Genomic DNA, 110,155 nt, shown 5'->3' on the forward strand with positions numbered 1-110,155 from the left:
CTATATTATTAAAGATCCTGGCGGCGTAGCTCAGCTGGCTAGAGCGTACGGTTCATACCCGTAAGGTCGGGGGTTCGATCCCCTCTGCCGCCACTTTTTTAGGACCTTTAGCTCAGTTGGTTAGAGCAGACGGCTCATAACCGTCCGGTCGCAGGTTCGAGTCCTGCAAGGTCCACCATTTGTATTTTATCACGGAGGAATACCCAAGTTTGGCTGAAGGGATCGGTCTTGAAAACCGACAGGGGAGTCAAATCCCGCGGGGGTTCGAATCCCTCTTCCTCCTCCATTTTTCTAAATGTGTGGACAATTATTTTTAAAAGAAATTGATTCAAATTAGTACCTATATTATTGTCGCGGGGTGGAGCAGTTCGGTAGCTCGTTGGGCTCATAACCCAAAGGTCGCAGGTTCAAATCCTGCCCCCGCAACCAAATGGTCCCGTGGTGTAGCGGTTAACATGCCTGCCTGTCACGCAGGAGATCGCCGGTTCGATCCCGGTCGGGACCGCCATTTTTATTCAATGTTGTGGGTCAGTAGCTCAGTCGGTAGAGCATTAGATTGAAGCTCTAAGTGTCGGCGGTTCGATTCCGTCCTGACCCACCATTTATGCGGGTGTAGTTTAGTGGTAAAACCTCAGCCTTCCAAGCTGATGATGAGGGTTCGATTCCCTTCACCCGCTCCATACTATTACATATGGGCCTATAGCTCAGCTGGTTAGAGCGCACGCCTGATAAGCGTGAGGTCGATGGTTCGAGTCCATTTAGGCCCACCATTCCGAAGTAGCTCAGTGGTAGAGCACCGCACTGTTAATGCGATGGTCGTAGGTTCGAGTCCTACCTTCGGAGCCATACTGGGGAAGTACTCAAGTGGCTGAAGAGGCGCCCCTGCTAAGGGTGTAGGTCGGGCAACCGGCGCGAGGGTTCAAATCCCTCCTTCTCCGCCAGTATTTGGCCCCTTGGTCAAGCGGTTAAGACACCGCCCTTTCACGGCGGTAACACGGGTTCGAATCCCGTAGGGGTCATCATAAAAAAGAGTCATGCATTTAATTGCATGACTCTTTTTTTCGTTTTATTGGAATTCTGGCTATGAAGAATCATGCCGCCCATAACAATAAGAATTCCTATTAATGATAATCCTGAAGGTAGTGCTATTGATAAGAAGAGAATTTCTCCAGCCAAAGCGAATAAAACTTCCATTGATTGAGTTGCTTCAACCACTCCTAACATTTGCATATTTCCTCTAACAAGATCTGTAGCTTTAAAGAATAACACTGTGGCAATTACACCAGAACTGATGGCAACAATTAAAGTTTGTAAGCTTTGTGAAGCAGATGGCCCACCAACCGTGAATAACCCCAACAACGATAATAGTAACCAAAAAGGCAGACTGGCTAAGGTCATTCCGAGAACTCTTTGATAGGCGTCTAATCTACCGTCGCATATCTCCATCATTTTTCTATTGCCAAGTGGATAAGCAAATGCAGCAAGAAGAACAGGAATAAAACCAAACCAGAGTGTAGCAGTAGAAACAATCGCAATGTGTTCTAGTTGCATGAGACTGACTCCTGCCAATATGATGAAAGAAATCATTAGACCTTTCATCGGGATTTTCCCTCTTAACTGAAATACGCCTTCTTTAGTATGTATAGTTATGAGAAATAAAGGAGCGAGAAGAGTGCCTGCAATGATAGTGATTTGCCAAGCACCTGCGATTAACCAACCAGAAGAGTAAGCAGCTGCAAAGCAGAGTGGGGTATAGAATAAGCCAAACCCAATAAAGCTCCAAACAAACCAAGCTTTTTTGTTTCTGTTCATTTCGTGTAATAATGGTTTTAAATTTCTTCTAGATAAAACGATTAATAGCAAAAAAGGAATCATAAAAAGATAACGAAGAGAAGCGCTCCAAATCCAACTTCCACCACTAGCTTCCATTGTGGCATTTAAAACAAAAGTAAATGCGAAGAAAAAAGCAGCAATGATTCCGATAATTATAGGTTTCACCCAATATCCTCCCTATCAGTATTTTGAATTATTTCTCAACTATAACGCATACTCAAAAGTTCTACAAAACTAAATTTGCATATAAAAAAAGGATTTCAGCTGAAATCCTTTTTTTCATTGTCATCATAATAAGTATTCAATTAATAAACCAACACCGAGCAATAAGGCAAAAAGTGTGTTTGTTTTTCCTGTATCTTTCATAGCCGGCATTACTTTTAGCGGTGCCGTGTGGTGTTTAAATATTTGAACCACTCTAATTGGTTTAATAACGCTTAGAAATACGAGTAACGTCCATGGTGTTAATGTTCCTAAAATAACAAGAACGAAGATCCATGTGTAAGCTGAGATAAAGAAAGCCATAAGAATGTTAACGGCTGTCGGTCTTTTAACTAAAATCGCGAGTGTTTTACGGCCACTTGCTTCATCGCCAACGATATCTCGAATGTTGTTAGCTAGCATTATAGCTGCTACTAATAAAGTACTTGGTATAGCAAGTAGCGAAGCTTCAACAGTTACCATTTCAGTTTGAATATAAAAAGCGATAATAACGATTAAATAGCCCATAACTACCCCTGAGAAAAGTTCACCGAATGGCGTATAAGCGATTGGGTATGGACCGCCTGTATAAAAGTAGCCGATTGCCATAGAAACTGCGCCTACAACTAAAAGCCACCAGCTAGTTTGTGAACAAATATAGATGCCGATAACTGCAGCGATACCGTAGAACACTAATGCTAAAGCTAAAACGGTTTTGGGTTTTACGCCATTACGAACAATAGCGCCGCCAATACCAACGGAGTTCTCATTATCTAGACCTCTTGCAAAATCGTAATATTCATTGAACATATTGGTTGCTGCTTGGATTAGTAAACTAGCAATCAGCATTGCTAGGAATAAAATCCAGTCGATCGGGGAATAATGTAAAGCAATCATCGTTCCGAGAAATACGGGAGCGAAGGAAGCGGTCAGTGTGTGTGGGCGTGTCAATTGCCACCATACGCGCCATCCGCTGTCTGCTTGTAGGGAATGTGTCATCTTAATCTCTCCTTTAATTCTTTCCACTCTTCATTGTACTTTAAAATAGTCCAGAATACAGCAAATGATGTGCTGATTTTAACAGAAAAGAGTATGATAGAGGGTAGAGATTAAAAAGTGAAACAGTAAGTGGAATAAACTAGACTATTGTCTTAAAACGGAGGTAATCAGGTGAATTCAGAATCGTCTTCATCGACCCAGCAATTTGCGGCAGACCAGTTTGAAGGCTATCGATTTTATACTGAAACAATCGAAGTTACACATATGTCTGCATTGGCATTTTTTGAAGCTGGCGGGAACGACCACGCAGGAAAACGCATGTATTGGAAAAATCGTGAAAAGACCTTTACACTTGTTGGAATTGGACACGCGCATGTTCTTTCTTCTGATGAGACAGCTGGAAGGTTTGAAAATATAAAAAACGACTGGAAAAATTTATGTCGCCAAATCGTGAATGAAGAACGTTCGGTTCATCCGGTTTTATTCGGAGGATTTTCGTTTGACCCATTCAACACGAAGCCGAGTGAGTGGAGAAGGTTCCCACAGGCTTATTTTGTAGTGCCAACTTTTCAGTTGATTTTAAAAGGGGATCAAGCTTTTGTTAGTATTCACTTGATCACGAAAAAACAAGACAGTTTTAATGAATTTGATGCGTTACGGAAAGAACGAGATAAATTACTTCATGCCGCACAAGTGTCTGAAGTGGATAAGTACGATAAACCGAATGTGATTGAACGGACCGAACTAAGAAAAGAAGAGTACTTAGAATCGATTCAACGCGTGACGGATATTATTAAAGCGAAAGAAGTCGAGAAAGTTGTGATTGCGCGCACAGTGAAACTGGGGTTTGAAAAGAAACTATCACCGACTTCTGCATTGTACCAAGTAGCAAATGAGCAACCGGAAAGTTTCTTATTCGGTTTAGAGGCAGAAGAGCAATTTTTCTTTGGGGCAACGCCAGAACGACTTGTGAAAGTAGAAAATGAAAAAGCGTTATCTACATGTTTAGCAGGTTCAACGCCTCGTGGGAAAACCATAGAAAAAGATACAGAACTTGGCGAAACTTTATTGCTAGATCCTAAAAATCGTGCAGAACATCAATATGTTGTGAGTATGATTAGCGATGTGTTTAAAGCAACATGTAGTCAAACCATTGTACCGAAAACCCCAAAACTGATGAAAATTAGAGATATTCAGCATTTGTATACACCAGTCGAAGGGTTGTTAAATGCAGGATCTACATTATTTGACTTGGTAGAACTTCTTCATCCAACACCAGCACTTGGCGGAGAGCCGAAATTAGAGGCATTGGCGATGATTCGCAAATACGAAGCGATGAATCGTGGGTATTATGCAGCTCCGATTGGTTGGATTGATACACAAGGAGACGGCGAATTTGCGGTTGCTATTCGTTCGGCTTTATTAGATGAAGAAAAAGCTTATTTATATGCAGGTGGCGGAATTGTAGCAGATTCGACTCCTGAATCAGAGTATGACGAGACATGGGTTAAATTTAGACCGATGCTCCGGGCATTGGGAGGTCAATTAAGTGACGAATCGTAAAGCATTAACTGAATATGTATCGGCCTTTACTCATTCACTTGTTGGGCAAGGGGTTAGCGATGTCGTCATTAGTCCGGGATCTCGCTCAACCCCTCTTGCATATGCTTGTATGAAGCAAGAAGGCTTAACAACTTATCGCCAAATAGATGAACGTTCTGCGGCTTATTTTGCGTTAGGCTTAGCTAAAGCTTCTGGGAAACCAGTTATGCTTCTTTGTACGTCAGGAACGGCGGCAGCTAATTATTTTCCGGCTGTTGTTGAAGCGTTTTATGCGCGTGTGCCTTTACTGGTCGTTACAGCGGACCGTCCACATGAACTACGCGAAGTCGGCGCGCCACAAGCCATCAATCAAGTAAATATATTTGGATCACACGTTAAATGGGCAACCGATTTACCGATGCCGGAAACGGAAAATCAATTGGCGTTTTTAACACGTCATTTGCATCGATCTGTCCAAAATGCAACGAGTGAACCGCGAGGACCAGTACATATAAATGTGCCATTCCGTGAGCCACTGCGTATTGACTTTGAACAAGATTATGTAAGCAATCATGAAATTGCTCATATGGGCGGAGAGCGGTCGTTAAATGCGGAAAGTCGCATGTTTTTACAGCAACTCTTAAAAAAGGAAAATGGCCTGTTGATTGTTGGAGAACAAACGCAAAAAATGCCTAATGAATTTTGGACGTTTATTGAGAAATTGGATTGGCCGGTATTGGCCGATCCGTTATCTAACGTACGCGGAAATGTGCCGCAGTCGGCAAAATCGTTAATTATTGATTCTTATGATGCGTTGCTTAAAAGCGAGAGATTTAAAGATGCGGTTAAGCCAGATGTGGTGATTCGTGTCGGGCCACAACCGGTTTCAAAACCACTGAGTTTGTTTTTAGGGGCAGTAAAACCAGAAACCTATGTGGTGTTTGATGAAAGTTCGATGTTGCGTGACCCGCAATCTGTCGCAACGCATCACATTCAAGCAGCTGAAAAAAACTTATGGCAATTACCGGTGGAAAAGAAATCCCCAAATGCGTATCGTGAAAAATGGACGCAAGCTTCTCATTTATACTGGCAAGTTGTCGAGCAACATTGTCAGGATGAACTAGATGAAGGAGTATTAGCGAAAGTGCTTTTTGACCGATTGGATCAATGTGATTTGATTGTGAGCAGTAGTATGCCAATTCGAGATGTAGATACGTATTTCCAAACAACTGAGCGGGATATTATGCTTTATGCAAATCGCGGAGCAAATGGCATTGACGGGGTAGTGTCAACGGCATTTGGCGTGCAAGCAGCAAAACAGCGTCCAGCTTATTTGTATATCGGAGATTTATCGTTTTTGCATGATATGAACGGATTAATCGCGTCAAAAATGCAGGAAACGGATTTGACGATTGTGATTATGAATAATGATGGTGGTGGCATTTTCTCTTATTTGCCACAGTCTCAAGAAGAACACTATTTTGAAGAGTTATTTGGTACACCGACTGGGCTAACATTTAGCGATGCTGCGAACATGTACGATGCGCAATATGTGTCTGCAGAAACAGTTGAGCAATTTGCCGCTGCTTTAGATGAGCCGAAAACGAAATCAGTGAAAATAATTGAAGTATTTACCAATCGTGAAAACAATGTTACAACGCACCGTAAATTATGGAGCCGTTTTGACGAGGAGCTGGCGAAACAATGAAGCTTGAAGTCGGCAGCGTTATTTATCATGTTGAAGTAAGAAATCCAGAAAAGTCAGAAACTTTGGTTTTTCTGCACGGCTTTACAGGAAGCACGAAAACGTGGCATACGGTTAGTGAAAAGTGGACGGATGCCAAAATTGTTATGATTGATTTAATCGGTCATGGAGCGTCCTCTAGTCCAGAAGAGCTTGAAGCTTATTCGCTTGAACGTCAGCTAGAAGATTTAAATGCTTTGTTCGATCAATTAGCATTGGACAACTTTATACTTGTTGGTTATTCGATGGGTGGCCGTACGGCGCTTGCTTATGCATGTCACTATCCGGAGCGGTTGACAGGATTAATTCTTGAAAGTGCATCGCCTGGACTTGATAGTGAACAAGCAAGGAAAGATCGCCGAACAAATGATGCGCGTCTTGCAGAGCAAATTATGACAGGGGGACTCGTCAATTTTGTGGATGCTTGGGAAAATATTGCGTTGTTTGCAAGTCAAAAAGAGTTGCCTGAACGGGTGCAGCAATCAGTACGTGAAGAACGGTTGGCACAAAACCCATTAGGCCTTGCGAATAGTTTGCACGGCATGGGAACAGGTGCGCAAAGGTCTTATTGGCAAGAGCTAAAAGGTTTGCATATACCCGTTTTGTTAGTAACGGGACGGTTGGATGTAAAGTTTGAGGCGATTGCACAAAAGATGCTTGAACAGCTGCCAAATGCTGTTCATAAAACTATTGATGCGGGTCATGCAATTCATGTGGAAAAACCTGCTGAGTTTGCTACAATAGTAAGAGAGTATTTAAGTTTGAACTATCAAGGAGGAAAATCATGACACGCGAGTGGATTACAGAACGTACATATGAAGACATTAAGTATGAAATTTTTAACGGCATTGCAAAAATTACGATTAACCGTCCGGAAGTGCGTAACGCATTCCGTCCGAAAACTGTTCACGAATTAATCGATGCATTTTCACGCGCACGCGATAATTCAGATGTAGGCGTTATTGTTTTAACTGGTGAAGGCGAAAAAGCTTTCTGTTCAGGTGGCGACCAATCCGTACGCGGACACGGTGGTTATGTTGGGGAAGATGAAATTCCACGTTTGAACGTTTTAGATCTACAACGTTTAATCCGTGTGATTCCAAAACCAGTTGTCGCAATGGTTGCAGGCTATGCAATTGGTGGCGGACACGTCTTGCACGTTGTTTGTGACTTGACGATTGCTGCAGATAACGCACGCTTTGGTCAAACAGGTCCACGCGTTGGTTCGTTTGATGCTGGATACGGTTCTGGTTATTTGGCACGTATTATTGGCCATAAGAAAGCACGTGAAATTTGGTACTTATGCCGTCAATATGATGCACAAGAAGCATTGGACATGGGCTTAGTTAATACAGTTGTACCTCTTGAGCAGTTAGAAGACGAGACGGTTCAATGGTGTCAGGAAATGCTTGAAATGAGCCCAACTGCACTTCGTTTTGTTAAAGCGGCGATGAATGCTGATACAGACGGTCTTGCTGGATTGCAGCAAATGGCTGGAGACGCAACATTATTGTATTACACAACTGACGAAGCAAAAGAAGGACGCGATGCGTTTAAAGAAAAACGCAAACCGGACTTTGGTCAATTCCCACGTTTCCCATGATTATTGAATAATTGAAAGCTGTCCTCTCTGGGGACAGCTTTTTTTGAAGAAAGGATTTTTTACATGACCTATCCGAATTGGTTGAGTCAGCGAAGTTATTTGAGCGGCGAGCGTATGGCCTTGTCGTTTGAGCAACAACAATGGACTTTTTGTGAAATAAATACGATTGCACTTGATTATGCAGGGAAACTTAGCGCACTTGGCGTAAATGAAAATTCGCGTGTCGCAGTATTGGCAAAATCCACTCCTGAATTTGTTTTTGTTTTGTATGGCTGTCTTCACTTAGGTTGTGAAATAGTCATGCTAAATGAACGCTTATCAAGTAACGAGTTAGCCTACCAAATAAATGATGCAGAAGTGGCGTTTATACTTGTCGCTGATGTGCTAAAAGAAAAAGTGGACGATTCACGCGTGGTTTTATTCGGTGAAATTGAAAATGCCAAACCCGTTCAATTTGAACCGCAGCAGCAATGGGCAAAAAATCGTACCATTTCGATTATGTATACATCTGGTACGACGGGTCATCCAAAAGGTGTTCGCCAAACAGCAGAAAATCATTTTTCAAGTGCTGTGTCGTCGGCGCTTAATATTGGTATAGCACCAGAAGATGTTTGGTTATGTGCCGTGCCCTTGTTTCACATTAGCGGATTTTCGATATTGATGAGGTCATTAATTTATGGCATGGGGGTTCGGTTATACGAGAAGTTTGATGCAGACCAAAGTGCTGAAGAAATTTGCAATGGCAGCGTGACGCATATGTCAGTTGTTGGAGTGACGTTAGAGCGTATCTTAACGAGTGTTGAACAAGCTTCCATCCGAGCATCGGATCGTTTTAAAGCCGTGCTTGCTGGAGGTGGACCGATTCCCATTGCTTACATGAAACGTGCTAAAAACTGTGGAATTCCGGTGTTGCAAACATACGGTATGACGGAAACATCGTCGCAAACAACAACGTTACAAGTGGCGGACGCAGAGCGAAAAATCGGATCTGCGGGTAAGCCGTTATTTTTATATGAAGTTAAAACAGAAAAACCTGGGGAAGTAGGAGAAATCCTGATTCGCGGTCCTCAAGTGACGCCTGGCTATATCGGGAAATTTGCCGAGCGAGAGGTTCAGCAAGATGGCTGGCTTCATACAGGAGACATAGGCTATTTAGATGACGAAGGCTTTTTGTTTGTTGTGGATCGCCGTTCGGATTTAATCGTCTCTGGCGGGGAAAATGTTTATCCTGCTGAAATCGAAAAAGTGTTATCCGCTCATCCGGCTGTGCAAGAAGTTGGCGTTTGTGGTGCACCGAGTGATCAGTGGGGAGAAGTTCCTGTGGCATTTGCGGTATTACAAAAAGAGGTGACAGCAGAAGAGCTATTGGCGTATTGTCGCGAACAGCTGGCATCTTACAAAGTGCCAAAACAATTGAAAGTTGTCGAGTCGTTGCCGCGTAATGCTTCCAATAAGCTGTTGAGAAGAGAGCTGAGAGCATGGGTATAGCGATTAAAGAGATTGGCCTAAAGACAATACGAAGACCGCTCAAAACCCCATTTAAATCAGTTTTACAGCAAGTAGATGAGCGGGAAGTGATTGTTGTGAGTGTGCGAGATGAGTCAGGACACATTGGGTACGGAGAATGCGTAGCGTTTGAAACTCCTTGGTACACAGAAGAAACCATTACCAGCTGTCGTTTTGTACTCGAGCATGTGTTACTGCCGCTACTCAAGAGTCAAAATCTTCAACACCCAAAAGAAGTGTGGGAGCTGTTCAATGCTGTGAAAGGCAACCGTATGGCAAAGGCCGCCATGGAAATGGCTGTGTGGGACTTGTTTGCAAAACAACAGCAGCAACCGCTTTGGCAATTGGTCGGAGGCACTTCAAAAGCAATTCCTGCTGGCATCGTCGTAGCTGCAGATCCGGCACAAATCGAAAAACGAGTAGCGCAAGCGAACAATGAAGGGTACAAGCGAATCAAAATCAAAATCCATCCGGATACAGATCCGTCTATGTTGAAGTCAGTTGTTAATAGCTATCCCGAGTTGTTATTTTTCGCGGATGCCAATGGCAGTTTCAATAAAGATAATTTTGAGCGATTAACAGAATTTGATGATGTGGGATTTGCACTTATTGAGCAGCCGTTTGGAGAGCGTGAGTGGTTGTTACATGCGCGATCAAAAGCACAACTCAACACCAAAATTTGCTTAGACGAAAGCATTGCTAGTATAGAAGATGTTCAACAAATGATCGATAGTAAAGCAGGCGATATTGTCGTATTGAAAATGAGTCGCCTTGGTGGCTGGACGGAAACTTTGAAAGTCGTGAAATTGTGCCGTGAGCACTCGATAAGTATGTGGGTTGGCGGCATGATTGAATTTGGTGTCTCGAAAGCCCATAATTTAGCACTAGCATCGTTGCCAAGTATCGACTATCCAGGTGATTTTTCTGCCTCCACCCATTTCTGGGAAAAGGATATTATTCAGCCAGCAATCATTGTCGACAGTGGAGAAATTCAGTTGAGCGATCAAATAGGAATAGGGTATACGGTAAATCTTGCCGAATAAAATATTTCTTTAAGTTAACGAAAAGTTCTTGAACGACTGCTGTGTTTTTGGGTGTATAATACAGAAAAGTAAATCAGAGTCGATTCGTTGGCGGATCATAAGGTGGGGAACATATGAAAAATTCAGAAGAGGCGATCATCAAACATTTTGCGATTGGTTTACCTGAGAAAATGACGTATGGAAACGGCGAGGAAATGGAAACGGCCATTCGTAAAAAAACTGTACAAGAATCGTTTTTAACGAAAGACGGTTTTAGTGGAGATGGAGTGGCTGATGTAAAATATCACGGGGGACCAGATCGCGCTGTGTGCTTGTATCCTTATGAACATTATGCTTTTTGGAACGATCAGTTTGAAACGACATTGCCTCCAGCTGCTTTCGGGGAAAACCTAACTGTGACGAATATGCTAGAGCGGGATGTTTGCATCGGTGATATTTTTCAAATAGGCGATGCCATCGTTCAAATCACGCAAGGACGAGTTCCTTGCAACACAATCGACCGACGTCTTGAGATGAAGCCTTTGTTAAAAGCAATGGTGAAAACAGGCTATACAGGTTATCTTTGTCGTGTGTTAGAAGAAGGAACCGTTCGAGCTGATTCGATCATTCGAAAGGTCTCAAAAAGTCCGACACAAGTGTCAGTTCTTTATGCCAATGAAATCAATTTCCACAAACCAAGAGATGTTGACGGGATTATGAAAGTGCTTGGAGCGGAAGAATTAGCAGCTGAATGGCGTCAATTTTTGACAAAGCGATTGACGAAATTGACGTCAGGAAAGTAGTATAAACTATAAGGTGAAGGAACAGATTATCAAAATACAAAACAGCGGTGGAATGAGTGCTAAACACTCATTCCACCGCTGTTTTGTATTCTATTTCAAAATTGTTTCCAACACTTGAAGGTTTTTCTCCATTAAAGTAAAGTAAGTTTCTTCGTTATCGATGTTTTCTTGTGTTAAAACACCGAGGTTGTGCATTTCGATGGCTTCTGCACCGACTTCTTTTTGGATAACTTTGGTTAAGTTAGAGGATACGTTTTGTTCGAAAACAATATATTGTAAATCGTATTCTTTTGCTAAATCTACAATTTCCGTCAATTCTTTTTGTGAAGGTTCGTTTTGACTGTTTAAACCAGCAATGGCGATTTGTTTAAAGCCGTATGGTTCTGAAAGATAACCAAACGCCGCATGTGATACAAAAAATGTGTCTTTGCTGACACGTTCTGCTAAAGAGTCGAATGAACGATCTAGATTTTCTAGTTCAATAATCAGTTCTGTGTAATTACTTTCGTACACTTCCGCATTTTCTGGATCTGCTTTAACTAAAGAATCTTTAATCGATTCTACTAGTTTTTGACTCAATACAGGTGACATCCAAACGTGCGGATCTGTTGAACCGTGATCATGATCATCGTGACTTTCAGCTTCCTCCGCATGCTCATCTTCAACTACATCTTCTTCATGAGTTTCTTCTTGATGACCCAGTGCGGCTTCTAAATCTTCATCTGTAATTTGATCCGCAGTCGCTACGAATTCAACATTTTCGTTTTCCAATGTCTTTTTCGCATTGTCGATAAATCCTTCCAGACCCAAGCCAATCGAGAACATCAAATCTGCATCTGCCAGTTTGATCATGTCTTGCTGTGTTGGTTCAAACGTGTGTTCATTAGAACCAGCTGGATAAATCGATTGAACTTCGACAAAATCGCCACCGATGCGTTCAGTAAAATAAGTAAGTGGATAAACCGTTGTGTACACTTGCAGCTTAGAGTCATCATTGTCGATACTCTGTGCTTCTTCGCTTGTTTTTCCGCAAGCTGCTAATAGTAAAAATAAGGAAAGCAATAATAAGATTTTTTTCATGTCTACCTCCAAAATGTAACGATTACGTTTTATTGACTAGTAGAATATTACATGATGCTCTTTGAAAACACAAGAAAAACCACCAATTATTTTTTTGGTGGCCATTCTTCTGGAACAAAATCGATGCCGCCTTTATGGAAAGGGTGGCAGCTTAAAATTCGTTTTGTTGCTAAATATCCGCCTTTTAATGCACCGTGTTTTTCTACTGCTTCAATTCCATAATGAGAACAAGTTGGATAAAATCGGCAACTTGGCGGTGATAAAGGTGAGATAAATCGCTGATAAAAACGGAATATTTTTAGTAAGGCTGTTTTCAAAATGGTTCAGCTCTTTTCGTCAAATTACTTTATATGTTTATTGTAGGGGCAGGAGAGGTATAAATAAAGTATAAGAACTTATCAAAAAAATATGGAGAGTGATTGGGAATGTCAAACGAATTAAACCATGAATTAAACGTGCAGGTGGCAACATGGTCTGTTGCTTACACAAAATTACATAATTTTCATTGGTACGTAAAAGGACCTTCGTTCTTTACCTTGCATGTAAAATTTGAAGAATTGTATAACGAAGCAACGTTACACATGGATGAAATTGCGGAACGTCTACTTGCGCTTGGTGGAAAGCCAGTGGCAACGATGAAAGAGCAGCTAGAGCTTTCTGTAGTAGAAGAAGCAAGTAGCAAAGAAACAGCAGAAGAAATGGTCGATGCCATCGTAAGTGATTATGATAAAATTATGAAATCCTTGAAAAAAGGCATGCATTTAGCAGCTGACGACGGTGATGACATGACAGAAGACATGTTAAATGCCGTTCATCAAAATCTTGAAAAACATTCTTGGATGTTATCAGCATTTTTGGGCGAAAAGAAGTAAGATAAGATTATACAAACGTACACTGAGTTTTAGTGTACGTTTTTCTTATGGCAACGGGGTGAAGAAATGCAGTATCAAGATCTGAACGGCTATTCGTGCGAATTATCATTTGAAAAAAATCGATTTTCGATTGAAAGCAAACATGTGTTAGTGATCTGTTGTTATAAAGGAGACTGGGTTCTGACGCGACACAATAAACGGGGTCTAGAGTTTCCAGGCGGTAAAGTAGAGTCAGGCGAAAGTTTACAAGAGGCTGCGAAGAGGGAAGTTTATGAAGAAACGGGAGCTCGCGTTAAAGGGTTGGAATGGTTTGCAGAATATGTTGTTTTTACTGAACAGCCTTTTTGTAAAACGGTTTTTATCGGAAAGGTCGACCAAATAGACACCATTCCACTTCTCGAGACAACAGGCATCATCTTGCTGAAAGACTTAAAACTCACGGATGAATTTAGTTTTTTAATGAAAGATAACGGAATGGCAACCATAATCGAGAAGGTGAAACAACTTGGACAATGGAACGATTGAAACAAAAAAACGATATCCTTCTCCAAATCCTCATGTTCAATTGACAGAAATCGTGTATTGGTCAGAAGGATTGCGAGTAAAAGGAATGCTAGCTGAACCGAAAAAAAGAGGGAACTATAGTGGAATCTTGTATTTAAGAGGAGGCATTCAGTCAATCGGGATGGTACGTCCTGCACGAATTGCTCAGTTTGCCGCGCAAGGTTTTATTGTGTTTGCTCCTTATTATCGAGGCAATCGAGGCGGTGAAGGGCGCGATGAATTTGCAGGGGAAGACCGTTGGGATGCCGTGCATGCGGTGGATGTGTTGAAACAATTCAGCAATGGAAATGTTCATTTATTGGCGTTTTCACGTGGCGGCATTATGGCATTATGGACAGCAATTTTACGTCAAGATATTACATCGGTCGTCACGTGGGCAGGTGTTACGGATACAGTATTAACGTATAAAGAACGCCCTGATATGCGCCGTATGATGAAGCGACTTTACGGGGGAACCCCAAATACCGCTTTGACTCATTTTGAAGAACGCAATCCGTTATTGCGTATTGAAGAAACTGCTGCGCCCGTTTTAATCATTCATGGCTTACAAGATGACAACGTCTCACCTGGACAAGCGTATTTGTTAGAAGAAGCGTTAAAATTAAACGATCAACCATATGAAACGTGGTACTTTCCTGAGTACACGCATTTCTTTCCACCCGCAGCAAATCGACAAACTGTAAAAGCAGTGTGTCACTGGATGAGAGAAAAAGAAAAGTAAAAAAAGCCCGTTCGGATTTTATTCCGAACGGGCTTTTGTGAAATTATTTTTGAGTTGGTCCGCCTTGCACGCTGATTTCAGGTGCGACAGTGCCGAACTTTTTAAAGTTTTCTTGGAATTCTTGTGCTAATTCATTCGCTTTTTTGTCATATGCTTCTTTATCATCCCATGCATGGCGTGGGTTTAATACTTCTGTGGGAACTCCAGGTATTTCTGTTGGAATTTCAAAACCGAAGATCGCTTCTTTTTCAGTTGGTACATTGTTTAATTCGCCTTTGATGGCAGCACGAACCATTGTACGCGTGTAAGAAAGTTTCATACGACTACCAACTCCGTAAACGCCACCAGTCCAACCCGTGTTCACAAGGAAAACTTGAGCACCGTGCTCGTCGATTTTCTTGCCTAGCATTTCAGCGTATACTGTTGCGTGTAACGGCAAGAAAGGTGAACCAAAGCAAGTTGAGAACGTTGCTTCAGGTGAAGTAATTCCGCGTTCTGTGCCTGCTAGTTTAGACGTGTATCCACTTAAGAAGTGGTACATAGCTTGTTCTTTTGTTAATTTACTGATTGGAGGCAATACGCCAAATGCGTCAGCAGTCAAGAAGACAATCGTTTTAGGATGTCCTGCAACTGAAGGGTCTACAATATTGTCGATAGCTTGCATTGGGTATGCAGCACGCGTGTTTTCAGTTAATGAACCATCGTCATAGTTTGGAATGCGTGTTTCAGGATCAACTACAACGTTTTCAAGAACTGAACCAAAACGAATTGCATCGTAAATTTGTGGTTCGTTTTCACGAGACAAATTGATTGTTTTAGCGTAGCAGCCGCCTTCAATGTTAAAGACACCGTTATCTGACCAACCGTGCTCATCGTCACCGATTAGCTTACGATTGCCATCAGCTGATAAAGTCGTTTTACCCGTACCAGATAAACCGAAGAACAATGTGACATCGCCTTCTGGCCCAACATTTGCTGAACAGTGCATAGGTAAAATGCCTTTTTCAGGAAGTAAGTAGTTCATAATAGAGAAAATCGATTTTTTCATTTCGCCAGCGTATTCAGTTCCGCCGATCAAAATGATTCTTTGCTCCATTGATACGATGATGAAAGTTTCAGAAGCTGTACCGTCAACTTCAGGGTCTGCCTGGAAAGTTGGAGCATACACAACAGTGAATTCAGCTTCATGTGTTTGTAATTCTTCAGCCGATGGACGGATGAACAATTGGTGAGCAAATAGATTGTGCCATGCGTATTCATTGATTGTTTGGATAGGTACACGTGATTCGTGGTCAGCACCAGCAAATCCTTTGAAAACGTAAAGCGCATCTTTGTCTTTTAAGTGCTTAATCACTTTAGCGTAGAGCTTTTCAAACACTTCGCTTGAGATTGGACGGTTCACATTGCCCCAGTCGACTTTGTTTTTAGAGCTTTCTTCTTCCACCATGTATTTGTCTTTCGGTGAGCGGCCAGTATATTTTCCTGTTTCCGCTTTTACAGCGCCTTCCCGAGTTAATACCGCTTCCTTGCGGGATGTTGCTGCTTCCACTAGTTGTGGCACTGATAATTGAACATGCACATTTTGGCCAGTTAAAAGTTCCTTCAAGTCGTTTGCAAAGTTCACTGAAGTCATATATATGTACCTTCCTTTTCTGTTATTCCCATAGCAATGGGGAGGATGTATATTCGTTCATTAGTATAACACATTAGGTTTATTAGTCTACACTAATCCACTGCAGAAATTAAAAAAATTGGATGACATTAACACTATATATAGTAAGAATAGTTGAGCATTTCGAATTTATGGTGGTTTTCAAACGTTAAACACAAAGTCTGTCAATTTAATTTACATAAAATGTTGACATCGCAGTGCTACTTCCGTATGATGAAAAATTGAACGGATACTCTTATTCCGAGCTGGTGGAGGGGGCAGGCCCTATGAAACCCGGCAACCTGCTACATGTGTAGTGATGGTGCCCAACCTGACACAAGGCGAACAGGCCTTGGATGATAAGAGTGAAAGGTGCTTATGATGATTTTTCCTTTCCTCATGCAGAATGAGTGAAGGGATTTTTTTATGAAATGCCCTTAATCCTCGTGTGCAAAGGCCACAAACGGCTTGAAGTTCAATCCAGATTTTCTGGAACGGACTTGACATGGGAAACGAGTACCGTATCAATTTCGAGAGCAATCTCGCAGGATATAAGGAGGAACATTTTTTGAAAAACCGTAGATTATTTACATCAGAATCAGTAACAGAAGGACATCCGGATAAGATCTGTGACCAAATCTCAGACGCTATTTTAGATGCAATTTTAACTGAAGATCCAAATGCACGCGTGGCGTGTGAAACAACTGTCACAACAGGACTTGTACTAGTTGCGGGAGAAATCACGACATCTACTTATGTGGATATTCCAAAAGTTGTTAGACAAACAGTAAAAGAAATCGGGTACACACGTGCTAAATATGGTTTTGACTCAGAAACAAGTGCTGTTCTTACAGCAATTGATGAGCAATCAGCAGATATCGCTGCAGGAGTTAACGTAGCGCTTGAATCACGTGAGGGCCAAATGACAGATAAAGAATTAGATGATATCGGAGCAGGCGACCAAGGGTTGATGTTCGGATATGCAAACAACGAAACAGAAGAATTAATGCCATTGCCGATTTCATTGGCACATAAATTGGCACGTCGTTTAGCGGAAGTTCGCAAAGAAGAAATTCTTCCATACTTGCGTCCAGATGGCAAAACACAAGTAACAGTTGAATACGATGAAAACAACAAACCGCTTCGTGTAGATACAATTGTTATCTCAACTCAACATCACCCAGAAGTAACATTAGAGCAAATTCAACGCAACATTAAAGAGTACGTAATTAACGAAGTTGTACCAGCTAAATGGATTGACGAAGAGACAAAATACTTTATCAACCCAACTGGTCGTTTTGTTATCGGCGGACCTCAAGGAGATGCAGGTTTAACTGGACGTAAAATCATCGTTGATACTTACGGTGGTTATGCTCGTCATGGTGGCGGCGCATTCTCAGGAAAAGACGCAACAAAAGTTGACCGTTCAGCGGCTTATGCGGCACGTTATGTAGCGAAAAACATCGTAGCAGCTGGTCTTGCAGATAAATGTGAAGTTCAATTAGCTTATGCAATTGGTGTAGCCCATCCTGTATCTATCGCATTTGATACGTTTGGAACTGGCATCGTTGATGAAGACACATTAGATGATTTGGTACGCGCAAACTTTGACTTGCGTCCTGCTGGCATCATTAAAATGTTGGATCTACGCCGCCCAATTTACAAGCAAACTGCAGCTTACGGACATTTTGGCCGTACGGATGTTGATTTGCCGTGGGAACGTACAGATAAAGCAGCAATCTTAAAAGAACAAGCTGGCGTTTAAGTTAACAATACGAAAAGGACGACTAGGCAGTGATGCCCGGTCGTCCTTTTTTGTTTGTTACTCTTTTTGAAGTGATTTATAATAAGCAGCTTTTTCTGCATATTCACGGACAATGCGTTTCATGTCTTCTTTGTCGTCTTCGCGAAGTTCACGGACAACTGTTGCAGGACGCCCAAACGCTAACATACCAGGAGGAATCACTTTTCCTGGCGGCACGAGACTACCCGCACCAACAAATGCGCCTTCTCCAATTTCAGCTCCGTCAAGAATAAGAGAACCCATGCCAACTAACGCACCTTTACGAACCGTGCAGCTATGAAGCGTTACTTGATGCCCTATTGTTACTTCATCTTCAAGAAGCAAAGTTTTGCCTGGGCTTTGATGAAGCATGCACAAGTCTTGGATGTTAACTTTATTGCCGATGATGGTGGGAGAAACGTCACCGCGAATGACCGTATTAAACCAAACGGATGAGTCAGCACCAATCGTCACATCGCCAGTGATTGTCGTATAGTCTGCAATAAAAGCGGATGTGTCGATTTGTGGAAATTTGTCTTTAAATGGATAAATCATGGCAAAGCTCCTTTAAACAAGATAAGATATTCTATAATCGTATCAAAACAAAACGAAACGTCAAATGACAATATAGCGTTAAGAGCTGATCGGCAAGGAAAGGAAGTTTGATTATGTGGAAATGGCAAGCTGAAGGCACAGCTAAAGCAGTAGTAGTGTTAATCCATAGTGCATATGAACAGCATATGCGGTATGCGTGGCAAATTGAAAAATGGCGGTCGGTCGGCTTTCATGTGTACACAGGAGATTTACCTGGTCACGGCAAAAATGCCGGAGCTGACAAGGTTCACCGCGAATCGTTTGATGAATATGAACAAGCAGTGATTGAAATGCTGAAACTGGCGTCAGATAATGATTTACCGGTATTTGTCATTGCCCATGGACTAGGTGCTACGGTAGCGATGAATGTGTTGGGGCACCGTAAATATAATGTAGCGGGAGCCATTTTCACGTCTCCTTGGCTACAGTTAAAAAAACTGCCACCAAAAGCACCAAACACTTTTCCAGGTGTTGCTCAATTAACGGGGCGCCGAAAAATGGATCACGGCATCGAATTGCGTCATTTAACGCGAGATCAGTTTTCTTTTAGTCAAGAAACCGAAAGCAATTTGTATCATACGGTTATTACGGCGGGCTGGTATAAAGAATTACAAAGTTATATGAAAGAAACCGCTGCGGCTATTGAAGTATATCCACAAATTCCAACGTGTTTGTATACAGCGGAGCGAGATGTAATCACCGAAAAAGAAGCGGCTCGTCAATGGTTACTAAAACAACAGTTAACTGAGTTTACTTATAAAGAATGGAAATATTGCTACCATGATATTTTTCAAGAACCTGAAAAAGAAGAAGTTTTTCTAGCCGCACAAGGCTTTATCCATACGGTATTGCGTTCGGTTGGTTACTTGATCGAAGAATAAAATGACGTGTTTAGAAAGAAAAGGAGAGAGATCTTATGGCGTTAACGTATAGCGTATTAGACCAATCGCCAATTTCAGAAGGCAGTTCGCCACAGGAAGCATTAAAACATACGGCTATACTTGCAAAATACGCCGAGAAATGGGGCTATACGCGCTTCTGGGTGTCAGAGCATCACGATGCGCCTACTTTGGCTGGCTCTTCTCCTGAACTGTTACTTGCGCATTTAGGAGCCGTCACCTCTACCATTCGGCTCGGTTCAGGTGGCGTGATGTTGCCTCATTACGCGGCATTTAAAGTTGCGGAAAACTTCAAATTGCTTGAAGCTTTGTACCCTGGAAGAATTGATGCAGGAATGGGTCGCGCTCCTGGCGGCATGCCGCGTGCTTCTTATGCCTTAAATGAAGGAAAGAAACGTGACACGAGCCTATTCCCTAAACAACTAGACGAGCTCCGGATGTACTTAACCGATACTATTCCTGAAGATCATCCTTATTACGGCATGAAGGCGACACCAGTGTCACTTAATAATCCGCCTATTTGGATATTAGGATCAAGTAGAAGCTCAGCACTGCTCGCCGCAGAAAAAGGACTTCCTTATTTATTTGCCCATTTTATCAATGGAGAAGGCGGACAATCCTTTACGAAAGAATACCGACAGCATTTTAAACCATATGAAGGCAGTAAACCTTATGTCGGATTTGCGATTTTTGCTGTTTGCCAAGAAACGCAAGAAAAAGCAGAATGGGTAGCGTCTTCTTTGGATTTATCACTGTCAATGGGCGCACAGGGCATGCCTTCACAAGGCACGCCACCACCCGAAAAAGCAGTTGCTTATCCATACTCTAAATTCGAAAAATTACTTGTCGCTGAGAATCGTCGCCGTATGGTAGTGGGCATACCAGAGCACGTTGCAAACCAACTAGAAAAATTAGCTTCTGAATACGAAGCAGATGAAGTTATGCTAGTTTCTGCAGCTTACGATTTTAAAGACAAACTCAAAAGCTATGAATTGATTGCGGAAGAAATGAAGAGACGTATATAAACTGAAGGTGCTTTGTTTCTAGATAAATAATAAGTACAGTTAAAAGGCAACCCACTTCCTATATAGGAAGTGGATTGAGACTGAAAGTACACTTGTATCGTTTTCAAATGCTTACAAACCGCGCTGGTCGCTTTGGGGATGACTCCCGCAAGAAGCCAGGAAAACCACCTGTCTTCTTGCTTCGTCTACCCCGTAGACGCGCCACCGCTAAAGTCTACCCTAATAAGAAAAAAGCGAAAACGATTGAAATTTTCCTACAAAGAACGTTATTAATAAAAGGTGTTGGAACAAATTCTTTCTACTATTTCTTTTCTCCACATCAAAAAACCACTTCCTATATGGGGAGTGGTTTTTTGATGTGAAGATAAAAGATGTAAGATTTAACACGACTAAAAGACTGCTAATTTAAAATGTACTGAATCCTTTTATTCATTTTACAATTATTTAAAGGATTTCAAATAAAAGAGAAGAAAAGAACTTAGGGTAACGAAATACTTTTGAATGGAGGCTGTAGAAGGAGCTGGAATATTTTTCTCAAGACCGTTTCTAAAAAAAATATAGGGGTGGAAAATGGATGAAGAAAATGAATGTGACGAAAACAGCTAACAAGACGATGATTCGCAAAAAAATGATGACTTTAACAATTGCAGGGGCGATGGTGTTGAGCGCATCACCATTTATGTCTCCAGCTGTCGGTGCTGTAGGGAATGGACCAGCTTATGGTGGCAACGAAACCATCAACACCTCAATACTGACAACATATGATGAAATGGCAGATTTTTTACAAACACAAGAAGCCAAACAAAAAAATATGGAACTTGAAGTAATTGGACAAAGTATTAAAGGGCGTGATTTGTACTTAGTAAAGTATGTGACAAATCCTGAAAATCCGACAATTCTTTTTCTGACTCAACAACATGGCAACGAACAATTGACAACAGAAGGCGCACTTGAATTTATCAAACACCTTGGAACAGGCAAGATGAAAGGGGTAACAGATGGCGTCAATATTTTAATCGTTCCAATGCTCAATCCAGATGGCGCAATGGGAGATGTGAATTTTTCATTAGATGATTACATAGCGAAAGGAGATCGGAATCTCACACGCTATAACGCGGACGGCATCGATTTAAACCGTGATCACATTACTAAAATTCAACCTGAAACCAAAGCCTTCCACGAAAATGTGATGAGAAAATATGATATTGATTACATGATTGATTTGCATCATCAAGGTACTCAAAGTGAGCGAGATGGAGAGCTGGTATCCGGTTCTATTTTGTACCCGACAACACCAAACGTTGACCCAGATGTACTTCTTAAATCCAAGCAGCTAGGAGCTGTAGTTTTCGATGCCATCGATTCAAAAGGATGGGGCCATTTAGGCAAGTACAGAGGCGGAAATGCAGAAACAATTAGTCGAAATGGCATTGCAGTAGAATATGGAATTTCTACCCTGTTATTCGAGATGCGCGGCATGTCGGATCATTCTTACGAGTCGTATGTTTTGGGACAAAAGAGCAATGGCTATCTAATCCAACAAACCATCACGACACTCGATGCCACAGTTCGTGCAATTGCGGATGATTCTATTGCAGATGCAGATATCTCGTTCTGGGATACACTTTCTTACCAAGAAAATCGTACATCTGAGTGAGATTCGAATATTTAATGAAAGAATTGCTATATTAACTTTAATGTTAAAAGAATTTAGATGTTAATAGGAATGGGACCAAAAAAGCGTTCGTAAATGTATATGAAAAATGTGGACGTTCGTAAAACGTGTAGACACGTTTACGAACGTCCTTTTTTGTAGTTCTGGTCAGATTTTAGAGCGTTCGTAAAAGTGTACTTTTACGAACGGTTTATTTACGGTTCGTTGTAAAGAAGAAACCAAAGAAATAGTAAATCACATAAGAGGAAAATAATGGTATACTGAATTTATAAGATTAGAAAAAGAATATTCTTAAATTTTACAGAATTAAAGGAGTATACATCATGAAAACTAAACTACAACAGATGACAGAAGAAGAATTCGATAAATATATGGCATATTTAATACCTGATTACGCTAAAGATTTATCGGAAAATTATATGATTCCTTTAGAAAAAGCAATGAATGAATCAAAAGAGTTAATGGACCAATTGCTTCCAAATAAACAAAATTCGGCAGAACAACTAGTTTATAATATTTATTCAACTGACGAAGATAAAACGGTCGGAGTAATCTGGTACAATATCCAATCTGATAGCAATAAAGCTTATATCTATCATATCTTCATCAAAGAAGAGTTTAGGAAGAAGGGATTTGCTACCTTCGTTTTGCAGGAATTAGAAGAAAGCATGAAAAGTGTTGGGGTTATTTCTATGGGATTGAATGTGTTTGGCACTAATCCTAATGCTTATAAGCTTTATAAAAAACTTGGTTATCAAGTGCAGTCAACGGCAATGGGGAAAAGAATTTAAAATAAAAATTTATGAAGTTACCGATTGCTTTATATGTAACGATCAATAAGAGCTAACAAAAATTAAGTGAAATCTTATAAAAATTTAGTTTACATATCATAAGTTATCAGAAGTTAAATCAACTCTTATGACGAGTTTAATAGAAAAGATGTTAAGAGGTTCTGAGATTTGTATTCAGAGAGGAGGAGGGAGGTATGGAACGTTCTCATGCGAAGAAGCGAAAGTTCATCTCGATAGATTTAACAAAAGGCAGAAGGAAATTTGATACCAGTAAAATGGATGAATGGTCACCAGAGGAGTGGGCAGCTTTCGGTGGAACTGAAGAAGATCATCATCTAGAAATACCCTTGTTGAATACAGAGAAATATCGTTTTCTTATAGTCTCTATTTCTATAAATGGAGTCACCAAGGCATTCACGCTTGAAATTCAAATGGAAAACAAGACAGAAAAGGATATTCGTATTGAGGTTGCAACTTTGAAAATTGATGAGGCCCTTTTTGATATATCAAAAACCGAGCCTTTTTTCATCAAAGCGCATGCACAGAAAGAAGGTCAAATTACTGTCATCATCTCCGGAGATTATCTGGAGTTCTTCAAAAATTCGATTTCCTTGAGCTTCGATATTAAAGAGGTAGAGACAGACTATTGGCTCGAGGGATATGAAGTGGTTGTGCAAGTGTATTGATGTTCCGGATTAATTATGAAGTTAACATATGACCAATTATCGGAAGGAAGAAGCGAAAAACTCAGCTTCTTTCTTTTTTTATTTAAGTGCATTTTTACAAACACTTATTCAATTAAGCAATCTTCTTATTCTATAGCATTTTCACTTCACTAAAGCTTGTTGACAAATTTTCAAGCGTCATTTAATCTATATTTACATATTCAAACGAATATAAGAATGTTAGTTGAAGAGTAAAATAAGAAGTAGAAAAGTAATTTTTGTCACAAAAATCTTATGAAGTAGGACTGCTGAAAAGTATTGATCTTATCATTTCTTATGAGGATCAAGTTTTTCTTCCAATGAAAAGCGCTAGATAGGAGCGATAATATGAAAGTTTCAGAAAAAGACACAGAAGCAAAAACAGACTGCTGCTCAGGTCCTTCTTGCTCGAGCACAGAACAGTTGGAGGAGACTTCAGAGAAAACCTCTTCATGCTGCGGAACGGACCAGAGCACTCTCGGTAACGGAGCGGCTAGTGTCGAAGAACAAAAGCCGGTTGGACAAACAATCGATTCCCTCACTTATCAGGTTCAGGGAATGGATTGCCCGTCCTGTGCAGCAACCATCGAGAAAAGCCTCAATGCTATAAAAGGAATTGAAACCGTCAAAGTTAATTATAGTGCTGGAAAAATGACTATTGGTGTCAGTGATTCCTCAGTGGCTGATCAGATTCCGATTCAAGTGAAGAAACTGGGTTTTGAAACAGATGCCGTGGAAAAGAAAACAGATGGCCAGGTTTACCGGGTGGAGGGGATGGACTGCGGCGCTTGTGCAGCGACGATTGAAAAGCACCTCTCCAAAAACTCGGCAGTCCAAAATGTGAAGGTGAATTTTTCTACCGGTAAAATGCAGATACTCCACACAGCGCAGGATAAAGAAATTATTCAGGAAGTAGAGCGAGCCGGTTTCAAGGCCTCGCTGATTTCCAAAGAAAGAAAGATCGAAGAAAAAAACAAGAAAAGAATTACCGCCGCAAGCCTTTCAGGTGTCCTTTTAGCTATTGGTTTCTTTGGCTCTTTTGCTGGACTGCCTGGAACGATGGTTACGGTTCTATATGCTTTGACCATTGTAGTCGGAGGCTATAAGCCTGCGAGAAGTGCTTTCTATGCCGTGAAAAGCAAATCGCTGGATATGAATGTGTTAATGGTTTCGGCAGCGATTGGGGCAGCACTAATCGGAGAGTGGTTCGAAGGCGCAACAGTTGTTTGGCTATTTGCTTTAGGGAATGCTTTGCAAAACCGTTCGATTGAACGTACAAGAGAATCGATTCGGGGTTTAATCAACCTGGCGCCTTCTGAAGCACTCGTAAAAATGGGCAATCAACTGACTCTAAAACCGGTGGAAGCAGTAGTGGTGGGTGATGTCATCGTGATCAAGCCGGGTGAGAAGATTCCGCTGGATGGAGAAATCATTTCTGGCACATCCAGTGTCAATCAAGCACCGATCACCGGTGAATCGATGCCGGTCGATAAAGAACAAAGCGACCCGGTCTATGCCGGAACGATCAATGAGAGTGGTTCTTTAGAAGTTCGGGTAACCAAACTGGTGGAAGATACCACGATTGCCAAAATCATTCACCTCGTGGAAGAAGCGCAAGAACAGAAAGCACCTACACAAACCTTTGTCGATCGTTTTGCGCGGGTTTATACGCCAATCGTTTTTGCACTCGCATTGCTCGTCATGGTGGCGCCTCCTCTTGCGGGTTTCGGCACTTGGGAAGAATGGCTTTATAAAGGACTCACTTTATTGGTGGTAGCTTGTCCTTGCGCATTGGTCATTTCGACTCCTGTGGCTATTGTGTCAGCCATCGGAAATGCCGCTAAAAATGGCGTCTTGATTAAGGGAGGAACTTTCCTGGAGAAAGCAGGTGCCATAAACGCAATCGCTTTTGACAAGACCGGCACATTGACTGAAGGAAAGCCGAAAGTATCGGATATCACAGCAGTGGCAGGCAACGAGGCCGAACTGATCAGCATTGCGCGCACCATTGAAGAACATTCTGTTCATCCGATTGCTAAAGCCATTATTTCGTATGCTATTGAACAAAATATTTCTGTAAAACCCGGTGAGGCATTCAAAGCCATCCCCGGGAAAGGTGCACAGGCCACCATTGACGGAGTTGAATATTTCGCCGGCAACCCGAAGCTATACAAGGAAATGAACGTTTCCCTGTCTTCTGTAGAAGGGCGTATTCAGACTTTACAAAACGAAGGACATACCATCATTGTAATCGGGACGCGAACCGAAATTTTAGGGATGATTGGCGTAGCGGATCCGATCCGAGACATTACGGTTACAGCCATTCAGAAACTGAAAGATGTGGGCATGGAAGAAATGGTCATGCTGACGGGTGACAATGTGGGGACTGCGAAGAAAATCGGAGATCAAACCGGTGTGGACCGCTATTTTGCTGAATTATTGCCTGAAGACAAAGTGACGGCCGTGAAAAAGCTGCAGCAAGAAGGCAGAAAGGTCGCAATGATTGGCGACGGGATCAATGACGCACCGGCACTGGCCACAGCAGACCTCGGAATTGCTATGGGTGGTGCCGGAACGGACACCGCCATGGAGACGGCTGATATTGTCTTGATGGCCGACAATTTGGAAAAGCTTCCGCATACCATTAAGTTAAGCAGAAAAGCGTTGACCATCATCAAACAAAATGTCTGGTTTTCTCTTCTGACGAAAGTCGCGGCCTTGCTCTTGATTTTCCCGGGGCTTTTAACATTATGGATGGCTGTCTTGGCCGATACCGGAGCTGCCTTGTTAGTTATACTCAATAGCATGAGGCTGCTTAGACAAAAATAATGATTGAGCCGTTCGATATACAGTTGTTGCCCATAAGAAAACCGGCCAGGCACAAACAAGCGCAAACTTGGCTGTATACTGGAATTTCAACTGGCAAGACAAACAGCAAAAAAAGCCTTTCGAGTTGAGAAAAGGCTTTTTTGCTGTAGGAGAGAGCTTGTGTACGACAATGAATTAGATTACTGTCTCCATATTATGTTCAGCTGCTAGTTGAATCAAACTGCGGATGTGATTATCCGGCAACGAATAAAAGACCAATTTGCCTCTTTTATCGTATTTAACCAACCCCATATTTCGCAGATAACGCAAATGATGAGAAGCCGTAGCTGTAGTGGTATTTAAAATATTGGCGACATCGCATACACAAAGCTCTTCTTCCAGGCTTAGCGCATACGCAACCTTTAAGCGGGTGGCATCGGACAATGCTTTAAAAACCAATTCTACACCGTTAACCTTGTCGATCTGTGGCTGGACTCTTTCCACCACTTCCTCATCATAGCAAAATGTTTGACAAGTATCGGTTTTCTTGGCAGGTTCAATGTTCATCATGGTTTTCCCCCCTTTTATGGATTGTTGGTTATGACTAGTGTAGAGAGGATTCAAAAAGTTGTCAATTACAATAGTCAAATGAGTATTTTAATGAGTTTTTTGGCTGTTAGAATAAAAAGAGGATCTACAAGAAAAACTAATTTACTCTTAAATACATTTTTTTCAAACGAATGGAAATTTTGATTTAGTACGATTCAACGAGCCATTCTACTAGAACACGGTTTCTGAAGACGCTGTTTTTATTTAATAGTAGATAAATATATTTAGTGAGAGGTGCTGAGATGTTTCAAGTAATTGCTACATCAACTATTTTATACTTGGCAACGGCGGTAGACCTGATCGCCATTCTGCTCATCTTTTTTGCGAGAGCTGAAACGAGTAAGCAGGTCAAAAATATCTATATCGGCCAATATATAGGATCCTTGACCTTAATCGGCGTCAGTTTGTTTTTGGCTTATGTACTAAACTTTGTGCCCGAGAAATGGATATTAGGACTGCTGGGGCTAATTCCGATTTACTTCGGGGGAAAGGTGGCGATAAGCGGTGATGATGATGAGGAATATGTGGAAGGTCGGCTAAATAAACACGGGTTCAGCAAATTAGTGAAAACGGTGGCACTGGTAACCATAGGCAGTTGCGGTGCGGATAATATTGGTTTGTTCGTTCCTTATTTTCTGACACTGGATATGGGTGAACTGATGATTACGTTAATCGTGTTTCTGGTTCTAATTTATTTCATAGCGTTCACTGCACAAAAAATTGTGCACATTCCTGGTATTGGGGAAGTCATTGAAAAATACAGCAGATGGATTATGGCCATCATTTATATTGGTTTAGGTTCGTTTATCATTTACGAAAACAATACCATCCAGAAAATCATCTCCTTTTTCTAATCAAGCAGGAAAGCGGACAGCCATTAACCAGTGTAACTGGCGAGTGGCAGGCTGATTCGAGTCAGTGGTATTGGAACGCTGGCAAACCATTGAGAGTTTAAAAAATATACAGAAAAGAGGACAATCATGAACCAAAAGAAGAAAAATAAGTCATCCGGCATGAAATTAGCAGTTCTCCTGACAACGTTGGCAGTTTTGATCATAGCCGCAATCGTGATTTTGACAAATCAACAGAGAATCCAATCGGTGGAAACGACGCAAGTTGATGTCAGCGGACAACCGATATTTGGAGAAGAGGAAGCTCCTGTAACAGTCGTTGAATTCGGTGATTTTAAATGCCCATCCTGCAAGGCGTGGGGAGAAATGATTTACCCCCAATTAGTTGAAGACTATATCGATTCCGAGGATGTGAAGTTCTCTTATATCAATGTCCTCTTCCATGGCGAGGAATCAGTTTTGGCTTCAATAGCAGCAGAATCTGTGTATCAGCAAAGTCCAGACGCCTATTGGGATTTCCATAAAGCATTGTTTGACGAACAGCCGACGCAGAATCACGATGCACTTTGGGTCACTCCGAAAAAAATATTGGAAGTGGCATCCGTGTTTCCATCTATTGACCAAGGAAAGCTAGAGGGGGATATAGAACAACAAGCGACAATGGATCAGGTAGAAATCGATGAAGCATTGGTGGAAGAAGCTGAAGTGGCGCAAACGCCAACTATCGTGGTCAATGGCACGCAATTGGAAGACCCGTTTGATTATGACGCGATTAAGGCGTTGATTGATAAAGAGTTAGCAGGTGAGAATTGATGGAAGAGAGGAAGAACGACGCCGATAAAAGTGGGCTTTTGTTGTATGGCGCATGGTTTGTATCGTTAATCGCCACGTTAGGCAGTCTGTATTTTAGCGAAATAAGAGGGTTTATTCCTTGTGACCTTTGCTGGATCCAACAGATTTTTATGTATCCGCTGGTCTTGGTTTTGGGAATTGCGACATTTCGAAATGACGTAAAGGCAGCGATCTATGTCTTGCCCTTATCCCTGATAGGAGGAACGATTTCTATTCTCCACTACCTGCAACAGGAGGGATCAAACCTTGTGTCAGTGGCGTTCCCTGCAGTTCCGAGTATATAAACTGGGTGGGGTTTGTAACGATTCTTTTTTTAGCGCTTGTTGCTTTTGTCTTGATTTCAGCGACAATGATCGTTTTGATAATCAAAAACAAAAATGAGTGATTGGTTATTGTTAAGCTGAATTCAATTGGTGAACAATAAAAATACGGATTGAATTTTTTGTTTTTAATTCAGATAGAAAAGGGAAGGAAACCAGCTAAATAATATCGGACTTGGATTCCCATCTAAGGTGATTTAGTAGCAAGTACCAATTGAGTTGTAGACATATTTCTGTTTAACATACGACCCGTCATTGGAATGAAGTACCAATTATTTAGCGAGCTATATGATAATGTTATAGTGTTCCTAGTCTGTTAAAATGTATTTTATAAAAAGGGAGGCTTTGTATGGAAGTCATATATATTGCGGGTGGATGTTTATGGGGAGTACAAGCGTTTATTAAAACCTTGCCTGGGGTAAAGGCGACAGAAGCAGGACGAGCAAATGGAACGAGTCATACACTTGATGGGGACTATGATGGCTACGCGGAATGTGTGAAAACAGAGTTTGACCCAGAAATGTTGACGATTCGAGACTTGATGTCGTATGTATTTGAAATCATTGATCCTTATAGTTTAAATCGACAAGGGCAAGATGTTGGGGAAAAATACAGAACAGGCATGTATAGTGAAAATCCAAAGCATTTAGAAGAGGTACAAACATTTATTCGTGAGAGAAGCGATAGTGAACGTATCGTTGTTGAAGTGCTGCCACTTTTGAATTATGTGAAAAGTGCGGAAGAACATCAAGACCGACTAACGAGATGTCCCGATGATTATTGTCATATCCCAGAAGAATTGTTAAGTAAATATAAATAGGTAATGTATGTTATTACCGAAAGAGAAGCTCCAGTGCGGGCTTCTATTTTTGTGACTAAAAACGAAAGTAAAGGACGCTTTACATTTTATTTGAAGTAAAGTATGCTTTACGTAAAGCAAGCTTTACACGGAGGGATAGAATATGGAGCATCGAATCAAAGAGCTAAGAACATCTTTCGGGTATACGCAAGAGCAGCTATCTGAGAAATTAGGTGTTTCGAGGCAAACAATCATTTCAATCGAGAATGGACGCTATAAACCGTCATTGGAATTAGCGTATAAAATCGCTACTTTATTTCAACTTCGTATTGAAGATGTGTTCATATTTGAGAAAGGGAGTGAATAAGCATGGAAACAAACCAACTATTAGGTCTATTGGGATTATTGCTCGGAGCAACGGGAGGACTGTTCGGACTGTGGTGGGGACGGAAGAAAGCTGCAGAAAACAGAGGACTCGATGAGCGGTACGCAAGTATCACTACGAAAGCTTTAGCAAATGCTTGGAAGATCACATTGGTAGCCTTGTATATTCAGTTCGTCTTTGTGATTTTTGGAATGGAGTTAGCAGCTATTGAAGTAGTAGGCACTCTGCTGATTATTCATTTAGCTGGTTGGGCAATTTCTACGGTGTATTATAATTTCAAACTTTAAATGGACTGAATAGTAATCCAATAATCTATGTAAAGAAGAGCTACACCCTAGTAGCTCTTTTTTTGTTTAGTTGTTTCTATAGGTGAAAAATGAATATACAGCAACAAATTAAGTTATTATAATTAAATTTCAATCCTTGTCAGTTTAAAATCTCAACATTCCAAAGATTTTAACTTCTAATATATTACAAAAATATTTCGCAATTAGAATAAATTGAAATACTGCTGTAACAGAATAAAGATTCCGACCTGTTATACTGAGCATGTTGCATTAAAATAGATGCTTTTATGTTATGTCAATTGAACATTTAACTTACACATAGATGAAACAATCGTAATTATTGAAAGGGGATAAAACACGTGATATCAAAATGGTTAGTAACTAGTTTATCCTCTGTTTTAGCTTTATCAATATTGATACCGACAGCTAACGCAGATACATTAAATGAATTAGAGCAGAAACAACAAGAAACAGAGCAACAAAAAAGTGAATTAACTTCTGATATTAGTGAAAAAGCAGGACAAATCAATCAAAACGTATCAAAGTTAGACCAATTAACAGCGAAAATCGAAGAATTGAACACACAAATAACCGATACAGAAACAAAAATCAGTGATGTTCAAGCGAAAATCGATAAAACTAAAGTAGAAATTGATGAGCTGAAAAAGTCAATTGAAGAACTTGAACAAAAAATAGAAGAACGTGAAGGGTTATTAAAAGAGCGAGCTCGTGCAATCCAGTTAAGTGGCGGTTCTGTAGATTACATAGATGTCTTACTTGGCGCAAACAGTTTTATTGATTTTATTGATCGTTTTTCTGCGGTGAATACGTTAATCGAAGCAGACAGAGAAATCATGCGGGAACAAGCGGCAGATAAAAAACTGCTAGCTGAACAAAAAGAACAAGTAGAATCCAAGTTAGCTGAACAAGAATCCCGACGTTTAGAATTGGTTGGGTTAAAAGCTTCGTTAAGCAGTAAAAAAGCAGAACAAGCTCAAGCTGTTCAAAACTTAGAAAAAGAACAAAAACGACTGGCAGCTGAAAAAAACGAGTTAGAATTTGAACATGCCGAAGCTCTTGAAGTTAGTGCAGAGTTGGAAAAACAAATCATGAACGAACAAGCACGTTTAGCAGAAATTGCTAGAAAAGAAGAAGAAGAACGCCAGCGAAAAATTGCTGCTGAAAAAGCTGCAGAAGAGGCTCGTCTACAAGCAGAAGCAGAAGCGGCTGCAGCTGCTAAAGCCGCAGCAGAAGAAAAAGCTCGTGCACAAGCAGAGGCAGAAGCACAGGCTCAAGCTAAAAGTAGTGCCAAAGCGGAATCAGTAAGCAAGCCGAAAGCACCAGCACCTGCTGTGACTCCACCCGTAAAAGTAGAAGTTGCGCCACCAGCACCTAGTGCGATGTTTATTTGGCCTGCTTCTGGACGACATTCTTCAGGTTTTGGTGGACGTGATATTGGTGACGGTGCCGAATCACATCTGGGACAAGACATTGCCAATGTAACGGGTACACCAATCTCTGCGGCGGCAACTGGTTATGTTTCCTATGCCGGTAACATGGGTGGTTATGGTAACGTAGTAATTTTAACGCACTCCATTAATGGCCAAACGTATGCGACTGTTTATGCGCATATGAGTGCTATCAATGTTTCATCTGGACAGGCCGTTTCACAAGGTCAAAACGTTGGACTCGTTGGCAGTACAGGACGATCTACCGGGCCGCATCTTCATTTTGAAATCCATGTTGGTCCGTGGAATGGTGCTCGCTCAAATGCAGTGAATCCAATGAATTTCTTCTAAAATAGTTACAAAAGGAAAGATTTAACCCGACCCGAAGCACTTTAAAAGTGCGCCGGTTCGGGTTTTTTTATATTTCTATTAGATGAATTTGTTTATTTCCGATTAATCCGACTGGCTTTGGGTATAGAAGTAAAAGGCTGTAAAGCAAATTAATAAATTGTTTGCAGAGTCAACAAAAGGAGGATGTGGCGTGGAGAATTCAATCAAAGCTTTTGTGTTCGATGTTTACGGAACCTTGTTCGACGTTACGGCGATAAAAAAAGAATGCGAAGAATTATATCCCGGATATGGCGAGAAAATCAGTCAGACATGGAGATCCAAGCAAGTGGAATATTTCATGTTGCGCCAGCTGATGGGCAATTATGACACGCTTTATGCCATTACACATGATGCATTAAAATATGCACTAAATGAAAATGACTTGCAGACAAGTAAAGAAAACGAGCAAAAGTTATTGGATGCCTATCTGCATTTACCGCTTTACTCAGAATCGAAAGAAGTTCTTACGCAGTTAAAGGATAAAAACTTAGTAGTTTTTTCAAATGGCTCTCACGATATGCTGGATCCATTAGTTAAAAATGCTGGATTAGAAGAGTTGTTTGATCAAGTGCTGAGTATTGACGACGTGAAGCAATTTAAACCAACACCAGCATCTTATCAATATGCATTAAAACAACTTGGAATCGAAAGCCATGAAGTTCTTTTCATGTCGTCTAACGGCTGGGATGTTTCAGGTGCAAAAAGTTTCGGCTTCCAAACAGCTTGGATCAACCGAAAAGGAATGCCAGTTGAAGAACTCGATCTAGAGCCGGACTATATATTTGATGATTTAAATGGATTATTAAAGTGGAAATAAAGTTAAATTGATTGCGTTTTAAAAATAAGGAGGAAACTAACTATGACAACATTACAACTTGGTGATAAAGCACCACAATTTGAATTACCATTAGCAGAAGGCGGTACTTATTCTCTTGAACAAGATTTGACGGATCGTCCAGGTTGGAGATTTTTGGTCTTTTTCAGAGGATCATGGTGCCCAGTATGTAACCAAGATTTAAAAGAAATTGAAGAAAGCCTTTCTTATTTTGAAGGAAAAGGCGTTTATTTTACTGCTCTATCAACAGATAGCCAAGAAAATTCGTTAGGGATGAAAAATGAGCATAGCCTAAGCTTTCCGCTCCTGTCTGACCTTACAACAGATTTATTAGACCAGTATGGTGCTTATTACCACGGAGAAGATGCACCATATGAAGATCATGGAATTCACGGGGAAGCTGCTCATTATTTGCTTGATGAAAAAGGGAATATTCTTTATCAACAGCAACAAACGAGCCCTTATGGACGTCCAAGCGCAACAGAACTTCGCAAAGTTGTGCAGTATATTAAAAAGAATTTAAAGTGATATAAATCACTCCAGAAGACCTTGCCTATTGATGGAGCAAGGTCTCTTTTGTGTGGTAGCCATAAAGTGGTAAAACGTGCAAATTGCCCAGTGTTAATTGTAAAATAATAGAACGGATAACAAGAGCGCAAATGGGCTCTTTTTTCATTGAAGGAGGACTGTCATGAAGCGTACGAAAGAAAATTGGGTTAATGGGAACGGGGTTATCCATACGCCATTTTATTACGGCTGGGTCATTGTCATTCTCGCGGGATTGTCTCACTTTTTTTCTGGACCTGGACAAACCTATTCAAACGCCATTTTTATAGATTATTACATAGAAGAATTTGGTTGGAGCCGCTCGACCGTGTCCGGTATTTATTCTTCAGCAACACTTCTTGCAGGATTTTTATTGTTTATCATCGGTCGAATGATTGATAAAGTCGGTGCACGAAAAATGGCGATTGCGGTATCTTTAATTTTAGCAGCAGCCAGTATATTTAATAGTTTCGTAGTCAATTGGGTAATGTTGTTTATGGGCTTTTTCGCTATACGGCTGTTTGGACAAGGCTCGATGACGCTCGTTCCAAATGCGTTAGTGCCACAATGGTTTATCCAAAAACGAGGTCGGGCACTTGGGTTAGCAGCGTTAGGTGGGATGATTGGATCGGCTGCATTTCCATTGATCAATGTTTGGCTAATTGAAGCATATGGCTGGCGGACGACTTGGCAAATTCTTGGCGCATCAATCCTGGTTATTTTTACGCCATTGGCCTATTTCTTTATCCGCAATCGGCCAGAAGATATTGGCTTACTGCCGGATAATGGACCTTCAGCAAGAAAAGAGGATCCGCAAAAGCCTCTATCTTCAGATATTAGTTGGACGGTAAAAGAAGCGAAAAAGACTCGCTCTTTTTGGCTCCTTTTGTTTTGTGTAGTGGTTCCTGCTTTGGTTAATACGGGAATGACTTTCCATTTGGTGTCTATTTTTTCGATTCAGTCATTAGCACCTGAAACAGCTGCGACTGTCTTGAGTTTGATGGCAATTATCGGTTTTCCGGTAACGTTTCTAGCAGGCTATCTGCTTGATAAAATACGCGTGCAGTGGATGTTAGCTTTTGTTTTTGTTGGGGAAATTGCCTCGATTTTCTTATTGAAGGAAGCAGACCTGTTTTCCGGCGCAATTCTGTTTGCGGTTGTATGGGGCTTTATGTTGGGAATTGAACGAGTAACTTTGAGTGTCATATGGCCGAATTATTTTGGTCGACAATACCTTGGTAGCATTACCGGTATTTCAATGGCCTTTATGGTCGTTGGTTCTGCTCTCGGGCCGTTACCGTTTGGCTTGTTTTACGATTTCTTTGGTGGCTATAAAGAAGTGTTATGGGTTATTATGATTTTCCCACTCCTTGGTATTGTGGCGGCGTTACTAGCAAATCCGCCGGAAAAAAAGGAAATAGAAAACTAAGCTAAAAAAGCAGAAAAGAGCACATGCTCTTTTCTGCTTTTTTTAATTGCTTGCATGTTTTTTTTCAATGGCTAATAAAAAAGGGGGGGAATGTTGCTGGTTGATAAATTCGTATTTCAGCACATCAAACGTTTTTTGTGGGAGCGAGGAAACGAATTCCATAACGGCATCACGTTCTTCGCTGCCACCTTCGTGTCCACTGTATACGACCACTAACAAAACGCCTTTTATTTTCAAAAGATCTAAACATTGTTCGAGAGCAGAAAGTGTACTTTTTGCTTTCGTAATAATAGAGTGATCACCTTTTGGCAAATAGCCAAGATTGAAAACAGCAGCTGCAATGGGTTCTGTTACATAATCTTTTATTTTGGCGTGACTGTCGTGAATTAGCTCGATATGGTCAAATTCTTGGACTCGCTCTCGCGTTGCATGTATTGCTTCTGCTTGAATATCAAAAGCGAAAACTTTTCCGTTTGCTCCAGTTAAACTTGCGAGGAAGTGTGTATCATGGCCGTTGCCAGCAGTGCCGTCAATGACCACGTCTCCAGAAGTGACGGCTTGTTCAAGCAATGATTTTGTAAAAGGCAATACGCGTTGTATCGTCATGAAGTCACACTCCCTGTAGCCCGTCTCCCTTGCCAGCTTTCGCGGCGTGCGAGTTCTGCATCAATGCCGTTTAAGACATCCCATTTGTTGGCGCTCCACATCGGCCCAATCATTAAATCTATCGGGCCGTCGCCTGTGATGCGTTGAACAACCATTTCAGGTGGCAGCACTTCAAGTTGGTCGGCGACTAAGTTAATGTATTCTTGCTTTTCAAGAAACTCGACCATGCCTTTTTCGTATTGCTTGACCATTGGTGTGCCTTTTAATAAATGCAACAAGTGAATTTTAATGCCTTGTACATCGAGTTTTGCTACTTCACACGCGGTTTCCATCATCATGTCTCGGTCTTCTAGTGGTAAGCCGTTGATGATGTGTGTACATACGCGAATGCCGCGCTTGCGTAATTTGGTCACACCTTCTACATAAGCATCGAAATCATGCGCACGGTTGACTAAAAGGGCCGTTCGCTCATGAACCGTTTGCAATCCAAGTTCGACCCATAAATACGTCCGTTCGTTTAGTTCGGCCAAATAATCCACAACGTCATCAGGCAAACAGTCCGGACGCGTTGCGATGCTCAAACCGATAACATTTTCTTGTTCAAGAGCCGCTTCAAACTTTTCTTTAATCACGGGTAACGGCGCATGTGTATTGGTATAAGCTTGAAAGTACGCCATGTATTTGGCATCTTTCCATTTGCGATGCATTTTTTCTTTAATTTGATCAAACTGTTCAGAAATAGAGTCAACTCGGTCTCCAGCAAAATCACCAGATCCTGCAACGCTGCAAAACGTACAGCCCCCGTGTGCGACTGTGCCGTCCCGGTTTGGGCAATCAAACCCGGCATCTAAAGCGATTTTCATGACCTTAAAACCAAAATGATCGCGCAAATGGCGATTCCATGTATAATAACGTTTTCCATCAGATGAAAAAGGAAACTCTTTACTCAATCGAAACAACTCCTCAAAAGCCATTGTAGCATGACGACAAAACGGCAAACAATGCTTGTTGATTGCGCAACGGATTTTTATGAATATTGCGTTTAGAGCAATAGTTTGTTTAAATTAAAATGGAAGCGTTTTAATAATGAATTTAAGTGGATGAGTCAGAGGAGGCATAATGGAATGAAACCGATTTACAGTTCTGCAAAAGAAGCAGTTGAACAAATTCAAGACGGTGCCACAATTATGGTAGGCGGATTTGGGTTAGTAGGAATACCTGAACAGCTTATTTTAGCACTAGTTGATAAAGGGGTAACCGACCTGACCGTCATTTCCAATAACTGTGGAGTAGACGAATGGGGTCTTGGCCTATTATTGAAAAACAAACAAATTAAAAAAATGATCGGTTCTTATGTAGGGGAAAACAAAGAATTCGAGCGCCAAGTGTTATCAGGCGAAATCGAAGTTGAATTGACTCCGCAAGGAACATTAGCTGAAAAAATGCGCGCAGGCGGAGCCGGGATTCCAGCTTTCTTTACACCAGCTGGCGTAGGCACAACAGTTGCAGAAGGTAAAGAAATTCGTGAATTTGATGGTAAAGAATATGTGCTTGAACACGCATTACGAGCTGACTTTGCATTAGTGAGAGCGCATAAAGCGGATAAAATGGGCAACCTTGTTTACAACAAAACCGCACAAAACTTTAACCCGCTTGCTGCAGCGGCTGGGAAAATTACCATTGCAGAAGTAGAAGAAATCGTGGAAATCGGGGACATCAATCCGAATCACGTTCAAACACCAAGCATTTATGTACAAGGCTTGCTTCAAGCAGACCAAGAAAAACGGATCGAACGTCTTACAACACGTACTGTTTAAGAAAGGGTGGAGAAAATCTTGGATAAACAATTAGTCAGAGAACGCATTGCAAAACGAGCTGAAAAAGAAATCAACGACGGCGATTACGTTAACTTAGGAATCGGTATGCCAACTTTAGTGGCGAATTTTATTTCCGACAATAAAAGTGTTGTTCTTCAATCAGAAAACGGACTTTTAGGAATAGGACCGTATCCAACAGAAGAGAATGTAGACCCAGACTTAATCAATGCAGGTAAAGAAACGGTTACAACGATTCCTGGCTCGGCTTTCTTCACAAGTGCTGAATCATTCGCGATGATCCGCGGAGGACATATTGATGTCGCGATCCTTGGTGGGATGGAAGTAGCTGAAAATGGGGACTTAGCGAACTGGATGATTCCAGGGAAAATGATTAAAGGCATGGGCGGCGCAATGGATTTGGTGCACGGTGCGAAAAAAGTAATCGTTATTATGGATCATGTATCAAAAGACGGTTCTGCCAAAATTAAAAAACAATGTGATTTGCCGCTAACAGGCAAAGGTGTCGTTAACAAAATCATTACAGAACGTGCTGTAATTGAAGTGACAGATGCTGGATTGGTCTTAACAGAAGTCTTTGATGGCTTTACGGTTCAAGATATTATCGATTCAACAGATGCGCCATTAAACACAGAAAACGTTAAAGTCTCTTAAGCTATTGCCAAAAAACGGCGACTCGTCTAAAATGAAGACAATAGGTAATGACAGCGAAGAGGACTAGTAGTTTGTGTATTTTTTACAGAGAGCCGGCGGTTGGTGCAAGTCGGTAAAATGCCCAAACGAACTCACCTTGGAGTCAGTGTATGTGAAACTAAGTAAGATACACCGTTTTCCGCGTTAAGGAGTCAAGTTGAGCGAGCAGTCGCTAATTTGGGTGGTACCGCGGGAAAATCCCGTCCCTTATTTTTTAAGGGGCGGGATTTTTTTATTTTGAGGAGGAATTGGAAATGACATTCAAGCACAAACTAGTTGAGAAAAAATGGCAGAAATATTGGCAAGACAACAAAACGTTTAAAATGATAGACGATCCGTCTAAACCGAAATTTTACGCACTGGATATGTTCCCATATCCATCAGGTGCTGGACTTCATGTGGGTCACCCAGAAGGCTACACGGCGACAGATATTTTAAGCCGTGTTAAACGCATGCAAGGCTATAATGTTTTGCACCCAATGGGTTGGGATGCTTTTGGTCTTCCAGCAGAGCAATATGCACTGGATACTGGAAATGACCCTGCTGAATTTACAGCTAAAAACATCGAAACGTTCAAGCGTCAAATTCAAGAGCTTGGATTTTCATATGACTGGGACCGTGAAATTAGCACAACAGATCCGTCTTATTACAAATGGACACAATGGATTTTCATCCAATTGTATAAAAAAGGGCTGGCTTATGTTGACGAAGTAGCGGTTAACTGGTGCCCGGCACTTGGAACAGTTCTTGCGAACGAAGAAGTAATCGATGGCAAATCAGAACGCGGTGGGCATCCGGTTGAGCGTCGTCCAATGCGCCAATGGGTATTGCGCATCACAAATTATGCAGACCGTTTGCTTGAAGATTTGGATGAGTTGGATTGGCCAGAAAGTTTGAAAGACATGCAGCGCAACTGGATCGGTAAATCAGAAGGCGCTGAATTGGAATTCCAAGTAGCGAATACAGAGCATTCTTTCCGCGCGTTTACAACACGTCCAGATACAATTTTCGGCGCAACTTATGCGGTACTTGCGCCTGAACATAAATTAGTAGCTGCGATTACAACAGCAGAACAACAACAAGCTGTTGAACAATACATTGACGATGTGAAAACGAAAAGTGATTTGGAACGCACAGATTTGGCGAAAGACAAATCAGGTGTTTTCACAGGCGCTTATGCGGTAAATCCGGCAAGTGGCGAAAAAATGCCAGTTTGGATTGCTGATTATGTATTGGCAACTTACGGTACAGGTGCAATCATGGCCGTTCCAGCACATGATGAACGTGACTATGAATTTGCGAAACAATTTGATTTGCCAATCGTCGAAGTGGTATCAGGCGGCAATATTGAAGACGAAGCTTATGCAGGCGACGGTGAATTGATCAATTCGGATTTCCTTAACGGATTGAACAAAAAAGAAGCTATTGAAAAAGCGATTGACTGGCTAGTTGATCAAAAAGTGGGCGAGAAGAAAATTACGTACCGCTTGCGCGATTGGTTGTTTAGCCGTCAGCGTTATTGGGGCGAGCCAATTCCAATTATTCATTGGGAAGATGGCACAATGACGCCAGTTGAAGAAAAAGACTTGCCGCTAATGTTGCCAGTAACAACAGATATTAAGCCAAGTGGAACAGGCGAGTCACCTCTTGCTAATATTACCGATTGGGTAAATGTTGTTCATCCTGAAACCGGAATGAAAGGGCGTCGCGAAACCAACACGATGCCACAATGGGCAGGAAGCTGCTGGTATTACTTGCGCTTTATCGACCCAACTAATGATGAAATATTGGCTGACCCAGAACTATTGAAACGCTGGTTGCCGGTTGATGTGTATATCGGCGGTGCAGAGCACGCTGTACTTCACTTGCTATATGCGCGCTTCTGGCATAAAGTGCTTTACGATATCGGTGTGGTTTCCACAAAAGAACCTTTCCAAAAGCTATTTAACCAAGGCATGATTTTGGGTGAAGGAAACGAGAAAATGTCGAAATCAAAAGGCAATGTCGTTAACCCTGACCAAATTATCGAAAGCCACGGTGCAGACACATTGCGCATGTACGAAATGTTTATGGGTCCACTTGAAGCATCGATCGCTTGGTCAACAAATGGCCTAGATGGTTCTCGACGATTCCTAGACCGCATTTGGCGTTTGTTGATGGACGAAGAGCAATTGAGTGCAAAAATCACGGATTCAAACGATGGCAAACTGGAAAAAGTCTATCACCAGACCGTTAAAAAAGTAACTGACGACTTTGAAGGATTGCGCTTTAACACAGCGATTTCACAAATGATGGTCTTTATTAACGAAGGTTATAAAGTCGATTCCATTCCAAAAGAATACGTAGAAGGTTTTGTGAAACTGTTATCTCCAATTGCACCTCACGTAGCAGAAGAGCTATGGGAGAAATTGGGTCATGAAGGATCGGTAACTTACGAAAACTGGCCACAATACGATGAGTCGAAAATGATTGATGATGTGATCCAAGTAGTCGTACAAGTAAACGGCAAAGTAAAAACAAAGCTAGCGATCGCTAAAGACAGCACAAAAGAAGAACTAGAAGTAGCAGCGCTTGCGGATGACAATGTTCAAAAGGCAACTGATGGCAAACAAATTCGTAAAGTAATTGTTATTCCAGGGAAATTGGTTAACATCGTAGTAGGTTAAAAAAGTAGAGATAAAAATGCAAAACCTTCCGGGAGCATTTAGAAAGTAGAATTATAAAAAGAGGCAGACTGGAAATTTTCCAGTCTGCCTCTTTTGTGTTTGTAAGATAGATTAATATCTCATTAGAGTCGCTTCGGCCGCTTTGGGCATGGCTTTCACAAGAAGCCAGGCAAAGAACGCCAGTCTTCTTGCTTCGCCTAGCCCGTGGATGCGCCGGCGCTGTGGTATTTGATATAAAATTAAAGATTTTCTATATAGAAACAAACTGTGAATCAAACCAGTAGAGATTGCCACAAGCCAGCAGGAAAGAAAGCTGGTTTGCGGAATAACTATAAAAAAGCTATTAAGCTCTGCTCTCTATTCGGAGTTCTTTCGCAAAACGAGCTGCACTTTGTCCAGCTACGTTGCCTGTGACTAATGCAGATGTGATATTGTATCCGCCCGTGTAGCCGTGGATGTCTAAAATTTCACCACAGAAATACAATCCAGGTTTCTTTTTAGACGCCATCGTTTTGGGTTCGATTTCTTTGATCGACACACCGCCACCAGTAACAAATGCTTTTTCGATGGGTTGCGTACCGTTAACGAACATTGTAAAGGCTGTTAGTTGCTTTGCGAACGCTCGAACTTTGTCGCTAGCTAATTCCGCGCCAGTTAGCTGCGGGTCGATTTCTGCGCGTCCTAGTAGGAATAACAGCCACCGTTCTTGAGCAAGGCTCTTCCAAACGTTTTTAACGGACTTTTTTGGTTCGTCTTTCATCATTTTCACAAGCAATTGAAAAGCAGACTCTGCATTTTCATCTGGCAGTGAATTGATGCGCATTTCGACTGGTTGCCCACCGTTTTTCTTTATTTCTTTCACGACGTATTGGCTACAGCGTAAAACTGCAGGGCCACTCAATCCAAAATGGGTAAACAGCATATCCATTTGATGTGTGACAAGCACTTTGCCTTTTTTGTTTAATACAGTGACAGCTGCATCACGTAAAGCTAAACCTTGAAGTTCGCGACTTACGATAAATGGTTCTTTCGACAATAATGGAACTTCCGTTGGATAAAGCTCGGTCACCAAATGACCTGCTTTTTCTGCCCACGGGTAGCCGTCTCCAGTAGAGCCTGTTTGTGGAACTGCTTTGCCTCCAACAGCGACGACGATTGCTTTTGCTGTATACTCTTCTCCCGTATGAAGGCGAACGCCGGTCACTTTTTCATCAGTCATTAATAATTTTTTAACAGGTGAATCGAGCATAACCGTAACATTTAACCGGTCCATTTCTTTGAACATGGCATCCGCCACATCTTGTGCACGGTTAGAAAAGGGGAACATGCGCCCGTGATCTTCTTCTTTTAACGCGACACCAAGTCCTTCGAAGAAAGAAATAATGTCCTCGTTATTGAATACAGAAAAAGGACTGTGAAGAAAACGGCCATTCCCTGGAATATGCCTAACAATTTCGTCTAGTGGCAAGCGATTGGTCACATTGCAGCGGCCACCGCCGGAAATGATTAATTTTTTTCCTAGTTTCTTTCCTTTTTCAATCAATAACACTTTTTGGTTCTTTGAAGCTGCGGCAATTGATGCCATTAAGCCGGAGGGACCCCCGCCGATGATTATTACGTCATACATATATTAAGAACTCGCTTTCGTTTTCTTTTTAGTATACACGATGCAGCGAAACACGTTGAGTAATTTCATCTATAGGTGTAAACTATCGTGTAGATTGCTTTTATTATGAACAAGTCAGGAAGTGTAAAATGTCGTCATTAGTTAAAGGTACAGCCATCTTAACATTAGGTCTATTTTTGTCAAAAATATTGGGAGTTATTTATATCATTCCGTTTTATAGCATGGTAGGAGAAGACAATATCGGGCTTTATCAATATGCGTATATCCCGTATAACTTGATGCTGGCGCTGGCTATTTCAGGTGCCCCAATCGCATTCTCGAAATTTACCGCTAAATATAATTCCCTCGGTGATTATGAAACGGGGAGGAGATTATTAAAGTCAGGACTTCTGACGATGATGATTACCGGTTTTGTTTCGTTTCTTTTGCTTTATATCTTCGCAGAGCCACTAGCGCGTATTACCATCTCTGAAGATGAACGAATTTATTCGGTTGGTGACGTAACTGAAGCGATTCGTTGGGTCAGTTTTGCATTAATCGTCGTACCATTTATGAGTCTTTGGAGAGGGTTTTTCCAAGGCTATAACTACATGATGCCGACTGCTGTTTCTCAATTAATCGAGCAAATTGTTCGCATTATTTTCCTATTAGGAGGCGCATTTGCGGTTCTTTACATTTTTGACGGTACGCCAAAAACAGCGATTCAGTTTGCGGTATTATCTGCTGCAGTCGGAGCTCTCGGCGGAATTGTTACGTTAGGTTATTACTGGAAAAAGAAAAAGCCCGAATACAATCAACTGTTAGCAAATTCAGTGGAATCGTATGACGTTAAATTACGTGATATGTACAAAGAGATTGTCATTTATGCCGTACCGGTCATTTTCCTTGGTATTGCCAATCCTTTATTCCAATTTGTGGATTTAATGACATTTAACCGGGCGATGAGCTCTGGTGGAAATTTCTCGGAAATCGACCTTTTAGGTATTTTAAATTTAACTGCCCATAAACTTGTTATGATTCCGGTTATGCTTGCTACTGGTTTCTCTATGGCATTGATTCCGTTAATCACCAAGCATTTTACTCGCAAAGAGTATTTGCAAGTATCTCGAACATTAGATCAATCCATCCAGTTGTTATTATTCTTAACATTGCCTGCGGTAATTGGAATGACCATGCTATCTGATGAGTTATACCATGTCTTCTACGAAGTAAGTGATATTGGATCTGAGATTTTGGCACATTATTTGCCAGTAGCAATTTTGTTTTCTGCTTTTCCCGTTACAGCATCTATTTTACAAGGGATCAATAAACAAAAATGGATCATCATCAACTTATCTACAGGACTATTATTAAAAGCTCTTTTAAATACACCGTTAATCGAACGTTTTGAAACAGACGGGGCGATTGCCGCAACGATTATTGGTTATATAGCAGCGATTGGGATGAACATGATTGTCATCGTTAAAACGATGAATTACCATTCGCAAATGGTCACAAGACGCGTGATGTTAATTGTTATTTTGAACTTGATCATGGCAGGCGCGGTTTACTTAGCCATGTCAGGAATCGATTTGTTTATCGGTATGGATAATAAACTTCTATCTATGATCCGCATTATTTTAATCGGTGGTGTAGGGGCAGCTGTTTATGGCTACCTCGGCTTGAAAACGGGCTTAGCGCAAAAGTTAATGGGCTCAAAAATAACCAAAATCTCTCGGAAATTAGGCTTTTAGGAGTGACACAATGCGTTTAGATAAATACCTTTCGAATATGGGCCATGGCTCTAGAAAAGAAGTGAAAGTCCTATTAAAGTCAAAAGCTGTAGAAGTTAACGGTGAAATCGTTCGAGACCCAAAAGTTCATGTCAATGAGCATACGGATCTTGTCTCGGTTGGAGGAGAAGCTGTTACGTATACAGAGTTTATTTATTTGCTTATGAATAAACCTCAAGGTGTGATTTCGGCAACGGAAGATAAATATGATAAAACGGTCATCGATTTGCTGGGGAAAGATGAGCAGCATTTCGAGCCGTTTCCGGTAGGTCGATTAGATAAAGATACTGAAGGGTTTTTGTTACTAACAAATGACGGCAAGCTAGCACATGAATTGCTGTCGCCTAAAAAGCATGTGGATAAAACGTATTTTGCACATGTTGAAGGAGTCGTAACGGAAGAAGATACAGAAGCATTTAAAAAAGGTGTTGTGCTTGATGATGGCTATGAAACAAAGCCTGCAAGCTTAAATATTTTGGACAGTGCTGTAGTATCAAAAATTGAATTAACGATTACAGAAGGAAAATTCCACCAAGTTAAACGGATGTTCGAAAGTGTTGGCAAACGCGTGGTTTACTTGAAACGTTTGTCGATGGGACCATTGAGTCTTGATCCAGAATTAGAACTTGGTGAATATCGTCATTTAACAGAAGAAGAAATGGCTAGTTTAAAAGATAGAAAATGAAGTAATGAAAAACTGTAAACAAACTCGACTTGTTCGGGATGTTTACAGTTTTTTATTAGGGTAAGTCACTTTGGAGGTTAAAATAGGAAAACTTTTCAATAAACCTAAACAAAGAAAATGACCGCATAACTGCGGTCATTTTCTTTGTTTAGGAAATCTGTTAGGACGTCATTTTCACTTTACGGTGCGTCGTTGTCCATTTGCCTCGAGTTGGGCTGGTCACCAAGTCGTTAAAGGCTAACACATTCAAATCTCTTTGAATGGTGCGAGGAGTGATGCCGAATTCGTCGACAAGATCTTGCGTCGTTACAGTCCCATTCTCGAGAATGTACTTATACATATCTTTAATTCGAATGAGCATTCGATCGGTTGTGGGTTTCATAATAGAACCACTCCTTCATCTTTTTTCCCATTGGCAAAGACTAGCGGACGATGTGCTGAGGTTATACAGCAAGTATAATTGATGCCAAAGACAGCCCCTTTTCCTAAAAGATATGTCAATCTTACTAATCTGACAATTTGATTATAACGGAAAAACATCTCGAATTCTAGGATTTTAGCTGAATTTACAAAAAATTAACGCTGGAAACACAGAATTTTTATGTGAATTAACGACAAAATCTTTAATTTCCTGAAAAAAGGTGTACAATAGCCATAACAAAAAGGAGTGTGAAACATGGATTGGCAGTTAGAAGCTACAAAACGCAAAGAGAACATACTGAGCGAATTGCAAGAGTTACTAGCAATTCCCAGTGTACTAAGCAATGAAACCACGCCAACAGCTCCTTTTGGAAAAGAAGTTAAGCAGGCATTAGATTGGTTTTTAGAAAAAGGAAGAACAGAAGGATACACGGTAAAAAATGTTGGAGATGTCGCAGGACATCTTGAAATTGGTCAAGGTGAAGAATTGCTGGGAATTTTAGGACATGTTGACGTGGTGCCAGTAGGTGAAGGTTGGACGAGAGATCCATTTGGTGGAGAAATTCACAATGGACGACTTTACGGTCGTGGTGCTATCGATGATAAAGGACCAACAATTGCCGCATGGGCTGCTTTGAACATCTTAAAGGATGCCGGTGTTGAATTTACAAAGCGTGTCCGTTTAATTATTGGCACAGATGAAGAAAGTGAATTCCGCTGCATGGAACGCTATTTTCAAACAGAAGAAATGCCAGCAATAGCTTTTACTCCAGATGCTGATTTTCCGATTATTAATGCAGAAAAAGGAATCGCATCTTTAGTTTTCTCGACATTTTCCATGCATGAAGATGCAATTTTAGAATCGTTTATTGCTGGACACCGAACCAATATGGTGCCTGACAAAGCAACGGCGATTTTAAATGGGCAGTTAGCGGAATGGCAAGAAGATTTCCGAGCTTTTTGCAAAAAACATGATGTAACAGGCAAAGTTGAACAGCATAACGGTTCGACAGAATTAACGTTAAATGGAAAATCAGCACATGCAATGGAGCCGGAAGATGGCATTAATGCCGGAGTGTTACTAGCTGTATTTTTGAAAGACCGCTTAGAAGGCGATGGCCAAAAGTTTGTTGAATTTGTGGCAGATACGTTTTACAAAGATTCGCGTGGACGTAAACTTGGATTGGATTTTACGGATGAACAATCTGGAGATACAACTTTTAATGCCGGAATTATTCGGTTTGAAAAAAAGAAAACCGCTATGATTACCGTAAGTATGCGATACTCGATTAGCTATCCATTCAAAGAAAAAATCGATACGTATCAGTTAAAAGATTTTGTACTGGACATTGCGTCCAATTCTCCTCCTCATTATGTGGACGAAAACGATCCGTTTATCAAAACGCTACAAAGCGCATATGAAAATCAAACGGGTGAAAAAGCAAATCTAATCGCCATTGGCGGAGGCACTTATGCGCGCGTATTAGACAAAGGTGTGGCTTTTGGGATGCTGTTTCCTGGCGAACCCGATGTTGCTCACCAGGCGGATGAATTTGTCGACATCGACAATTTAATAAAAGCGACTGCCATTTACGCAGAAGCAATTTATCAATTAGCTTGTAAAAAATGAGGAAAGAAGGAATGGATATGGATTTGATATTGCACAATGGAGAATTTATTCGTGAAGAAGATTTAGTAATTTCGAGAGAAGATCGTGGTTATCAGTTTGGTGACGGAATTTATGAAGTAATTCGTGTATATGATGGCAATTTGTTTACAGCTAAAGAACATATTGACCGATTTTACGACAGTGCTGACAAAATCAAAATCGTCATTCCTTATACAAAAGACGTTTTCCATAAAATGATCTACGATTTTGTTGAAGTAAACAATATTGAAACGGGCCAAGTATACGTGCAAATCACACGTGGTGCTGCAGAACGTCAACATCAATTTCCGACACAAGCTACGCCAGTGATTATCGGTAATACAAAATCAGTTGAACGTCCTATTGCAAGCTTAAACTCAGGCGTTACGGCTAAATTTATCGAAGATATTCGTTGGTTGCGCTGTGATATTAAAAGCTTAAACTTGCTTGGCAACGTATTGGCGAAGCAAGAAGCATACGAAGAAGGATTTTTTGAAGCAATCTTGCACCGCGGAGAAACGGTAACAGAAGGTTGTTCATCGAATATGTACGGTATTAAAAATGGCACTCTTTATACGCATCCTGCAAACAACCTTATTTTAAATGGGATTACAAGAAGAGTAATTCTTGAACTATGTGAAGAATTAGAAATTCCGGTAGAAGAAAGACCATTTACAAAAACGGAAGCTCTTGAAATGGATGAATTCATCATGTCTTCAACGACTACGGAAGTAATGCCAGTGGTAGCGATTGGCGACCATAAAATTGGTCAAGGCGTACCTGGAGAATTGACGCGTAAGCTACAAACAGCATTTGAAGCACGCATACAAGTTGGCGTGAAATCTTAAAGTAAAAATAAAAGTGATTGGCTCCGGCCAATCACTATTTTTTTGCGCTTATTAGCGTGTTAAACTAGATTCAGGTGATGCAAAATGAAACCACATTATTTTATTGGGATTAAAATTCCAAAAGACATAGCTGAAAACTTGGCGACAGAACGTGAAAGTTGGCAATTGCAAAGTCACAAAAGGCTAACGCCAGCACAAGATATGCATATTACTTTATTGTTTATCGGCGAAGACGTGCATAGTGAAATCGAACAAGTCGAAAAAATGCTGGGGACCATTAAGCAAAAAGCTTTTACAGTAAGTATCAATGGCATTAAATCTTTTGGGAATCCATCAACACCGCGTATTATTTATGCCTCTCTTGAAACGAGTCAGGAGTTAGACGAGCTGCAACAGCAAGTGCATAAATCCGTGGAACCGTTGCAAATTAAACCCGATCCAAAGAAATTTGTGCCACATATCACGTTGGCTAGCAGATGGGCAGGGGGAGAACCAACTGAACGCCAATTTTCAATTGCCACTATGCGATTTGATGTAACCGAGTTTTCGTTGTTCCGAATTGCACCGAAAGAAATGCCACGGTACCAAAAAATCGTAAATTATAAGTTAGAAAATGCATCTACTACATCTAAAGGCGAGTGTTTATGAAAACGGTATTTATTATTAACCCTACAGCTGGTAATGGCCGGGCGTTAAAACAGTGGCTGCGCTTTGAAAAGACGCTCCACTTCCCATACGAACACATACTAACGGAATTTCCAGGGCATGCTACGGCAATTGCTGCCGCTTATAAAAACGAAGAGCAACAAGTTTTGTTAATCGGCTTTGGCGGTGATGGGACATTGCGTGAAATTGTGGTAGGAGCAGCGGGCGCCAAAAAGATAATTGTTGGATCTGTAGCGGCAGGCTCGGGCAATGATTTTGCTAGAGCTTATGGCACGTTTAAAGATGCGCGGGCAATTGAACAGTTTCAAAAAAACCTTCATGTTAAACGTCAAGACCTAGGTGAATTTGAGAACGGACAACCCTTTCAATTTGTCAGCAGTTCAGGAATTGGTTTTGATGCGGAGATCACAATCGCTGTAAATCAGTCTGTTCTCAAGAAAAAACTAAATCAGTTTGGCCTTGGAAAAATAGCTTATTACTTATATGTTATCAAGACTTTAGTGAAGTTTGAAACCTTTACATTGACGGTTCAAAGCGAAAGCGAAACCTTTGTTTATCAAGACGTTTGGTTAGCAACTGTAAGCAATCAACCATATTTCGGTGGAGGCATGAAAATCTCTCCTGCTTCCTACACAGATGATGGGTTGCTCGAATTGACAGTTGTTCATCAAATATCCCGTTTGAAACTCTTGCTCGTTTTTGGTACGGTATTCAGCGGAGCACATACACGTTTCAAAGAGGTCAGCCAAATGAGCAGCTCAGAATTCCGGCTGTCATCTGACAAATCGGTTTTTCGCCATGTGGATGGGGACGATGCTGGGATGAGCCCTCAAAACGAAATGGTCGTCTATGCAGTTAGTCCACATAATTGGTTATCAATAAATTAATGGAAAATAGAAAGAGGATGAAATATGAGATCACGTTTTAAACCATGGGCAGCAGATTTAATCGATTCACATCCGGAAATTGTTATTCCGAACCCAGAAGAGAAAAAAGGGAATTGGCAAGAAGTCTTTGGTAACAAAAATCCGTTGCATATTGAAGCTGGCACAGGGAAAGGCCGCTTTATCACCGGGATGGCTAAAGCAAATCCAGACATTAATTACATCGGTATTGAATTATTCGACAGCGTCATTGTTACGGCTCTTGAGACTGTACTTGAGGAAGAGAACGGGATTCCAAACTTACGCCTTTTAAAAGTCAATGCAAAAAAAATCGCTGAGTATTTTGAAAAAGGAGAAGTAGACAGATTGTACTTAAACTTCTCAGATCCTTGGCCAAAAACACGTCATGCGAAGCGCCGTTTAACGCATGAATCTTTTTTGAAACTGTATCAAGCTGTTTTACCTGAAAAAGGTGAAATTCATTTTAAAACCGATAACCGCAAACTTTTTGAATATTCGCTTACGAGCATTTCTGAATATGGTATGTTATTAACAGATGTCTCCTTAGATCTTCACGATAACGAACCTGAGTGGAACATCATGACCGAATACGAAGAAAAGTTTTCGAAAAAAGGTCAGCCAATTTACCGGTTAGAAGCACAATTTTAAGCTAGTTGATTTAGACAAGGGGGAAAAGGGATGCAGAAATTTCAATTTCACGAAATGAACTTAACCTGGCTTGATGGGGGAACCACGTTTTTAGACGGGGGTACAATGTTTGGGGTCGTGCCAAAAGTGATTTGGTCGAAACGTTATCCAGTCAATGAAAAAAACCAAATCGAATTGCCGACTCACCCAATACTTGTTCAATTCGAAGGGCACAATATATTGATCGATAGCGGTCTTGGTGATGGCAAGTTGACAGAGCGTCAGTTGCGCAATTTAGGGGTTTCAGAACAGTCCCGTGTAGAAGAAAACTTATCGGAGCTTGGGTTAAAACCGGAAGACATCGATACGGTCTTAATGACTCATTTACACGGAGATCATGCAGCAGGACTTACAAAATGGCAAGGAGAAGAGTTGGTTTCAACTTTTCCAAACGCCAAAATTTATGTATCAGCTGTAGAGTGGGATGAAATGCAAAATCCAAATATCCGGTCACGCAATACATACTGGAAAGAAAATTGGGAGCCAATTGTCGATCAGGTTGAAACCTTTGAAGAAGAAAAAACTTTATTCGGTGCAATAACTATGATTCATACAGGCGGTCATTCAAATGGTCACAGTGTTATTAAAATGACAAGTGGCAATGAAACAATTTTGCATATGGGAGACATTATGCCAACGCATGCCCACCAAAATCCTTTGTGGGTGTTAGCATTTGATGACTACCCAATGGACTCAATCTACGCGAAAGAAAAGTTGATGAAAGAAGCGTTAGAAAGCGGTTATTATTTCAGTTTTTACCATGATGCGTATTACCGCATCTTAAAATGGAATGCAGACGGTAAAGAAATTGTTGAATCATTAGTTCGTAAAGAAAAGAATGTATGAAAAAAAAAGAGCCCCTGGGCTCTTTTTTTATACTTGTTTTACTTCGATTACTGCGCCTGTATACGCATCAGCTAAAAATTCAAATTGTTGAAGTTCGTCTTCTTTATGACGCGTGATGCCGCCTTTATAAACTTCAGTTGTTAACGCATGTTGCTTATAGGGTTCCGTTTTCATGAAAATCCATGAACCGTCAATCGGGCCTTCTTCTTTAAATGCAGATTTAACTTCTTTTAAAACGTCATCAGCTGGATATAGTTTTTCTGAACGATTGTAAAGTTCTTTTACCAAATACGTTGCGGCGATTCCTGTAGCAAATCCAATAAGTAAATCACGATTTCTCACTAAAATCCCTCCTCTATTTACTGGATAAATTGTACCATAAATATTTTGAAGGGCGAAATGATAGCTTAAAAGTTAGTGTACTTTAAAAAAAGGGTACAAAACTGGAAATTATCTGAATAAAGCTCTAAACTTAATAAAGGTAACTTACTTAGGGGGAACGTTGATATGAATTCTGAAACACGTGAAATGTTTAAAACTTTGACAGAACTACCGGGAGCTCCAGGAAATGAGCATGCGGTTCGTAAATTTATGCGTCAAGAACTAGAAAAGTATTCAGATCGATTAATCCAAGACAATTTGGGAAGCGTTTTTGGTGTCAAAGATGGTCAAGAAGATGGACCGCGTATCATGGTAGCAGGTCATATGGATGAAGTTGGGTTTATGGTTACACAAATTACGGATAATGGTATGTTGCGTTTTCAGCCTTTAGGCGGCTGGTGGAACCAAGTGATGTTGGCAACACGTGTAGACATTATTACTAACGAAAAAACGATTCCAGGTGTTATTGGTTCTATTCCTCCACATTTGCTAAGTGAGGAATTACGAAGTAAACCAATGGAAATAAAAAATATGCTTATCGATATCGGAGCAGACAGCAAAGAAGATGCAGTAGCGCTTGGCATTCGCCCAGGTCAGCAAATTGTACCTTTTAGTCCGTTTACACCAATGGCGAATGATAAAAAAATTATGGCAAAAGCTTGGGATAATCGTTACGGTTGTGGTTTAGCAATTGAACTTTTAAAAGAGCTGAAAGATGAAAAATTGCCAAACCAATTGTTTTCTGGAGCAACCGTAATGGAAGAAGTCGGGTTACGCGGTGCACAAACTGCGGCAACGATGATTCAACCAGATTTATTTTTTGCATTAGATGCAAGTCCAGCTAACGATGCAACGGGTGATAAAAACGAATTCGGACAGCTTGGTAAAGGAACTTTATTGCGCATATTAGATAAGAGCATGGTCACTCACCGAGGCATGCGTGAATTTATACTTGATACAGCTGAAACACATCATATTCCTTATCAATATTTCGTTTCACAAGGTGGAACAGATGCAGGTCGCGTACATACAACCAATGAAGGGATCCCGAGTTCCGTAATTGGAATTTGTTCTCGCTATATCCATACTTCAGCATCTATCATTCATACAGATGATTATGCAGCAGCGAAAGAATTGCTGACAAAGTTAGTGAAAGCAACAGACCGCACAACTCTAGAAACCATGAAACAAAATGTGTAAAAAAGTGCCCACGGGCTCTTTTTTTTGAAAGGAATAACGACAATGAAAAAAATTCGTGCAGCAATAGCATCTAAAAACCCTGCAAAAATCAATGCCGTATCAAATGTGCTTAAAAATATGGAATGGACAGTTGACTTATCAGCGATTGATGCGGATTCAGAAGTATCGGCTCAGCCTTTTTCACAACTAGAAACCCGTCAAGGTGCTGTCAATCGAGCAAAAAACGCATTGGGAGAATATGATTTTGCGATTGGATTAGAAGGCGGCGTGTATGAAATGGAAGGGATATTGTTCTTATGCAACTGGGGTGCACTCGCCACTCAGGATGGACATGTATTTACCGCTGCCGGTGCTCAAATACCACTGCCCGAAGAAATTGCAGACGATCTGCGAAAAGGCACAGAGCTCGGACCGATTATGGACGAATATGCTAATGAAAGTGGAATTCGCCAACACAAAGGCGCGATCGGTATTTTAACGAACGGTCTGGTGAACCGAGGAGAAATGTTTGGACATGTCGTTAAATTATTGATTGGTCAGTATCAACGACACAGCGATTAAGTTGCATGTCCTTGTAAACACCTTTAAAATAAATAGCAGTAATGTCAGGGGGAATGAGCGTGCCTCGAGCTAGATGGATGGTGTTGTTACTTTTTTCAGTCGGACTAATGGCTGGCTGTAGCGCTACATCAGAAAACCTGGTTGTTCAAGGAGTATCGAACGCGCGTGACGCGTTTGAAGCAGAACCGAAATCAGATAATGAAAAAATTGGCCAAACCGCTCTCTACGTGCCTAATGGCTATGTTATTGAAGAACTGCAAGATGACTTTAACGGTTTAATCACCAATGGCGGCGATTCGTTTTCTTTGGCTATTAATCCGAATGAAAAAGCAACGAGCACATTGTTTTACGATTTGCAAAAAGTAAATCCAAAACAATTATGGTTGGTAGATGAAAAATTTCGTCAAAATGGTCGTTTTGGTTTTGTAACCGTAACAGAAATTGCAGAAGATAAGTTGGAACTTGTAGTTGGAGCTGGTGGTGTTAAAATGACAACCATTTCAACAGAAAACGACTTTCCTAAAAATATAGACTGGATGATGAAAACGGTTCGTTCAGTAGAACTTGATGAATAGGAGATTGACCCAATGAGAAAATTACAATCGACTGAGGAATTTCATACATTAACAAAAGAACCAGCTACAATTTTTATGTTTACAGCAGGTTGGTGTCCAGATTGTCGTGTTATCGATCCAATTTTGCCTGAAATTGAAGAAAAATTCTCAGACTATACGTTTGTATCGGTAGATCGCGATCAGTTTATTGATTTGTGCATCGAGTTGGATATCTATGGTATCCCTAGTTTTCTAGCCTACTCGAATGGTCAAGAAACGGGCCGTTATGTAAGCAAAGATCGTAAAACACAGGCAGAAATCGAAGCGTTTATTTCGAACTTGTCACAATAACAATAAAAACGGTTCGCCTAAATAGGCTGAACCGTTTATTTATGAAAGTGAGGCAAAACAACGATGAAATCTACAGAACTTTTTAATATACTAAGAGAGCGCATGCCAAGCCGCCAACTAGAATGGCGTTTTGACCGCGAGAAAGATGTAGCAAATATTCAACATAAAGAATTGGGAAAAGGCATGAGCATTTCCTTACCGCAAGTCATCAATCGATTTGACGCAAAAGGTGATTCAGCAATTCAAGAAATCGTTTATACAATTACAGAAACGTTTGAAGCAATGGAAAGAGAAGCAAAAGGTGAAATGAAATCGACGGAGCATATTTTTCCAGTTATTCGGTCAACTTCATTCCCATTAGAATCAAATGATGGCCATAAGTTTATTACGGCTGAACATACGGCAGAAACACGCATTTATTTTGCATTAGACGCTGGTACTACCTATCGCTTAATTGACGAAAATGTGGTAAATTCATTAAGTCTGACTGAAGAACAGATTAAAGAAATCGCGAAATTTCAAGTGAAAAAGCTAAAAACTGCTGTAAAAGAAGACCATGTTGCTGGGAATGTCTTTTATTTTTTAAATGAAAATGATGGATATGACGCTTCAAGAGTGTTGAACGAATCATTTTTAAAAGAAATGAAAACAAAAATTACGGGGGATATGACCGTATCTGTACCTCATCAAGATGTATTGATAATCGGAGATATCCGAAATGAAACGGGATACGATGTGCTCGCACAAATGGCTATGCATTTCTTTACGAATGGCAAAGTGCCGATCACTTCCTTATCGTTCATTTATGAAAATGACGAATTAGAGCCGATATTTATTATGGCAAAAAATAGACCTAACGAGGAGAACGATAAAAAATGAATGTATTTTACAACAAAGAAGGAATTGGCGATGTGTTGCTCGTACAACTACAAACAGAAACTCCAGAAAAAATTCATCCTGAACAATTTGGGGACATTACGTTGATCAAAGACGTAGCGGGAACAATTGCTGGATTTAATGTATTTAACGCTTCTAGTTATACTGACTTGGCTGAAGGCCAACAAATTGAAGTGTCGGAACAGCTTGTTACCTCTTTGCAAAATGCATTGGCTAAAAACGGGGTAGATTTTACGCTTGAAGTCGATTTTTCACCAAAATTTGTTGTTGGATTTGTTGAGGCAAAAGAAAAGCACCCAAATGCAGATAAATTAAATGTTTGCCAAGTTGTTGTAAGTGACGAAGAGAAGCTGCAGATTGTATGCGGTGCTCCGAATGTTGAGCAAGGTCAGAAAGTTGTCGTAGCAAAAGTGGGGGCTGTTATGCCTTCTGGAATGGTTATTCGCGATGCGGAACTTCGGGGAGTGGCATCGTCTGGAATGATTTGTTCAGCAAAAGAGTTGGCTTTGCCAAATGCACCTGAGGAAAAAGGCATTCTTGTCTTGTCTGAAGATGCAGAAACTGGCTCAGCTTTCGAAGTAAAGGCGTAAGGCATTATGAGCTGGATTAAAAATGTATGGAATCGTATGTTCACAGATACAGACGATGTCGAAGAAATCGATGAAGAAATCGTCTATGAAGAGACCCCGACCGAGAAAAAAGAAAAAGCACCATTTCGTTTTCCACTTATTCCAGATGAAGAAAAAAATGACTTTATCCATGATATAAAGCGTTCAGAGCCACGTACTAAAATGCCGATTTTCGATGAACAAGAACGAGAAATTCTTCGAAAAGAAGAGAAGCCGCCAATTATGGGGCCAAAAGAAGCGCCTGTTCGTTCAGCAGCTAAACCAAAACGGAAAGCACCTGAATTGCCTATTCAAAATGCCCGTCGTTTTGAGCCAAGTCGTTCAGTATCACCGGTCCATGGCTATAACGTTTCGCGCCCTGAACCTATTCAAAAAAAGGTAGAAGAGCAACGTGAAAGCAAATTAGATCGCGAAATGTATGATGAAGCGATTCAAGAAAAAGCAAGAGCAGGCTTCCACAAACCAAGATCACAAGTTGAGCCAGATAGCCGTTCTTCTTATAAAAAAGAGTCGGTACAGCCGACTAATACAGAAGGTAAACAGGAGTCGCGCGCAACGAATGTTGTATCGAATACCGTGTCGTTTGTGTTAGCCGAACGAGAACGTGAAGAAAAAGCTTTGTTATTAAAAGAAGAAGCTTTAAAAGAAACGACCGATCTAAACGAGACCTCTCCAGAAATTGAACTGGTTTCAGTAGATGAAAAAGAAGAAGAGCTTGTTGAAGTAGAACCCGAAATAGAGCCAGAAACAGAAATTGAGCTGGGTATTACAGAGCAACAGCCAGAAGTGCACACAGAGTTAGATGTGGATGTGGAGGACGCAACAGAAGCGTTTTCAAATCCACCATCAGAAGAAATAGAAGAACCTAAAACAGAAGCAACAGAAGATTCGCAAGTTTTAGAAGTACAAGTAGACTCGAAACCAGAAGTTGCACCAAAACGCGAAAAAACAGTGCCATTTAATGTATTAATGCTTAAATCGGATAAAGAGTCTTTGAAAAATAAGACCAAATCGCTTTCTGTAACGACGCCAAACTATGAAAAACCTGTAGCGCAAGTGACAGAAGCGGAAAAAAAAACGGCAAATTTAGTTGAAGAAGTAGCACCTGAACCAGATTTAACAGATTCGACTGAGCCAAAAACTTATCAATTACCTTTGCCAGAATACTTAATGGTTCCTGAAAACGATCGAAAAGATGAAGAGTGGATGGAAGAACAAGGCGAGCGACTAGTTGAAGCTTTATCTCACTTCCAAGTTAAAGCCGAAATCTTGAGTACGGTTCAAGGTCCAGCTGTGACTCAATTCGAACTAAAAGTGGCACAAGGTATTAAGGTCAGCAAAATCCGAAATTTAGCCGATGATTTAAAACTAGCATTGGCTGCTCGAGACATTCGGATCCAAGCGCCAATTCCGGGGAAAAGCTCAATCGGTATTGAAATTCCGAACCGCACAAGTCGTGCAGTCCGCATTTCTGAAATTATTGGCAGTGCGGTTTTTGAAGACTCGGACTCTCCGCTTGAAGCGGCTCTCGGCTTAGATTTAACAGGAAAACCTGTTACCTTGGACTTGCGCAAAATGCCGCATGGCTTGATCGCAGGAGCGACAGGTTCGGGTAAATCAGTATGCATCAATTCACTGTTAGTCAGCTTGTTGTATAAGTCGTCTCCAAGAGATTTGAAATTATTGTTGATTGATCCGAAAATGGTTGAATTGGCACCGTATAATCACATTCCGCATCTTGTTAGCCCTGTCATTACAGATGTTAAAGCGGCAACTGCATCCTTGAAATGGGCAGTTGAAGAAATGGAACGTCGCTATCAATTATTTGCTCATAGCGAAGTGCGCGATATCAGTCGCTATAATAAGCGAGTTAAAGAAAAAGGACATCATGCTCAGCATCTTCCGTATATTTTAATTGTGATTGATGAGTTAGCCGATTTGATGATGATGTCGCCTTCAGATGTTGAAGATTCGATTTGTCGGATTGCTCAAAAAGCCCGTGCTTGTGGAATTCACTTAGTTATCGCAACGCAACGACCATCTGTGGATGTTATTACTGGATTGATCAAGTCGAATATTCCAACGCGTATTGCATTTTCAGTGTCATCTCAAGTGGACAGCCGAACAATCCTCGATTCTCAAGGAGCCGAACGATTACTCGGTAGAGGGGATATGTTGTACCTAGGCAATGGCATGTCAGCACCTAGTCGCTTACAAGGAACATTTGTTACCGATGACGAAATTGAAAAAGTTATCGAGCATGTGAGGCTGCAAGGAAAGCCAGAGTACTTTTTTAAAGAAGAGGAATTGATCAAGCGGAGTGAGTCGCCTGCTGAACAGGATGATTTGTTTGAAGAAGCTTGCCGCTTTATCATGAAACAAGAAAGTGCTTCAACTTCTCTCTTGCAGCGTAAATTCCACATTGGCTATAACCGTGCCGCGCGACTGATGGATTTGATCGAACAGCATGGCTTTATCTCTGAACAAAAGGGCAGTAAAGCTCGTACGGTATTAATCACAGAAAATGAAATTGAAAAAGTGTTTAGTTGATCGTAAGTCGTCTGCTAGTTTACTGCAGGCGACTTCGGTTTTCTATTATTCGTTATAACAATCTGAGTTTTAACTGGTATTGAAATATATAAAAACTGAAGCATTTAAAAAAAGACAAATTTATGATATAATGTTGTACTATGTTTATCTTTACTAGCTATAGAACTCGCTTTGCGATTTATGTAGACTAATTTTCAACTCCCACAGGAGGTCCATTTATGAAAGTTTTACATTTTACTGGGATCAAAGGTTCCGGTATGAGTCCGCTTGCACAAATTATGCATGACATGGGTAAACAAGTACAAGGCTCAGATATAGAGCAACATTTTTTTACTGAAGATCGATTGCGTGAAAGAGGTATCACCATTCTGCCATTTGATGCAAACAATATAGAAAAAGATATGACCATCATTGCCGGTAATGCATTTGGTGACGATCATCCAGAGTTGGTAGAAGCACGTGAATTAGGTGCAACTATTATTCGTTACCACGAGTTTTTAGGAGATTTGATGAGACAATATGTTTCTGTAGCGATTACAGGGGCGCATGGTAAAACTTCAACAACTGGTTTGATGGCTCACGTGTTGGGTGGATATAAGCCCGTATCGTATTTAATTGGAGACGGGACAGGTGTCGGTCAAGAAGATTCTCATTTTTTCGTTGCTGAAGCTTGTGAATACCGTCGTCATTTTCTTGCATATCACCCAGATTACGCGATCATGACGAATATTGACTTTGATCACCCGGATTATTTTACAGGAATTGATGATGTTTTTAAGGCATTTGAAGAAATGGCTCAGCAAGTCAAAAAGTGCATCATTGCTTGTGGCGATGATGAATACTTGCAACAAATTCAAGCGCCAACTCCTGTTGTATATTATGGTTTTGGAGAAGAAAATGATTTCCAAGCTAGAAATATCGTAAAGTCTGTAGACGGAACTACATTTGATGTTGTTATTCGCAATGAATTTTTCCACACATTTAAACTTCCAATGTTTGGAGATCATGCTATTTTAAATGCATTGGCGGTTATTTCGCTTTGTCATTATGAAAGCATTCCAGCGGATATAATTCAACAACAGTTTGAAGATTTCGAAGGCGTAAAGCGTCGATTTACACAAACAGCTATTGCTGATCGGATTTTAATCGATGACTATGCGCATCATCCGACTGAAATTCGTGCAACTTTGCAATCGGCTCGTCAAAAATATCCGGAGCGGGAACTTATTGCTATTTTCCAACCGCATACATTTACGCGAACTCAAACATTTTTACAAGAATTTGCTGATTGCTTAACTGAAGCGGATCACGTTTATCTTTGCGACATCTTCGGATCTGCTCGGGAAAAAGCGGGTACTTTGAAGATTCAAGATTTGGCTGAAAAAATTGAAGGCAGTCATATTTTACAGTTAGATGAAGTGGCTTCTCTAGCAGAGCATGGCAATGCCGTTTATTTGTTTATGGGTGCAGGAGACGTTACAAAGTTCCAAGAAGCATTCGAAAATGCACTAAATACAGGAGAAACAGTTTAACTTTCGAGTTAAACTGTTTTTTTTTTGCAGGAGTAGAACTGTTTTTGTCGAATAATAATAAAGACCCGTGTTTAATCCAAACTGCTCAAGGGTAGAAGTAGAAAAGGATATAACATAATTTATTTAAAAGGAGGAAACAAGATGGATTGGCAGATTTTACTTTACGTTGCCGCGATCGTAGCCGCTATTGGATTTTTAATTTTATGCGTAGCGTTGGCAATGACATTAAATTCGTTGAAAAACACATTAAAAGAAGTTTCAGGTACCGTAGCCGGTCTTGAAAATCAATTGCAAGGGGTAACGTTGGAAACAACAAACTTATTGCATAAAACAAATGAACTTGCTGAAGACATCCAAGTCAAATCAGAAAAATTAAATGGAGTAGTAGATGCGGTTAAAGGTGTCGGCAACTCTGTTACTGATTTAAATTCAACGGTTCGTAGCATTACGTCACGCGTTGGCGTGCAAGTAGAACAAAATGAAGAAAAGATTGCTCAAGTAGTTCAATGGGGTAACGTCTTTATGGGCATTCGTGAGAAATGGAATGAGCGTAAAATTTATGAAGCTCAAACAAATGCAACACAAACGCCGGTACCAGGACAGAAAAAATTGCCTCATAATGGCCAATACTAAGTTTTTTTACTATTAACTAAATGGAGGGGAATATTAATGAGTAAAAACAAAGACCAGTACAATCAGTCAAATGGTAACGATTCACAAAATAACCAAGATTATTATACACAAGCTGGCCAATACAGACAAAACAGTGGCAAAAATTATCAACAAAGTGATTATGTACCCCAATCTTATGGTGCATCTAATCGTTATGATGACCTTTACGATTACGAAGAGTCATCTGGCGGCTCAAGTTTCTTAGTTGGTATTTTAGTCGGTGGTGTTATCGGGGCGGCAGCAGCATTGTTCTTAGCGCCTAAAACAGGCAAGGAATTCCAAGCTGACTTAAAAACTCAAGCGACAACGTTCAAAGAAAAAGCTTCTCAACAAGCAGACTTTAGTGAAGATGGTGCAGGTTTTGCACATCAACTAAAAGAACAATCTAACAAAGTAGTTGAAAAAGTGAAAAACATGAAAGCTGGTAGTTCTCCAATGGACGATGGGACAGCTTCATCAGAAGGAGAAGAGTCGATCGATATTCTTTCGACAGTACAAAATACACAAAACGAAACTGGAACGAAAAGTTCAGAAGAATTCACATCAACTGCGAATGCACTAAAACAAGCAGTTGAAGAAGTCAAAGAAGAAAAAAAATCAGGTTCAACTTCGTCGACAGCTGGCAACACAGGCAGCAACACGAACAGCAATACAGCAAATGCAAGCAAAGGTCCAAACACGACCAGCAGCAACAACAACAGCAATAAATCATCAGACGGATCAACCAAAAACTACGATCAAAAGAATTAATGTGGGAGCGGTTTAGATGGAAAATTTAATGCGTGTAAACAGCATGGACAGTTTAAAGCAGGCAGTAGGAAGTAATCAGCATTATTGGCTGTTTAAACATAGCAGTACGTGCCCAGTGTCCGCTGGCGCGTGGAATGAATATAACGAATATGCCTCATTGCATCCAAATCAACTATTCTTGTATCTCGTTGTTCAAGAAGATCGAGAGCTTTCAAAAGCGATTGAAGAAATAACTGGGATAAAGCATGAGTCACCACAATTATTTCATTTCGCGAGTCAAAAAATGGACTGGCACGCTTCCCATAACAAAATTAAAAGCAAGTTTATGAAAGAATTTATCGCTTAACAAGAATGCCGAAGCCTTGCTGCTTCGGCATTTTCATGTTTTAAACACTTTAGCGCGTTGAATCGCTAAAATAAATTCCGTGACTTTCCTGAATAGTTTGCTTATAATAGTCCTATCAAGTTAATATGCGTCACCTGATAAAGGTTATTCGCGAAAGGGGAAGTTATAGAATGAGTAATTTAGAGTTAGAGCAGCTAAGAGAAAAAGTGGACGCAGTCAACCTGCAGATTCTGTCTCTTATTAATGAGAGAGCTTCCGTAATTCAAGAGATCGGAAAAGCAAAAGAAAAACAAGGGGTTAACCGCTACGATCCGTTGCGCGAACGCCATATGTTAAATCTGTTAAAAGAAAATAATGCTGGACCATTAGATCAGAAAACAGTTGATCATATCTTTAAAGAAATTTTCAAATCAGCATTGGATATGCAGGAAGAAGATATCCGTAAAGCATTACTTGTTTCACGTAAGAAAAAAGCAGAAGATACAATTATCAATATTAACGGCGAACAAGTTGGCGCTGGAGATCCATCATTCATCTTCGGACCATGTGCAGTAGAGTCTCAAGAGCAAGTGATGAAAGTTGCTGAAGCAATTGGCGGCAAAGGATTGAAAATGATTCGTGGTGGAGCTTACAAACCACGTACATCGCCTTATGATTTCCAAGGACTCGGCTTAGAAGGCTTGAAGATGCTGAAAAAAGCAGCTGATCAATACAACTTAGCAGTTGTTTCAGAAATCGTGACACCTTCTCATTTAGAAGCTGCTCTTGATTACGTCGACGTTGTACAAGTTGGCGCACGTAATATGCAGAACTTCGAATTGTTAAAAGCTGTAGGTTCTATTAACAAACCGGTTTTACTAAAACGTGGGATGTCAGCAACTGTGGATGAATTTATCCATGCAGCTGAATACATTATTGCTTCAGGAAATGAAAACATCATTTTATGTGAACGTGGAATTCGCACATACGAAAAAGCGACACGTAATACATTAGATATCTCGGCTGTGCCAATCTTAAAACAAGAAACGCACCTTCCGGTATTTGTAGACGTAACTCACTCAACAGGTCGTCGTGACTTATTGCTTCCAGCTGCTAAAGCGGCAATCGCAATTGGCGCGGATGGCGTAATGGCTGAGGTTCATCCAGATCCAGCTGTCGCATTATCTGATGCACAACAGCAAATGGATATTGGTCAATTCGATGAATACTACGATGCATTGATGAAGTTCATGAAACAATACGAAATGAAAATGTAAATCGGAAAAGTCGGAGTTACTCCGGCTTTTCTTTTTTTAGTTGATATTCATTAAGTTTTTATCGTATGATTGTAGAAAGACTGGAAAAGGAGGGCGCACAATGACCGTTACGATATATGATGTGGCAAGAGAAGCAAACGTTTCCATGGCTACTGTGTCACGTGTAGTAAATGCCAATCAAAACGTTAAACCGGCTACCAGAAAGAAAGTATTAAAAGTAATAGAAGAATTGGGCTATCGTCCAAATGCTGTTGCTCGTGGACTGGCAAGTAAAAAAACAACGACGGTCGGCGTCATCATACCCGATATTTCCAATAGCATGTACGCTGAACTAGCACGTGGAATTGAAGATATCGCGACAATGTATCGTTACAACATTATTTTGTCCAACTCGGACCAAAACGAAAACAAAGAACTTCAGTTATTGGAAACAATGCTCGGAAAACAAGTAGACGGAATTGTCTTTATGAGTGATGTGATTTCTGCTGAACTTCTGAAAGAAATGGAACGTTCACCAACTCCGATCGTTTTAGCGGGTTCAATTGATGAATCGGCGGCGATTGCTTCGGTAAATATTGATTATTATGGCGCAGCTTATGAAGCTGTGAAAAAATTAATCGATAATGGCCACCAGAAAATTGCCTTTATTATTGGACCTTTAACGTCAATGATTAACAAAGAATACAAGTTAAAAGCTTATAAAGAAGCATTGGCAGATGCCGGTATCGCCTATGATGAAAAGCTTATTGTTGAGTGTAATAATTCATACGATGAAGCTATGGAAGCCGTTCAAACTTTAGCACCAGAAGAGCCAACTGCTTATTTTGTCAGCAATGACGAAATGTCGTTTGGTGTTATACACGCAGTAGAAGAACAAGGCAAGAAAATCCCGATGGATGTCGAAGTCATTAGCTATGAAAACTCGAAGTTGGCACGCATGGCGCGTCCGATGTTGACTTCTGTAGCATTTCCTCTCTATGACATTGGAGCAGTTTCAATGCGCTTGTTAACAAAATACATGAACAACGAAGAAATTGAAGAAAAGCAAGTTATATTGCCATATCGAATCGAAGAACGACAATCAACAAAAAATGACTGATATTTCTTTTTAAAATCAATAACTACAAAAAGAAGACACGCTGCCTGGATCTTTTCATCCAAGCAAGGTGTCTTCTTTTTTTATAAGAGTGCGCATTGTTAATTATTGCGAATCATGTATAAAGCTTTATTAAGCATTTGTAAGTTTTTATCTGTTATTTCTGCTTTTCGTGGTATTTCTTTATACATATTCGGTGGATCTTCCCATGTTTCAATTAATTTGACAGGAGACTCTGGCTGCCATTTTTCGATCCAAGACGCAGGTAGTTTTCCTGAAGGGATGGGAAAATTGTTCATTTCCATCCATATCAACGACCATGCCCGTGGAACAACGCGCCATATGTCGTAACCACCGCCACCAACAGCTATCCAACGCCCTTGACAATACTCGTGAGCGAGTTCGTGCGCAATCTTGGGTATTTCCTTGTAAATGTTCATCGTGCCGTATAAGTGGGTTAGAGGGTCAAGATAATGGGCATCTGCACCATTCTGGGTCAAAATGACATCAGGTTTAAAAAAATCAAAGATTTCTCTCATAGAAGTACGGTAGATCTCGAGAAAAGATTCGTCTTCTGTAAAAGCGTCGATAGGAAAGTTGAAGGATGTTCCGTACCCTTGGCCACTGCCACGTTCATTGATATTACCCGTTCCAGGGAAAAGGTAACGACCTGTTTCATGAATAGATACGGTACATACATCAGGATCATCATAAAAACTCCATTGCACGCCATCACCGTGATGGGCATCTGTATCAATATAAAGAACACGAGCATTGTATTTGGTTTTTAAATAATTGATCGCGACCGAACTGTCGTTATATATACAAAAACCAGATGCTTTGCCTCTAAAGCCGTGGTGAAGACCGCCGCCTAAATTTAATGCATGCTGAGCTTTGCCTTCCATAACATAATCGACTGCAGTCAATGTACCGCCAACTAACCGTGCACTTGCTTCATGCATATTTTCAAAAATGGGTGTATCGTCTGTACCGATACCATAACTTTCACCAGCTTCAGGTGTGATTTCCCCGCGGCTAGCTTTTTTGACAATATCGATATAGCGTTGGTCATGCGCTAACAATAGCTCTTCATCGGTTGCAATACGTGCAGGTACTATAGAATCACTTGAAAGCGCGTTCATTTTTTTTAATAAATCAATCGTTAAAACGAGTCTTTTCTGGTTAAATGGATGTGTTTCAGAAAATTTATACCCCAATTGATCTTCTGAAAAGATGAATACAGCGTGTTTCATTCGTTCACTTGTGGCGTGCTCGGCCATAAAACATCAAAATTTTCTTTTCGCAGCTCATGGATGATGGCTAATGGATTCATCGTTTGCACACGAAAAACTAAAATTTTACTCGCCTTATTTTCTCTGTCGGGGTATACAAGCACACTTAATACATTCACGTTTTGCTGATGAAAAATCTTCGATACTTCGTATAAGACGCCCGATCGGTCTTGGACTCGAACTTCGATTTGTGAGCCGGGCTGATGAGCTCCCGTTAATTCGATAAAAGTATATAAAAGATCGGTTTCTGTTAAAAAGCCTACAAGTTTTTGATTGCTCACAACAGGGATGCAACCAATTTTGTGCTCATAGAAAATCATCGCTACTTCTTCGACAAAGTCGAGTGGGTGCGCGATAACAGGGTTCGCCGTCATAATTTCGGCCACTTTCTTTTTATAGGGTTCGCCTTTAGGTGATACGGTAAATCTGGAAGGAACTGCATCTTTTAAATCGCGATCGGTCACGATGCCTACCACTTTTCCACCATCAACAACCGGAGCGTGACGAACTCGTTTGTCTTTAAACAAATCCATAACGTCTTGAACTGTTTGTTCAGAGTTTAATGTATGCACATCAGTTTTCATAATTTCTTCAACTAACATAAAAGCACCCCTTTAAAATTAAATCAATACATATAGCGATTCATAAACCGGAGTCGGTCAAATTGTTGAATGGAATCATTATCGACCCGGCTACCAATTTTGGCCATTAAACAATTTGCTGGATGGGAGCTAATCTCAGGGTCATCGGTAGCATAGTATTCTAAACCGCCGGCCTGCATCATTTTTTCCATCACTTTTCGGTATTCCCACACATTTAAACCTGTTCCCTTTAAATCCCAATGCCAGTAATATTCAGTCGTAATAACAATGAAATCTTCAAAAGCATCATCCATCATTGAAACTTTCAGTAAGGCTTTCCCAACGCCATTACCCCTATATTTTGGAATGATTTCAATTGCGCCAAGCTCGATTAGATTGTCCATATTTCCTTCAGACCAACGTTCTAAAGGATCGGGGTATAGGAATGTGACATAGCCGACAATCATCTTGTCAGCCCGGACGATAAGAATACGTCCTTCTGGCAAATCCGCAATTTCGATAATAGCTTTATGTTGCTGAGCGGGTGGTCTAAAAGCTACTAAATCTTCATGAAACTCAAGCTCGCTTAATTCTTTTCCCGCAATCGGACCTTCGATAATAATCGAGCCATGTTCAGTTTCTAATTCCATAGAGTTATATGTTTTCATGTGTTCCATCATTTCACCGCCTGTCAGATGCAATTAGGTTTATTATACATGAACAGTTATTGTTTTGGAAAAAAGCCGACAGAATTAGCTGTTTTTTCTAAACAATTAAAATAGTTCGCATTCAATTGTGACATTGTTGTAGAATGTAAGTAATCAATGCGAAAGGGTGAATGGAATGAAAGTAGAAGCATTACCAGCAAAACCAGGGGTACATCAATTACATAATTACGAAGAAACAGCAGCTAACTTCGATTGGACAGAAGTCGAGAAGGAGTTTAGTTGGCACGAAAGTGGAAAAGTAAATATGGCTCATGAAGCAATTGACCGTCATGCAGATTCTGACCGAAAAAACAAAGTGGCTCTTTACTATAAAGATCAAAATCGAAATGAGTCATATACATTTTACGAAATGAAACGCATGACCAATCGCGCAGCGAATTTGCTAAAAGCAAATTCAAACTTAGAAAAAGGAGATCGAATTTTTATTTTTATGCCGCGCTCTCCGGAATTGTATTTCTTAATGTTTGGCGCATTAAAAATGGGACTTATTGTTGGACCGCTATTTGAAGCGTTTATGGAAGGTGCTATTTACGATCGTCTTGATGACAGCGAAGCTAAATCGATTATTACAACACCAGAATTATTAGAGCGTGTTCCTTATGATCGCTTGCCAAACCTAGAAACGATCTTCCTTGTAGGGGATGATGTCGAAGAAAAGGATGGCTATATTGATGTCATGAAACATTTACCAGTGAGCTCAGATAAATTTGAAATTGAATGGTTAGATAAAGAAGATGGATTGGTACTTCATTATACTTCTGGATCTACTGGCAAGCCAAAAGGTGTCTTACATGCCCAATATGCGATGGTGCAGCAATACCAAACAGGAAAATGGGTGTTGGATTTCAACGAAACCGATATTTACTGGTGTACAGCTGATCCAGGGTGGGTAACTGGAACCGCTTACGGTGTATTTTCTCCTTGGCTAAACGGCGTTACTACGGTTATTCTTGGCGGACGATTTTCACCGGAAGGATGGTACCAAGCAATTGAAGACTTTGGTGTGACGGTTTGGTATAGTGCCCCTACAGCATTCCGTATGTTAATGGGAGCAGGGGATGCATTAGTAAAAGAATATGATTTATCTACACTTCGACATGTGTTGTCGGTAGGTGAACCGTTAAACCCAGAAGTGGTAAGATGGGGTGCTCAAGTATTCGATAAACGTATTCACGACACGTGGTGGATGACAGAAACAGGTGCTCAAACAATCTGTAACTTCCCATCAATGACGATTAAACCGGGATCTATGGGGAAACCTGTGCCTGGGCTAAATGTCGCTATTGTCGACGATCAAGGAAATGAATTGCCACCAAACCAAATGGGGAACTTAGCAATTGAAAAAGGATGGCCATCAATGATGCGTCAAATCTGGAACAACCCAGCGAAATACGATTCGTATTTCTTAAAGGATAAATGGTATGTTTCGGGAGATTCGGCTTATATGGATGAAGAAGGTTATTTCTGGTTCCAAGGACGGGTAGATGATGTCATTATGACTTCAGGAGAACGCGTTGGACCGTTTGAAGTAGAAAGTAAATTGCTTGAACATCCAGCCGTTGCTGAAGCTGGTGTCATCGGCAAACCCGATCCGGTTCGCGGAGAAATCATCAAAGCATTCGTGGCGTTAGTTGATGGATACGAACCATCAGAAGAATTAGTACAAGAAATTCAACAGTTCGTTAAAAAAGGATTAGCTGCACACGCAGCACCGCGTGAAATCGAGTTTAAAGACAAACTGCCGAAAACGCGTAGCGGGAAAATTATGCGCCGTGTCTTAAAAGCATGGGAGTTGGATTTACCAGCAGGTGACTTGTCTACAATGGAAGATTGATCATTCAAAGCAGCGGACAGTAATTTCTGTCCGCTGCTTTTTGAATTAAAAAAACCCGATTCGCTAATAAAGCGAATCGGGTTAATGTTGTTATGCTGCGTCACCTTCGGCCGGTTTATCTGGTTTAGGATCTGGTTTTGTTTCAGGATCCGGTTTTGGTTCAGGGTCTGGCTTCGGCTCAGGATCCGGTTTTGGTTCAGGATCTGGCTTTGGCTCAGGATCTGGCTTTGGTTCAGGATCTGGCTTTGGTTCAGGATCTGGCTTTGGCTCAGGATCTGGTTTTGGCTCAGGATCTGGTTTTGGCTCAGGCTCCGGTTTTGGTTCAGGTTTCGGTTCTGGCTTCGGCTCAGGTTTTGGTGCGGCAATTATGACACTGTTTGAAGCCGCTGATTGTTTACCTGTAATATCGACCGCTACAACTGTATAGCTTCCAGGACCACTCGCCGTATAGGAATTGCTTTGAGCTTCTGAAATTGAAGCTATACGCGAACCATCTTTGTAAACTCTGTAACCTACAACGTCATTTGATCCAGAGTTGGACCATGTAATGGTTTTTCCGTTAATAGCTGCTTGAACACCACCAGGAGCAGCGTCATCAGCTTTAAACTCTGCACTTGCAACAATCGAAGAGAATTTCGAGTTGCCTGGGAATAGTTTGCTCGCATCTCCTCCAAGTGGAGCCATTATGCGATCGATGTATTTTTGAGAAACACCGATTCCACCGCCTGAGATAAAGTCGCTTGGTGTATTAGACAACACGGCAAAACGTTTGCCATTAATTGTTGTATACGAACCGCTTGTAAAACTATCGTCTTTTTCTGTAGGCAACATAGCTTTAGCGTTAAACAAATCTGAACGAACAAGTCCCGCATTTTTGCAGGCCTCATCTGGAGCTAGTCCAGAAATACCACAGAACGATTTGGTAACAACCCCATCAGGCTGCTTGAATTTTTCTGACGTTCCAACAAGTTTTGGCTTTGCATCGTAACTAGCGTTCATTAAGCGAGCCCATACTTGATTGACACGTAATGAAGCGGGCAAATCACGGTTTTCAAATTTTGATAACTTGATTTTTTCAGTATCGTAGCCAAGCCATAGTCCCATTGTTACGTTCGGGTTGTAACCGACTAACCATACGTCTGTAGTACTTTGAGTCGTACCTGTTTTACCTGCGAAATCTGCGTCGAATTTCAACAAATTATTCGCTCGATTTGCAGTACCACGGTCCGTTTTAAAGACATCACGTAGCATATCTGTTAACACATAAGATGTAGCAGGCGTAAAGATTTCTTTTGATTCTGTTTTATGTTCATAAATAACGTTTCCATCAGCGTCTTCGATTTTATCAATCATTGTAGGCTCTACATACTGACCGTTATTCGCAAACATTGCATAACCGTTAGTGATTTCTTCAATAGAGGCTTCAATTCCGCCGCCTAAAGCAGAAGCTAAATGATTGTTTTCCTGTTCTTCAACCCTTGAAAAACCAGCATTCATCATATACTTAATCGGCATTTGTTGTTGAATTTGAGCAAACAAGCGAATTGTCGGTAAGTTTTGAGATTGTGCTAACGCATCTCGTGCTGGCATTATTCCTTGCTCACTTGATGCGATAAAGTTGCTAGGACTCCATATGTCTTTGCCATCCATATATTCGAATTTTACATCGACAAGAGGGGATCCAGCACCAATTTGACCTAATTCAATCGCGGGAGCATATATCAATAAAGGTTTTACGGTAGAACCCATTGAGCGATAAGCTGAAGTCGCATGGTTTAACTTTTCGATTTCATGGTTTCGGCCACCAACAAAACTGAGGATGCGTCCTGTGCCATTTTCAATCATAATACTACCAAGTTGAACAGGATACTCTTTGTCTATTACTTCTCCAACTTCGTTATAGCCTTTTCCTAATGCAGTTGTACCAAAAGATTCATACGATTTCTGAGCTTCTTCTTGAGCTAGATAAATGTCTTTGTCGATCGTCGAGTGAATTCGATAACCATTAGATCTAACAGCTCGATCAGCTAAAATTGCGTATTCCTCATAAAGTTTGTTGTTTTCTTTTAATGTAACAGGATCGATACCATCTTGCTCTGCTAATATGTCCATAATAATACGAGATGCCCGTTTTTCAATTTCAACTGTGACATACGGGAACTCGGAGTACGAGCGTTTTTCGTCTTTGCGGAAATCAGCAACAATATCATAAGCCATTGCTTCATCGTATTCTTTTTGTGTAATGTATTCCGTTTCTTTCATACGGAAAAGAACAGTTCTCATTCGATCAAGTGCTGGAGCTAATGCATCTTCTTCTTTTATAACACCACCCTCAGCGTAAGGGGTGTACGTATAAGGAGCTTTTGGAATACCAGCGATAAAGGCCGATTGTGGCAAGTTTAAATCTTTAGCCGATACATTGAATATTCCTTTAGCGGCTGTTTCAATGCCGGCAATATGTGCACCTGAAGAAATTCGGCCATACGGAATGATATTCAAATAGGCTTCCATGATTTCATCTTTATCCATAAATTTCTCTAAACGCATCGCAAGAAGAATTTCTTTTGCTTTTCGCTCGTAAGAAACTTCATTGGTTAGTATTTGGTTTTTTATCAATTGTTGCGTCAAAGTAGAACCACCTGTTTGGGTGTCTGCATTTGACACATCTTGCATCAAACCACGGAAAATCGCTTTTGGAACGATTCCTTCGTGTTCAAGGAAATATTCATCTTCTGTTGCTAGAACAGCGTCTATCGCATAATCTGATACATTGTCTAATGAAGTAACTCTTCGTTCTAAATCTGTTTGAAGTTTTCCGAGATAGACATCATTGTCGAAATACATTTCGGAAGTTTCTTCAAAACTATAAATTTCTTTGAGCATTTCTTCTTTAGGACGAAGTTTTTCCTCGTCTACCAGTGAAGCAAAATAACCTGCTCCAACAGAAGCGGCAAAAACTCCGACTGTAACTAGAACAATCGCCAGAATCAATGCTAAGTTCCAAATCACTCCTGTTGTTATGCTCATTCGCTTGAACCATTTTGTTGAAGTCAATCTATCGGTTGTTTCTTCTGCTTTACCTAGCCAATACTTTAATTTATCACGCACATTATCGCCCTCCTAAAATCTTTTATAGTATATCATATTCTTATAATTGCATCTAAGCATATTGACAAGTTGCAATAATAAAGTAAAATACTAGTATATTTCATATTTAAACAGTGAAGAATCCGAAGTAGATTGTGCAATTTTGTATAGAGAGCTGGTGGGTGGTGCAAACCGGTCAAAATGCATGAATCGAATTACAGGTTTGGAGTTTACGGAAGTGCCCCGTTCGGCACATGATGAGAGGGAGACAAAGTTCTCCAAGCTGGGTGGTACCGCGCAAATGCGTCCCTGCATGAACAATTCATGCAGGGACTTTTTTATGGGGATTTTTAACGCTCTCATCGATCAACCATTTAGAGGAGGAACAACAATGACGAACGAATTAATTCAAGATTTACAATGGCGCGGTTTGTTATACCAACAAACAGATGAAGAAGGCATGGGAAAATTATTAAATGAACAGAAAATTTCATTATACTGCGGAGTCGATCCTACAGCAGACAGTATGCACATTGGACATATTGTTCCGTTACTTACATTACGTCGTTTTCAAATGCATGGTCATCAGCCAATTTTATTAGTGGGTGGAGCGACAGGAATGATTGGAGATCCTTCAGGACGCAACGAAGAACGTCAATTGCAAACGACTGAACAAATTGACCGCAACGTTGAAGGAATCAAAGTTCAAATGGAGCAAATTTTTGATTTTAAATCTGAAAACGGCGCGAAAATGGTCAATAACCGTGATTGGATTGGTGCAATGAGTGTGATCGAATTTTTACGTGATTACGGTAAATTGATTTCCGTAAATTACATGTTGGCAAAAGATTCGGTTGCGTCACGTCTTGAAACGGGTATTTCGTTTACGGAGTTTTTCGTACACATTGATTCAAGCGATTGACTTTAATCATCTGTACAATGAACACAATTGCCGCATTCAAATTGGTGGATCTGATCAATGGGGCAATATCACAACAGGTCTAGAAATGATTCGCAAAACGCATGATGAAGAATCAAAAGCTTTCGGTATTACAATTCCGCTTGTGACAAAAGCAGATGGCACCAAATTCGGGAAATCAGCTGGTGGCGCAGTTTGGTTAGATCCGAAAAAGACTTCCCCTTACGAGTTTTACCAATTTTGGATTAATGCTGCAGATGCTGATGTGGTTAAGTACTTGAAGATTTTCACATTTATTAGCCGTGAAGACATCGAAGTGTTAGAAAAAGCAGTTGAAACAGAACCACACTTGCGCCAAGCACAAAAAACATTGGCTGAAGAAATGACCAAACTCATTCACGGAGAAGCAGCATTGGCTGACGCTCAGCGTATTACTAAAGCGTTGTTTAGTGGAGATTTGAAAGCTTTGTCATCTTCGGAGATGAAAGCTGCATTTAAAGATGTTCCTTCTGTAGAAATGTCTAAAGAAGATAAGTCGATTGTGGATTTAATCGTTGAAGCAGGCATTTCTTCTTCAAAACGCCAAGCACGCGAAGACGTCACGAATGGTGCAATTTCAGTAAACGGCGAAAAAGTTACAGATTTAGCATACGTAGTTGACGAAAAAGATCGTTTAGATGATGCGTTTGCCATTATTCGTCGCGGTAAAAAGAAATATCATATGGTGCAATTTCAATAATAATGATAAAAGGACGACCGAAATTTTCGGTCGTCCTTTTTAGGTTATAGTTGTTTTTCTTTGATAAAGCAAGGCAACTCCATGTCTTCAAATTCCTCAGGATGAATTAGTTTTCCTAAACGAATCGCGCCTTCGATCAAGCGAGGAGAAGGGCGACAATACAATTCTTCTTCCATTACGTGAATATGGTCCATGGCTTTTAAATCATTCCAGCCTGGACGTTTCTTGAGGAGTTCGGGTTTTACTTTTGACGTTAATACACCGACCCAGGCAAGTAAAATATAGTCCGGTTGACGTTCTAATACATCTGCCCAATCGGTTTGAATATTGGCAGATTCGTTGTCGTCAAACAGGTTGCGAGCACCGGTCATGTGACTAATTTCAGTTAGCCAATTGATGTTGCCGGGAGTGAACACAGGCTTTGGCCACCATTCCCAGTATAATGAAGGCCGACTACTTGCTCGGTTTCCACGTGATTTAATGTCTTCGATAACCGTCAAATATTCAGAATGAACAGTCGTCGCATCAATCCCGCATGCATCAGCCACTTGTAATAAGTCTTGTCCAATTTCGTCGAGTGATTGCGGGTCGAGGACAAGATGTGGGATGTTTCGTTTTACTAATTCATCCACGTTTTTTTCCATTCCGGGAACACTTAAAGAAGCCAATACTAAATCAGGTTTTAGCGCTTCGAGTTCATCCATGCGAATGGATAAATCTGGTCCAAGTCGAGGCAATGTTGTAATTTCTTTTGGCCAATCTGAAAAATCATCAATTCCGACTAACAGATGTTCTGCATTTAAAAATGCTAAAAGTTCCGTGTTACTTGGGCAAATTGAAATAATTCGCATCCAGCTACACCTCCATTTTTTCCAGTTTACCATGATCGGTGAAAAAAATTCCTCCTATTTGAAGAAACTGTGAAAACAAAGTATTATAAGGAAGAAAGAACGCAAGTTGTAAAATTCAGGAACGCTTTCTTCATTATGATTTTATCGATATGAATAGAGAAACTTGAGTTTAATTCACAGAAGTTCGGGTAGTTATACAGGTGTAGATAAATTGAATTTTAGTGAAATTAATAAACCATTAACGGGAAATTAATAGCGAGAGCGGGGTGAAGCTATTGCCAAATCGATTAAATCGTGTGAACTTGAGTACTCCGGTACGGAATGTCGATTTGCAGCAATGGCTGTTAAATGTTAAAAGACCAAGACTTATATGAGCACTTAAGCGGACGGACTTTGAAAATGACGGAGGACTGGTATAGTTCTTTAGACAAAAGTAAAACGGGTGTCTACGGTTCGACGGATCCTGATAAGATAGCATTATTGAAAAAACAAAATCATGAATTTCATCTTCGCTTTTGCACCATGTTTCAAAAAGAAAACAAAGACTTTGTAACGAATTTTCAAGATTGGATAGAATCTATTGTAAAAGATGAAGCTCATTTAGAAACACCAATCGTAGAGGTGATTGGTGAATTTTTCCGGACTCAACAACAATATTTAACTGAACTTGGAAAGTACGCGTTAGCACATAAAGAAGAAGTGAGTCACGAGCAATTGATGGAATGGACGCAAGCCGTTGTTCGCATTATTAGTAAAGTGATTGTTGAATTTACGGACCAAAATTCAAAAGCTGCAGAAAAACGCATGGACTCTCAGCAACAAATGATTGTGGAAATGAGTGCTCCTGTCATTTTATTAGCAAAAAAAATCGGCATGTTGCCATTAGTTGGCGAAATTACTCCGCATAGAGCAGAGATTATATTTGAAAAAGCTTTAGCCCAAAGTTCTAAACACGATTTAGAGAAATTATTTATTGATTTATCCGGTGTTCCGATGATTGATACAATGGTGGCACAGCAAGTATTTCAACTGATTAAAGGCTTAGAAATCATCGGCGTAAAAGTGGCATTGTCAGGTATTAGTCCAGTGATTGCTCAAACGGCTGTTCAGTTGGGCATTAAATTTATTGATATTGAAGTGTATAACACACTCGCTCAAGCGTTAAAACAAAATCGAGTTGACTCATTTTGATAAAAATCCTTAGGACCTTTATTGGTTCTAGGGATTTTTTTGATTTTATTTAAAGGATGCCGTTTTTATTTGCGGGATGGGGTCGATTGTTTGCGACGATAAGGGTGTTGTTTGCGGATTCGAACGCTTTGTTTGCGGGATAAAATTTTATTTGCGAGATTGGCTTGGTTGTTTGCAGGATAGCGCGCTTTGTTTGCGCGATAACCCAGTTTGTTTGCGAAAGTCGCAAATAAAAGAAAAAACCTCCCAAAACCTTAAAAGGTTTTGAGAGGTTTTCAAAATCAAGTTGGAATTAACGTGAGTAGTACTCAACGATCAACTGTTCGTTGATTTCAGCAGACAATTCGCTACGCTCTGGAAGGCGTACGAAAGTTCCTGTTTTGCTATCAGTATCGATAGTAACGTATTCAGGAACAAAGTTGTTTACTTCGATTGCTTCGTTTACTACATCAAGGTTGCTTGATTTTTCACGGAAAGCAATTGTTTGTCCTGGTTTCACGCTGAATGACGGGATGTCAACGCGTTTGCCATCAACAAGGATGTGGCCGTGGTTTACGATTTGGCGAGCTTGGCGACGAGTGCGCGCAAGACCTAAACGGTAAACAACGTTATCAAGGCGAGCTTCAAGAAGGATCATGAAGTTTTCACCATGTTTACCAGGCATTTTACCAGCTTTGTTGAACAAAGTTTTGAACTGACGTTCGTTAACTCCGTACATGAAGCGTAGTTTTTGTTTTTCTTGTAATTGCAAACCATATTCAGAAACTTTTCTGCGTTGGTTAGCACCGTGTTGACCTGGTGCGTAAGGGCGTTTTTCTAATTCTTTACCTGTGCCTGTAAGGGAAATTCCTAAGCGGCGTGACAGTTTCCATGATGGACCTGTATAACGAGACATATAAGTCTCCTCCTCTGTTTTTGGTTTTTAGAGTAAAATAAAAACCAGATGCATTCATGCTGCAAGCCATTTTATATTCTTGTACCTTCGCTCAGCAGCCAAAGAGTTACACGATACACCTGCTATGAGGAATAAAATGGACGAACACGCACATACAACTGCTGCGATTATTTTACACAAAGAATAGTATAACTGATTTTGTGAGTTCAAGTCAACAGTAAGCTGTGGAATAGTTAGACACACTAACTTTCTTTTTTATATAAGACAATGTAGAATGGTATTGAGAATAGATGTAAGCGCTTTCTATAATTAATAAGGGGTGTATAGGGCATGAGAAAAAAAGAGATGAATTTTGAAACGGCGGTAATCCATAAAGGTTATGACAGTACGAAGCATCATGATAGTTTGGTGACACCGCTTTATCAAACCTCGACTTACTCATTTGCAAATGCAGAGCAAGGAGAAGATCGCTTTGCAGGAAATTGTGAGGGGAATATTTATTCACGTCTTGGCAATCCGACAGTTCGTGTACTTGAGGAACGAATGGCGGAAATTGAAGGAGGTCAAGGAGCATTAGCTTTCGGGTCGGGGATGGCCTCAGTTAGTGCGATTTTGATTTATTTGACTAAAGCAGGAGATCACGTGCTTTGTTCTCGAGGTATTTATGGCTGTACGTTCGGACTGTTAGAAATTATGGAAGAAAAATACGGCATTACACATAGCTTGGTTTCAATGACTACGGAAGAAGAAGTAGAAAGAGCGATTCGACCAGAGACGGTTTGCATTTATGTGGAAACGCCAATCAATCCAACAATGGAACTGGTAAATCTTGAAGCTGTTATGGCTGTGGCTAAAAAATACAATATTCGGGTGGTAGTTGATAATACATTCTGTTCACCTTATTTGCAAAATCCATTACGAATGGGTGCAGATTTTGTTTTGCATAGCGCAACGAAATACTTGAATGGTCACGGGGATGTAGTTGGTGGAGTGCTCGTTGGTAGTGACGCGGAAGAAATGCAGCATATTCGAATGACCGTACAAAAAGATGTAGGTGGCATTATGTCACCATTTGATGCGTGGCTATTGCTCAGAGGATTAAAAACGTTACATGTCCGTATGGATCGACATATTAGCAACACAAAAGTTGTATTAGCCTTTTTAAAACAACAAGAAATCGTGAAAAATATATATTATCCGTTTGATGACAGTCATCCGCAGGTTGAAATTGCCAAACGCCAAATGCGTGAAGGTGGTGGGTTGATTTCATTTGAAATCCAAGGTGGTAAAAAAGAAGCGCAAGCCTTTTTAAATGCCTTGTCCCTTATCAAAATTGCGGTTAGTCTAGGCGATGCTGAAACATTAATTCAACATCCAGCAACAATGACGCATGCAGTGGTACCCCCTGAAAGCAGACAAGCGATGGGCATAAGTGACTCGTTGCTGCGTTTATCGATTGGACTAGAGCATACGGATGATTTGATCGCTGATTTAACTAAAGCATTCGAGCAAGTAAAACCAAAACTCCAAGAAATTTAAAAAAACCCCGAAACTCATCAATTGAGTTTCGGGGTTTACTTTCTATTATAAATGTTTCATTAACACGTTAGCGAAAAGTTCTAAGCCTTGTTGATCGTCTTTTGTGAAACGATCTAGCTCAGGGCTATCAATATCTAAAACGCCGATCACTTGGTCTTCTTTCATAAGAGGCACAACGATTTCAGAACGTGTTGCTGCATCACAAGCGATGTGGCCAGGGAATGCTTGAACGTCTTCCACTAACATTGTTCTTTTGTCAGCAACGGCAGTACCGCAAACGCCTTTTCCGACAGGAATGCGTACACAAGCTGGAAGACCTTGGAAAGGTCCGAGTACAAGCTCTCCTTCTTCCATTAAGTAAAACCCAACCCAGTTGATGCGCTCAAGAAATTGATTGAGTAAAGCAGAGGCGTTGCTCAAGTTGGCGATGCTATTTTTTTCTCCTTCTAACAAAGCATCTAATTGCTTTGAAAGCATAGTGTATTGATCAATACTGTTACCACTGTAGTTTGTTTGTGTGAACATAAAAATTTCCCTCGTTTCGATTTGTTGTATTTTTTTAAAACTTATCTCGTTAACTTAAGTAAGTATAAATTTTGTCGTAATGCTTATGCAAGCCATTGACACTGTGGGCATCTGATCCGAAGACTAACGGAATGCCAAGTGACTTAGCAAATTCGATATAAGCGAGCGGAGGATATGCTTCCAAACACTCTGGTTTCGAATATCCCGCACCGTTTACATCTAGTTCCATCCCTGTTTTCTTCATAAGCTGAAGAATGTGTCGAATTTGATTGTCATCATCGATCTTTTCGCCATGTGCTTTTTGGAATTTATGAATTAATGTAGGATGACCAATTCGAGTTGGTTTAAATTTTCCAAGATCCGCATAAATCGACTTTTCAAGTGTGTCATAATAAAGCTGATAGGCTCTTTCTACAGATCCACAAGCGGCTGCGAGCTCTGCAAAAACTTCTTTACTAAAGTCAGCGCAAAAATATTGATTATTTATTTTTAGAAAATGAACAGATAAAATCGCATCGTCTAGTAAGGGGCCAATTTCATCTAAAAAAAGTGCGGTCTCTTTTTCATAGCCTTCGATATAGTCAACTTCCAATCCTAAACGAATGCGGATATCTTTTTTATAAACATGTTTAAGATAGGTAATTTCATCTATATAGGCAGTTAGCTGAGTTGCGCTCATGCCGCTGTCTTGGTCAGGTGTCGGATCGGTGAAATTTGCTGGAAGTGGTGCATGTTCTGTAAATGAAATATCGGTAAATCCGGATTTTATTGCTTTTTTAATGTATAATTCAGTTGAGTCTTTTGTCCCGTGTGGACAATAAGGGGTGTGAATGTGACCATCTCGTTTCATAACGGCATCCTCTTTTCTACTTATTAAAAAATATAATCGCTTTTCTTCTAATTTGGCAAACAAAAGAGTAGAATACATGTTAAAATAGAAGAATCATGAATACATTTACGTATAACTGGTAATGTGATTTTGGAACAGGGGGCTATGTGACTTATGATGGAGTATATCATCATTGCGGTCATCATTCTATTAGCGGTAACAATCATTGGTTTTATGTTTCGCAAAAAACATTTAGCTGAAATTGAACGCTTGGAACAGTTAAAACTGCAAATACAAAATAAACCAATTCTTGAAGAACTAACTAAAGTGAAACAACTAAACATGAATGGCCAGACAGAAGAAATGTTCGAGCGCTGGCGCAACGTATGGACTGAAATCATGGACGTACATATCCCGAAAATTGATGCTTCATTATATGATGCCGAAGAGGCCATCAACCGTTTTAGATTTAGCAAAGCGTCAAAACTAGAACAGGATACAGAAGTGAAAATCGATAGCGTCGACCAGCAGATGAACAGCATTTTGGTGGAGTTGGAAGAATTGATCGGAAGCGAAGAGAAAAATCGCAGTGAAATTGATCTTCTTCAAGAAAAATACCGCCGTGCAAGAAAAAATCTATTGGCGCACCATCAATCGTATGGAGATGCAGGTGAACCGCTAGAGAAAAAACTAGAATCGTTTATTCCGTTATTTGATGAATATGAAAAATTAACAGGCGAAGGCAATTACTTAAAAGCACGTGAAATTGTCATTGGATTGTCTGCAGAAGGTGAAGAAGCTTTCTTACTAGTAGACGATATTCCATCCCTGTTGGCGGATATTCAAACGAAAATTCCTTCTTACATTGCTGAGTTGCGTCAAGGCAAGAGCGAAATGGAAGAAAACTCTTACTACCTAGGCCATCTAGAGTTAACTTTACAGCTTGATGAAATAGAAGAAGAGTTAGAAGTATTAAAAGAAAATATCGCAAATCTAGAAATGACTCAAACGAAAATTGCTGTTGAAAAAATAAAAGACCGCATCGATTCGTTTTATGAAATGTTGGAAAAAGAAGTTGAAGCGAAGATGTATGTCGATGAACATCGCGTAGATACGGAACGACATTTAGAAGTTGTCGCACGTGATACAAAAGAAATGGAAGAAGAAAGCCGATATGTTCAGCATAGCTATAAAATTAGTGAAAGCGAAGCGGCTATTCCTAAATCATGTATGGACAAGATGGAGCAATTAGCTAAACGATTTGAACTGCTGATGACGCGTTTAGAGGAAGATCAATCCGCTTACTCTAGTCTGCAAGAAGAGTTGGTTCATATTCGCGAAGATTTATCGATTGTCGATTCGACTCAAATTGATTTTATGACTTCATTGAAGAGCTTGCGTATTGAAGAAAATAAGGCTCGTGAAAAAGTAGAGCTTTTAAAACGCAAATTGCAAGAAACCGATCGTTTGCTACACAAAGCTAACATTCCGGGAATTCCTGAAGACATGGATGTACGACTTGAAGAAGCTGAAGAGCATCTGTTTGTGACGATGCAAACTTTACGAGAAGTTCCGTTAAATATTAAGCTTGTTCATAGTTATTTAGAGCAAGCTGAAAAGAGTATTGAAGAGGGTCATGCGAAAGCAGTTGAAATCGTTGAAAATGTCTTATTAATTGAGCGCATTATTCAATACGGAAACCGCTACCGCAAATCTAATCTTCAATTGGATGCAAAACTCGAAGAAGCAGAAGAATCATTCCGACAGCTTCGCTATACAAAAGCATTAGAAGAAGCTGCCACGGCAGTGGAAAACTTTGAACCTGGTTCAATGAAACGAATTGAAGTATTGGTCAAAGAAGATGCTTGGAACATTTAAACAAAACAAAATGTAAAGCCACCAGCTACTATTGCTGGTGGTTTTCTTTTCGGAGGTGGAAAGATGATTTACTTGGATAATAGTGCTACGACTAAACCAAAAAAAGAAGTACTTGATACGTTTGTAAAAGTGAACGAACAATTTTATGCCAACCCAGCTTCTTTACATGAACTAGGCAATCAGGCGGAAGATTTGTTAGAAACGGCACGGAGTCAATTAAAAGAGTTGCTGCATATGGAGAAGATTATCTTTACATCTGGTGGTACAGAAGCAAATAACTTAGCGTTAATTGGGACGGCACGAAACTATCAACACCGTGGGAAACATATTATTACTTCAGAAACAGAACATCCTTCTGTGTTGAAAAGTGTGGCTGCTTTAGAAAGTGAAGGATTTGAAATTACGCGCTTACCAGTCGGGAATTTTGGGGAAATCAACATTGACAAGTTGAAAAATTCTTTGCGAAACGATACGATTTTGGTATCACTCATGCATGTGAATAATGAAATTGGAACGGTTCATCCAATTGCAGAGATCGCACATCTTTTGAAAAAACGGCGAATCTTTTTCCATGTGGATGCTGTGCAAAGTGTTGGGAAACTCCAATTTGATCCAACTGCCATGCCAAACTTATTGTCTATATCAGGGCATAAAATCCATGGTTTAAAAGGTAGTGGGGTATTAGCGTATACTGGAGTAGAATTACAAGCTATCCAGTACGGGGGAGGTCAAGAGTCAGCATTGCGAAGCGGTACTGTTTCTGTTCCAAATGCAGTGGCTTTAGCGAAAGCTTTGAGACTGACCGAGCCAAATCCCCTATATAACCAATGGAATCAAGAGTTACGTCAGTTTTTCTCGGAATTTGCGGGGATCAAAATTGTGAGTCCAGAAAATGGGGCGTCATATATTTTGTCAGTAGCAGTGAAAGGATTAAAAGGCGAAATTTTAGTATCCGGTTTACAAAAAGAATCAGTAATCGTCTCTACTTCAAGTGCATGCTCATCAAAAAATAGCCAAGCAAGTCCAGTGATTCGAGCGATTGGCTTGCCACGTGAGTTTAAGGACGGTGTCATTCGAATCAGCTTTGGCGAATTGACAACAGAACAAGACATTCAAGCGCTAAAAAAAGCGTTTCAGCGGGTATACCGCATGATTAAAGGAGTTTAAACAGTTATGAAAACCAATCAAATTCTTGTGCGATATGGGGAATTATCAACTAAAGGAAAAAATCGCAGCTCATTTATTGGAAGACTGCGTGACAATGTCAGACAAACATTTTCTGATTTAGAACAAATTCATATAAAGGCTGAACGTGATCGTATGTTTATTACTTCAGACGATGAACAAGAACTAGCACAAGTGATTGAGCGTTTGCCGTATGTATTTGGCATTCAATCGTTTAGTCCAGTAACGGCATGTGAATTAGACATCGAAGCGATGAAAAAAACAGCCGAAGCAGTGATTGCTAAAATAGAAGATACCGATAAAAGTTTTAAAGTATCGGTAAAAAGACCATATAAAGAATTCCCGTATGAAAAACCAGAAATTATGAAAGAACTAAGTTCACATGTATTAAGAGCTTTTCCGGATTTGAAAGTACAAATGAAAGATCCTGAAATTGATTTGAAAGTAGAAGTTCGTAAAGAAGCTGTTTATATGATGGCGGAAGTGATTCAAGGAGCAGGTGGCTTGCCAGTAGGAGCAGGTGGCAAAGCATTGCTCATGCTATCAGGCGGTTTAGACAGTCCAGTTGCAGGCTATCATATGTTAAAGCGTGGCGTTCGATTAGACTTAATCCATTTTTTCAGCCCGCCGTTTACAAATGATCGTGCTAAAGAAAAGGTTTTTGATTTGGCTGAGCGATTGTCGCAGTTTGGTTCTTCTGTCAAACTGCATGTTATTCCTTTTACGAAACTTCAACAAGAAGTGCATAAGCAAGTGCCAGATAATATCACAATGACTTCTACGCGTCGAATGATGATGCGCGTAGCGGATTTAGTATTAGCTGAGACCAATTGCCGAGCAATTGTGACTGGAGAAAGCTTAGGGCAAGTTGCGAGTCAAACTTTAGAAAGTATGCAAGCAATCAATGCAGTGACGAACACGCCGGTATTGCGTCCGCTTATTGCGATGGACAAACTTGAAATTATTGATATTGCACAACAAATAGAGACTTACGATATTTCGATACGTCCGTTTGAAGATTGCTGTACTATTTTCACCCCGGCAAATCCGAAGACAAAGCCAAAACTTGAAAAAGTTGAGTACTACGAAAACTTTGTGTCTTTTGACGAGTTAATTGAAGAAGCTGTAGCAGAGCGTGAAATTATCAAATTCCCGCGCCCTAAAGTTAACCAATTTGAAGACCTGTTATAAATATGAAGCCTCCTTAAGGTAATACACCCCGAAAGTTAGAGTTCAAATCTAACTTTTGGGGTGTTTTTATATTGATTAAAGTAGAAGGCGTGATAAATAAGAAAAGTCAGAGAGAGAAAACAATGTTTCGGTATAATTTATTTTCTAGTAGTCGAACTATATGAAATTGTATGAATACTTAAAATTCTATTGTATAATAATAATGGGTTAGTTATTACATCAAGAGCGGGAGGAATTATGTTGAATAGACAAGATTTGTTAGCACCAGAATCGTATAATTTGGTTGAAGAAATTGAGCGATATGCAACAGAAGAAGGCAAGCTTGCGATTCACTGGGAAAACGATAAAGGTGAAAAACACCAACTTACATATGATGAATTGATCAAACGAGCGAACCGTGCAGCGAATAGCTTTGAAAAAGCAGGTTTAGTTAAAGGGGATGTTGTACTTGTTATGGTACCTCGCCTTATTGAAGCGTATGTTGCTTACTTAGGCGCATTAAAAGCGGGCTTAGCTGTAATTCCGAGTTCTGAGATGTTGCGTGCGAAAGACATTGCATACCGGTTAAATCATAGTGATGCAAAAGCAGTTATTGCATATGAACCATTTATGGATCAATTTGAAGGTGTCAAAGAAATGGATGATGTCGTGAAGTTTGTTATTGGTCATTCAGATCAATCGTGGATATCGCTGTTGGATGAAATGGAAGTTGCTTCTGAAGAATATAAAGCAGCACCAACGAAAAAAGACGACATGGCGTTTTTATCGTATACATCAGGAACTACTGGTAACCCTAAAGGTGCTGTTCATAGTCATGGCTGGGCATATGCACATCTTCGTACGTCAGCAGAGCATTGGCTTGGAGCGAAAGAAGGCGATGTAGTATGGGCAACTGCAAGTCCGGGGTGGCAAAAGTGGATTTGGAGTCCGTTTTTAGCAACTTTAGGCAGTGGAGCTACCGGTTTTGTTTATAACGGAAAATTTGATCCTGCAGTGTATTTAGAGCTTTTGGAGACACGTAAGATTAATGTTCTTTGCTGTACACCGACAGAGTACCGATTAATGGCCAAGCAAAAAGATTTAGCGAAATATGACTTGTCTGCGTTACATAGCGCAGTATCAGCAGGAGAACCGCTAAATGCTGAAGTGATTAACGTGTTTAAAGAACATTTTTCGTTGGAAGTACGAGATGGCTATGGTCAAACAGAGAATACCTTACTTGTTGGTGTCATGAAAGGCATGGAATCTCGCCTAGGCTCAATGGGCAAACCAACACCGGGTAACCGTGTAGAAATTATTGATGACTCGGGAGTTCCTTGTGCTGTTGGGGAAGTGGGAGATATTGCCGTTCATGTAGAAACACCCGCGTTGTTTAAAGAGTATTTTAAAGATCCTGAACGCACGAGTATGCAGTTCCGTGGCGATTATTATGTGACTGGCGATAAAGCATCTAAAGATGAGGATGGTTATTTCTGGTTTGAAGGTCGTGGAGACGATATCATCATTTCTTCTGGCTACACAATCGGGCCGTTTGAAGTCGAAGATGCATTAGTCAAGCATCCAGCTGTTCAGGAATGTGCCGTGATCGGAGCACCAGATGAAGTACGTGGCACAATCGTTAAAGCTTGTGTTGTTTTAGTAGAAGGACAAATTGCATCAGACGACTTAGTAAAAGACCTGCAAAATCATGTAAAAAAACTAACGGCTCCGTATAAATATCCGCGTGCCATTGATTTCCGAACAGAATTGCCCAAAACAGCATCAGGAAAAATTAGACGTGTAGAATTGCGTCAACAAGAAAGTATAAAAAACTAAGCACAGCCGGAGAAAGGAACGCCTCTCATTTAGTAGAGAGGTGTTTCAACTATCGGCTGTTTTTCTATGGCTAAATATTAATGCACCTGCATTTACTTTCTGCTTGTTAGCAGCCTATAATGAGACTGTTATTTCGAAATACAAAATATTATAAGAATGGTGCGCGATGTCGAATGATAGATTCTAAAAAAGGTGTTTTGGTCATTATTTTAACTTATACGTTATGGGGATTCATGCCGATCTTTTGGAAACAGCTCGCACATGTTCCTGCAGATGAAGTGTTAGCAGCCAGAATTATATGGTCTTTTATATTAACACTTGTGTTTATTGTGTTAATTAATGGAGGTCGTCAATTATGGCTTGACTTAAAAAGCTTATGGGCATCGAAAAAGAAATTTTTCTTATTAATGTTAGCGTCCTTTCTAATCTCCGCCAATTGGTTTTTTTATGTATATGCCGTTTCGCATGACCGGATAGTCGAAACGAGCCTTGGTTATTACATCAATCCATTGATTTCGATGTTATTGGGTGCCATCTTTCTAAAAGAAAAATTATCACCTGCAGTTAAAGTTGCCTTTTTGTTAGCCGCAACAGGTGTTTTGATTTTAACGTTTTCTTTTGGCTCTTTGCCGTGGCTAGCACTTGGTATGGCGTTTAGCTTTGCTTTTTACGGGTTGATTAAAAAAACCATTCGACTCGATGCACTTCGTGGATTAGCTATTGAGACTTTATTTGTTTTCCCATTTGCAATTGCTTATTATGTTTACTTATTTTCTATTAATCGAGTCTCATTTTTACAATTAGGTTTGCCAACAGATAGTTTATTGTTAGCTAGTGGATTGATTACAGCATTTCCATTATTGTTGTTTGCCATTGGAGCTCCGTTAATCCCGATGTATATGATTGGGTTTCTTCAATATATTGCTCCATCATTGATGCTATTAATTGGTGTGTTTATTTACGGAGAATCATTTGATGTGGTCAAAATCATTTCGTTTTCGTTAATATGGAGTGCGTTAATTTTGTTTACGTCCTCAAAATTTTTAGAAGCTAGAGGAATTCGACGAGCAAACCGGAAAGTTTCAGTTTAAATCTTAATGAAACATTTTTCTGTGTTTCACGTATAGTATGTAGTAGAAACTATGGAGGGAATGGTAAAAATGAATACGAAACGTTGGATTGCTTTAGTAGTCGCTGCCGCCGTATTAGGAATTTCGCTGGTCATCAACTCAGCCTTCGCATTACTTCAAGGCGGATTTAGTGAAAGTGTCGACGAACTAATGGGAAGCACTCAAACAGGTTTGTCGGAAACAGTAATGGAAGATGGCGATTTTAATAATCGCGTTGCTGTTTTAAATGTAGACGGTGTTATTCAAGACACGGGAGATGCAGCTTCGTTCTTTGGAACAACTGGCTATAATCATTCGTTCTTTATGGAACAATTAGAAAATATTAAAGAAGATGCTTCGGTTAAAGCTGTTGTACTTGCGGTAAATTCTCCAGGAGGCGGAGTTGTCGAGTCTGCTGAAATTTACGACAAAATCACAGAAATTCAAGAAGAAACCGGAAAACCATTTTATGTGTCGATGGGAGCAATTGCTGCTTCTGGTGGCTATTATATTGCAGCACCGGCAGAAAAGATTTTTGTGAATGAAGAAACATTAACAGGTTCGATTGGTGTGATTATGCAAAGCGTCAATTATGGTGAACTCGCAGAACGCTATGGTGTGGATTTTGTGACGATTAAATCAGGCCCATACAAAGATATTATGAGCCCAACGCGTGATATGACAGAAGATGAACGTGCGTTGCTTCAAGAAATGCTCGATGATTCGTATGAATCTTTTGTAGATGTCATTGAAGAAGGTCGAAGTATGACGGAAGAAGAAGTAAAAGCTGTAGCAGATGGTCGGATTATGAATGGTCGCCAAGCAGTAGAAGTGAATTTAGCAGATGATTTTGGTTTTGAAGAAGATGTCATCGAACAAATAAAAACAGATTTTGATTTAGGAAACGCAGAAGTATTCCAATATGGAAACGACCAAGGCTGGGGTTCATTGCTTTCGATGAAAGTTAATTCTTTCTTTGGTAACGATCTTGAGACGCAAATGATTTCAAAATTACTTACTGAATATAGTTCTCCGCGTATGATGTATTTATACGGTGACAAATAAGGAGGGACCATCATGACAGATCATGAAACAGAGAAATCAGCAGAACTGCAAGGTGAAAAGGAACTTCCAAAAACACCGAGTTATGAAGAAGTTCTTTTTTACGAACGGAAACCAGCCGGATTTTGGGTCCGCTTCTGGGCTTATTTAATCGATTTGCTGGTTGTTGCGGCTCTTACTTCTATTTTAGTTAAACCGGTATTTGCCTTATCCGGATTGGAAACCACGAATATGCCTTGGTACGGACCCTATGCTATTGTGTCAGCTGTGATTTTTTATGGTTATTTTGTTGTAATGACAAAGTTTTTTGGCCAAACAGTTGGCAAGATGATTATGGGCATTCGTGTTGTGTCGTTGAAATCTGATAACCTTTCGATTATGACGCTTTTGTTTCGTGAATGGATCGGTCGTTTTATTTCGGTGACAATTTTGCCGCTTTATTGGATTGTTGGCTTTACGCCATTAAAACAAGGAGTCCACGATTATATTGCGGATACAACAGTCGTTCATGAAGATTCATTTAGAAAAAACAAAATGATCCACAAGAAAAAGTTAGAGGGGTCTGAGTTGCAAGAGACCGGAACGTTTTAGTATGATGAAGATATTATGAAAAGGGAGGCGTATTGATTGGCACAGATCACATTCAAGAATAACCCGGTTACTTTACCTAACACAGAAGTAAAAGTAGGGGATCAAGCTCCTGAATTTACGGTCTTATCAAATGGTTTAGAACCAGTATCATTAAAAGATACAACTGGTAAAGTACGTTTAGTGAGTGTAGTTCCATCACTAGACACGGGCGTATGCTCAGACCAAACAAAACGTTTCAGCGAAGAAGCTACTTCTTTAGGAGACAATGTTGAAGTATTAACAATCTCAGCTGATTTACCATTTGCGCAAAAACGTTGGACAGACATTAACAAAGTGGATGCCATCACAACGTTGTCAGATCATCGCGATTTGTCATTCGGAGAAGCTTATGGATTAACGATGCAAGAGCTTCGCTTGTTGGCTCGTTCGGTTTTTGTACTTGATGAAAATGACAAAGTTACATACGTAGAGTATGTTTCTGAAGGAACCGATCATCCCGATTATGAAAAAGCGCTAAATGCAGTTAAAGAATTAACAAAATAATACAAGAAACCCACTCGAGAGAGTGGGTTTCCTTATTGAGGACGGCGAATAGATGAATTCAGCAATGGAAAAAACCTTTAATTTTATTGATAATCACACAACAAAAATCCAGCAAGAACAAGACAATGCTTATTTGGAGAGCTTATTGACCACTACTGAAAAATGGTTAGATGGTTTGATCAAGCCAGAAGAAGGTGCGAGCAAAGAAGATATTCGCAAGGCATTACAATTAGCGGTTTTAAAGGGCATGAAAGAACATATTCAACCCCATCACCAAATGACGCCTGATGCCCTTGGTTTGTTAGTTGGTTATTTGGTTGAGTTGTTTGTTAAAAAAGAACAAGCAGTTATTTTAGATCCGGCTGTTGGAACAGGTAATTTGCTGTTAACTGTCATGAATTACTTGGACGGACGTATGACCGGAGCGGGTGTAGAACTGGATGACCTTCTTGTGCGTCTTGCATCAAATGCTGGTAACTTAGTAGAACAGCCGATTACTTTTTACTTACAAGATGCGTTGCAACCGTTATTGATTGACCCTGTAGATGTGGTTGTCTCAGATTTACCGGTAGGTTATTACCCAGATGAAGAAGCATCGGCTACGTACGAACTAAAAGCAGAAAAAGGCATGTCCTATGCGCATCACTTGTTTATCGAGCAATCGCTAAAACATACTGCTGATGGTGGTTATTTGTTTTTCATCGTGCCAAAAGCTTTGTTCGAATCTGAATATGCGAGTCAATTACATAGCTTTTTGAAAAAACATGCTCATATCCAATCGGTTATGGAATTACCGGAAAGCTTATTTAAAAACTCAGCTCATGCTAAAGGAATTCTGGTGCTACAGAAAAAACAAGAAGGTGTTAAAGCACCGAAAGAGGTTTTGTTAGCGCGCGTTCCGAATATGTCAAAACCAGAATCGATGTCTAAATTCTTTTCACAAGTGACAAGCTGGTTTAAAGAAAACAAAGAATAGTTCAAGCAAATTATGCTATACTGAATCTATAAAAAGCCATATGTACCATTTTGGATGAAAAGAGGGATGCGCAATGACTGAGTCAAACGAAGCGCCGAAAAAAGTTAGTCTTCAAGAAGCTATCAAACGTCAACTAGAAGCAAAGAAAAATCAGGCTGCCGATAAACAAGGTGGCGGCAACGCTTCACTTTCAACTAAAAAAATGAAGAGCCAACAATCGAAAAAAGTAAGCAATAATCGTCGTAAAATGGGTACGTGATTGACATCCTAATTCGATTTTAAGCTTAAGTGAAAAGAGACAGGGGAAAATCCTTGTCTCTTTTTTAGAACTAGCCACTTCACAAATAACAAACAGACACTTTATGAGTAGCTAACAAAACATATGTCATCAAATAAAAACCTTACTAAAAGTATTGACTTGTTCCAAAAGGCTGGTAAAATCTATTTCAATATACTTATTAGTAATGATGTATTTGTAAGTATGAGTTAGTAAATTTAGTTTCACTATATAGAATAATCGTTTGATAGTTTAGTAGACAATTTGTGTGCAGCAACCAGAGACTGAATGGCAGGTGTGAATTCAGGCAGCAAATTGGGTGAATTACGCTTTCAGTTTGGAACGATTCGTAAAAAAGTGGATGTTTAGCAGGATCTGAACATCAAAATGGGTGGTAACGCGGAGAAAACCTTCGTCCCTTTATTGGGACGGGGGTTTTCTCTTTTTTTTATAAAGAAAAGGAGATTTTATTATGCATATAATTAAACCAGTCATTACACCAAAGTTTTCAGAAGCGATTATGATTACTGTGGCAATTTTTTTACTGATAAGTATCAGTATCATTCAATTTGGAGCGGTTCCGCACATTCCGATTTTGCTTTCGATTTTGCTCTTATTTGCCTATGGCTTAATGAAAAAAGTATCTTATAGACAGCTTGAAAAAGGATTAGTTGAAGGTGCTGGTGCAGGAATGAGTGCTGTTTTTCTCTTTTTCTTTATCGGTATGCTCATTAGTAGTTGGATGATTAGTGGCACCATTCCTACTATGATTTATGCTGGATTTTCAATAATTTCAATGACGTTCTTTTTTGCCATTGTTTTTATTGTTACGTCATTAATCGGTTTATCGGTCGGCAGTTCGTTAACGACAGTTGCGACAATTGGTGTAGCATTTATTGGTATGGCAACGGCGATGGATTTGTCGCTTGCAGTAACGGCTGGCGCCATCGTTTCAGGTGCGTTTTTTGGTGATAAAATGTCGCCATTATCAGATACAACAAATTTATCATCTTCTATTGTAGGTGTTGACTTGTTTGAGCACATTCGCAATATGGGTTGGACCACAATTCCAGCATTCGTGCTGACGTTGATTTTTTTCTTGATTGTATCGCCACGATCTACAGGGGGAACAATACAAGATGTTAGTGAATTTAAAGCAGGACTTTTAGCTACAGGAATGATTCATTGGTACACGTTGATTCCATTGATTGTTTTAATCGTCTTAACCTTTATAAAAGTACCGGCGTTAATGACGCTAGCAATTAGTTCAATTTCAGCTATTGTGATTTCTTTCCTGCATCAAGTGTCCTCAGCTTCTGAGATTTTCAATGTCCTGTTTAGTGGATATGTATCAGCTACGGGTATTGCGGAAATTGATAACTTGTTATCACGAGGTGGTATGGAAAGTATGATGTTTACAGTGGCCCTTGTTCTTTTAGCATTAAGTATGGGTGGGTTATTGTTTACATTGGGAATTGTGCAATGTTTATTGGCCAAAGTAGAGAGCTTGTTGAAAAAGGTTTCGTCAGTGATAGCGGCTTCTGCATTAACTGCTATCGGCATCAATATTTTGATCGGCGAACAATACTTATCTATTTTGTTAACAGGTCAAGCTTTTAAAGAACCATACGATAAAGTAGGACTGGCCGGTAAAAACTTAAGTCGAGTGATGGAAGACGCGGGAACAGTGGTTAATCCACTAGTACCATGGAGTGTTTGTGGGATTTTCATCACCGGTGTTATCGGTGTTCCAACACTTGAGTACTTGCCATTTGCCGTCTTTTGTTTATTGTCTCCAGTATTAACGGTGTTATTTGGGTTTACAGGTAAAACATTAACTTTTAAATAAGAAATAAGTAACTTTAAAAAACCGGTGATGCTATACATCATCGGTTTTTTGCATTTAGAAGGATAAGAGATTTAAAAGTCGAATAGTACTATAGAGTGCGTTTTGTTACTAAGTCGCGGAAAATAGTCGAAGGGGTGGAGAAAATGTATAAAAAGATTTTAGTCGCCGTAGATGGTTCCGAAAATTCGAAGCGAGCAGGCAAACACGCTGCACAGTTGGCTACCATGAGTAAAGATACAGAAGTGACGGTTGTCTATGTTTCTGATTTTGACGAAGACAGTCAAGAGAAAGTGCATGATGGAGGTCAACTTGAATTTGAGTTGTCACGAAAGAAAAAGGTTCAATCAATTAGAGAACAGCTTGAATTAAATGAAACGTTTTATAAAATCGAAGTGATGCATGGTCGTCCGGCCCCGGTCATTATTGAAATGGCTAACGATGGCGAATTTGATTTAGTAGTTATCGGAAGCCGCGGATTAAACCCCGTTTCAAAAATATTACTTGGTGGAGTTAGTCAAAAAGTTGTAAATCATTCAAATTGTCCAGTGTTAGTTGTTAAATAAGCTCCGCTAGGCTGTCTGGAATTCTGGTATAATGAAGAAAAAGAATGGTCTTATTATTCCTTGATGTACAGGTAGGCCAAGTGGAGGAGAACATGGAAACATTACCAAACTGTCCTAAATGTAATTCAGAATATACTTATGAAGATGGGAATATGTTGGTGTGCCCTGAGTGTGCGCACGAATGGAGCTTAATTGCTGAGGCTGAACAAGTTGAAGAAGCAAAAGTTGTGAAAGATGCAAATGGGTCGATTTTAAAAGATGGCGATGCAGTTACAGTTATTAAAGACTTGAAAGTTAAAGGCAGCTCATCAACATTGAAAATTGGTACAAAAGTAAAAAGTATTCGACTAGTTGATGGTGATCATGACATTGATTGTAAGATCGATGGCTTTGGTCCAATGAAGTTAAAATCAGAATTTGTGAAAAAAGCATAAAATAAAAAGGGTGTTGGAATAAATTTATTCCAACACCCTTTTTTTACAAATAATTGTTGTGTGATTTGACATTGGCATGATTGATGACAAATCTATTAAACGCCGCGTTTATTGCCCCATACTAAAGTGTGCAATTGTGGCAACACCTTCGCATCGTTCATGATTGGAGATTGCACATGATAATCGATGAGTTGTTCATAGCGCTCTAGTAAGTTTGACACGAGTTTCGCATCGTCTGTTGTAACCGTATCGTCATTCCCTGTTTGTAAAAAGAAGGGAACATGTGGATAACGCTGGTGAAGGAATTCAGCATAAGAAAAATCATCTTGATCAAAAATAACAACTTTCAAACTAACATTGGCAGTTTGCAGTTTCTCCAAAAACAAATCCAGTTTCGCAAAATCAGTCTTCATGCCAGAACTAGGTGGTTTTGGTGACAAGGTAATGTCGTCGATGGTTGGCATCCATTCTTGCCAAATAGAAGCTTGCGTTTCGACTGCCACTTTCCAACCTTGCTGATGACAAAGGTCGACTAGTTCGCCAATTCCTTTATGCAGCGCTGGGTTTCCGCCTGATATTGTAACATGTGAAAAATTACTGCCACCTATGTGGATTAACTCTTCGATAATATCAGCTGGTTGTTTCGAAACGCTTGTCCCAGTGCCGTCCCAAGTAAATTTGGAATCACACCAAGAGCACGAATAGTCGCAACCTGCTGTGCGAACAAACATCGTTTTTTGGCCCATCACCATGCCTTCGCCTTGAACAGTTGGACCGAATATTTCCATTACCGGAATTTTCATGATAAATCCTCCTGACGTGGACGGTAAACAACATAGCTTGTCGGTGTTTCACGAACAATAACTTGCAGGCAATTTGGTCGATTAGTTGTTGCTTGTAGCATTGTTTGAATCGATTGCCATACTTGCTGAGCAAGAAGTTCAGTTGTTGGGAATTTATTTGTAAATTCAGGATGGTCATTTAATACACTATGATCATACTTTTTATGGATCAATTCTTTCAATAATTTAAAGTCGATAAGAAAACCAATGGAATCGAGCTCGTTACCACCAATGGTAATATTGAGGTGGTACGTATGCCCGTGCATCACTTTGCATTTTCCGGCATCTTCACTGGGTATAAAGTGTGCGGCGGAAAAATGCATGTCTTTGTTAAGCTCAAATTGATAATTATGTGAAACCGGTGGATAAAATTGTTGCATCATGTCATCGCACCTGCCGATTTTTTCGCTTGGTAGCGTGCAAGGCCCTCGTTGCGTAATTGGCAAGCTGGGCATTCGCCACAACCAGTGCTTGGAATACCGTTATAACAAGTTAATGTTTTTTCTTGAACAAAATCAAGTGCGCCCAGTGTATCGGAAAGTTCCCATACATCTGCTTTGTCGAGCCACATCAATGGAGTATGAATAATGAATTGTTTGTCCATCGACAAATTTAATGTGACATTCAATGAACGGATAAACGTATCACGGCAATCTGGGTAGCCACTAAAATCTGTTTGACTAACACCTGTGATTAAATGCCTCGAACCGATTGCATCTGCATAAACAGCTGCAAAAGATAAAAATAAGAGATTTCGACCAGGCACAAATGTAGAAGGAAGTTCGCCTTCTTCAGCTGTTACTTCAATATCATCTCGAGTTAAAGCATTGGCAGATAGTTGATTGATCAACGTCATGTCTAGTACTTTAAAAAGGACTCCAAGTTCATCAGCGATTTTTCGAGCACATTCAATTTCAGCAGAATGGCGTTGGCCATAATCAAAAGTGACTGTTGCAACTTCTTTAAAGTTTTTAATCGCCCAAAATAGGCAAGTGGTACTGTCTTGGCCGCCGCTAAAAACGACGACTGCTTTTTCGTTCTTCATTTAATACACTCCTTAGTTTTTTAGAGAGGGAGTTTGCGAACCTCTTTAAACGAACAGGATTAATAATAACATATCCACGCGTAAAAAGAAGACTGCGAATATCATCTACAATAGGTATACAATTTCTTGAAAGAGGGTATATTTATATAACAACGAAAGGGGAGGTCCGAGATGAAAGCAATTGTTATTGATAACTACGGTGGCAGAGAGCAATTAGTTGAGCGAGAAATCGAGAAGCCATCTATTACGGAAGATCAAGTGCTTGTTGAAGTTTATGCCACTTCGGTCAATCAAATTGATTGGAAGCTACGTGAAGGCTATTTAAAAGATATGCTACCTTGGGAATTTCCAATTATCTTAGGATGGGATTTGGCAGGCGTAGTTGCTGAGGTTGGATCAAACGTTAAGCACTTCAAAGTAGGACAACGTGTCTTTGCAAGGCCTGCGACAACCCGCCAAGGAACTTATGCGGAGTTTGTACCAGTAGAAGCAAACTTACTTGCGCACATGCCTGAAAGCATGACATTTGAAGAAGGTGCAGCAATTCCATTGGCAGGACTGACAGCTTATCAATGTATTGTTGGCTTTGCGAATGTGAAAAAAGGAGAGAAAGTCCTAATTCATGCAGGAGCTGGTGGAGTGGGGACGATGGCTATTCAAATAGCTAATAGTATCGGGGCATACGTAGCAACGACTGCAAGTGATATCAATGACGAATTGGTTAAATCTTTAGGCGCAAACCGTGTGATTAACTATAGTGAAGAAGATTTTAGTGAATTACTGGAGAATTTTGATGCCGTTTTAGATACCATGGGCGGTGAAGTGTTGGAGAAAAGTTTTAGAGTGTTGAAAAAAGGCGGTAAGCTAATTTCCATTGCGGGAGAACCATCTTCTGAACAAGCCGAAGAACATGGAGTACATGCTACAAGTTATTGGCTAGAGCCAAATGGTGCACAATTGCATCAACTGGCTAATCTTTTCATATCTGGCGAATTAAAACCAACAATTGGTCATGTTTTTGATTTCTCGGAGCAAGGGGTTAGAGACGCTCACGAATTGAGCGAAACGCACCATGCCCGCGGAAAAATTATCATCAAACTAAAATCATAAAATAAAAAAATCCTTTCACATTAGCGAAAGGATTTTTTCAATGGCATTTAAAAGTTATCAGGTTTTCCAGCTTTGTCAGCTGAATAATATTCGGTTGGGGCATCGTCCTGGGCTTCTTCCGTACGAACGACCAATACATCACATTTTGCAGAACGAACAATATGTTCAGATACACTGCCAATTAGGAAGCGTTCAACTGCATTCAGGCCTGTCGCACCACAAATGATTAAATCAGCTTCAACTTTTTGAGCTAAATCTCTAGAAATCATTGATTTGGGAGAGCCGTAATCGACGACAATATTCACTTTTTCAACCCCACCAGCTAACGCCTCTTTTTTATACTCTTCCAATAAATCTTCGGCGAACTTTTGTGCACGGTCAGCAATAGAGCGATCATAAGCCTCGATTGCAGCAAACGAACGCGTATCGATTACATTGACTAAGTTTAATGTGGCGTTGTTTCGCTCCGCAATACCCACTGATTTTTTAAATGCCCACTCTGCTTCTTTAGAACCGTCTACCGCTACAAGAATTTGACTGTATTTTAATGTCATCTTACATTCCTCCTTCGTCTGTCTATAGGTACTCATTCGCTATAAAAGAAAGAGTTCCTGCTAAATTGAAGTGAATTTGCTGAATTTTTTGTCTAATTTACGAAATATTATCCTTATTGTAAAAAAAGTGGCGTTGGAAAAATTCCAACGCCGCTTTTGTAGTTAGTTATTAATAATTTGAAGTTCTTTTGGATATTTTGTTAACACTTCATAACCGTCAGCTGTTACAGCTACATCGTCTTCAATGCGGACACCAACTTTTCCTGGAACATAAATCCCAGGCTCTAGTGTGAAAACCATACCTTTTTCCATTTTCATTGTGTTTTGTCCATGAATTGAAGGGAACTCATGAACATCAATTCCAAGACCGTGTCCTAGGCGATGAGTAAAATAGTCACCATATCCCGCATCTGCGATCACTTTACGTGAAATCTGATCAAGTTCAGCTGCCGTTACACCTGGTTTAACCGCTTCAAGAGCAGCCATTTCAGAACGATATACAATATCATATACTTCTTTTTGTTCTTCATTCGGTTCACCAAGTGCTAATGTACGGGTAATATCTGAGCAATAGCCTTTGTGAACCACACCAAGATCAAACAAAACTAAATCTCCGTGTTTAAGCTTGTATTCGCCAGTTTTACCATGAGGTGAAGCTGCGCGATCGCCAGTTAACACAGTGGTATCAAATGACATGTGCGTAACGCCACGTTTTTTCAAAGCCAATTCGATTTCTGTCATAACTTCAATTTCAGTAATGCCTTCTTTAATCGTTCGAGCAGCTACTTCAATAGCATAGTCAGCCAATGCAGCAGCTTCTCTTAATATTTGTAGTTCTGCATCGTCTTTTATCACACGCATGGCATTTAATTGCTCATCCAATTGAGTGATTGAAAGAGAGCCGAAAAATGACAAAAGTGATTCATAACGTTCCACAGTCATATGCGCTTTTTCAACAGCCATTGTTTTTAAGTCAACTCCACGCGAAAGAGCTGTTTGATACAAAATTTCCATTGAATTTTGCGTATCTTCGTGACCTACCACTTCGCCAGCCCAGCCTGCATTTTTCGCATCTGGAATTTCCATTTTCGGACAAATGAGAAATGGGTCAGCTTCTGCAAACACCATAACGCCTAATAAACGTTCATGAGGATTGCTCTTGAAACCGCTAACGTAAAAAACATTATAAGGATCTGTAATAAACGCCGCGTCAACTGATTGTTCTTTTAAATAGTTCTGCAATTGCTTAATTTTGTTCATATGTATATTCCTCCTCTACATGTGTAGCATATCAAAAATCAGGGTATAATACAGCTATGAAAGCTAGAGGTAGAATTTTCAAAACTTACTGGAGGGATATTATGCACGTTTCATATCACGGTCATTCTGTTGTCAAAATTAAAACAGGTGAATTTACGATTTTAATTGATCCATTTATTAGTGGAAACAAACTTACGGACTTGAAGGTAGCAGACGAAAAACCAGATGCTATTTTATTAACGCATGCGCATAACGATCATGTTGGGGACACGGTTGAGCTGGCAAAAAACAATAACGCACAAGTAATCGCGCCAGTTGAACTAGCTAATTATTTAAGCAGTCAAGGTGTAGATGCTGTCGGTATGAATTTGGGCGGCGCGCATAAATTTGACTTTGGAGTAGTAAAGTTTACAAAAGCTTTCCATAGCTCTTCTTTCACAACGGATGAAGGAGAAGTTGTTTATGGTGGTATGCCTGCTGGGATTTTGTTCCAAGCAGAAGGCAAAACAATCTATCATGCGGGCGATACAGAAGTATTTGGAGACATGAAAATTTTGGGCGAACGAAATGATATTGATGTAGCATTTGTACCGATTGGAGATTATTTCACGATGGGACCAGAAGACGCAGCCTATGCCGTCGAATTATTAAAACCAAAAATGGTAGTGCCAATTCATTTCAATACATTCCCACCTATTGAGCAAGATCCTGAGCATTTCAAGTCATTAGTAAAAGATGTTCAAGTAAACATTTTACAACCAGGTGAAAGTGTAGATTTAGCGTCTGCTTCTACGAAACGCTAACAAGCGGTCAGTAGTAATAATTAGCAGTAAAGACCCATGAAAAGCGAGAGCTTTTCATGGGTCTTTTTGAAATTCTTTATGCCTGTCGAGAACGAAACGGTCCTCTCAACTTTTCTTCATGTCTAGTTTCGAGGACCAGTCTCTCGGGACATAAGTCACCCCAGCTGTGTGGCAAAGAGCGCCACTTCGCCGGTGCGTCTTATGCCTGTCGAGACTAAACGGTCCTCTCAACTTTTCGTAAGTTATGCTACACTAGAAGATATAGGAACGTAGAAAGAATGGGTGAAATCATGGCGACTAAACATGAACAAATATTAGCGTATATTGAGACTTTAGCCGTAGGTGAGAAAATTTCAGTGCGGCGCATTGCAAAAGATTTGCAAGTAAGTGAAGGAACGGCTTACCGAGCGATTAAAGAAGCAGAAACAAAGCGGTTAGTGTCGACGATAGAACGTGTTGGGACTATTCGAATCGAACGCAAAAAGAAGGAAAATATTGAACGACTTACATACGCTGAGATTGTTAATATTGTTGATGGACAAGTACTAGGCGGTAGAGCAGGATTGCACAAATCATTGAACAAATTTGTAATTGGGGCAATGCAATTAGAAGACATGATGCGTTATACGGAAGCGGGGAATTTACTGATTGTGGGTAACCGGTATAAAGCACATGAATATGCACTTCGCGCCGGTGCGGCAGTACTTGTGACTGGAGGCTTTGAAGCTGCAGATCAAGTGAAAAAGTTGGCGGATGAATTTGAACTCCCTGTTATCTCAACGAGCTATGATACCTTCACGGTAGCGACAATGATTAACCGAGCAATTTACGATCAATTGATCAAAAAAGAGATTTTGTTAATTGAAGATATATTAATCCCGTTAGAAGGAACAGCACATTTACATCATAAAGAGCCCATCAGTCGATACCATGAGTTAAATGAAGAAACAACTCATGGCGGTTTTCCCGTAATTGATCATACGAACAAGCTAGTTGGGATTATTACATCACGTGACGTAATTGGTCATTCTGCTTCAGAATTAGTGGAGAAAGTAATGACTAAAGATCCGTTAACTGTCTCTATGCAGACGAGTGTGGCAGCTGCAGGACATCGAATGATTTGGGAAGGCATTGATTTAATGCCGGTCGCCGACGATCACGGAAAGTTAAAAGGGGTTATCAGTCGACAAGATGTATTAAAAGCGATTCAGACCGCTCAACGTCAACCTCAGCAAGGTGAAACCATTGATGACATTATCAAGAGTCAACTTCATCAGCAAATTAGCGATCAATTGATTTTGGAGTTTCGTGTGACACCTCAAATGACCAATGCTTATGGATCGATTTCACATGCGGCTTATACAATGATTTTAACTGAAGCTGCGTCAGCAATTCTGAAAACAAAAAATCGTAAAGACAGCGTGTTAGAAAACGCGTCCATTTACTTTTTAAAACCAGTTCAATTAGACGCACTCGTCTTAGTTCGGCCGCAAATTTTGGATATTAGTCGAAAGTCGGCAAAAGTTGATGTTGAAGTATCATTAGAAAACGAAATTGTTGGCAAAGCGATGTTGACGTTCCAATTACTAGACCGTTAATACTGAAATGACGACATAAAAAAAGGCAACAGGTGCACTCATTTGACGAGTGCACCTGTTGCCTGAAATTCTAATATGACTTAAGGATTTAAATCTGCTTCTTCTTCAAGAAAAGCATGGTAATGTTTTGATGCTTTGTAGTTGTAATAAACTAAAGCTAAACCGAGTATGATGAAAATACCAGAAATGATATACGTCAGTGTCGATTGAAAAACAAATAGTTGATTGATACCAAAAAAAGTTACAAAACTACCTAATGCCATTGAAGCACGGGCGGCATACCATTTTTTTCGAATCGGTAAAACAGTACGTGTTCGAAATTGTTTTGTTTTATTATAAAAATAGATGACAAATGATACAATAATTAAAATTACAAAAATTAACATAAGGACCTCCTGAATTCCAAAACTCATACTTATTGTACTGAGAATTGAGTAAAATTGCGAATGGATTTCCTTATAAATGGAGGAACTAACACATGTACAGTCAAATCATCGACACAATTAAGCAATACACTACTATTATTATTCATCGTCATGTGCGCCCAGATCCAGATGCGTACGGATCTCAACTTGGTTTGAAATATTTATTAGAGCAAAATTATCCAGACAAGCGCATTTTAGCTGCAGGAACGCATGAATACACAATGGATTTTCTGGATTTTCCGGATTTAGTTGAAGATCAAGATTTTGAAGGAGCTTTAGTCATCGTTACAGACACTGCAAATACAGACCGCGTAGATGATCAGCGTTATAAAAAGGGTGCAAAGCTGATTAAAATTGACCATCATCCAAATGACGATGCCTATGGCGATATCATCTACGTGGACACGACAGCTAGTTCTGCTTCTGAAATCATTTACGAGCTTTATGAATATGGCCACAAACATGAAAATTGGACGATGAGTGCAAAAGCTGCGCGATTGTTGTACGCAGGAATTATTGGAGATACGGGTCGATTTTTATTTCCGAGCACAACTCAAAAAACTTTTGCAGTTGCAGGGGAATTGATCAAATATGATTTTGATCGTAACGTGCTACACAACGGAATGTACGAAATGGACCGCAAATTATTGCATTTACAAGGTTATATGTACCAAAACTTTAAAATGGACGAAAATGGTGCAGCGCATGTAAAAATCACGAAAGACATTTTAAAAGAATTTAATGTTACGGCTTCGGACACTTCTTTATTAGTGGGCTCACTTGGCAACGTAAAAGGAATGAAAGCTTGGGTTATCTTTATTGAAGAAGAAAAAGAAATTCGTGTTCGCTTGCGCTCAAAAGGACCGGTTATTAACACATTAGCGAAAGAATTTGGTGGCGGCGGACATCCAATGGCTTCTGGTGCCACAGCGTATTCATGGGAAGAAGCTGATCGTGTAATCGAACGCCTGGCAGAAATTTGTGCAGCCGCAAACTAAGGAGGAGAGTCTAGTGTCAATGGTTTATCCGCATATAAGCACATCGGCTGATTTGCTGAAAAGCACGGTGCGCCTTGACGAACTTTTCCCGTTTTTAAAGGAGCAAGGAGCTAGTTCAGTTGCAATCGTCAATACAAAATTATATGGCATGCTTCCATTTTGGGAAGCGTGCCGCCGTGCCGGCATCCATGGGGTTGTCGGCCTTTCAACTTTTATCGAATACGAAGAACAGCATTATTCCGTTGTGTTATATGCTCAGTCAAACAAAGGCTATGACAATTTGCTGAAAATCTCGAGTGCACTAGCTACTCGCGACAAAGAAGCAATTCCTGAACAATGGTTAAAGGCGTATAAGGAAGGCTTAATCTGTGTGATTCCAAACAAAGCTGAATGGCTCTTGACCGATCGCAGTTTAGTGATTGGTTATATTAAAAGTTTATTTGGCCAAGCAGCGTTTGGGAGCATTGAACGTCCGGGTGGGGTAGTCTCTGCGTACGAATCAGATTTTATTGAACTTTGTGCCCAACTTGAAATTCCAATTATGGCAACACATGAAATTCGATATATGCATCAACAAGATGCTTTTGCTTATGAAGTAGCCTCCGCAATTGGACAAGGTCTCAAAATGAATGATCCAGAAAGACAAACGCCGGAACATACAAACGCATACGTACCAAGCCAACAAGAGTTTTTTGAGTGGTTCGCAGACCGAAACGAATGGGTTCAACAAACTGCAAACATGTTAAAAAGCTGTCGAGTGACTATCCCCATGAATCAACAATTGCTGCCTGTTTATCCGTTATCAGAACAAGTAGATAAAGCAAGTTACATTGCACAATTATGCAAGACAGGGCTTAAAGAGCGAGTACCAAGATTTCCGGAAAACTATCAAGAGCGGTTAAATTACGAGTTATCGGTTATCGCAAAAATGGGTTTTATCGATTATTTTTTAATTGTTGCGGACTTTATGAAATACGCCAAGGATCAAGATATCATGACAGGACCTGGCCGTGGATCGTCAGCGAGCTCACTTGTTGCTTACTCATTAAAAATTACAAATGTCGATCCAATAGAACATGGTTTGTTGTTTGAACGGTTTTTAAATCCAGAACGGGTTACGCTTCCAGATATCGATATTGATTTTGCTGATCATAGACGTCATGAAGTGGTGGACTATGTAGCAAAAAAATACGGAGCTGTTCGAACTGCGCAAATTATTACCTTTGGTACATTGTCTGCAAAAGCGGTAGCACGAGATACTGCCCGCGTATTTGGTTTTGAAGCAGAAGAACTTGAAGCCATATCAAAACTAATATCAAATCGTCCCGGTACAACTTTGCGTTCAGCTTTAAAAGAGTCTTCAAAGTTTAATGACTGGATTATTGAACGAGAAGAGCGTAAATCTTGGTTTAAGACTGCGTTAAAATTGGAAGGTCTTCCGAGACATGCCTCTACCCACGCTGCAGGTGTGATTTTAAGTCCCACCCCACTCGTTAATCATGTGCCGATCGAAAAAGGACACGAAGGCATTTATTTGACGCAATGGCCAATGCAAGAACTCGAAGCAATCGGCTTGTTAAAGATGGATTTTCTGGGACTTCGTAATTTAACCATTTTAGAACAAATTCGTAACTTGGTTTATTGGGGCACAAAACAAAAAATCAATTACAGTGACATTCCTTTAGATGATGAAAAAACCTTTAAATTATTGGCATCAGGAGATACAACAGGTGTCTTCCAGCTTGAATCTGATGGCATGCGCCAGGCGCTTCAGCAAATTCAACCGACTGCTTTTGGCGATATTGTTGCAGTTAACGCGTTATACCGTCCAGGTCCGATGGAGTTTATCCCGTTGTATGCAAGACGAAAACATGGTCAAGAGACGGTGAAATACATTCATCCGATTTTAGAACCAATTTTAAGTGAAACTTACGGGGTTATCGTTTATCAAGAACAAATTATGCATATTGCTGCGAAGATGGCTGGATTTTCTCTTGGTGAAGCTGACTTATTACGGCGTGCAGTCAGCAAGAAAAAACGAGAGATTTTGGATGAAGAACGCGAGCATTTTGTGCTAGGTGCAACATCGAAAGGGTTTACTAAATCGGAAGCAGCGGAAGTGTATGATTTAATCGTGCGTTTTGCTGATTATGGCTTCCCGAAAAGTCATGCGGTAGCATATAGTATGATCTCCTACCAATTGAGTTATATGAAAGCCCATTATCCCGTTTATTTTTATACCAGCTTATTAACAAATAGTGCTGGAAATGCCGAAAAAACAAAGCAATTACTGCAAGAAATCAAAGAAAAGAAAATCCCGATTCTTCCACCATCAGTCCAAAAAAGTCGCCATACTTTTTCAGTAGAAGATGGACAAATCAGATTTGGTTTAAATGCCGTGAAAGGTGTTCCGGGCACAACTATTAAAGCTTTACTTGCTGCTCGCGAAGAAGGGCCATTCACCGGTTTATTTAATATTGCTGAACGAATCTCGGCTTTACATTTTAACCGAAAATCGTTTGAACCACTTATAAAAGCTGGTGCTCTTGATGAATTTGGATATGACCGCGGGGTGATTTTGGCATCACTAGATAGCGCAATTAAACACGCTGAACTGGTAAAACCAAATGACGAGCCGGGCTTGTTTGATGACATGGGCGCAAGTTTTATGAAACCCAAATACACAAAAGCTTCGGAGATGCCAGAAAACTTAAAACTTGAATTTGAAAAAGACGTGCTTGGCTTTTATTTGTCTAAACATCCGATTGAACGTGAAAAAGAACACCGACAAAAATCGTACGATGCACTTAAATCATTAAAGTCAAAACGTGACAGAGAATCGGTAAAGGTATTAGGTGTAATAGAGGAGATCAAACGGATACGAACAAAAAAAGGAGATGCTATGGCATTCTTAACTTTAATGGATGAAACAGGTCCAGCTTCTGTTACGTTGTTTCCGGTAGAGTACGCCAAATTCAACTTGCTTTTAGAACCTCATGCCACACTTGAAATTCAAGGATTAGTTGAAAATCGCAATCACAAAATCGCAATTATTTGCAAAAATATAGAAACCTGACTGCTTTTCAAAAAGAAAAGCAGTTTTTTCTTTACGTAGCATGGTTTTTTTTGTATTGTAGAGAATATGAGTGGTCAGACCACTTTCAAAAAAATGGGAACTGAGGGGCCATCATGAATCAATCTAAACGATATTTGGATATAGTACGGGACATTCGTGATATGATCCGGCAAGAAAAAATCAAGCCGGGGGACCGTATTCCATCTGAAAGGGAATTGGCTGAAAAGATGCAAGTGGGCCGTTCCACTTTACGTGAGGCGCTACGCAGCCTTGAATTACTAGGATTGATTGAAACACGTAGAGGAGAAGGGACCTTCTTGTCTGATTATAGAAACCATAAATTGGTAGAAGTCTTGTCCACGTTTATCTTGCAGGACAATCGTTCGCACGAAGATGTTTGGGAAACCCGTTTGCTTCATGAAGTTGCAGCTATTCAAGCGATTTGCAAAAGTGAAACAGAAAGCCAAATGAAAATTTGGGACAGCTTTCGCTTGCGATTACAAGACGAAAGTTTTCAACGTGAAGATTTTGTCCGAGAATTGATGGTTCTTTCTGGAAATCGATTGTCTTTAAAAATCTGGTTTTTACTAACACAATATAGCGGAAATCCATATGCTGGAACCGTTTCACCTGAGGAAATTGACTTCATGAATAATACCTTATTGGCAATAGAGCAACAAGACGCAGATACAGCCATTCAAGAGTTTCAGGCTTGGAGTGAATGGTTAAAAAAGGAGAGAATAAGCAATGGCAATAATACGTGATATTTTTAAGCGCAACAAAGATGCAAAAGAAGCAACCATGCCTTCAAAATCTGCAAAAGATGTTCCAGAAGGATTGATGACCAAGTGTCCATCATGTAAAGAAATTACATTAACAAAAGATTTAGAGAAAAATAAAAAAGTTTGTCCTAAATGCGATCATCATTTTAAAATGACGGCGTATGAACGTATAAATATATTATTAGATGCTGGCAGTTTTGAGTCGATGGATGATCATTTGAAATCTGAAAATCCACTTGGTTTCCCGGGATATACGGAAAAAGTTCAAGCTGATAGTGAGAAAACAGGCTTAAACGAAGCGGTTTTGACAGGCTCTGGTAAATTACAAGGTCAAGGTATTGTTCTAGCTGTAATGGATTCACATTTCCGAATGGGTTCAATGGGGTCTGTTGTCGGTGAGAAAATTACTCGTGCAATTGAAGCGGCAACTGAACGTCAATTACCCTTTATCATTTTCACAGCAAGTGGTGGAGCCCGCATGCAAGAAGGCGTGTTGTCATTAATGCAAATGGCGAAAACAAGTGTTGCATTAAAACGTCACAGCAATGAAGGTTTACTTTTTGTTTCTGTTTTAACGCACCCAACGACTGGTGGAGTGTCAGCGAGTTTTGCCTCAGTTGGAGATATTAATATTGCGGAACCAAAAGCCTTAATCGGCTTTGCGGGACGTCGTGTTATCGAGCAAACCGTACGTGAAAAACTACCTGAAGATTTCCAAACAGCGGAGTTTTTATTGGCACACGGGCAATTAGACGCGGTTGTTCATCGTGATTCAATGCAACAAACATTGGCGACCATTGTGCGCCTTCACACGAAAGGAGCTATCGCAAATGGTTAAGAAAAACGGAAAGAAAACTTTAGCATTTGAAGAGCCGCTTATTCAGTTGCGTGCAAAAATTTCAGAGCTAAAAGAATACACGACAACTGCAGAAGTGGATTTGAGTTCGGAGATAAAATCTCTAGAAGATCGATTCTCTAAATTAGAAGAAGAAATATACGAAAATATGAAGCCGTGGGATCGTGTGCAAGTGGCTCGTCATCCAGAACGACCAACAACTTTGGACTACATACCAATGATTTTTGATGATTTTATTGAATTACACGGAGATCGTTTATACGGAGACGATGAAGCAATTGTTAGTGGTATTGCGTCTTTTAACGGTCAACCAGTCACAATCATCGGGCACCAGCGCGGCAAAGATACAAAAGAAAATGTTCGACGGAATTTCGGTATGCCACATCCAGAAGGATACCGGAAAGCATTGCGTTTAATGAAACAAGCTGAAAAATTCAAGCGTCCGATTATTTGTTTGATCGATACAAAAGGTGCATATCCTGGGAAAGCTGCCGAAGAACGTGGTCAAAGTGAAGCCATTGCACGTAATTTAGTTGAAATGGCAGGACTTGAAGTGCCTGTTCTATCTATCGTGATTGGAGAAGGTGGAAGTGGTGGTGCACTAGCGTTAGGTGTAGGCAATCAAATCCTGATGTTAGAAAACTCAACGTTCTCGGTTATTTCTCCAGAAGGAGCTGCTTCAATTCTTTGGAAAGATTCGGCTCTTGCGCAAACTGCAGCAGAAGCGATGAAAATTACGGCACCTGACTTGTTAGAAATGAACATCATTGAACATATGATTCCGGAAGTACGCGGTGGAGCTCACCACGACCCGCAAAAACAAGCGGCTATTATGTCAGAAGCCATTAGACGATCATTAGAAGAATTGAATGGTTTGTCGGCCGAAGAATTAATCGAGCAGCGCTACAAAAAATTTAAATCAATTGGTGTCTTCAGCGAATGATAGAAAACCGCTTCGGCGGTTTTTTTGATTGAGTAAATTATTATGGGGTTAACAATATCTTTAAAGTAAATGTAAAAAAGATCCGAATTCTTAACATGGAAGAAGCGATTCAAGACTGACAGCAAGGCTCTGGCATGGTAAGGTTAGGAGAGTAAATGGACTGCAGGAGGATAATGATTATGAAAAAAATTGGAGTATTAACAAGTGGAGGAGATTCGCCGGGAATGAACGCAGCTGTCCGCGCGGTTGTCCGTAAAGCAATTTATCATGGTGTTGAAGTTGCAGGTGTATATTCAGGTTATCAAGGTTTAATCGAAGGCAATATTAAAAAATTAGAAGCCGGCGATGTGGGCGATATCATTCAACGTGGGGGAACTAAGTTGTACTCGGCACGTTGTGAAGAATTCCGTACGGAAGCTGGTCAATTAAAAGCGATTGAACAAATGAAAAAAGAAGGCCTTGAAGGCTTAGTAGTTATTGGCGGAGATGGATCATACCGCGGGGCAATGGCTTTGACTAAAAGAGGATTCCCTTGTGTTGGAGTTCCAGGGACGATCGACAACGACATTCCAGGAACAGACTATACGATTGGATTTGATACAGCTTTAAATACGGTCATTGAAGCAATCGATAAAATTCGTGACACTGCAACAAGTCACGAACGGACATTTATTGTAGAAGTAATGGGTCGTGATGCAGGAGACTTGGCATTGTGGGCAGGTCTTGCAGGTGGAGCAGAAACCATTTTGATTCCTGAAGAGAGCTATGACATTGATGACATGATTGATCGTTTACAAAAAGGACGTAAACGTGGAAAGCGCCATAGTATTATTATCGTAGCAGAAGGCGTTATGGGTGGTAATGAATTAAAAGCGCTTATTAAAGAAAAAGCAGAAATCGAAACACGCGTTTCAGTACTTGGTCACATTCAACGTGGCGGCTCACCAACTGCAAGAGATCGTGTGTTAGGAAGTTTGTTTGGTGCGCGTGCAGTAGAAGTTCTTCTTGAAGGTATCGGAGGACGAGCTATTGGCATGAAGAATCACCAGGTGGTAGACTATGATATGACAGAAGCATTTACTGCAGAACACAATGCTGATATGAGCTTATATACATTGTCCAAAGAGTTAGCAATTTAAAACAACATAAATGGAGTGAGTTTATTGAGAAAAACGAAGATTGTTTGTACGATTGGTCCGGCAAGTGAATCACCTGAAATGCTGGAAAGATTAATTGAAGCTGGGATGAACGTAGCCCGCTTAAACTTTTCACATGGTAACCATGAAGAACATGCGTTACGCATTGAACGTATTCGCGAAGCTGCGGATAAAGCCGATAAAATTGTTGGGGTTTTGTTAGATACAAAAGGTCCAGAAATTCGTACTCATCAAATGGAGAACGATGCAATTGAATTGGAAACGGGTCAGAAACTTGAAGTTTCAATGACGGAAGTTCTTGGTACGGCTGAACGTTTTTCAATTACTTATGAACAACTAATTGAAGATGTCCATATCGGATCAATTATTTTGTTAGATGATGGATTAATCGAATTACGCGTTGAAAGCTTGGATACTGAAAATGGAATCATTCACACAATCGTTGAAAACGCTGGAACATTAAAAAGTAAAAAAGGTGTAAACGTTCCAGGAGTATCGGTTCAATTGCCAGGAATTACAGATAAAGATGCACAAGATATTTTGTTCGGTATTGAACAAAACGTTGATTTTATTGCAGCTTCATTTGTTAGAAGAAGTTCAGACGTAATGGAGATCCGTGGTTTACTTGAAAAGAATAACGGATCACATATCCAAATCATCCCGAAAATCGAAAACCGCGAAGGTGTCGATAATATCGACGAAATCATCATGGTTTCTGACGGTTTGATGGTTGCTCGTGGCGATTTGGGCGTAGAAATTCCTGCAGAAGAAGTACCATTAGTTCAAAAATCATTGATCGATAAATGTAATAGTGCTGGTAAACCAGTTATTACTGCTACACAAATGCTAGATTCTATGCAACGTAACCCGCGTCCAACGCGTGCTGAAGCAAGCGATGTTGCCAATGCGATTTTTGATGGAACAGATGCGATTATGCTTTCTGGTGAGACGGCAGCAGGGATTTATCCAGTTGAATCTGTTGAAACGATGGACCGTATCGCAGCCACTACTGAAGCTGCATTAAATTATAAGCAAATTGTTTCAAACAGAAGAAAAGAAAAAGAATCGAATATGACCGAAGCTATTGGTCAAGCTGTTGCTTACACTGCTTTAAACTTAAAAGTACAAGCGATTATTGCACCAACTGAGAGCGGCACAACAGCTAAAATGATTTCTAAATATCGTCCAGGAGCACCAATTATTGCAGTAACGTCTTCAGATCGTCCAGCTCGTAAATTGTCATTAGTTTGGGGAGTTCAGCCAATTATTGGCCCATCAGTAGAATCTACGGATGAATTGTTAGAAACAGCTGTGGATGAGAGCTTGAAACACGGCTATGTAAAACATGGCGATCTTGTTGTGATCACAGCAGGTGTTCCGGTAGGACATGCAGGAACAACGAACTTGATGAAGGTCCATGTAATTGGCGATATCTTGGCAAAAGGTCAAGGAATTGGCAAAACAGTCGCGTTCGCTGAAACAGTCGTTGTTCGCAATGCAGAAGAAGCTTTAGCAGTTGATACGGAAGGCAAAATCATTGTTACTATTGGAACAGATCGTGACATGATGCCAGCTATCAACAAATGCGCAGGTATTATTACCGAAGAAGGTGGCTTAACGAGCCATGCAGCAGTTGTCGGGTTAAGTCTTGGAATCCCAGTAATTGTTGGTGTTAAAGAAGCCACTTCACTTATCAAGAATAATTACGATGTAACAATGGATTCAGAATCAGGCATTGTTTATCATGGCCATGCGAGCGTTCTGTAATTCATAATAAGGAGGCAGGTCAAGATGATGAAATGGATTTTCCTAGCCTTAATTATTGTACCGTCTCTTGAATTAGCTTTGCTAATTTGGGCAGGAAGCAAGCTTGGATTATTTGCGACGATGGCAATTATCGTAGCAACTGGTTTGCTGGGTGCTTTTCTTGCCAAAAAACAAGGAATTAAAGCAATAAAAGATATACAAGCAGGAATGAATAGTTTTCAGGCTCCTGGGGATCAATTATTAAATGCGGCATTTATTTTAGTTGGAGGGGTCCTATTGCTAACGCCTGGGTTTATCTCAGATGCCATAGGATTTACAATGCTATTTAGTCCAACTCAAAAAATATATAAACCGTTTGTTTATCGAATGATTCATAAAAAAATGAAAAACACCCGGGTTATCGTTGGATAACTCCGGGTGTTTCCCTCGTTTTTTTTTAGATATTTTAAATTCTATAAGCGTTTTCATTCACAAACTGTACAAAGTTGATTATAATAGCTTAGTAAGGTTAAAATAGAAGTTCATAAAAGCAGATGAGCCATCATTCTGCATTTTTTTTTGGAATGATGAACTATATTGAAGAAGGAGCGATTTAAATGACATCGT

Annotated in this window: 103 protein-coding genes, 11 tRNA genes, 2 pseudogenes, 2 riboswitches and 2 other annotated features; of the genes and pseudogenes, 90 read left to right on the forward strand and 26 right to left on the reverse strand. The window is 40.2% G+C overall.

All coding sequences use genetic code 11. The annotated features are described in order from the left end of the window. Nucleotides 1-19 precede the first annotated feature (19 nt). The 11 genes from GPDM_RS03295 (at nucleotide 20) to GPDM_RS03345 (ending at nucleotide 1,019) form a co-directional block, all read left to right on the forward strand. Nucleotides 20-93 (forward strand) — tRNA-Met (locus tag GPDM_RS03295). Nucleotides 94-101: 8 nt separating this feature from the next. Beyond that, nucleotides 102-178 (forward strand) — tRNA-Ile (locus tag GPDM_RS03300). A 15-nt stretch (nucleotides 179-193) separates the two neighbouring features. After that, a tRNA-Ser gene (locus GPDM_RS03305) sits at nucleotides 194-286 on the forward strand. Between the two features lie 66 nt (nucleotides 287-352). Next, nucleotides 353-429 (forward strand) — tRNA-Met (locus tag GPDM_RS03310). A 3-nt stretch (nucleotides 430-432) separates the two neighbouring features. Further along, nucleotides 433-508 (forward strand) — tRNA-Asp (locus tag GPDM_RS03315). Between the two features lie 17 nt (nucleotides 509-525). Continuing rightward, nucleotides 526-601, forward strand: a tRNA-Phe gene (locus GPDM_RS03320). Nucleotides 602-606: 5 nt separating this feature from the next. Further along, nucleotides 607-680: transfer RNA gene (locus tag GPDM_RS03325), tRNA-Gly, on the forward strand. Nucleotides 681-693: 13 nt separating this feature from the next. Beyond that, nucleotides 694-770, forward strand: a tRNA-Ile gene (locus GPDM_RS03330). A gap of 1 nt (nucleotide 771) precedes the next feature. Further along, nucleotides 772-846 (forward strand) — tRNA-Asn (locus GPDM_RS03335). Nucleotides 847-850: 4 nt separating this feature from the next. Then, nucleotides 851-941 (forward strand) — tRNA-Ser (locus tag GPDM_RS03340). A gap of 6 nt (nucleotides 942-947) precedes the next feature. Beyond that, nucleotides 948-1,019, forward strand: a tRNA-Glu gene (locus GPDM_RS03345). 13 nt (nucleotides 1,020-1,032) lie between these two features. On the opposite strand, the gene GPDM_RS03350 is transcribed toward GPDM_RS03345, so the two are convergent. After that, nucleotides 1,033-1,998: a DMT family transporter gene (locus GPDM_RS03350; RefSeq protein ID WP_008428948.1), complete on the reverse strand. Its 966-nt coding sequence runs from the start codon at nucleotides 1,996-1,998 to the stop codon at nucleotides 1,033-1,035. Between the two features lie 123 nt (nucleotides 1,999-2,121). Next, entirely contained in the window at nucleotides 2,122-3,033 is a 912-nt protein-coding gene (locus GPDM_RS03355) for a 1,4-dihydroxy-2-naphthoate polyprenyltransferase (protein WP_008428949.1), read from the reverse strand. 171 nt (nucleotides 3,034-3,204) lie between these two features. On the opposite strand from GPDM_RS03355, the gene GPDM_RS03360 reads away from it, so the two are divergent. The 7 genes from GPDM_RS03360 to GPDM_RS03390 all read left to right on the forward strand — a co-directional run bounded on the left by GPDM_RS03360 (nucleotide 3,205) and on the right by GPDM_RS03390 (nucleotide 11,253). Further along, on the forward strand, nucleotides 3,205-4,596 hold the full coding sequence (locus tag GPDM_RS03360; protein ID WP_008428950.1) for an isochorismate synthase: 1,392 nt from the start codon (nucleotides 3,205-3,207) through the stop codon (nucleotides 4,594-4,596). Next, a complete protein-coding gene (gene menD / locus GPDM_RS03365) occupies nucleotides 4,583-6,283 on the forward strand; it encodes a 2-succinyl-5-enolpyruvyl-6-hydroxy-3-cyclohexene-1-carboxylic-acid synthase (protein WP_008428951.1) in 1,701 nt (566 codons plus the stop codon). The genes GPDM_RS03360 and menD overlap by 14 nt, the downstream gene beginning before the upstream one ends. After that, the gene (gene menH, locus GPDM_RS03370) at nucleotides 6,280-7,107 is read left to right on the forward strand and encodes a 2-succinyl-6-hydroxy-2,4-cyclohexadiene-1-carboxylate synthase (protein WP_008428952.1); all 828 of its coding nucleotides are present in this window, start codon (nucleotides 6,280-6,282) and stop codon (nucleotides 7,105-7,107) included. The genes menD and menH overlap by 4 nt, the downstream gene beginning before the upstream one ends. Next, nucleotides 7,104-7,922, forward strand: a complete 819-nt coding sequence (menB, locus tag GPDM_RS03375) for a 1,4-dihydroxy-2-naphthoyl-CoA synthase (protein WP_008428953.1) — start codon at nucleotides 7,104-7,106, stop codon at nucleotides 7,920-7,922. Before menH ends, menB begins: the two co-directional genes overlap by 4 nt. Nucleotides 7,923-7,985: 63 nt before the next feature. Then, nucleotides 7,986-9,410 carry an o-succinylbenzoate--CoA ligase gene (locus tag GPDM_RS03380; RefSeq protein ID WP_008428954.1) on the forward strand — a complete coding sequence of 475 codons (1,425 nt, stop codon included), beginning with the start codon at nucleotides 7,986-7,988 and terminating at the stop codon, nucleotides 9,408-9,410. Further along, the gene (menC, locus tag GPDM_RS03385; protein ID WP_008428955.1) at nucleotides 9,401-10,471 is read left to right on the forward strand and encodes an o-succinylbenzoate synthase; all 1,071 of its coding nucleotides are present in this window, start codon (nucleotides 9,401-9,403) and stop codon (nucleotides 10,469-10,471) included. The genes GPDM_RS03380 and menC overlap by 10 nt, the downstream gene beginning before the upstream one ends. 113 nt (nucleotides 10,472-10,584) lie before the next feature. Next, a complete protein-coding gene (locus GPDM_RS03390) occupies nucleotides 10,585-11,253 on the forward strand; it encodes an MOSC domain-containing protein (RefSeq protein WP_008428956.1) in 669 nt (222 codons plus the stop codon). 90 nt (nucleotides 11,254-11,343) lie between these two features. Here GPDM_RS03390 and GPDM_RS03395 read toward each other — a convergent pair whose 3' ends face one another. Beyond that, on the reverse strand, nucleotides 11,344-12,333 hold the full coding sequence (locus GPDM_RS03395; RefSeq protein ID WP_008428957.1) for a metal ABC transporter solute-binding protein, Zn/Mn family: 990 nt from the start codon (nucleotides 12,331-12,333) through the stop codon (nucleotides 11,344-11,346). 86 nt (nucleotides 12,334-12,419) lie between these two features. Continuing rightward, entirely contained in the window at nucleotides 12,420-12,650 is a 231-nt protein-coding gene (yidD, locus tag GPDM_RS03400) for a membrane protein insertion efficiency factor YidD (RefSeq protein WP_008428959.1), read from the reverse strand. Nucleotides 12,651-12,758: 108 nt separating this feature from the next. On the opposite strand from yidD, the gene GPDM_RS03405 reads away from it, so the two are divergent. From GPDM_RS03405 to GPDM_RS03415, 3 genes are all read left to right on the forward strand, one after another. After that, entirely contained in the window at nucleotides 12,759-13,205 is a 447-nt protein-coding gene (locus GPDM_RS03405) for a Dps family protein (protein WP_008428961.1), read from the forward strand. Between the two features lie 66 nt (nucleotides 13,206-13,271). Further along, on the forward strand, nucleotides 13,272-13,730 hold the full coding sequence (gene ytkD, locus GPDM_RS03410) for an RNA deprotection pyrophosphohydrolase (protein WP_008428964.1): 459 nt from the start codon (nucleotides 13,272-13,274) through the stop codon (nucleotides 13,728-13,730). After that, on the forward strand, nucleotides 13,711-14,490 hold the full coding sequence (locus GPDM_RS03415) for an alpha/beta hydrolase family protein (RefSeq protein WP_008428965.1): 780 nt from the start codon (nucleotides 13,711-13,713) through the stop codon (nucleotides 14,488-14,490). The genes ytkD and GPDM_RS03415 overlap by 20 nt, the downstream gene beginning before the upstream one ends. Before the next feature lie 43 nt (nucleotides 14,491-14,533). On the opposite strand, the gene pckA is transcribed toward GPDM_RS03415, so the two are convergent. Further along, a complete protein-coding gene (gene pckA, locus GPDM_RS03420) occupies nucleotides 14,534-16,123 on the reverse strand; it encodes a phosphoenolpyruvate carboxykinase (ATP) (RefSeq protein WP_008428967.1) in 1,590 nt (529 codons plus the stop codon). Nucleotides 16,124-16,394: 271 nt separating this feature from the next. Continuing rightward, nucleotides 16,395-16,507: riboswitch (SAM riboswitch) on the forward strand. A gap of 202 nt (nucleotides 16,508-16,709) precedes the next feature. Between pckA and metK the strand changes: the two genes are divergently transcribed. After that, nucleotides 16,710-17,906, forward strand: coding sequence for a methionine adenosyltransferase (gene metK / locus GPDM_RS03425; RefSeq protein ID WP_008428968.1), 1,197 nt, complete (start codon nucleotides 16,710-16,712; stop codon nucleotides 17,904-17,906). Between the two features lie 57 nt (nucleotides 17,907-17,963). Here metK and GPDM_RS03430 read toward each other — a convergent pair whose 3' ends face one another. Beyond that, nucleotides 17,964-18,479 carry a gamma carbonic anhydrase gene (locus tag GPDM_RS03430; RefSeq protein WP_008428971.1) on the reverse strand — a complete coding sequence of 172 codons (516 nt, stop codon included), beginning with the start codon at nucleotides 18,477-18,479 and terminating at the stop codon, nucleotides 17,964-17,966. 113 nt (nucleotides 18,480-18,592) lie between these two features. On the opposite strand from GPDM_RS03430, the gene GPDM_RS03435 reads away from it, so the two are divergent. The 6 genes from GPDM_RS03435 (at nucleotide 18,593) to GPDM_RS03460 (ending at nucleotide 26,441) form a co-directional block, all read left to right on the forward strand. Next, entirely contained in the window at nucleotides 18,593-19,399 is an 807-nt protein-coding gene (locus GPDM_RS03435) for an alpha/beta hydrolase (protein ID WP_008428973.1), read from the forward strand. Between the two features lie 35 nt (nucleotides 19,400-19,434). Further along, nucleotides 19,435-20,442, forward strand: a complete 1,008-nt coding sequence (locus GPDM_RS03440; RefSeq protein WP_008428974.1) for an LLM class flavin-dependent oxidoreductase — start codon at nucleotides 19,435-19,437, stop codon at nucleotides 20,440-20,442. A 574-nt stretch (nucleotides 20,443-21,016) separates the two neighbouring features. Next, complete coding sequence (locus tag GPDM_RS03445; RefSeq protein WP_008428976.1) at nucleotides 21,017-22,099, forward strand: M14 family zinc carboxypeptidase; 1,083 nt, start codon at nucleotides 21,017-21,019, stop codon at nucleotides 22,097-22,099. A 341-nt stretch (nucleotides 22,100-22,440) separates the two neighbouring features. Beyond that, a complete protein-coding gene (locus tag GPDM_RS03450; RefSeq protein ID WP_008428978.1) occupies nucleotides 22,441-22,908 on the forward strand; it encodes a GNAT family N-acetyltransferase in 468 nt (155 codons plus the stop codon). A gap of 194 nt (nucleotides 22,909-23,102) precedes the next feature. Beyond that, entirely contained in the window at nucleotides 23,103-23,594 is a 492-nt protein-coding gene (locus tag GPDM_RS03455; RefSeq protein WP_008428980.1) for a hypothetical protein, read from the forward strand. Nucleotides 23,595-23,960: 366 nt separating this feature from the next. Beyond that, the gene (locus tag GPDM_RS03460) at nucleotides 23,961-26,441 is read left to right on the forward strand and encodes a heavy metal translocating P-type ATPase (protein ID WP_008428981.1); all 2,481 of its coding nucleotides are present in this window, start codon (nucleotides 23,961-23,963) and stop codon (nucleotides 26,439-26,441) included. 174 nt (nucleotides 26,442-26,615) lie between these two features. Here the strand turns inward: GPDM_RS03460 and GPDM_RS03465 are convergent, their stop codons facing one another. Next, entirely contained in the window at nucleotides 26,616-26,990 is a 375-nt protein-coding gene (locus tag GPDM_RS03465) for an ArsR/SmtB family transcription factor (protein ID WP_008428983.1), read from the reverse strand. Between the two features lie 281 nt (nucleotides 26,991-27,271). On the opposite strand from GPDM_RS03465, the gene GPDM_RS03470 reads away from it, so the two are divergent. The 10 genes and pseudogenes from GPDM_RS03470 to GPDM_RS03515 all read left to right on the forward strand — a co-directional run bounded on the left by GPDM_RS03470 (nucleotide 27,272) and on the right by GPDM_RS03515 (nucleotide 35,171). Beyond that, the gene (locus GPDM_RS03470) at nucleotides 27,272-27,883 is read left to right on the forward strand and encodes a CadD family cadmium resistance transporter (RefSeq protein ID WP_008428985.1); all 612 of its coding nucleotides are present in this window, start codon (nucleotides 27,272-27,274) and stop codon (nucleotides 27,881-27,883) included. A gap of 126 nt (nucleotides 27,884-28,009) precedes the next feature. Beyond that, nucleotides 28,010-28,693: a DsbA family protein gene (locus GPDM_RS03475; RefSeq protein WP_008428988.1), complete on the forward strand. Its 684-nt coding sequence runs from the start codon at nucleotides 28,010-28,012 to the stop codon at nucleotides 28,691-28,693. Next, nucleotides 28,693-29,117 (forward strand): annotated as a pseudogene (locus GPDM_RS03480) (disulfide oxidoreductase). Before GPDM_RS03475 ends, GPDM_RS03480 begins: the two are co-directional and overlap by 1 nt. A gap of 284 nt (nucleotides 29,118-29,401) precedes the next feature. Continuing rightward, nucleotides 29,402-29,872 carry a peptide-methionine (S)-S-oxide reductase gene (locus tag GPDM_RS03485; protein ID WP_008428993.1) on the forward strand — a complete coding sequence of 157 codons (471 nt, stop codon included), beginning with the start codon at nucleotides 29,402-29,404 and terminating at the stop codon, nucleotides 29,870-29,872. A 142-nt stretch (nucleotides 29,873-30,014) separates the two neighbouring features. After that, nucleotides 30,015-30,218, forward strand: coding sequence for a helix-turn-helix transcriptional regulator (locus GPDM_RS03490; RefSeq protein ID WP_008428995.1), 204 nt, complete (start codon nucleotides 30,015-30,017; stop codon nucleotides 30,216-30,218). 2 nt (nucleotides 30,219-30,220) lie between these two features. Continuing rightward, nucleotides 30,221-30,523, forward strand: a complete 303-nt coding sequence (locus tag GPDM_RS03495) for a hypothetical protein (protein WP_008428997.1) — start codon at nucleotides 30,221-30,223, stop codon at nucleotides 30,521-30,523. A gap of 359 nt (nucleotides 30,524-30,882) precedes the next feature. After that, on the forward strand, nucleotides 30,883-32,322 hold the full coding sequence (locus tag GPDM_RS03500) for a murein hydrolase activator EnvC family protein (RefSeq protein WP_008429000.1): 1,440 nt from the start codon (nucleotides 30,883-30,885) through the stop codon (nucleotides 32,320-32,322). Between the two features lie 190 nt (nucleotides 32,323-32,512). Next, a complete protein-coding gene (locus GPDM_RS03505; RefSeq protein ID WP_008429003.1) occupies nucleotides 32,513-33,178 on the forward strand; it encodes a haloacid dehalogenase type II in 666 nt (221 codons plus the stop codon). Nucleotides 33,179-33,220: 42 nt separating this feature from the next. Beyond that, nucleotides 33,221-33,724, forward strand: a complete 504-nt coding sequence (locus tag GPDM_RS03510) for a redoxin domain-containing protein (RefSeq protein WP_008429005.1) — start codon at nucleotides 33,221-33,223, stop codon at nucleotides 33,722-33,724. 163 nt (nucleotides 33,725-33,887) lie between these two features. Then, a complete protein-coding gene (locus GPDM_RS03515) occupies nucleotides 33,888-35,171 on the forward strand; it encodes an MFS transporter (protein WP_008429007.1) in 1,284 nt (427 codons plus the stop codon). Nucleotides 35,172-35,213: 42 nt separating this feature from the next. On the opposite strand, the gene mnmM is transcribed toward GPDM_RS03515, so the two are convergent. Beyond that, nucleotides 35,214-35,777: a tRNA 5-(aminomethyl)-2-thiouridylate-methyltransferase MnmM gene (mnmM, locus tag GPDM_RS03520; RefSeq protein ID WP_008429010.1), complete on the reverse strand. Its 564-nt coding sequence runs from the start codon at nucleotides 35,775-35,777 to the stop codon at nucleotides 35,214-35,216. Further along, nucleotides 35,774-36,727: a tRNA modification radical SAM protein MnmL/YtqA gene (gene mnmL / locus GPDM_RS03525; RefSeq protein ID WP_008429011.1), complete on the reverse strand. Its 954-nt coding sequence runs from the start codon at nucleotides 36,725-36,727 to the stop codon at nucleotides 35,774-35,776. Before mnmL ends, mnmM begins: the two co-directional genes overlap by 4 nt. 174 nt (nucleotides 36,728-36,901) lie before the next feature. Between mnmL and GPDM_RS03530 the strand changes: the two genes are divergently transcribed. From GPDM_RS03530 to leuS, 3 genes are all read left to right on the forward strand, one after another. After that, on the forward strand, nucleotides 36,902-37,594 hold the full coding sequence (locus GPDM_RS03530; RefSeq protein ID WP_008429012.1) for a CoA transferase subunit A: 693 nt from the start codon (nucleotides 36,902-36,904) through the stop codon (nucleotides 37,592-37,594). Between the two features lie 18 nt (nucleotides 37,595-37,612). Continuing rightward, entirely contained in the window at nucleotides 37,613-38,266 is a 654-nt protein-coding gene (locus GPDM_RS03535; RefSeq protein ID WP_008429013.1) for a 3-oxoacid CoA-transferase subunit B, read from the forward strand. 44 nt (nucleotides 38,267-38,310) lie between these two features. Next, nucleotides 38,311-38,516: a binding site (T-box leader), on the forward strand. 43 nt (nucleotides 38,517-38,559) lie between these two features. After that, nucleotides 38,560-40,971 (forward strand): leucine--tRNA ligase, encoded by a 2,412-nt coding sequence (gene leuS, locus GPDM_RS03540; RefSeq protein WP_008429014.1) that lies wholly within the window; start codon nucleotides 38,560-38,562, stop codon nucleotides 40,969-40,971. 343 nt (nucleotides 40,972-41,314) lie between these two features. Here leuS and GPDM_RS03545 read toward each other — a convergent pair whose 3' ends face one another. Beyond that, nucleotides 41,315-42,598, reverse strand: coding sequence for a BaiN/RdsA family NAD(P)/FAD-dependent oxidoreductase (locus tag GPDM_RS03545; protein ID WP_039862836.1), 1,284 nt, complete (start codon nucleotides 42,596-42,598; stop codon nucleotides 41,315-41,317). Nucleotides 42,599-42,726: 128 nt separating this feature from the next. Here GPDM_RS03545 and GPDM_RS03550 point away from each other — a divergent pair, with 128 nt between their 5' ends. Next, the gene (locus GPDM_RS03550; RefSeq protein ID WP_008429016.1) at nucleotides 42,727-44,331 is read left to right on the forward strand and encodes a putative polysaccharide biosynthesis protein; all 1,605 of its coding nucleotides are present in this window, start codon (nucleotides 42,727-42,729) and stop codon (nucleotides 44,329-44,331) included. A gap of 10 nt (nucleotides 44,332-44,341) precedes the next feature. Then, nucleotides 44,342-45,055 carry a pseudouridine synthase gene (locus tag GPDM_RS03555; protein ID WP_008429017.1) on the forward strand — a complete coding sequence of 238 codons (714 nt, stop codon included), beginning with the start codon at nucleotides 44,342-44,344 and terminating at the stop codon, nucleotides 45,053-45,055. Between the two features lie 160 nt (nucleotides 45,056-45,215). On the opposite strand, the gene GPDM_RS03560 is transcribed toward GPDM_RS03555, so the two are convergent. Further along, nucleotides 45,216-45,437: a DeoR family transcriptional regulator gene (locus tag GPDM_RS03560; protein ID WP_008429018.1), complete on the reverse strand. Its 222-nt coding sequence runs from the start codon at nucleotides 45,435-45,437 to the stop codon at nucleotides 45,216-45,218. 294 nt (nucleotides 45,438-45,731) lie between these two features. Here GPDM_RS03560 and pepV point away from each other — a divergent pair, with 294 nt between their 5' ends. The 6 genes from pepV (at nucleotide 45,732) to GPDM_RS03590 (ending at nucleotide 51,075) form a co-directional block, all read left to right on the forward strand. After that, complete coding sequence (gene pepV, locus GPDM_RS03565) at nucleotides 45,732-47,105, forward strand: dipeptidase PepV (RefSeq protein ID WP_008429019.1); 1,374 nt, start codon at nucleotides 45,732-45,734, stop codon at nucleotides 47,103-47,105. A gap of 17 nt (nucleotides 47,106-47,122) precedes the next feature. Continuing rightward, nucleotides 47,123-47,971, forward strand: a complete 849-nt coding sequence (gene dat / locus GPDM_RS03570) for a D-amino-acid transaminase (RefSeq protein WP_039862852.1) — start codon at nucleotides 47,123-47,125, stop codon at nucleotides 47,969-47,971. An 84-nt stretch (nucleotides 47,972-48,055) separates the two neighbouring features. Then, complete coding sequence (gene thpR / locus GPDM_RS03575) at nucleotides 48,056-48,619, forward strand: RNA 2',3'-cyclic phosphodiesterase (RefSeq protein WP_008429022.1); 564 nt, start codon at nucleotides 48,056-48,058, stop codon at nucleotides 48,617-48,619. Further along, nucleotides 48,616-49,524, forward strand: a complete 909-nt coding sequence (locus GPDM_RS03580) for a diacylglycerol/lipid kinase family protein (protein ID WP_008429024.1) — start codon at nucleotides 48,616-48,618, stop codon at nucleotides 49,522-49,524. The genes thpR and GPDM_RS03580 overlap by 4 nt, the downstream gene beginning before the upstream one ends. Before the next feature lie 24 nt (nucleotides 49,525-49,548). Then, nucleotides 49,549-50,190, forward strand: coding sequence for a tRNA (guanosine(46)-N7)-methyltransferase TrmB (gene trmB / locus GPDM_RS03585; protein ID WP_008429027.1), 642 nt, complete (start codon nucleotides 49,549-49,551; stop codon nucleotides 50,188-50,190). A gap of 30 nt (nucleotides 50,191-50,220) precedes the next feature. Continuing rightward, nucleotides 50,221-51,075 (forward strand): YtnP family quorum-quenching lactonase, encoded by an 855-nt coding sequence (locus GPDM_RS03590; RefSeq protein ID WP_008429029.1) that lies wholly within the window; start codon nucleotides 50,221-50,223, stop codon nucleotides 51,073-51,075. Between the two features lie 27 nt (nucleotides 51,076-51,102). Here the strand turns inward: GPDM_RS03590 and GPDM_RS03595 are convergent, their stop codons facing one another. Further along, nucleotides 51,103-51,417, reverse strand: a complete 315-nt coding sequence (locus GPDM_RS03595) for a PepSY domain-containing protein (RefSeq protein WP_008429031.1) — start codon at nucleotides 51,415-51,417, stop codon at nucleotides 51,103-51,105. A gap of 165 nt (nucleotides 51,418-51,582) precedes the next feature. Here GPDM_RS03595 and GPDM_RS03600 point away from each other — a divergent pair, with 165 nt between their 5' ends. The 13 genes from GPDM_RS03600 to ccpA all read left to right on the forward strand — a co-directional run bounded on the left by GPDM_RS03600 (nucleotide 51,583) and on the right by ccpA (nucleotide 63,853). Further along, on the forward strand, nucleotides 51,583-52,656 hold the full coding sequence (locus GPDM_RS03600) for a M42 family metallopeptidase (RefSeq protein ID WP_008429034.1): 1,074 nt from the start codon (nucleotides 51,583-51,585) through the stop codon (nucleotides 52,654-52,656). A gap of 42 nt (nucleotides 52,657-52,698) precedes the next feature. Then, entirely contained in the window at nucleotides 52,699-53,217 is a 519-nt protein-coding gene (locus tag GPDM_RS03605) for a DUF84 family protein (protein WP_008429036.1), read from the forward strand. A gap of 53 nt (nucleotides 53,218-53,270) precedes the next feature. Next, the gene (locus GPDM_RS03610) at nucleotides 53,271-53,792 is read left to right on the forward strand and encodes a hypothetical protein (RefSeq protein WP_237704128.1); all 522 of its coding nucleotides are present in this window, start codon (nucleotides 53,271-53,273) and stop codon (nucleotides 53,790-53,792) included. Nucleotides 53,793-53,804: 12 nt separating this feature from the next. Continuing rightward, on the forward strand, nucleotides 53,805-54,122 hold the full coding sequence (locus tag GPDM_RS03615) for a thioredoxin family protein (protein WP_008429040.1): 318 nt from the start codon (nucleotides 53,805-53,807) through the stop codon (nucleotides 54,120-54,122). Nucleotides 54,123-54,185: 63 nt separating this feature from the next. Further along, nucleotides 54,186-55,001 carry a DUF1444 family protein gene (locus GPDM_RS03620; RefSeq protein ID WP_008429042.1) on the forward strand — a complete coding sequence of 272 codons (816 nt, stop codon included), beginning with the start codon at nucleotides 54,186-54,188 and terminating at the stop codon, nucleotides 54,999-55,001. Next, nucleotides 54,998-55,609, forward strand: coding sequence for a YtpR family tRNA-binding protein (ytpR, locus tag GPDM_RS03625; protein ID WP_008429044.1), 612 nt, complete (start codon nucleotides 54,998-55,000; stop codon nucleotides 55,607-55,609). Before GPDM_RS03620 ends, ytpR begins: the two co-directional genes overlap by 4 nt. A gap of 6 nt (nucleotides 55,610-55,615) precedes the next feature. After that, a complete protein-coding gene (locus GPDM_RS03630) occupies nucleotides 55,616-58,198 on the forward strand; it encodes a DNA translocase FtsK (protein WP_008429046.1) in 2,583 nt (860 codons plus the stop codon). 218 nt (nucleotides 58,199-58,416) lie between these two features. After that, nucleotides 58,417-59,730, forward strand: a complete 1,314-nt coding sequence (murC, locus tag GPDM_RS03635) for a UDP-N-acetylmuramate--L-alanine ligase (RefSeq protein ID WP_008429048.1) — start codon at nucleotides 58,417-58,419, stop codon at nucleotides 59,728-59,730. Between the two features lie 141 nt (nucleotides 59,731-59,871). Next, on the forward strand, nucleotides 59,872-60,363 hold the full coding sequence (locus tag GPDM_RS03640) for a DUF948 domain-containing protein (protein WP_008429049.1): 492 nt from the start codon (nucleotides 59,872-59,874) through the stop codon (nucleotides 60,361-60,363). Nucleotides 60,364-60,399: 36 nt separating this feature from the next. After that, complete coding sequence (locus GPDM_RS03645) at nucleotides 60,400-61,152, forward strand: YtxH domain-containing protein (RefSeq protein WP_008429051.1); 753 nt, start codon at nucleotides 60,400-60,402, stop codon at nucleotides 61,150-61,152. Nucleotides 61,153-61,168: 16 nt separating this feature from the next. Then, nucleotides 61,169-61,498: a bacillithiol system redox-active protein YtxJ gene (ytxJ, locus tag GPDM_RS03650; protein ID WP_008429053.1), complete on the forward strand. Its 330-nt coding sequence runs from the start codon at nucleotides 61,169-61,171 to the stop codon at nucleotides 61,496-61,498. Between the two features lie 170 nt (nucleotides 61,499-61,668). Continuing rightward, nucleotides 61,669-62,754, forward strand: a complete 1,086-nt coding sequence (locus GPDM_RS03655) for a bifunctional 3-deoxy-7-phosphoheptulonate synthase/chorismate mutase (RefSeq protein ID WP_008429054.1) — start codon at nucleotides 61,669-61,671, stop codon at nucleotides 62,752-62,754. 100 nt (nucleotides 62,755-62,854) lie between these two features. Beyond that, the gene (ccpA, locus tag GPDM_RS03660; RefSeq protein WP_008429056.1) at nucleotides 62,855-63,853 is read left to right on the forward strand and encodes a catabolite control protein A; all 999 of its coding nucleotides are present in this window, start codon (nucleotides 62,855-62,857) and stop codon (nucleotides 63,851-63,853) included. Between the two features lie 98 nt (nucleotides 63,854-63,951). Here ccpA and GPDM_RS03665 read toward each other — a convergent pair whose 3' ends face one another. From GPDM_RS03665 to GPDM_RS03675, 3 genes are read right to left on the reverse strand one after another with little or no spacing between them, the layout of a single operon-like run. After that, nucleotides 63,952-65,103 carry an acetoin utilization protein AcuC gene (locus GPDM_RS03665; RefSeq protein ID WP_008429058.1) on the reverse strand — a complete coding sequence of 384 codons (1,152 nt, stop codon included), beginning with the start codon at nucleotides 65,101-65,103 and terminating at the stop codon, nucleotides 63,952-63,954. Beyond that, entirely contained in the window at nucleotides 65,100-65,744 is a 645-nt protein-coding gene (locus GPDM_RS03670) for an acetoin utilization AcuB family protein (RefSeq protein WP_008429060.1), read from the reverse strand. Before GPDM_RS03670 ends, GPDM_RS03665 begins: the two co-directional genes overlap by 4 nt. 23 nt (nucleotides 65,745-65,767) lie before the next feature. After that, nucleotides 65,768-66,400 (reverse strand): GNAT family N-acetyltransferase, encoded by a 633-nt coding sequence (locus tag GPDM_RS03675; RefSeq protein ID WP_008429062.1) that lies wholly within the window; start codon nucleotides 66,398-66,400, stop codon nucleotides 65,768-65,770. 166 nt (nucleotides 66,401-66,566) lie between these two features. Here GPDM_RS03675 and acsA point away from each other — a divergent pair, with 166 nt between their 5' ends. Beyond that, nucleotides 66,567-68,285 (forward strand): acetate--CoA ligase, encoded by a 1,719-nt coding sequence (acsA, locus tag GPDM_RS03680; protein WP_008429063.1) that lies wholly within the window; start codon nucleotides 66,567-66,569, stop codon nucleotides 68,283-68,285. Nucleotides 68,286-68,375: 90 nt separating this feature from the next. On the opposite strand, the gene GPDM_RS03685 is transcribed toward acsA, so the two are convergent. After that, the gene (locus tag GPDM_RS03685) at nucleotides 68,376-71,393 is read right to left on the reverse strand and encodes a transglycosylase domain-containing protein (RefSeq protein ID WP_008429065.1); all 3,018 of its coding nucleotides are present in this window, start codon (nucleotides 71,391-71,393) and stop codon (nucleotides 68,376-68,378) included. Nucleotides 71,394-71,497: 104 nt separating this feature from the next. Further along, nucleotides 71,498-71,686 (forward strand) — a binding site (T-box leader). Between the two features lie 77 nt (nucleotides 71,687-71,763). Here GPDM_RS03685 and tyrS point away from each other — a divergent pair. Next, a pseudogene (tyrS, locus tag GPDM_RS03690) lies at nucleotides 71,764-73,030 on the forward strand (tyrosine--tRNA ligase). A 44-nt stretch (nucleotides 73,031-73,074) separates the two neighbouring features. Here tyrS and GPDM_RS03695 read toward each other — a convergent pair. Then, complete coding sequence (locus GPDM_RS03695; RefSeq protein WP_008429067.1) at nucleotides 73,075-73,881, reverse strand: cobalamin-binding protein; 807 nt, start codon at nucleotides 73,879-73,881, stop codon at nucleotides 73,075-73,077. A gap of 399 nt (nucleotides 73,882-74,280) precedes the next feature. On the opposite strand from GPDM_RS03695, the gene GPDM_RS03700 reads away from it, so the two are divergent. Then, complete coding sequence (locus GPDM_RS03700) at nucleotides 74,281-75,072, forward strand: STAS domain-containing protein (protein ID WP_237704129.1); 792 nt, start codon at nucleotides 74,281-74,283, stop codon at nucleotides 75,070-75,072. Between the two features lie 292 nt (nucleotides 75,073-75,364). On the opposite strand, the gene rpsD is transcribed toward GPDM_RS03700, so the two are convergent. Further along, nucleotides 75,365-75,967 carry a 30S ribosomal protein S4 gene (gene rpsD / locus GPDM_RS03705; protein WP_008429073.1) on the reverse strand — a complete coding sequence of 201 codons (603 nt, stop codon included), beginning with the start codon at nucleotides 75,965-75,967 and terminating at the stop codon, nucleotides 75,365-75,367. Between the two features lie 330 nt (nucleotides 75,968-76,297). Here rpsD and megL point away from each other — a divergent pair, with 330 nt between their 5' ends. Continuing rightward, a complete protein-coding gene (gene megL, locus GPDM_RS03710; protein WP_008429074.1) occupies nucleotides 76,298-77,506 on the forward strand; it encodes a methionine gamma-lyase in 1,209 nt (402 codons plus the stop codon). A gap of 45 nt (nucleotides 77,507-77,551) precedes the next feature. On the opposite strand, the gene GPDM_RS03715 is transcribed toward megL, so the two are convergent. Together GPDM_RS03715 and hisJ are read right to left on the reverse strand one after the other, a co-directional pair. Then, nucleotides 77,552-78,031, reverse strand: coding sequence for a GAF domain-containing protein (locus GPDM_RS03715; protein ID WP_008429076.1), 480 nt, complete (start codon nucleotides 78,029-78,031; stop codon nucleotides 77,552-77,554). Between the two features lie 49 nt (nucleotides 78,032-78,080). Then, nucleotides 78,081-78,881: a histidinol-phosphatase HisJ gene (gene hisJ, locus GPDM_RS03720; protein WP_008429078.1), complete on the reverse strand. Its 801-nt coding sequence runs from the start codon at nucleotides 78,879-78,881 to the stop codon at nucleotides 78,081-78,083. A 153-nt stretch (nucleotides 78,882-79,034) separates the two neighbouring features. Between hisJ and ezrA the strand changes: the two genes are divergently transcribed. The 13 genes from ezrA (at nucleotide 79,035) to GPDM_RS03785 (ending at nucleotide 92,333) form a co-directional block, all read left to right on the forward strand. Further along, nucleotides 79,035-80,738, forward strand: a complete 1,704-nt coding sequence (ezrA, locus tag GPDM_RS03725; protein ID WP_008429080.1) for a septation ring formation regulator EzrA — start codon at nucleotides 79,035-79,037, stop codon at nucleotides 80,736-80,738. Nucleotides 80,739-80,801: 63 nt separating this feature from the next. Continuing rightward, nucleotides 80,802-81,905 (forward strand): cysteine desulfurase family protein, encoded by a 1,104-nt coding sequence (locus GPDM_RS03730; protein ID WP_008429082.1) that lies wholly within the window; start codon nucleotides 80,802-80,804, stop codon nucleotides 81,903-81,905. Between the two features lie 6 nt (nucleotides 81,906-81,911). Further along, nucleotides 81,912-83,114, forward strand: a complete 1,203-nt coding sequence (gene thiI, locus GPDM_RS03735; RefSeq protein WP_008429084.1) for a tRNA uracil 4-sulfurtransferase ThiI — start codon at nucleotides 81,912-81,914, stop codon at nucleotides 83,112-83,114. A 240-nt stretch (nucleotides 83,115-83,354) separates the two neighbouring features. Beyond that, entirely contained in the window at nucleotides 83,355-84,929 is a 1,575-nt protein-coding gene (gene mbcS / locus GPDM_RS03740; protein ID WP_039862853.1) for an acyl-CoA synthetase MbcS, read from the forward strand. A 173-nt stretch (nucleotides 84,930-85,102) separates the two neighbouring features. Further along, the gene (rarD, locus tag GPDM_RS03745; protein WP_008429088.1) at nucleotides 85,103-86,020 is read left to right on the forward strand and encodes an EamA family transporter RarD; all 918 of its coding nucleotides are present in this window, start codon (nucleotides 85,103-85,105) and stop codon (nucleotides 86,018-86,020) included. Nucleotides 86,021-86,089: 69 nt separating this feature from the next. Continuing rightward, a complete protein-coding gene (sppA, locus tag GPDM_RS03750) occupies nucleotides 86,090-87,103 on the forward strand; it encodes a signal peptide peptidase SppA (protein WP_008429090.1) in 1,014 nt (337 codons plus the stop codon). A 12-nt stretch (nucleotides 87,104-87,115) separates the two neighbouring features. Next, nucleotides 87,116-87,691 carry an RDD family protein gene (locus GPDM_RS03755; protein ID WP_008429092.1) on the forward strand — a complete coding sequence of 192 codons (576 nt, stop codon included), beginning with the start codon at nucleotides 87,116-87,118 and terminating at the stop codon, nucleotides 87,689-87,691. A gap of 36 nt (nucleotides 87,692-87,727) precedes the next feature. After that, the gene (gene tpx, locus GPDM_RS03760; protein ID WP_008429094.1) at nucleotides 87,728-88,234 is read left to right on the forward strand and encodes a thiol peroxidase; all 507 of its coding nucleotides are present in this window, start codon (nucleotides 87,728-87,730) and stop codon (nucleotides 88,232-88,234) included. A 52-nt stretch (nucleotides 88,235-88,286) separates the two neighbouring features. Next, nucleotides 88,287-89,210, forward strand: a complete 924-nt coding sequence (locus GPDM_RS03765) for a class I SAM-dependent methyltransferase (RefSeq protein ID WP_008429095.1) — start codon at nucleotides 88,287-88,289, stop codon at nucleotides 89,208-89,210. 73 nt (nucleotides 89,211-89,283) lie between these two features. Beyond that, nucleotides 89,284-89,469 (forward strand): hypothetical protein, encoded by a 186-nt coding sequence (locus GPDM_RS03770; protein ID WP_008429097.1) that lies wholly within the window; start codon nucleotides 89,284-89,286, stop codon nucleotides 89,467-89,469. A 490-nt stretch (nucleotides 89,470-89,959) separates the two neighbouring features. Continuing rightward, nucleotides 89,960-91,336, forward strand: a complete 1,377-nt coding sequence (nhaC, locus tag GPDM_RS03775) for a Na+/H+ antiporter NhaC (protein ID WP_008429098.1) — start codon at nucleotides 89,960-89,962, stop codon at nucleotides 91,334-91,336. Nucleotides 91,337-91,479: 143 nt separating this feature from the next. After that, nucleotides 91,480-91,899, forward strand: a complete 420-nt coding sequence (locus GPDM_RS03780; protein ID WP_008429100.1) for a universal stress protein — start codon at nucleotides 91,480-91,482, stop codon at nucleotides 91,897-91,899. Between the two features lie 92 nt (nucleotides 91,900-91,991). Continuing rightward, nucleotides 91,992-92,333, forward strand: a complete 342-nt coding sequence (locus tag GPDM_RS03785; protein WP_008429102.1) for a zinc ribbon domain-containing protein YjdM — start codon at nucleotides 91,992-91,994, stop codon at nucleotides 92,331-92,333. A 95-nt stretch (nucleotides 92,334-92,428) separates the two neighbouring features. On the opposite strand, the gene queE is transcribed toward GPDM_RS03785, so the two are convergent. The 3 genes from queE to queC are packed head-to-tail and all read right to left on the reverse strand — an operon-like array spanning nucleotide 92,429 to nucleotide 94,220. Then, nucleotides 92,429-93,139 (reverse strand): 7-carboxy-7-deazaguanine synthase QueE, encoded by a 711-nt coding sequence (gene queE / locus GPDM_RS03790; protein ID WP_192806489.1) that lies wholly within the window; start codon nucleotides 93,137-93,139, stop codon nucleotides 92,429-92,431. Continuing rightward, entirely contained in the window at nucleotides 93,133-93,558 is a 426-nt protein-coding gene (queD, locus tag GPDM_RS03795; RefSeq protein WP_008429106.1) for a 6-carboxytetrahydropterin synthase QueD, read from the reverse strand. The genes queE and queD overlap by 7 nt, the downstream gene beginning before the upstream one ends. Continuing rightward, the gene (queC, locus tag GPDM_RS03800) at nucleotides 93,555-94,220 is read right to left on the reverse strand and encodes a 7-cyano-7-deazaguanine synthase QueC (protein WP_008429108.1); all 666 of its coding nucleotides are present in this window, start codon (nucleotides 94,218-94,220) and stop codon (nucleotides 93,555-93,557) included. Before queC ends, queD begins: the two co-directional genes overlap by 4 nt. Nucleotides 94,221-94,226: 6 nt before the next feature. Further along, nucleotides 94,227-94,270: riboswitch (PreQ1 riboswitch) on the reverse strand. A 121-nt stretch (nucleotides 94,271-94,391) separates the two neighbouring features. On the opposite strand from queC, the gene GPDM_RS03805 reads away from it, so the two are divergent. After that, on the forward strand, nucleotides 94,392-95,330 hold the full coding sequence (locus tag GPDM_RS03805; protein WP_008429110.1) for an NADP-dependent oxidoreductase: 939 nt from the start codon (nucleotides 94,392-94,394) through the stop codon (nucleotides 95,328-95,330). 47 nt (nucleotides 95,331-95,377) lie between these two features. On the opposite strand, the gene GPDM_RS03810 is transcribed toward GPDM_RS03805, so the two are convergent. Both GPDM_RS03810 and GPDM_RS03815 read right to left on the reverse strand, forming a co-directional pair. Then, nucleotides 95,378-95,884 (reverse strand): universal stress protein, encoded by a 507-nt coding sequence (locus GPDM_RS03810; protein WP_008429112.1) that lies wholly within the window; start codon nucleotides 95,882-95,884, stop codon nucleotides 95,378-95,380. Nucleotides 95,885-96,046: 162 nt separating this feature from the next. After that, nucleotides 96,047-97,144: a M24 family metallopeptidase gene (locus GPDM_RS03815; protein WP_008429114.1), complete on the reverse strand. Its 1,098-nt coding sequence runs from the start codon at nucleotides 97,142-97,144 to the stop codon at nucleotides 96,047-96,049. Nucleotides 97,145-97,245: 101 nt separating this feature from the next. On the opposite strand from GPDM_RS03815, the gene GPDM_RS03820 reads away from it, so the two are divergent. Further along, nucleotides 97,246-97,947 (forward strand): metal-dependent hydrolase, encoded by a 702-nt coding sequence (locus tag GPDM_RS03820; protein ID WP_008429116.1) that lies wholly within the window; start codon nucleotides 97,246-97,248, stop codon nucleotides 97,945-97,947. A gap of 290 nt (nucleotides 97,948-98,237) precedes the next feature. Continuing rightward, on the forward strand, nucleotides 98,238-99,545 hold the full coding sequence (locus tag GPDM_RS03825; protein WP_039862854.1) for a DRTGG domain-containing protein: 1,308 nt from the start codon (nucleotides 98,238-98,240) through the stop codon (nucleotides 99,543-99,545). An 80-nt stretch (nucleotides 99,546-99,625) separates the two neighbouring features. Here the strand turns inward: GPDM_RS03825 and GPDM_RS03830 are convergent, their stop codons facing one another. Next, nucleotides 99,626-99,931, reverse strand: coding sequence for a YtpI family protein (locus GPDM_RS03830; protein ID WP_008429120.1), 306 nt, complete (start codon nucleotides 99,929-99,931; stop codon nucleotides 99,626-99,628). Between the two features lie 92 nt (nucleotides 99,932-100,023). On the opposite strand from GPDM_RS03830, the gene GPDM_RS03835 reads away from it, so the two are divergent. The 8 genes from GPDM_RS03835 (at nucleotide 100,024) to GPDM_RS03870 (ending at nucleotide 109,960) form a co-directional block, all read left to right on the forward strand. Continuing rightward, nucleotides 100,024-100,968 carry a DHH family phosphoesterase gene (locus GPDM_RS03835; protein ID WP_008429122.1) on the forward strand — a complete coding sequence of 315 codons (945 nt, stop codon included), beginning with the start codon at nucleotides 100,024-100,026 and terminating at the stop codon, nucleotides 100,966-100,968. A gap of 13 nt (nucleotides 100,969-100,981) precedes the next feature. After that, nucleotides 100,982-104,044, forward strand: a complete 3,063-nt coding sequence (gene dnaE, locus GPDM_RS03840) for a DNA polymerase III subunit alpha (protein ID WP_008429124.1) — start codon at nucleotides 100,982-100,984, stop codon at nucleotides 104,042-104,044. A gap of 113 nt (nucleotides 104,045-104,157) precedes the next feature. Further along, a complete protein-coding gene (locus GPDM_RS03845) occupies nucleotides 104,158-104,808 on the forward strand; it encodes a FadR/GntR family transcriptional regulator (RefSeq protein ID WP_008429126.1) in 651 nt (216 codons plus the stop codon). Further along, nucleotides 104,792-105,664, forward strand: coding sequence for an acetyl-CoA carboxylase, carboxyltransferase subunit beta (gene accD, locus GPDM_RS03850; protein WP_008429128.1), 873 nt, complete (start codon nucleotides 104,792-104,794; stop codon nucleotides 105,662-105,664). The genes GPDM_RS03845 and accD overlap by 17 nt, the downstream gene beginning before the upstream one ends. Then, nucleotides 105,657-106,625 carry an acetyl-CoA carboxylase carboxyl transferase subunit alpha gene (gene accA, locus GPDM_RS03855; RefSeq protein ID WP_008429130.1) on the forward strand — a complete coding sequence of 323 codons (969 nt, stop codon included), beginning with the start codon at nucleotides 105,657-105,659 and terminating at the stop codon, nucleotides 106,623-106,625. Before accD ends, accA begins: the two co-directional genes overlap by 8 nt. Nucleotides 106,626-106,804: 179 nt before the next feature. Then, nucleotides 106,805-107,764 (forward strand): 6-phosphofructokinase, encoded by a 960-nt coding sequence (pfkA, locus tag GPDM_RS03860; protein ID WP_008429132.1) that lies wholly within the window; start codon nucleotides 106,805-106,807, stop codon nucleotides 107,762-107,764. A gap of 24 nt (nucleotides 107,765-107,788) precedes the next feature. Further along, nucleotides 107,789-109,549, forward strand: coding sequence for a pyruvate kinase (gene pyk / locus GPDM_RS03865; protein WP_008429133.1), 1,761 nt, complete (start codon nucleotides 107,789-107,791; stop codon nucleotides 109,547-109,549). A gap of 24 nt (nucleotides 109,550-109,573) precedes the next feature. Beyond that, nucleotides 109,574-109,960: an FxsA family protein gene (locus tag GPDM_RS03870; protein WP_008429135.1), complete on the forward strand. Its 387-nt coding sequence runs from the start codon at nucleotides 109,574-109,576 to the stop codon at nucleotides 109,958-109,960. Nucleotides 109,961-110,155 lie beyond the last annotated feature (195 nt).

This window comes from Planococcus donghaensis MPA1U2, assembly GCF_000189395.1.
Taxonomy (GTDB): domain Bacteria; phylum Bacillota; class Bacilli; order Bacillales_A; family Planococcaceae; genus Planococcus; species Planococcus donghaensis_B.

Bases quoted from the DNA above. Each gene is read 5' to 3' on its own strand.
- nhaC (WP_008429098.1), top strand. From the start codon at position 89,960: ATGCATATAATTAAACCAGTCATTACACCAAAGTTTTCAGAAGCGATT.
- GPDM_RS03580 (WP_008429024.1), top strand. From the start codon at position 48,616: ATGAAAACGGTATTTATTATTAACCCTACAGCTGGTAATGGCCGGGCG.
- ccpA (WP_008429056.1), top strand. From the start codon at position 62,855: ATGACCGTTACGATATATGATGTGGCAAGAGAAGCAAACGTTTCCATG.
- GPDM_RS03825 (WP_039862854.1), top strand. From the start codon at position 98,238: ATGGCGACTAAACATGAACAAATATTAGCGTATATTGAGACTTTAGCC.
- GPDM_RS03405 (WP_008428961.1), top strand. From the start codon at position 12,759: ATGTCAAACGAATTAAACCATGAATTAAACGTGCAGGTGGCAACATGG.
- GPDM_RS03695 (WP_008429067.1), bottom strand. From the start codon at position 73,881: ATGCGAATTATTTCAATTTGCCCAAGTAACACGGAACTTTTAGCATTT.
- GPDM_RS03655 (WP_008429054.1), top strand. From the start codon at position 61,669: ATGAGTAATTTAGAGTTAGAGCAGCTAAGAGAAAAAGTGGACGCAGTC.
- ytpR (WP_008429044.1), top strand. From the start codon at position 54,998: ATGAATGTATTTTACAACAAAGAAGGAATTGGCGATGTGTTGCTCGTA.
- GPDM_RS03820 (WP_008429116.1), top strand. From the start codon at position 97,246: ATGCACGTTTCATATCACGGTCATTCTGTTGTCAAAATTAAAACAGGT.
- rarD (WP_008429088.1), top strand. From the start codon at position 85,103: ATGATAGATTCTAAAAAAGGTGTTTTGGTCATTATTTTAACTTATACG.
- GPDM_RS03640 (WP_008429049.1), top strand. From the start codon at position 59,872: ATGGATTGGCAGATTTTACTTTACGTTGCCGCGATCGTAGCCGCTATT.
- pepV (WP_008429019.1), top strand. From the start codon at position 45,732: ATGGATTGGCAGTTAGAAGCTACAAAACGCAAAGAGAACATACTGAGC.
- GPDM_RS03590 (WP_008429029.1), top strand. From the start codon at position 50,221: ATGCAGAAATTTCAATTTCACGAAATGAACTTAACCTGGCTTGATGGG.
- GPDM_RS03780 (WP_008429100.1), top strand. From the start codon at position 91,480: ATGTATAAAAAGATTTTAGTCGCCGTAGATGGTTCCGAAAATTCGAAG.
- GPDM_RS03545 (WP_039862836.1), bottom strand. From the start codon at position 42,598: ATGTATGACGTAATAATCATCGGCGGGGGTCCCTCCGGCTTAATGGCA.
- GPDM_RS03430 (WP_008428971.1), bottom strand. From the start codon at position 18,479: ATGATTTATCCATTTAAAGACAAATTTCCACAAATCGACACATCCGCT.
- pfkA (WP_008429132.1), top strand. From the start codon at position 106,805: ATGAAAAAAATTGGAGTATTAACAAGTGGAGGAGATTCGCCGGGAATG.
- GPDM_RS03495 (WP_008428997.1), top strand. From the start codon at position 30,221: ATGGAAACAAACCAACTATTAGGTCTATTGGGATTATTGCTCGGAGCA.
- GPDM_RS03620 (WP_008429042.1), top strand. From the start codon at position 54,186: ATGAAATCTACAGAACTTTTTAATATACTAAGAGAGCGCATGCCAAGC.
- GPDM_RS03770 (WP_008429097.1), top strand. From the start codon at position 89,284: ATGACTGAGTCAAACGAAGCGCCGAAAAAAGTTAGTCTTCAAGAAGCT.
- GPDM_RS03395 (WP_008428957.1), bottom strand. From the start codon at position 12,333: ATGAAAAAAATCTTATTATTGCTTTCCTTATTTTTACTATTAGCAGCT.
- GPDM_RS03465 (WP_008428983.1), bottom strand. From the start codon at position 26,990: ATGATGAACATTGAACCTGCCAAGAAAACCGATACTTGTCAAACATTT.
- thpR (WP_008429022.1), top strand. From the start codon at position 48,056: ATGAAACCACATTATTTTATTGGGATTAAAATTCCAAAAGACATAGCT.
- GPDM_RS03810 (WP_008429112.1), bottom strand. From the start codon at position 95,884: ATGACATTAAAATACAGTCAAATTCTTGTAGCGGTAGACGGTTCTAAA.
- menC (WP_008428955.1), top strand. From the start codon at position 9,401: ATGGGTATAGCGATTAAAGAGATTGGCCTAAAGACAATACGAAGACCG.
- GPDM_RS03870 (WP_008429135.1), top strand. From the start codon at position 109,574: ATGATGAAATGGATTTTCCTAGCCTTAATTATTGTACCGTCTCTTGAA.
- leuS (WP_008429014.1), top strand. From the start codon at position 38,560: ATGACATTCAAGCACAAACTAGTTGAGAAAAAATGGCAGAAATATTGG.
- GPDM_RS03380 (WP_008428954.1), top strand. From the start codon at position 7,986: ATGACCTATCCGAATTGGTTGAGTCAGCGAAGTTATTTGAGCGGCGAG.
- pckA (WP_008428967.1), bottom strand. From the start codon at position 16,123: ATGACTTCAGTGAACTTTGCAAACGACTTGAAGGAACTTTTAACTGGC.
- GPDM_RS03460 (WP_008428981.1), top strand. From the start codon at position 23,961: ATGAAAGTTTCAGAAAAAGACACAGAAGCAAAAACAGACTGCTGCTCA.
- accD (WP_008429128.1), top strand. From the start codon at position 104,792: ATGGCAATAATACGTGATATTTTTAAGCGCAACAAAGATGCAAAAGAA.
- GPDM_RS03555 (WP_008429017.1), top strand. From the start codon at position 44,342: ATGCGTTTAGATAAATACCTTTCGAATATGGGCCATGGCTCTAGAAAA.
- GPDM_RS03715 (WP_008429076.1), bottom strand. From the start codon at position 78,031: ATGTTCACACAAACAAACTACAGTGGTAACAGTATTGATCAATACACT.
- GPDM_RS03730 (WP_008429082.1), top strand. From the start codon at position 80,802: ATGATTTACTTGGATAATAGTGCTACGACTAAACCAAAAAAAGAAGTA.
- GPDM_RS03700 (WP_237704129.1), top strand. From the start codon at position 74,281: ATGACGGAGGACTGGTATAGTTCTTTAGACAAAAGTAAAACGGGTGTC.
- GPDM_RS03510 (WP_008429005.1), top strand. From the start codon at position 33,221: ATGACAACATTACAACTTGGTGATAAAGCACCACAATTTGAATTACCA.
- GPDM_RS03835 (WP_008429122.1), top strand. From the start codon at position 100,024: ATGTACAGTCAAATCATCGACACAATTAAGCAATACACTACTATTATT.
- GPDM_RS03445 (WP_008428976.1), top strand. From the start codon at position 21,017: ATGAAGAAAATGAATGTGACGAAAACAGCTAACAAGACGATGATTCGC.
- GPDM_RS03600 (WP_008429034.1), top strand. From the start codon at position 51,583: ATGAATTCTGAAACACGTGAAATGTTTAAAACTTTGACAGAACTACCG.
- GPDM_RS03845 (WP_008429126.1), top strand. From the start codon at position 104,158: ATGAATCAATCTAAACGATATTTGGATATAGTACGGGACATTCGTGAT.
- menH (WP_008428952.1), top strand. From the start codon at position 6,280: ATGAAGCTTGAAGTCGGCAGCGTTATTTATCATGTTGAAGTAAGAAAT.
- thiI (WP_008429084.1), top strand. From the start codon at position 81,912: ATGAAAACCAATCAAATTCTTGTGCGATATGGGGAATTATCAACTAAA.
- GPDM_RS03755 (WP_008429092.1), top strand. From the start codon at position 87,116: ATGACAGATCATGAAACAGAGAAATCAGCAGAACTGCAAGGTGAAAAG.
- GPDM_RS03605 (WP_008429036.1), top strand. From the start codon at position 52,699: ATGAAAAAAATTCGTGCAGCAATAGCATCTAAAAACCCTGCAAAAATC.
- GPDM_RS03440 (WP_008428974.1), top strand. From the start codon at position 19,435: ATGGCGTTAACGTATAGCGTATTAGACCAATCGCCAATTTCAGAAGGC.
- GPDM_RS03765 (WP_008429095.1), top strand. From the start codon at position 88,287: ATGAATTCAGCAATGGAAAAAACCTTTAATTTTATTGATAATCACACA.
- GPDM_RS03515 (WP_008429007.1), top strand. From the start codon at position 33,888: ATGAAGCGTACGAAAGAAAATTGGGTTAATGGGAACGGGGTTATCCAT.
- GPDM_RS03805 (WP_008429110.1), top strand. From the start codon at position 94,392: ATGAAAGCAATTGTTATTGATAACTACGGTGGCAGAGAGCAATTAGTT.
- sppA (WP_008429090.1), top strand. From the start codon at position 86,090: ATGAATACGAAACGTTGGATTGCTTTAGTAGTCGCTGCCGCCGTATTA.
- GPDM_RS03560 (WP_008429018.1), bottom strand. From the start codon at position 45,437: ATGAAACCCACAACCGATCGAATGCTCATTCGAATTAAAGATATGTAT.
- GPDM_RS03645 (WP_008429051.1), top strand. From the start codon at position 60,400: ATGAGTAAAAACAAAGACCAGTACAATCAGTCAAATGGTAACGATTCA.
- GPDM_RS03470 (WP_008428985.1), top strand. From the start codon at position 27,272: ATGTTTCAAGTAATTGCTACATCAACTATTTTATACTTGGCAACGGCG.
- GPDM_RS03355 (WP_008428949.1), bottom strand. From the start codon at position 3,033: ATGACACATTCCCTACAAGCAGACAGCGGATGGCGCGTATGGTGGCAA.
- GPDM_RS03455 (WP_008428980.1), top strand. From the start codon at position 23,103: ATGGAACGTTCTCATGCGAAGAAGCGAAAGTTCATCTCGATAGATTTA.
- hisJ (WP_008429078.1), bottom strand. From the start codon at position 78,881: ATGAAACGAGATGGTCACATTCACACCCCTTATTGTCCACACGGGACA.
- accA (WP_008429130.1), top strand. From the start codon at position 105,657: ATGGTTAAGAAAAACGGAAAGAAAACTTTAGCATTTGAAGAGCCGCTT.
- trmB (WP_008429027.1), top strand. From the start codon at position 49,549: ATGAGATCACGTTTTAAACCATGGGCAGCAGATTTAATCGATTCACAT.
- GPDM_RS03450 (WP_008428978.1), top strand. From the start codon at position 22,441: ATGAAAACTAAACTACAACAGATGACAGAAGAAGAATTCGATAAATAT.
- GPDM_RS03815 (WP_008429114.1), bottom strand. From the start codon at position 97,144: ATGAACAAAATTAAGCAATTGCAGAACTATTTAAAAGAACAATCAGTT.
- GPDM_RS03390 (WP_008428956.1), top strand. From the start codon at position 10,585: ATGAAAAATTCAGAAGAGGCGATCATCAAACATTTTGCGATTGGTTTA.
- GPDM_RS03435 (WP_008428973.1), top strand. From the start codon at position 18,593: ATGTGGAAATGGCAAGCTGAAGGCACAGCTAAAGCAGTAGTAGTGTTA.
- rpsD (WP_008429073.1), bottom strand. From the start codon at position 75,967: ATGTCTCGTTATACAGGTCCATCATGGAAACTGTCACGCCGCTTAGGA.
- menB (WP_008428953.1), top strand. From the start codon at position 7,104: ATGACACGCGAGTGGATTACAGAACGTACATATGAAGACATTAAGTAT.
- GPDM_RS03490 (WP_008428995.1), top strand. From the start codon at position 30,015: ATGGAGCATCGAATCAAAGAGCTAAGAACATCTTTCGGGTATACGCAA.
- megL (WP_008429074.1), top strand. From the start codon at position 76,298: ATGAGAAAAAAAGAGATGAATTTTGAAACGGCGGTAATCCATAAAGGT.
- ezrA (WP_008429080.1), top strand. From the start codon at position 79,035: ATGATGGAGTATATCATCATTGCGGTCATCATTCTATTAGCGGTAACA.
- dat (WP_039862852.1), top strand. From the start codon at position 47,123: ATGGATTTGATATTGCACAATGGAGAATTTATTCGTGAAGAAGATTTA.
- murC (WP_008429048.1), top strand. From the start codon at position 58,417: ATGAAAGTTTTACATTTTACTGGGATCAAAGGTTCCGGTATGAGTCCG.
- GPDM_RS03830 (WP_008429120.1), bottom strand. From the start codon at position 99,931: ATGTTAATTTTTGTAATTTTAATTATTGTATCATTTGTCATCTATTTT.
- GPDM_RS03530 (WP_008429012.1), top strand. From the start codon at position 36,902: ATGAAACCGATTTACAGTTCTGCAAAAGAAGCAGTTGAACAAATTCAA.
- GPDM_RS03475 (WP_008428988.1), top strand. From the start codon at position 28,010: ATGAACCAAAAGAAGAAAAATAAGTCATCCGGCATGAAATTAGCAGTT.
- GPDM_RS03785 (WP_008429102.1), top strand. From the start codon at position 91,992: ATGGAAACATTACCAAACTGTCCTAAATGTAATTCAGAATATACTTAT.
- GPDM_RS03675 (WP_008429062.1), bottom strand. From the start codon at position 66,400: ATGGAACACATGAAAACATATAACTCTATGGAATTAGAAACTGAACAT.
- queC (WP_008429108.1), bottom strand. From the start codon at position 94,220: ATGAAGAACGAAAAAGCAGTCGTCGTTTTTAGCGGCGGCCAAGACAGT.
- queD (WP_008429106.1), bottom strand. From the start codon at position 93,558: ATGATGCAACAATTTTATCCACCGGTTTCACATAATTATCAATTTGAG.
- GPDM_RS03665 (WP_008429058.1), bottom strand. From the start codon at position 65,103: ATGAAACACGCTGTATTCATCTTTTCAGAAGATCAATTGGGGTATAAA.
- ytxJ (WP_008429053.1), top strand. From the start codon at position 61,169: ATGGAAAATTTAATGCGTGTAAACAGCATGGACAGTTTAAAGCAGGCA.
- ytkD (WP_008428964.1), top strand. From the start codon at position 13,272: ATGCAGTATCAAGATCTGAACGGCTATTCGTGCGAATTATCATTTGAA.
- GPDM_RS03550 (WP_008429016.1), top strand. From the start codon at position 42,727: ATGTCGTCATTAGTTAAAGGTACAGCCATCTTAACATTAGGTCTATTT.
- GPDM_RS03615 (WP_008429040.1), top strand. From the start codon at position 53,805: ATGAGAAAATTACAATCGACTGAGGAATTTCATACATTAACAAAAGAA.
- mnmM (WP_008429010.1), bottom strand. From the start codon at position 35,777: ATGACGATACAACGCGTATTGCCTTTTACAAAATCATTGCTTGAACAA.
- GPDM_RS03670 (WP_008429060.1), bottom strand. From the start codon at position 65,744: ATGTTAGTTGAAGAAATTATGAAAACTGATGTGCATACATTAAACTCT.
- GPDM_RS03630 (WP_008429046.1), top strand. From the start codon at position 55,616: ATGAGCTGGATTAAAAATGTATGGAATCGTATGTTCACAGATACAGAC.
- GPDM_RS03610 (WP_237704128.1), top strand. From the start codon at position 53,271: ATGAGCGTGCCTCGAGCTAGATGGATGGTGTTGTTACTTTTTTCAGTC.
- GPDM_RS03485 (WP_008428993.1), top strand. From the start codon at position 29,402: ATGGAAGTCATATATATTGCGGGTGGATGTTTATGGGGAGTACAAGCG.
- acsA (WP_008429063.1), top strand. From the start codon at position 66,567: ATGAAAGTAGAAGCATTACCAGCAAAACCAGGGGTACATCAATTACAT.